This window comes from Enterococcus sp. AZ079 (assembly GCF_050547255.1).
Classification (GTDB): Bacteria; Bacillota; Bacilli; order Lactobacillales; family Enterococcaceae; genus Enterococcus_D; species Enterococcus_D casseliflavus.
Map to the genome: position 1 here is coordinate 297,844 of NZ_CP172955.1, position 115,343 is coordinate 413,186.

Genomic DNA, 115,343 nt, shown 5'->3' on the forward strand with positions numbered 1-115,343 from the left:
AATTTCAGTAAGTAGATTTTTTTCAGCAGACCTCTTTACAAAACAACCGTTTTTGCATATAATTTTCTTTGTGCCATACAACGCCAGCTTAGCTCAGTTGGTAGAGCAACGCACTCGTAACGCGTAGGTCACAGGTTCGAATCCTGCAGCTGGCATAAGAAATGAAAAACCATGAATCTTCTTTTAGAGGATTCATGGTTTTTCTTTTGCATGCGATAAGTAATCTCAATTTTTCCTGGTTTACCCGGTAACTGTTTTTATTCGCCCATTAGCATTACATGGCATGTCCTATTTCGCACACGATTTTGATCGAAATCAACAAAATAGATATAGCCTACGGAACCGATCTCTAGCTTGCCGTTACTTAAAATAAAACTTTCGCTTGCACCGAAAAAACTCGAGCGAATATGTGCATCGCCGTTTAAAATCGTTGCTGGATCTGTTGGGTAGTTTGGATCGTCCAGACTCATCAAAAATTCTAAATGCTTTGGTCCAGGATAACGGTAATCGGTATTTTCTGATAACTCACGAGGAATAATCTTATCGAGAATTCGGTTTAAATCAACTTGAAGAAATTCATCTCCGTTAAAGTCTGTATCATGCATGTATTCTTCAAAGATAACCGAACAGGTCGTATGAGGAGACTGTACGAGACAGATTCCATTTGAAATTCCACTTTTTTCAACCATCGTTTTCACTTCTTCTGTGATGTTGTGGTAAGACACTCGATTCCCGTTAGAAGTTAACGTCAGTTGCTCTTTTAAAAATTTCACAGTGTTAATCCTCCTTTTTATACTTCACCGCTTGTTTGATCATTTCTGTAAGGGTTTGAACTGGATCTTCTGCTTGCACAATGCCGCTTGTCCCACCAGTGCCATCAGCCCCTGACGACAAAGCTTTTTCAACATCGGCAGCACTAGATATACCAGCTGCCTGCAGAATTAGGATTTCTGGATCAATTTCACGAACAACACGATTTGTTTCCGTCATGTATTGAAGATCACTGGTTTGTCCTGTCCCAATTAGTTCTGTTGGCTCGCAAACCATCACATCGGGTTTTAGGGAAGCTGCGGCTCTTGCTTCAGTCAATGAATTCGCACAAACAATTGTTAAAATACCCAATTCATTTGAGCGTTGCATCGCTTTAGTCAGTTCTTGCAATGTCATGGGGTGTTCAGCATGGTTTAAAAAGGTAGCTTCAGCTCCGGCTTCTGCCACTGCTTCGGGTAAAACATAGCCCATTCCACGACCAATTTCGATTCCGTCTAAATGTTGGACAGTGACGAATAAATGTGTTGTTGCCTGTTTAATTAAAGAAACGTCTGCATGCTGAACAGTAAATAGAATGTCGATGTCATACAAAGATGACAACTCATCAGCAGCTTTTGCCAATGCCAATGCTTGTTTTCCATAAAGATAGGCTTTGGGATTGATGACAAAGAATGGCGTTCTTAAAGTTCTTTTTTTCATTAGCTTTCTCCTTCACGATAAGGTTTGGTATGAAAGACTGTAAAATAGTGCTCGAGTGTCTTGGACATTCCATTGCTTGCTGAGTGAAGTAGATCGAAATAGTCATTTGGTTGATTTTTGTGAATTTCATTCATAGCAGCAGTGACGAAGTCCGTAAAAATATTTATTTTACGGATACCTTCTAAGGCACATTTTTCAAGGTTTTCATCGCCAGAAGAGGATCCGCCATGCAGAACAAGAGGAACATTGACGGCATGGTGAATTTCATTTAAAACGTCAAAATTTATTTTGGGTATCCCTTGATAATGTCCGTGAGAGGTGCCAATAGAAACTGCCAACGAATCAACACCGGTTAATTTGGCAAATGCAACAGCCTCAGAAGGTTCTGTGTAAATAGATTGACTATTTACGGCTGATTCCAGACTGTTTTCCGACCCAACGTGCCCGATTTCCGCTTCAACAACGACACCATTTTTATGAGCGTAATCGGCGATCTCCTTTGACCGACGGACATTTTCTTCGAATGACTCCTCAGAAGCGTCGATCATTACGGAAGTAAAACCTAAATGAATGGCTCTTTTGATGTCCTCTTCATCGGTACCGTGATCTAAGTGCAAAGCGATAGGTGTAGTGCTTTTTTTTGCTAAAAATTTTCCAATCATGGCAGCCTCTTCTAAAGTCAACATGTTCACATGAGATTGAGCGAAGGCCAATATCAAAGGTTTGTTCAAACTTTCAGCAGTTTCCGCGTATGTTCTTGCACTAGTTAAGTCGAAAAAATTTGCTGCGGGTAATGCATAATTGTGTTTTTCTGCATGTGCGAATAGTTCTTTTGTTGTGACCAACATAGGGCATTCTCCTTATTCTTTGATTTTCTTTTCGATTTCCGCGTACATTTCTTCTGTACCAATCCCTGTTAAGAGTGGCAGCCCCATAATTACGCGATCTTTGATTGAGTCTGGAACAACCGTTGTACTCACCACGATGTCATAGTTATCAATTTTATTCATCTCATCTGCCACTTTGGATTGATACAGTTTCACTTGATCAGTCATCCCTTTTTCTTTCAGCCATTCTTTTACCTTATTTGTTACAATTGTTGAAGTTGCAACACCTGTACCACACATAATCAGTAATTTTTTCATTATCATTTCCTCCTATTATTTCGATGTTTGTTTCTTGGGACGAATTTTATTTACATAAATCAATCCAAACAAAACAGAGACGCCAATTATGGCTAAACCGCCCCAGCTTAATATTTTGGTTAAGCCGACATAAAGGAATGTGGTCCATAAACCACCTTCAGCCATAGCAGTGATCATAGAGTTTCCTTGTAGATCAAAGTTTGCGGATCGAGCAGCAGTAGTGACAAGCGGTGCTGCCCACGAAGTAATATATAGAATGCTTACCATATAAATCGTTCCAGCAATTACTGTTCGAATAATGTTTCCTCCAAAAACAGCAGCCATCAAGCAAATCAGAAAGGGAATAGTTGCTAAATCACCAAAAGGCAAGGTCGTATTGCCTGGTAGAACTACGGCTAACAAAATAGTGATCGGAACTAAAAGCAATGAGGAAGATAGGACAGCTGGATGACCAACCGATAATGCTGCATCCATACCGATGTAAAGCTCTCTTCCAGGAAACCGTTTTTTGACGAATTCATTTGCAGATTCAGAAATAGGCGTTAGACCTTCCATCAGTAAAGCCACCATTTTGGGCATCAAAACCATCACAGCGCCTGTTTGGACGGCTAATTGACCGACACCTGCTGTGTCATATCCGGCAAGTATTCCCATGATGAGACCAATCAAAAAGCCCATAACAGTAGAGTCACCAAAGACACCAAATTTTTTCTGAATGGTTTCTGGATCTGCTTTCCAATCTTTTAGTCCTGGAATACGATCAAAGAGCCAATTCATCGGTAGTGCAAAGATGAATCCTGGTGCGGCGGTACCATGAGGAAAAGTAATATTAGGAAACCCGTAGAACTTATTAATGATCGGACCTAAAATATCTCCCATTAAAAGAATCATCATCAAATAGATGACGGTCGCCGCGATTCCCATTGCAAAATCTCCAGTGAGGGCATAAATCAGAGAAGAGATGAAGGCTGCGTGCCAAATATTCCAAATATCTACATTCAATACTTTGGTTAGCCCTAAAATGATGAGTAGAACATTTAGGACCACACCAATCGGAATCGCAAGACTTCCTAAAATCGTCCCGTAAGAAATTGCCGCTGCGGCAGGCCATCCGACATCAATCGTTGTCAGATTTAATCCTAAACGTTCAACCATATGCTGTGCTGCGGGACCCAAACTGCTGCTTAGAAGGTCAATCACCAAATTCAATCCAACAAACCCAACGCCAACAGTTAAAGCTGAAGTAAAGGCTTTGCTAGGTTTTGTCCCCAAAATTATTCCAAAAATAAAAATTAAAATCGGCAAAACAACGATTGAACCTAGATCAACGAACCACTGTAATGCATTTAACATAATTGTTCCTCCTTTTTATTGCAGTCCATTTCTTTCAATAATCGAAAGATACTCTTCTTTAGTCGTTACTGAGGATAAGGCATCCAAAACCCCGGGTGTTTGAAACATAGAGATAAGATTTTGCAGCATACCCAATTGCTCATGTGGTTCCTTCAGTGCAAGCATGAACAACAGGGATACATCGATTTTCTTTTCTTGTGAACCCATTTCAATAAATGAAAGGGGAGAGGCAAGTGACATAAAAGCGACTTGGGATCGTAAAACAAATTTGCTGTCCGTGTGTGGGATCGCTACCCCAATGCCGTTAATTTTTAAACCTGTAGGAAAGGTTTCTTCTCGCTGTACGATATTTTGATAGAACTGATCATTTACACAATGAGTTTTGATGAGTTCGTCTGCTAATAGTCGAAAAGCTTCCTCTTTTGTTTTAGAATCTTTTTCAAGTAACACGATTTGGTGATCAAAAAACATGATCAATTTCCTCCTCTTAACAATCTTTGATACAGTTCTTCTTGCGTTTGACTATTAACGATCCATTGAATTTCTTCGGCTGAGTTAAACAATCCGTAAATCGAAGCGATCAACTCTTTTGCCTCGATCATGTTTTCTTCAGCAATCGCAAGCAAAACAATTAGTTGGATTTTTGTGTCTCCCCAAGTAATTGGCGCATCGAGGGTGAGAAAAGCAAGTTTTGTTTCTTTCACTGTATGTGGATCAGCATGTGGAATGGCTACTCCCGTCTTTAAGCCAGTGCTTCCTAGTTCCTCTCGTTCAAATAGAGAATGCTTAAATTTTGTTGTAACAAGCTTTTTTTTCAGATAATCATCTGCTAAAAAATCCAGTACATCTTTTTTTGTTCGAAACTTTTTTTTGACGAAAAGGAAAGTAGGATCTAAATATTTTTGTAATAAAGTCGTTTTCTGGTATTTTTTTGAGTAAAAATTTTTCTCATTCTCATTAAGATTAGATATCTTTGCTGAGATTCTTCCTATTTCTTCGGTAGTAGGAAGCGGCGAAATATAAATAACTGGCGGTGCTGTAATGTCCAATGGAATAGTTGATATGATCAGATCAACAGTCTCAAGAGATGTACTGGCCAGTTTACTTAAAGGAATGATCTCCAATACGGTATCAGCCGCGATCGTCTGTTTGATACGGTTAAAAATCAACTCCGATGTAGCAAAACCTGATTGGCAAACAATTAGTATATGGTTAGTAATTTTTATCTTTTCAAAGGCTAACTGAAAATGGATCGTCAGAAAAGAAACTTCGTCTTCTGTTAATAAGATTTGAAATCGCTCCTCTAAATCTCCAATTGCATATTTGGTCAATGTATACATTGTTGAGTATTGTTTTTTGATACTTTTTATCAGTGGGTTTTTCAATAAAATGCCTGTCTTTGATCGATGGATCATGGGAACGATATGAGCCAATAATGTTTGCAGTAATAATTTATCTTGTGTCAGATCTGCGTTTAACATATGTGACATTTTTTGAATAATTTGTTTCGTACAATTTGTGATAGTAGATTCGTGAGGCTCATCCATTTGTCCAAAAGGTTCGATACCGTGTGCTAATAACAGGGAACATACATATTGAATATCTGTATCACTAAATTGAACAGGTAGTTGCTGTTGGATCATTTCAGAAAAATCAACCGCGATCATATAGAATTTCATTCGTCTAAGTTCGTCAAATACTAGATGCTCTTGTTTTTCAATGTGTTTATCTATAAGAAGTCTTGAAAGAAAAATTCGCAATGAAAGCTTCAAGGATTCAATAGAATAATTATTGACTGGATGGCCGATTGTTTGAGTCATATCTGAGACAAATTTCTTCGTTAAATCGAGTACCTTAGAGTCAAAGAGATTGTTGACCAAAAGATTTTCACTGGCTTTGGCGTCGGTATACTTCTCTAAAAAAGATTTGAATACGTTTTGAGTAGCAGATTCAACTGAGGTTAGTTTGAGTCCGCTTGTAGTCATTTTTGTAGATACGTGATGGAATCGACAGAAAGCAACGATTTCATCAACATCTTTCTTTATTGACTGGTTGCTAATATAAAAATATTCAGAGAATTCCTGATAGTGCATTGGCTTTGCTGAAAACAGATAGTTAGCGAAAATAAAGATTTTACGATAATTAGGCGAAAATAGTTCGAGTTTAGTCTCTTTTTTTGCTAACAATCGATATCCATTCTGTTTCGCTGATTCAGAACCAGATAAAAAGATTCCTTTTCTTGGTACTTTTTTGATAGCTAGTCCCGAATCTTTTAGTTTCTTTTCTAAAGTCGTTAAATTGTTATAAACTGTTTTTTGGGATACATTTAACTGCTTTTGAAAAAAAGAGGCAGGGCGAAACTCCTTTTGTTCTAATAGCAATTGCAACAGTAGCTGTTCTCGATTACTTAAAATCATTGGTTCACCTCCGGAAGCGCTTCCTTAATTGTATTCTAGTGAAATTATATGGTGGCGTAAATAACATTTCATTACCACATTAATGTGGTAAATACGATTGTCGTATATCAATTTATATTTTGTAAAAAGTAGTCATTTGTTGCTATTTATTTGAAACGGAAACTAGGCGGGGATCTATCATGGAGTTAAAGTTGCTTTATTCTGTTAGATAGAGCAAAGATTTATCAAAAATAAAGAAGAATACATAGAATAAGGTATTTGATTAATAAGAAGAATGGACGAATTCAGCGATTATTTCGTTGTAATTCTAAACAATTTTGGATTGTTTTTAACCCTCTTTTCCCGAAAATCATTAAAGTTTCTAAATTTTTTGTGAATGCTCATGGACAATCCTTTCTTTTCTCCTCAATTATCACTATAATGGATAAAGATTCTACAGAAGAGAGTGTGGACATGGAAAATTCACGAATAAAAACGAACGATAATCGAATTGACTACGGTGTGATTCTACCCGTATTTTTATTATGTCTGATTGGTTTGGCGTCCCTGTATGTGGCGCTGACACACGATCCGAATAATCCGAATATGCTGCGAATGTTAGGGTTTCAAGCTTTATGGTATGTGTTAGGCGTTGTTGCCGTGATCATTATCATGCAGATCAAATCAAAATGGCTCTGGAAATTGACGCCCTATATTTATGGGGCTGGGCTAGCCGTTATGCTGGCGCTGCTGAAATTTTACAACCGGACGATGGCTGCCTCGACAGGGTCGAAAAACTGGTTTAGTTTTGGTCCCTTTACCTTGCAACCTTCAGAATTGATGAAGATCGCCTATATCATGATGTTGGCGTTAGTCGTCACGCAGCACAATGTCAAGCATCGGGAACGGGATCTGAAAACAGATGGGTTACTGATTGCAAAAATGTTAGCCGTCACGATCCCAGTCCTGATCCTGATCACCTTACAAAATGACTTTGGTACGATGTTGGTCTTTCTAGCGATTTTCGGTGGGGTCTTCTTGATGTCAGGAATCTCATGGCGAATCATCGTGCCAGTGATTGCGGCATTTGTGATTCTCGGCGGTGGAACGATTTTCTTAGTGACTACCGATGTTGGTCGCGAGTTTCTGTACAATACAGGAATCTTTAAAGAATACCAATTCGCCCGTATCGATTCGTGGCTAGATCCTTTTCATGATACCCAAGGGCAATCCTTCCAATTGGCGTATGCTCTGATGGCGATCGCCTCTGGCGGGATGTTCGGGAAAGGATTTAATGTCAGCGATGTGTATGTACCAGTCCGAGAATCCGATATGATTTTTTCGGTGATCGGTGAGAATTTTGGGTTTATTGGCAGCGCGTTTGTCATTTTATTGTATTTTATTTTGATTTACCGAATGATCCGCGTATGTTTCGATACCAACAATGAATTTTATGCCTACTTGGCAACTGGGATCATTATGATGATTCTCTTCCATGTGTTTGAAAACATTGGCGCAAACATCGGTCTCTTACCGTTGACGGGGATTCCACTGCCGTTTATCAGCCAAGGAGGATCTGCCCTATTAAGCAATATGATTGGGATCGGTTTGATTTTATCGATGCGCTATCAAGCTGAGACCGCACCAAAAACACTTTAAGGAGTTCACATGATTACATTTTATTGGTACCCAAAATGCAGTACATGCCGAAATGCGAAGCGTTGGTTAGAAGAGCACGAGATTCCTTTTGAAGCGATCGATATGGTAGCTACACCGCCTCAACCGGAACAATTGCTGGCTTGGATCCAATCAAGCGAAGCACCGTTAACCCGTTTCTTTAACACAAGCGGCATGAAATACCGTGAATTGCAATTAAAAGAAAAAGTGCCGACCATGACTGCCCAAGACGCAGCCGATGTGCTGGCAACCGATGGTATGTTGATCAAGCGCCCACTGCTGGTTAGCGGCGACCGCTTTTTGATTAATGGATTTAAAGAAAATGAATATGAAGGAGTCTTACTAGAATCATGGAAAAGAAATGCTTAAGAAAAAAAGATAATTTGTGGGTTTTGTTTAACGGGAAAGAATATTGTGTCGGTTTAACAAAAGAAGCGCAAGAAGAACTTGGTGCGGTCACGTTTGCTTCGATTCAAAAAGCAGGAACTGCTTTAAAACAAGGAGAGACCCTTGTTGAGCTGGAAGCGGAAAAAGCAGTCAGTGAATTTCCAAGTCCATTGACGGGCGTGATTTCTTCCGTAAATGAAAAAATCGATCAATCGATTGATACCTTAAATGATGAAGACGAAATGAACGCTTGGCTGGTTAGCTTCAAAGAGGTTGACCCAAGTCAATTTGAAGCCTTGTAAGTCAAAGCTGTAAAAACGACTATTTTTTCAAAAAGAATTGACAGTCGGATAAGACGTTGCTATAATTTGCTCAATAAATGAATGCTTTGAAAAGAAGAGTACATGTTCTTAACGTACACAGAGAGCCCTGTTTGGTGCAAATGGGCAACGGAGAGAGGATGGAAGATGGTCTTTGAGCATGATAGGTGAGTGGAAACAAGCCTATCACGGGAGGCACCCGTTACAGTGCAGCAGTATGCGAAGCAATTCAAGTACTGAGCGAGGCTGTTGATGCGAATCGACAGTAAATCAAGGTGGTAACGCGGAAGTTGTGCTTTCGTCCTTTGTAACAGTATAATGTACAGAGGATGAAAGCTTTTTTTGTGTTTAACCAACCAAAGAGGAAAGATGGGAATAACATGGCATTAATCGAATTGTCGCATGTAAAAAAGTCATTCGGCAAAAAGCAAACGGCTGTCCACGCCGTCAATGATGTTTCACTGCAAGTGGAAAAAGGCGATATCTACGGAATCGTCGGTTACTCTGGTGCTGGGAAAAGTACATTAGTACGTTTGTTGAACGGCCTAGAATTGCCGACAGCAGGAGATGTAGTCATTAACGGTCAAAACATTTTGGCATTGAAAAACAAAGAATTGAGAAACTTCCGCAAAAAAATCGGCATGATTTTTCAGCACTTTAATCTTTTATGGTCTCGAACGGTGGCGGAAAACATTGAATTGCCATTGGAGTTGGCTGGCGTTGAAAAAGCAAAACGCCGTCAACGAGCGCAAGAGCTGATTAAATTAGTTGGGTTGGAAGGACGGGAGAATGCCTATCCGGCACAATTGTCTGGCGGACAAAAGCAAAGAGTCGGGATTGCTCGTGCACTAGCGAATGAACCAGAAATTTTGCTGTGTGATGAAGCAACGAGTGCGTTAGATCCACAAACAACAGAAGAAGTGTTGGATCTCTTGCTTTCCATCAATAAAAAATTGCATTTGACGATCGTCCTGATTACCCATGAAATGAACGTCATTCGCAAAATCTGCAATAAGGTCGCGGTGATGGAGCATGGGCAGATCGTGGAAGAAGGGTCAGTGCAATCGGTTTTCCGTAACCCACAGCAGGAAGTGACCAAACGTTTTGTTCAGCAAGATTTGGAGCCAGAAGAAGATGCTGAAGAATTACGGCAAGCCTTCTTACGAGAAAATCCGCAAGGGCATTTAGTGACCTTGACTTTTACACAAGACAACGCCAATGAACCAGTGATTTCACAAGCAATCCGTCGCTTCCAGATCGATGTCAATGTCGTTTACGGAAAGATCCAACAAACCAATGAGGGATCCTTTGGCGGCTTGACGGTTTTATTGACAGGTGAAGCAAGTGAGATCGAAAAAGCGATCGCCTTTTTCAAAGAGCAGCAAGTAGGCGTGGAGGTGATTGAACGTGGATAAGTCATTTGTAGAAACCTATTTTAATTTTGAAAAGGTCGACTGGGCCAATATGCAGCAAGCAACCCTAGACACCTTGTTTATGACTTTCTTCTCCATGGTTTTAGTGGTTGTGATCGGTTTACTTCTAGGATTGGCGCTTTATTCACTAGGGCGTAAACAAACAGCGGGAGCCAACATTTTCTATAACGTGGTTTCCATCATCAGTAACGCCTTTCGCTCAACGCCATTCATGATTTTGATGGTCTTGATCATTCCGTTTACAACGTTATTAGTCGGTTCGTTCCTAGGGGCAAAAGCAGCGATCCCAGCATTAGTTTTATCGGCGGCACCGTTTTATGCTCGGATGGTGGAAATTGCTTTTCGTGAAGTCAATCCTGGTGTGATTGAAGCAGCGGAAGCGATGGGCGCTAGCTACTGGGAGATCATTTATAAGATCGTGATTCCAGAAAGTGTTCCGGCATTGATTTCAGGGCTGACGGTCACAACAATCTCAATGATTGGTTATACTGCCATGGCAGGCGCGATCGGTGCCGGCGGGCTAGGCGCTTTGGCTTGGCAAGAAGGATTTCAACGTGGAAATTACACTGTTACGCTTGTTGCAACAGTGATTATTTTAATTATCGTTTTCATTATCCAAGGAATCGGCGATTTCCTTGCGAAAGCCACCGATAAACGGTAAATGAAACGAAGAACAAAAAGTGGAAAATATGGGAGGAAATGGATATGAAAAAGATTTTTGGTATTGCAACAACCTTATTGTTAACTGCCGCTTTAGCAGCTTGTGGGACAGGCTCAAATTCAGGAAGCTCTGACTCATCTGCGGCTGAGGGAGAATCAACAAAATTAGTGATCGGTGCATCAGTTACGCCTCATGCGGAAATTTTAGAACAAGCCAAACCTTTACTAGCAGAAGAAGGCATTGATCTTGAAATCAAAACCTTCGATGATTATGTGTTGCCAAACAAAGCATTGGAAAATGGCGATATCGATGCCAATTACTTCCAACACATTCCTTACTTGAACAAACAAATCGCAGACAATGGCTATGATTTTGTCAATGCTGGTGCGATCCATATCGAGCCAATGGGTCTTTACTCAAAACGAATCTCTGATATTTCAGAACTAGAAGATGGTGCAACGGTTCTTACTTCCACTTCTGAATCTGACTGGGGTCGTATCCTAACGATTTTACAAGATGCTGACTTGATCACTTTAAAAGACGGCGTTGATACAGAAACGGCAACCTTTGATGATATTGCTGAAAATCCGAAAAACTTAGAATTTAAACATGACGTCGATCCATCTCTTTTGGCGACTGCTTATCAAAACGACGAAGCAGACCTAATTGCCATCAATGCGAACTTCGCATTCGGGATCGATTTGAACCCAGCGGATGATTCTGTTTTATTAGAAGCGGATAATTCGCCTTATGTCAACGTGATCGCTGTCCGCAGTGGTGACGAAGATAGCGACAAAATCAAGAAATTGATCGAAGTGCTGCATTCAGACGAAATCAAAGACTTTGTGGAAGAGCAATGGCAAGGTTCAGTGAAAATCGTTGATGCTGACGCAAAATAATTCACTGCCAACTAAATGAACCTCAAAAGAGCGTGTCGCTACTTAAGCGGACGCTCTTTTTTTTGCGGAAAGGCAATGATCGGTTGGAAAAAAGAGAGCTCTTGCCAAATGCATTCATAGAGTAAGGGCAACTCGGGATGCTTTTTTAAGAGTTTTTCGTAATGGGGAAGCTGAGTCAAAAAAGCCTGGACCAAGCGTTGGGAACGTTCAGATAGGCAAGGATTTAGTGGCGGATAGACAAATAAATTGCCTTCCAGTAAGGCGCCCAAAAGATGGGCTTGGAAAATTTTCGACAAAAGCACTTCTAATGGCTGCTGGAGCGGATGCTCCGACAAAATCGGCGTGATGATTCGTCGCAAAAGGAAGGCTTCTTCTGTTGGCACATAAAAAGGCTCCAGTGTTAGCAGCTGTTGCCACAAAAATAAATAGCTGCGTTCACCAACTAAATAAAAACGCGGTACAAAACATGTTGGATAAACTTGCTGAGTAAACGTGGCGGGGGTGTTGGGATAAAAAGCGTTTGCGCGCAACTGATGAATCTGCTTCAGTTCTTGAAACGCTTGATTGGGGGAAAGCGTCGGGCTTGCTAAGAGGGTGAGTCGAAAAATCACATAACGCAGTTGCCGTTCATTGCCAGTAATCAAAGGAAAACTGCGACGGTCGATCCTTAGATGATAAGGTGCCAAAAAAAAGGAAAAGGACAAAAAGCGCCGATGCAAACTGGAGGGGCTCAGGTAATACCGCTTGTGGAGGTCCGCAAAGGAAATGGTCGGCATTTTTAACAGTAACAAGAGCAACTGATAGTTTGTACTTTTATTAAACAATGCAGCAAGCATTTCTGTATGGGGGAAGTTTTTGCTGGCTAGGGGCTGCTGCAAATCATGAAAGGCACGAATGTGTCCTTGCTGCACATCATAATGGAAGGAAGGGTCCTCGTTTAAACAACTGGACAGTAGCCGACGGATCGTTTTGACGGAAAGATTTTGGTCGGCAGCAGCTTTATTCAAAGGAAGGGGATTTTCGCTCAAGAGCATCGTGGACAGACGCAGCATTTGCATAATATCTTTTTCAAGGATATTTTTCAAAACCAGGCACCTCTTTCAGCTGAATTTTGCAACTGTCCTTATTATAAGGGAACTTCACACGTTATTTTAACACATAAAAAATAGTCAATAAAACGTAATAAAAAACGGGGGATTCATTGGTTGCTTCCTCGAACCCTGTATATTATAGAATTAAATGAGAGGAAGGAATCAAAAAAAACCACCTTTTAAAATAAAAAGGGTGGTTTTTTATGTAAGTAACGTTATAAAAAGAGAAACACGAAGCGCTGTTAACGAGTCTCGCTAGGCAATAAAATCGTTTGCCGCTGCCCATCGTCATACACATAGACTTTTTGAGGATAGAGGTCGGAATAACGGTAAGGCAGATCAACGCCGAGTTCGATTTGACTTTGTGCTTGAGAAAAAAGCAGTGTGACACGACCGTGATTGTTTTGGACTTCAAAGGTGAGCAGATTTGTCAACGGAATAAACCCTTTTAAATCGAGATCGATGATTAACCAAATACTATCGATTAGTTCGCCAGGCAGTGTTTGAACAATCCCGCCAGAAGCGTAGCGGCTGCGGTGATCATCAAATGTTTCAAACATAAAAACCCCTCCTTCAAGTAGGCTTGCCAATAACATCAAATTTGTCTATTTATCATAATGAAGAACCGTCAAAAATGCAACTACTTCTGCTTTTCTTTTTGGTCAGCGACGCATTTTAACTATTTTCTTAAAAATTTGTTGGGTTGGCTGGACCAAGCTTTCCCATGGCGTCTTTCAGTGGAAAATAGTCAGTTGCAGCTCACCAGCTCTTCGTAAGAATGAAAAAGACTCTTAAAGGAAAAGCCCTTCAAGAGTCTTGCATTTCTTAGAAGTGTCTGTTGATTGAAGACGTGATCTTAAGAACGATGTTCTATGATTATTCTTCGTCTTCACCGATAACTGCTGGTTCAGCAGCTTCGCCAGCTTCTTCATCTTCAGAGATTTCTTGTGGTTCAGTAACCGCAACGATTTGTTCTTCTGGATCGGTCACGATCGTGTACTCGTCGTTCTTAGGCAGATCAGCCACTGTTAATGAATCGCCGATCTCTAATGACGTTACATCGATCTCAACACGTTCAGGCAATTTGTCTGGTGTTGCTGATACAACGACTGTATACAAGTTTTGTGCTAGAACACCACCAGCTTTGACACCAGCAGATTCGCCAATTAAGGTTACTTCTGCTTCTACTTCTGTTTCTTCATTCATATCGACAGATAGGAATTCAACGTGGGTTAAATTGCGTGTGAAGGTATCTGATTGATACTCTTTGATCAGTGTATTGACTTTTTTGCCTTCTAAACTGATCGTGATTACGGTATTCAATCCATTTTCACGCAAGATTTTTTCTAATTCTGCTGCATTGACAGCAATCGGTGTGCTTTCTACTTTGTACCCATTGACAATTGCAGGTACTTTTCCTTCGTGGCGCAACTTGTTCCGTAAAGAACGTGGGCGAACTTCTCTTTTCGTAACTTCTAATGATACTGACATAACTCAATTCCTCCTAAAATTTTCTCGTTAATAACGAGATTTTTTAAGCAAATTTTGTTAACTCTGCACATTAAGTGGTACGTGAGTGAAAACACGCAAAAGGGCAGTTGTGTACACAACTGCCCCAGAAAGTTTTGGTTCAACTTTTCTCCACCAGGTCATAACGCTGTGTATGAGAAACTATATTTACTTTACTCTTTAACCTTACGCAAAAAGACAAAGAAAGTCAAATCATTTGAAATCCTGGCAGTTTCCTTTCGCTAGATCCTGAGCTATAATAGCCACTATGGAGAAAAATTTATGCGTTTAGATAAAGTGATCGAGCAACAATTGAATACTTCTCGGAAAGAGATGAAACGGTTGTTTCAGCAAGGAAAAGTCCTCGTGGACCAAAGGATTGAAGGGCGACCTGAGCGCAATGTCGATAGCGCCATCCATCAAATCATCGTTGCGGGTCGTCAGTTGGAGACGCAGGAACGCTATTATATCGTCAACAAGCCCAATGGTGTTGTTACAGCGAATGTTGATCAACAGCACCAGACAGTGATCGATTTGATTGCACCAAAGGACCAGCACCCAGATCTTTATGCCGTCGGTCGATTGGATCGGGACACGGAAGGGTTGGTATTAGTTACGACGAATGGTCAGTTAGGCTATGACTTGCTGCATCCCACCAAAAAGGTGACCAAGCGATATGAAGTGGTGGTCAATGACTTGGTGACTCCTGAAGATGTGGCGGCATTTGCCACAGGGATCACCTTTCATGGTGGTGTCACTTGCAAACCAGCTGCCCTAACGATCATCGATGCCCGAGCGGATCGTTCCTTTGTTTCGTTAGAAATTGCTGAAGGCAAGTTCCATCAAGTGAAAAAGATGTTTTTAGCCCGAGGGAAAAAAGTCATTCAGCTGAAACGAACAGCGATGGGTTCGCTAGTTCTACCAGATGATTTAGCAGTGGGGAGTTATCGCTCGCTGACGCAAGAAGAATTAAAAGGACTGGCGGCGCATTTCCGCTGAGAAAGAGGGAGAAAATGAAGTACAAAACATTATTATTTGATGTCGATGACACGATCCTCGACTTTCAAGATACCGAAGATCAAGCCTTAAAAGCACTATTTGAAGCTCATGGCTTGGAAATGACCCCAGAGCGCAAACAAAGCTATCAAACGATCAATCATGATTTGTGGCAGCAGTTTGAGCAAGGGAAAATCACGAGAGACCAAGTCATCAATGAGCGTTTCGGCTTGTTTTTTGAAACGCAAGGCATTCAGGTCGATAGTCCAGCAGTTGAATTGGCGTACCGAGAATTTCTAAATGAAGGACATAAACTGTTAGACAACAGTGATGAGGTCTTAGCGGAGTTGGCGCAGCATTTTGACCTATACGTGGTGACGAACGGGGTTTCTGAAACCCAATACCGCCGCTTGGAAGATGCCAAATTAAAGCCGTATTTTCGCGATATCTTTGTTTCAGAAGATACAGGGTATCAAAAACCAATGAAAGAATATTTTGACTATGTGTTTGCTCGCATACCAAACGTTAAAAAACAAGAAACAGTCATCATTGGCGATTCACTGACTTCAGATATCTTAGGCGGACAACTGGCAGGGATCGATACGATTTGGTTCAATCCAAAGAAAAAAAACAGTGGTGAGATTCAGCCTACTTATGAGATCGAACGTTTGCAGCAATTACTTCCTTTATTGCAGCACTGATTCCACAGAAACAGTAGTAATTTGCCAAATTTTCGCTATAATAGAACCAGTGTGAATTTTTTAAGATGAAAGAGGTTAATTGAATGACGAATGGCAAGCCCATTATTATTGGTGTGACAGGTGGATCAGGTAGTGGAAAAACAAGCGTGAGTCGGGCGATCTTTAATCATTTCCCCAATCATTCTATTATGATGCTTGAACAAGACTCCTACTATAAAGACCAAAGTGATCTGAGCTTTGAAGAACGGTTGAACACCAACTATGACCATCCTTTTGCATTTGATACTGATTTGTTGATCGATCACTTGCAACAACTGCTTGCATATCAAACGATCGAAAAACCCGTCTATGATTATGTCGCGCATACCCGCAGCGAAGCAACGATCATTCAAGAACCCAAAGAAGTCATTATCTTGGAAGGGATCTTGATTCTAGAAGATGAGCGATTGCGTAATTTAATGGATATTAAACTTTATGTTGATACAGACGATGATATTCGAATCATTCGCCGAATCAAACGTGACATGGAAGAACGTGGCCGGACATTGGATTCTGTGATCGAACAATACTTGACGGTGGTAAAACCGATGTATCATCAATTCATCGAACCGACCAAACGGTATGCCGATGTCATCGTACCAGAAGGCGGCGAAAACCACGTAGCCATCGATTTGATTACGACCAAAGTAGCGACCTTCTTATCCTAAGTTTTTTTATCCATCAATTGGAATGTTTCTATTTGAAAAGTAACAATTGATTCATGAAAAACTGCTGATAGGCACTCTTTCTTGAGAAATGCTTATCAGCAGTTTTAATTTTATAAAAAACAGTAGTATTCCGACTAGTTTTATGGTAAAGTAATCCTCATGCGACGAGTCGAGAAGGTCTAGCATTAGCTGACCAGATTGATAGCAGAGGCACACCGCGTAAGCAACCTACCGGATTTGTAGGGTGTCGGAATATTCCTTTTGTGGAGATAGGGTATTCTACTAGCAATAGTACTGTGAGTAAAGAAAGCTGTGAACATTTTTGTTCACAGCTTTTTTTTGTTCATTTAGGTGAGAGAACAGCGATAAATGGTGGAAGACTCTCCCCAAGGATGGTAGCCCGTTCCGATCGGTTCAAAAGCAAATTTCTCATAAAAAGTAGAAAGATCCGTACATAGATACAGAGAATCAAAACCAGCTCCAGCAGCACGTTGCTTGGCTGTTTCGATCAAAAGGCGGGCACCGCCTTGGCCACGCCACAAAGGGTCCACATACAAGGCGCAAAGCCAAGGGGTCAAATCCATCCGACTGATGAAGTCGTTGGGGATCAAGCCACCGCAGCCGATGATTTGATAACGTCCGTCTGCTGCGATTTCTTCGTTGACCAGCAGCAGCCATTGCGGCAAAGGATTTGCTGAAAAACTATGGGTCAGGCTATCCTCATAAACCATGAGGGAGTCGGGACCAGCCCACTGTTTTTTGAAGTAACGAATGGCTTCTGCTAAGTAGTCAGGGTGTTCTTTAAGGGTGATGACCTGCATTTGTTTTTCTCCTTTATCCTTCTTTAGGTAAACGAATCTGAAAAATAACCCCTCGTGGCTGCAAATCTTTGACCTGGATTTGTCCCTTGTGCTCTTCAACGATTTGCTTGGCGATCGCTAAGCCTAAACCATAGCCGCCGGTCTCTTTGGAGCGGGAACGATCCTCGCGGTAGAAGCGGTCAAAGATACGGGCTTTTTCTTCATCGGAAATGGCTGGTCCTGTGTTTTTGACCTCGATCAGCCATTGCTTGTTAGAAATCTCCGATAAGAGGGTGATTTTATCACCGCTACTCGTATATTTTAAGGCATTATCTAGGAGGATCACGAGGACTTGATGGATTTTCTTTTGGTCAAAGCAAGCGGTCGTTTTGGCAAAGTTTTCGACAACAAAGTGTTTTTGATCCAATTCGGCAATTTCTTTGAAAGGTTTGACTAAGTCATCGATAAAAGGAGCTAGCTCGATGGTTTCTTTTGTCAAAAGCAATTGATTGGAATCACTGCGGGCGATCGTCAGCAAATCCGCCGTTAATCCAGTCAGCCGCCGAGTTTCCGCTAACGCTTGTGCGATGCTTTCAGATTCTTCAATGATCGTATGATTGGGCTTGGTAAACAGGCGTTCCAGACTGTTTTGAATGATCGTCAATGGTGTGCGCAGCTCATGGGATGCATTTTCGACAAATTCCTGCTGTTTTTTCCAGGAGGCTAAAATGGGGCGCATGTTCAAGCTGGAAAGCAAATAGCTGATCCCGATCGAAAGAATCCAGAAAAAGATCATCGATAAAATCAAAATCGTTTGGAAATTGTTCATCGCATTTTTGATTTGGTTAGTGTTCGCCAAGACTTGGATATAGCCGACACCAGCATCATTTGTTGGTGCTTTGGTGGTGATCGAACGAAACAAAAGGGTCTCTTCTTCCTCTGACAAGGACTGATCCACCACTGAAAAAGATGTGATACTGTCTAAGTGGCTTGTATCTAAAGATAAACTTGCCAGTTGTGAAAAGCGGCCGCCCAAGGTCTGCTTGTTTAATATCTCACCGTCTTCAGACCAGAGAATCAACTGGGTATTGAAGCGATTGGTCCCAGGGATCTTTGGCATGGCACTATCTGGTGGCAATACCTCTAGATTGGATTGCGAAGCGCTGATCTCTGCTTGGATCAAGCGGGTATCTTTGACTGCTTGTTCCAAAGAAATGTCGGTTTGCCGATAAGCCGATTGGTTGAACAATTGGAGGACGATGGTTCCTAAAAGTAAGAAAACCAACGCAAAGGCACTGACATTTAGGAGAAAGGAGTGCAGCCGTTGTCTCTTAGAGCGTTCTTTATTCATAGACTAGGCTCCTTGCATAATATAGCCGACATTTCGCAACGTACGGATCTCTTTGTCGATCCCTGTCTGGCGCAAGTGTTTCCGCAGATTGCTCATATAGACTTCGACGACAGTCAAGGTCGTTTCTGAATCAAATCCCCAGATGCGATCAAAAATCTGTTCCTTAGTCAAAATAATGTTTCTATTTTGTAGAAAATAAAGCAGCAGCTCAAATTCTTTCCCTTGGATCGGCAAAAGCTGCCCTTGGTAACTGACCTCATTGGTGCCAAGGTTGCACAGCAATCCGTTATATTCCAGGGTATTTTCATTGAACAAACCTAAGGAGCGTTTTAGCAACGCTTTGATCCGCATCAATAATTCTTCCCGATAAAAAGGCTTGGTCAAATAATCATCTGCCCCTTTTTGAAAACCAGTCACTTTGTCTTCTAAGCCGTCTTTGGCTGTTAAAATCAGGACGGGTGTTTGGAGTCCTTTTTTTCTTAGGGCAGAAAGCACCTCATAACCGTTCATCTCTGGCATCATCAAGTCGAGAATAATCAAATCATAGATCCCCGTTTCTGCCTCGTATAAGCCTTCACTGCCATCATAGGCTTGTGTGACGTCACCGATCTCGCTGACGATTTCTTTCATATTATCAGATAATGTTTTGTCATCTTCGATCACTAATAGTTTAATCATGTTCCCACCTCTTTAAGGATAAGAATAGCACGAATAGCATAAAAAATGCTTAAAAAAACTGTTTTGCCTTAAGCTGCATTTAAGATAGCTGCCGTAAATTCAGTGCATGGATTTCAAGGGAGGAACATTTTTATGAAATTGAAAAAAGTCTTTCAAAGAAAAGAGACAAAATATTTAATAGCCAAGGAGCAATTTCCTGCATTTCTTGCTGAGCTTCAGCAAAGAATGGCGATCGATGAATATGGGCAGCACACGATTATGTCCTTGTATTACGATACCCACGATTACCGCTTTATTCGTCATTCGATGGACAAACCGAAATACAAAGAAAAATTTCGGGTCCGCAGCTATGGCATACCGACAGAGCAGCAGTTGATTTTTTTAGAGATCAAAAAGAAAGTCAATGGCGTGGTCTACAAACGCCGAGTCCCGATGCCCTATGCTGACTATTGCGGCTGGTTGCAAACAGGGGTCTTGCCGTCAATGGCAGAAGCACCACAAATCGCTGCAGAGATTCACTGGCTATTTAAGCAAAACCCAGACTTGCTGCCGAAAGTGTTGATTGCCTATGATCGCTTGTCGCTGTTTATTGATGATGATAGTGAATTTCGCGTGACATTCGACCAAAACATTCGCTTTCGCACCTATGATCTTATGTTAGGTTCTGGCAGTGAGGGGGCGCTGGTAGCACCTGAAATCGGGGTGTTGATGGAAGTGAAAGCCCTCGGCGCTTATCCGTTATGGTTTGTGGAGCTGTTGAACAAATACAGCGTGCGCAAAGGGAGCTTTTCGAAATATGCCCAAACGTATCAACGGCATTTGTTCAAGAAGGAGGAATGGTTACATGTTATCTAGTCTGTTTTCGGGCGATACGAGCACCCTGGAATGGCGTAGCTTATTGATCTGTATCGCCGCCTCATTGCTTTTAGGAATATTGGTAGCTGCGATCCATATGATCCGCAATGTCTACACAAAAAACTTCGTCATTACCTTGGCGGTCTTACCGATCCTCGTTCAATCCGTGATCATGCTAGTCAACGGCAATCTTGGCACAGGTGTGGCGATCTTAGGCGCCTTCAGTTTGATTCGTTTCCGCTCGGTTCCAGGAGGGTCTAGAGAGATCACCAGCGTCTTTTGGTCGATGGGGATCGGTCTGGCAACTGGGATGGGCTATGTCGGCTATGTCGTGATTTTTTCCATCATCGTGGCGCTTTTCTTGACCCTTTTATACACGGTGCCCTTTGGCGATCGACAAGCCACGAGTGAACGAGAACTGAAAGTCACGATTCCAGAAGATTTGGATTATCCGCAACTATTCGATGATCTCTTTGAAAAATATACGCATTCTGCCAAACTGACATCGGTTCGAACGACCACGATGGGGAGCTTATATGAGTTGCGTTATCAGTTGCTGTTAAAAGACCAAGCGCAAGAAAAACAAATCATTGATGAAGTTCGGGTTCGTAATGGCAATTTACCCGTTGTTTTAGGCAAGCTCACCGCTAACCGCGATGAGCTGTAGAAGGAGGAACCTCTTATGAAAAAACTCATTTATCCGCTCTTACTCTCATCGCTGCTCCTAGGCGCTTGTGGGCAAACCGATAAAACCGATAGTAGTAGCACGAGCAGCAGCTCCAGTTCTGCAGCGGCTGTTTCAGGTTCTGCCGCAGTGACCAACGTTGCAACGACTCTTGATGATGCTACGGACTATTATGGCAGTTACGAAGAAGAAGACGTGGATGCCTCCTACGATGAGGCGACCGCCACGCAACTTGAATTGAATGACGGCGATACGACGGCTGTTGATGGCGTTGCAGTGGAAGACCAAACGGTGACGATCACGCAAGCTGGTACTTATGTCGTCAGCGGTTCCTTAAGTAATGGTCAACTGGTTGTCAACGTCAATAAAGAAGAAAAAGTCCATCTGATCTTTGCGGGTGTCACGATCACCAATGAAGACGGGGCGGCAGTCGTCATCGAACAAGCAGAAAAAGTCATCACGACCTTAGCCAGTGATACGACAAATACTCTGATAGATGGCAGCAGCTACACCTTGGCGGAAGGTGAGACGGAACCAGATGCCGCTTTTTATAGTAAAGAAGATTTGTCCATCAACGGTGATGGAACGTTGGTTATCACAGGAAATTACAGCAACGGGCTGCGCAGCAAAGATGATTTGGTTTTAGCTGGTGGCACGATTGAGATCACAGCGAAAAACAATGCCATCAAAGGAAAAGATTCCGTGTCGATCTTGGCAGGGAACTACACACTGAACACCACTGAAGGAGATGGCATCCAAGCGAATAATTCGGAAGATGCGGAAAAAGGCTACGTTGCGATCGATGGCGGTACCTTTACGATCCAAAGTGGTCGTGACGGCATCCAAGCAGAAACGAATTTGAGCATCCAATCAGCCGATCTCACGATCAAAACGGCTGACGGGGCACAAAGCCAGTCGCTAGTGACGGATGAAAGCTACAAAGGATTGAAAGCTGGCGGTGTGATGACCATCAGCAGCGGTACCTTTGCGATCGATAGTGCAGATGATAGCCTGCATGCCAACGATACGATCAACATCACAGGTGGTACGATCACTGCCAGCAGTGGTGACGACGGCATACATGCGGACAATGAATTGACGATCTCCGATGGGACGATTGCTATCGAAGAATCCTATGAAGGACTAGAAGCAAGTGTGATCACGATTGCTGGTGGCACGACACACGTCGTGGCTAGCGATGACGGGATTAATGCCGGTGGTGGCAGTGATACGGAGGAAACCACTGGCCAATTTGGGCAAGACAGCTTTGGTGGCGGTCCTGGCGGTGGCGATACCGCAGATGACAGCAAACAAATCATAATCACTGGCGGGACGTTGGTGGTCGATGCCGAAGGGGATGGATTAGACAGTAACGGCAATGTCACCATGAGTGATGGGGTCGTCATCGTAAATGGTCCAACGACCGGTGGCAATGGCGCTTTGGATTATAACGGGACGTTTGAAATCACTGGCGGTGTCTTGTTGGCTGCTGGTACGACCGATATGGCCATGAATGTCAGTGGAGGAAGTCAACAGTCGATCGGGATCAGTTTCGATCAAACCCAAGCAGCAGAGACCCTTGTGACCTTAAAGGATAGTCAAGGACAGACGATCTTGTCCTATGCACCAAGTAAAAGCTACCAACATGTGGTTCTTTCTAGCCCAGATTTGACGGATAGCAGCTATACATTGGTCAGTGGGGGAACGAATGATGCGCAAGCTGTTTCTGGTTATTATGCTGGTGGGACCCTTAGTGATGGGACGGAATTAGGAACGTTGCCCGTCACGGAAACGATCGCTAACTTGACCCAATCAGGAGCGACAGCGACAACCAATCAAATGGGCGGCGGCTTTGGCCGTTAGTTGAAGGTTCATCGATCATTCCCTGGGGGTCATCAATAAAACGTGCAGATCGCAGAAGACAGCTGCGGTCTGTTCCAACGTTTTGAAAAATCAGGGGAAGATTTAAGTTCAATTTAAGCTAAGGTTCTTATAGTCGAAATACAATAATTTGCCATTCAGGAGGAACAAAGATGAATTTTTTGAAACGAGGTCTCCAAAGTTTATGGGCGAAAAAAGGCCGGAGCCTGTTGCTGATCGCCGTATTTTCTGCAATCTTGATTTTTGTATTGGCGGGTCTGACGATTCGCAGTGCGGCACTAGTAGCGACTGAAAATGCCCAGAAAAGTGTTGGCGCAACTGTGACGTTGCAAGCAAACCGCGAGCAGGCTTTTCAGCAAAGGAGCTCTTCTTCTGACAGCGATGACCAAAGCACCCGACCAGATCCAGGGAGTTTTCAATCGACACCAGTAGCGATTACTGATGCCCAAGCGATCGCCGATTTAGACGGGGTTGCTTCATATAGTTTTGAAGTCAGTACCTCGGCTGATGCCGTCAGCGGGATCGAACCGATCTCTAGCAGTGACTCCTCGACAGAGTCAGAAGCAACCGATAGCAGCGAGTCGGGGCAAATGGGCGGTATGCCAGGAGGTATGCCTGGTGGGAGTATGAGTACAGGTGATTTCCAAATCACTGGCGTATCAACCAGTGCGGCGTATACGACTTTTTCGGAAGGAACAGCGACGATCACGGATGGAGAAGGAATTACTTCTGAGGACGAAGGCACAAACCAAGTCTTGATTGAATCCTCACTAGCTGAAGCGAATGATTTAGCGGTCGGAGATACGTTTTCAATCACTGATGCAGAGGACAATGAAGTAGAAGTGATGGTCAAAGGAATCTATGAAACGAGTGAAGTTGGCAACAGCATGAGCCAAATGTTTAACTTTCTCAACCCAGCCAACACGATCACTGCCTCTTATACCCTTGCCAATACGTTGAGCGGCAATGAGGACACCATTGATTCAGCAACCTATACCTTGAGTGATCCGTCTGCGATGACAGCATTCGTGGAAGAAGCGGAAGGGTTGATCGATACAGAAACCTACAGCATTCAAACCAACGATCAAATGTATCAGTCGATGCTGACACCATTGAATAATGTCGCTAGCTTTGCAAAAAATATTATTGTGTTAGTTGCTGCTGCCGGTATCATTATTTTGACGTTGATCGTGATGATGTCGATTCGGGAACGTCGCTATGAGATTGGTGTATTGCTCTCTTTAGGCGAGTCACGGGCTAAAGTGATCCTACAGTTTTTCACAGAGATTTTTGTCTGTATGGTGTTTGCTTTAGGGATCGCGGCCGCTAGCGGCAATCTTGTCGGTAATGCCGTCGGAGAGCAATTATTGGCACAACAAACAGAGACAACGACTGATCAAGCAGCCACTGAAAACGCTGGTCCTGGAGGCGGGGAGATGCCGCAAATGGGCGGAAATCGTGGTGGTTCTTTCCCATCCTTCACCCAATCAGCAGAAGTGGAGTCCTTGGAGATCACCGTTTCCCCTCAACAAATTGGTTTATTGGCATTACTCGGTCTAGGGATCAGTTTTGGCTCGATCTTACTCTCTTCCGCGGGCATTTTGCGGTTGAATCCGAAAAAAATCTTGGTTTCTTAGGAGGAACGACATGACATTACGAACAGAACAATTAGGATATTGGTATCAAAGCGAAGCAGAAGCGCTGTTTCGTGACGTTGATTTGACCTTTGAACCTGGCAAGATGTATGCGATCTTAGGTTCCAGCGGATCGGGGAAAACAACTTTCCTGTCACTGATCACGGGCCTAGATACACCGAAAGAAGGAAAGATTTTCTACAATGAAGAAACGTTAGCAAAAATCGGATTGCGAGAATACCGCCGCAAAGATGTTTCCATCGTGTTCCAAGCGTATAATCTATTGCCTTATATGTCGGCACTGGACAATGTGATCACAGCCATGGCGATCGCGAAGTCGCAGCAAGCCGATAAAAAGGCCTATGCTTTAGCCAACTTAGCCAAAGTTGGCATCACGGAAGAGCTGGCACTGAAAAAAGTGACCCAATTATCGGGTGGGCAACAGCAGCGGGTCGCTATCGTTCGCGCGTTGTGCTGTGAACATGAGCTGATCGTAGCCGATGAACCGACTGGAAATTTGGATGAAACGACATCTAAAGAAATCGTCAAACTGTTTCAAGAAATTGCCCATGAGCAAAAAAAATGTATCATCTTAGTGACCCATGAACAAGAGGTAGCAAAGGCTTGCGATGTCGTTTATGAGCTAAAAGAACGAGCATTTTCTAGAATTGAAGGATAAGCTTTACTTATGGCAACTGCTAGTTAGTGAGACAAAGATCGTCATTCTTATCCCCTCATTGAGCAATACTGAAATGAAAATACTGCAAAGTCTGCTTGCATCTTCTAGGTGCTCCTCTTACAATAGAAGTAATTGTAAACGAAGAAATTTGTGAGAGGAGCAAGCAGATGCGGCTTTTTATTGACGGCGACGGTTCGCCGGTGAAAAATGAAGTGATCGAGCTGGCTCAGCAGTATCAGCTGCCGGTAGTAATCGTGACCAGTGTCGATCATTATACGACCAAAGACTATCCCGCCCACGTTCACTTTGTCTATGTCGACAAAGGCTCGGATCGCGCGGATTATGAAATCGTGAAGGAAATAGAACCCGGCGATTTTCTCGTCACCCAAGATTATGGCTTAGCTTCGTTAGTCTTGCCCAAAAAAGCACGAGTTTTTCACCATAACGGTATAGAGTATTTGCCAGAAACGATCGATTTTTTATTAGGTCAACGCTACTTAGGTGCGCAGATGCGTAAAGCAGGCAAGCGCACAAAAGGACCGAAGCCCTTTACGAAAGAGGATCGGGAAGCCTTCAAACGAATCTTTGAAAACGAATTGCGACAGATCCTTGCAAAATAAGCACCCTCAAGACCCAGCTTCTGCATGAACCACGGGAATTGAAGGTGCTTATTTATTTCTTGCGAAAACGATCATAGAAGTATTTGCTGACTAAAGCCACGATCGCGAAAAATGCTAAGGTATATCCGAAGATCCCCATCTGATGGACGAAGGCTCCTTGTTGCGGGCTGGCGACCACCAATAAGGAAGAGCCAAGGATGACCGCAGCTAGAATAATACCGATCACCAGTCGATTGACCATCTGATCAAAGCGATCCAATAGCTGTTTTTGTTCGCGGATCTCTAAATTTAACCGGTGTTTACCAGTGGCAAAAGTGTCTAAGACAGCCAAGGTCCGATCAGGAAGATGGCTAAGTGCCCGCAAGCTTTTTGCGGTTGCCAAGGCGCTTTTTTTCACCTCGTCTTCAATACTCAGCTGCTGTAAGAAATATTTTTGTGCAAAAGGCTGAGTGACTTCCATCATTGATAATTCGGGGTCTAAGGCTTTGATCACACCTTCCAAGGTGCCAAAAGCCTTAATCAGCAAGGTGATGTCTCGATGCATCTGCAGTTGGTTATCATGGCAGATTGTGATGACTTCCCCCATCACTTTTTGCAAGTCGATATCCTTTAGCGGCATATTATAGTAGTTTTCAACAAATTTTTGAAGATCCTGATAGAAGGCGACTTCATCAAAGGAACTGCCGCTGCTGTTGCACAAACGCAAGACAGCTTTGCCGACTTCTTGGGTGTCTTGGGTATACAAAGCAATCAATGCATCAGCTAAGCGACTGCGTAATGACTGATCCAAGTGTCCCATCATCCCAAAATCTAAGAAAATCACTTGGTAAGGCGGCATAACCGCTTCTTCTTGCCATTTCAATGAATAATCAACACCGCCGAGGACACCGACGCGCTGTTTGACTTGGAATGGTTTTGGTCGATTGGCTTGATCTGTGAAGACATGTAAAAAAAGATTGCCAGGATGCGGATCAGCGTGAAAGAAGCCATCTTCAAAGACTTGCTTCATAAAGTTTTCGACTAATAGCGTTCCCACTTGTTTTTTCACTGCTTTCACGGACTGATTGTCATAAACGATATCTTGATTGCTGCGGGTCAGCAAGCAGTTCAAACTTTCACCGGCCATGTAATCCATGACTAATACTTTTTGGGTGCACCATTCGGGATAAACTTTTGGCAATGCCAATTGCGGGTTTTGGTGATTGTTTCGGTAGAATTCCTGCGCATTTTTCATCTCTTGCAAAAAATTCGTTTCATTGGCAAGGGATCGTCTGACTTCGCTTAACACGCTTTTTAAATCCACCACATTGGCTTCTGGAATTGCACGAACTAACGGTAGAGCCTTTTCAAAAAGATCGAGATCTACTTGAATCGCCGCAATGATTCCCGGATGCTGCACTTTGACGATCACTTCTTTGCCGCTGATCAAGTTTGCTCGGTGGGCTTGTCCGATGGAAGCTGAGGCGACTGGGATTTCATCAAAAGCGGAAAAAACTTCCGTTAGTGGCTGCTGTAGTTCTGCTTCCAGCAGTGCTTTGACCTTGGGAAATGGATCGCTTTTGACATTGTCTTGTAACTGCTTGAAGGCATCAACGAAAGTGCTGGAAAGCAGGTCATTGCGGACCGAAAGCATCTGCCCGATTTTGATAAATGTTGGTCCTAATTCTTCAAACGCTTGACGCACCATTTCGGGATGCTGCTGTTTGCTGATATTTTGAACGACTTTGTATTTCAAAAAGACTTGAAGGATTTGTTTTAATCGTCCTTTTCTAGAAGGAGCAGTTTGTTCTGTCATAGGTCCCACCTCTTTAAACGTGCCGTGATATATTCATAGTACTGACAAAATGAAAAACATTCAACTAACGACTGTGTAAGCTTAAAGAAATTTCTGCAAGATTTAATGCCGGTTGGTCGATTTTGTGCTAAAATGTGGAAGACTTAGTTTGGTAGAATCAATGAATACAGGAGGAAATTCTTTTGAAAATCATTTTATTATACGGGGGACGCAGTGCAGAGCATGAGGTATCACTGTTATCCGCTTTTTCAGTTGTTAATGCTGTATATTATAATTACTACCAAGTTCAATTAGTAATGATCACTAAAGAAGGACGCTGGTTAAAAGGCCCATTATTGTCTGAGGCGCCAACGTCACCAGATACTTTGGCATTGACCAACGAAGAGACCAAAGGGGAAGAAATTTCACCTGGGGCAATCTATGAAAAAGACGCGATCGTCTTTCCATTGCTCCATGGACCAAACGGCGAAGACGGCACGATCCAAGGGTTTTTAGAAACCATCGGAATGCCTTATGTCGGTGCTGGTGTCTTGACTAGTGCCTGTGGGATGGACAAAATCATGACCAAGTACATCTTGCAAGCTGCGGGAATTCCGCAAGTTCCGTATGTACCAGTCTTGAAAAATGCGTGGAAAGAAAATCCGAAAAAGATTTTCGATCAATGCGAAGGCAGTCTACTTTATCCGATGTTTGTCAAACCAGCCAACATGGGATCAAGTGTCGGTATCTCGAAAGCCGAGAACCGCGAAGAACTGCAAAATGCGTTGCAAGAAGCGTATCGCTACGATACCCGAGCGATCGTTGAACAAGGAATCGAAGCCCGTGAGATCGAAGTCGCTGTTCTTGGAAACGAAGACGTGCGGACCACCATGCCGGGAGAAATCGTAAAAGATGTTGCGTTTTATGATTACAATTCCAAATACATTGACAACCGAATCGAGATGCAGATTCCTGCGCAAATTCCCGAAGAAACACAAGCCAAAGCCCAAGAGTTTGCGAAAAAAGCCTATACGATGTTAGGCGGCAGTGGATTGAGCCGTTGTGATTTCTTTTTGACCAATAAAAACGAGCTCTTTTTAAATGAGCTAAACACGATGCCGGGATTCACTGAATTCAGCATGTACCCATTGCTATGGGAAAAGACCGGATTGCCGTATGGTGATTTGATTGAAGAATTGATCCAATTAGGGATGAATCGTTTCAACCAAAGACGTTCTTTCTTGACGAATGTGGAAGAAGCAGAAGTTGAAGCAGAGAATGAAAAAGAAGCAGAATAAATAGCAGGAAGAAAGCCAGCTCAACTCAAGGAAAATACTTGAAGCGATCTTGTGCTTTCTTTTTTTGTAAAAAAGGAGCGAAACTGATGAATTTTACTGTAAAAGAAGCCGCTGCCGTATTTGGTCAGCCAATTGAAAATGAGACACCACTTGCCTCTGTGGAGTTTGACAGCCGTCTAATCAAAGAAAACAGTCTTTTTGTTCCCTTGGCGGGGACTCGGGATGGACATGAATTTGCCCAACAAGCCAAAGACAATGGTGCGATCGCGACATTGTGGAGTCATCCCACCATCCAACCACCGCAAGGCATCCTTGTGATACCCGTCAAGGATACTGTCAAAGCGTTCCAACAGTTAGCACGAGCCTACAAAGAAAAACTTGCGCCAAAAATCATCGCTATTACCGGAAGTAATGGGAAAACAACCACAAAAGATATGGTAGACGCGGTTATGGCACAAAAATACCAGACCTACAAAACTCAAGGTAACCATAACAATGAACTAGGCGTGCCTTTGACTATCTTGCATGCACCAGAAGATACGCAAGTGTTGATTTTAGAAATGGGAATGGACCATGCAGGAGAGATCGAAGTCCTTTCGCGCTTAGCAGAACCTGATGCAGCGGCGATCACTTTGATTGGCGAAGCCCACATTGAAAACTTAGGGTCCAGAGAAGGGATCGCCAAAGCCAAAATGGAGATCACCGCAGGATTGAAAAAAGACGGCTTCTTTATGATGCCGGCGGATGAACCATTGTTAGACCCCTTTGTTCCTAACTTGACGCAGCCCATTGAAACTTTTGGCTTAACAGAGGGAGATCTGCAAGGAGACATCGTAGAGGAATCGCAAGATCAAACGATTTTTACGGTAGCAGGTAAGACTTTTACCTTACCGGTATTAGGCGGTTATAATGTCAAAAATGCCTTGATCGCGATTGGTTTAGGACGTCATTTTGGTGTATCAAATGAAGCCATCAAGGAGGGCTTGGCGCATTTTCAATTAACGAAAAATCGGACCCAATGGGTGACTGCCGGTAATGGAGCAGCGATTTTGAGCGATATTTACAATGCCAATCCGACTGCCATGGGTCTCGTATTGGATAGTTTCCGCAAATTGCCGTTAGAAGGAAGACGGATCGCCGTATTGGCAGATATGCTTGAATTAGGACCAGATTCTGCACAAATGCACGAGCAGATGGCCGCACATTTAGATGACTCGTTCCAACTAGTTTTTCTTTATGGCAAAGAAATGCAAGCATTGCAAAAACGACTAGCTCAGTCACCACTTGCTGACAAGGTGCGCTATTTTGCGACAGATGAAAAACCACAACTGATCGCCTCCTTAAAGGAAACTTTAGAACCTTCCGACAGCTTGGTAATCAAAGGGAGCAATGGCATGGGCTTGAGCGAAGTCGTTGATGCACTAAAAGGAATGTAAAGCGGAGTTGAAATCTTGCTGAAACTTTCAAAACGTGTTATACTTATCTAACGCCGAAAGATGAAGCACAGAATGATTACTGTAAAAAACATTGACGTTTTGAGATAAAATGATGGCTGAGACAAACAACACTTGTTTTAGCCTTTTATAATGCCTTCGTGAAGCGGTTTTTCGGTACCGAGAGAAAGATAAGAGTAAATGGGACTACTCTTGTGTTTCTGAAGAACTAACCTACGCTTCGATGATAGAAAAACAGGCATCGAAAAGATGACCAGCCTAGGAGGATCCATTTGAAATTTAAAGATCTAGAATTATCCAACGAATTATTGACTTCTGTTGAGCGTGCCGGCTTTGAAGAAGCAACACCCATCCAAGAAGCAACGATTCCATTAGCCTTAGCAGGCAAAGACGTGATCGGTCAAGCACAGACCGGTACTGGTAAAACCGCCGCATTTGGTTTGCCAATGTTAGAAAAAATCGACCCAGCGAACCATCAACTACAAGGATTAGTGATTGCCCCAACCCGTGAATTAGCGATCCAAACCCAAGAAGAATTGTATCGTCTTGGTAAAGACAAAAAAATTCGCGTTCAAGCAGTTTACGGTGGAGCCGATATCGGCCGTCAAATCCGTCAATTAAAAGATCGTCCCCATATCGTAGTTGGTACGCCAGGACGTATGTTAGACCATATCAACCGCCACACCTTAAAATTAGGTACGGTTGAAACGCTTGTATTAGATGAAGCAGACGAAATGTTGAACATGGGCTTCTTGGAAGATATTGAAAAAATCATCAGCCAAGTGCCAGATGTTCGTCAAACGTTGCTATTTTCAGCAACAATGCCGCCAGCAATCAAAAATATCGGCGTGAAATTCATGAAAGAGCCTGAACATGTTCAAATCAAAGCCAAAGAAATGACCGCTGATTTGATTGATCAATATTATGTTCGCTCAAAAGATTATGAAAAATTCGATGTCATGACTCGTTTGTTGGATGTGCAATCACCAGAATTGACGATCGTTTTCGGTCGTACGAAACGTCGTGTTGATGAATTGGCACGTGGTTTAGAAGCTCGTGGCTACAAAGCTGAAGGCATTCATGGGGACCTTTCTCAACAAAAACGGATGAGCGTTTTACGTTCATTTAAGAGTGGTCAATTAGATATCTTAGTTGCCACAGACGTAGCAGCTCGCGGATTAGATATTTCTGGTGTTACACACGTTTACAACTACGATATCCCTCAAGATCCTGAAAGCTATGTTCACCGGATCGGACGTACAGGTCGTGCCGGAAAAGGCGGAATGTCAGTGACTTTCGTTACACCAAACGAAATGAGCTACTTGCATGTCATTGAAAACTTAACGAAAAAACGGATGACACCAATGCGCCCACCAACCGAAAAAGAAGCTTTTAAAGGTCAATTAGGTGCCGCAATCGAATCTGTTGAAACAAAATTGGATGAAAATGGTTTGGATAAATACTTGCAAGCAGCCGACGATCTTTTGGAACGTTATTCTGCACAAGATTTAGCAGCACTGCTTCTAAAAACAATGGCGAAAGATCCAGCTGATTTAGAACCAGTCAAAATTACACCAGAACGCCCATTACCTCAAGGAAAAAAATCATTCAATAAAAACGGACGTCGCAGCAATAACAGCAATGGCGGCAATCGTAACCGCAAAGAAAACGGTGGGAACCGTGGCGGCGGCAACGGCAATAAAGCCCGTGGTAACTATTCAAAAGATGGTGCCCGTAAAAACAATCGCCGTAGCAACGACAAAAAACGCGGTTTCGTTATCAGAAATAACCAAGACTAATTGAGTTTGTGGACCTTGTAAGGAAACTTGCAAGGTCTTTTTTATATAAAAAACAAATACGAGTGATTGAAAATCTTAATCTCCGTATAAACTCGTCAGATTTGAATGGTAATTCGCCATTTTTTTGGTAGAATGGTAACTAGCTAAACAAGGGCCAATTCCAATTTGGAAACCCCTATCTTAAGTAAAGGTAGCGAGAAGAATGATTAAAGGAATCGGGATCGATGCAGTCGAGCTGCCTCGAATGAAAGAATTAATTGAAAAAAAACCTCAGTTTATAACGCGTATTTTAACGGAGAAGGAAGCAAAATTATTTGCCCGTTTGCCCCTGAAACGTCAGGTAGAGTTCCTCGGGGGGCGCTATGCCTGCAAAGAAGCGTTCTCGAAAGCTTGGGGGACGGGGATCGGCAAAGTTTCTTTTCATGATATTGAAGTCTTGACCAATGAATTCGGTGCACCGATCGTTACCAAAGCACCGCACCCTTTAGAAAAAACGTTTGTCAGTATCACCCATACAAATGATACTGCCTTTGCACAAATTATCTTAGAATTATCGGATAGTGAGTAACCTGAGTGGAAGTCGTCACTTGGTGAAAAAACTACGATACTTTATGGACGAACAGCCGACTACATAAAACCAACTTAATTTGTTTGTCTGATCAAGCATTAGTAGAAAGAAGGAACTGGAAATGGTGGTTGCTTACCATAGACCAACGAAAGCGATTATTGATACGACCGCGATTACTGAAAACATCAAAAATGAGATTGCTCACTTACCAAGCGAGACGTTTCTTTTTGCGGTGGTAAAAGCCAATGGGTACGGACACGGAGCGGTACAAACTGCTCAAGCAGCCAAAGAAGGCGGTGCAGCCGGTTTTTGCGTTGCGACGATCGATGAGGCGATCGAATTGCGAGAAGCAGGAATCACTGACCCGCTGCTGATTTTAGGGGTTGTGAACGTGCAAGATATTCCCTTACTTGCAGAATACGATTTTTCTTTTCCAGTCGCTTCGATGGACTGGTTGGTAGAAGCCGGTACTTATTTGGAGGAGAATCCTGTAAAGACACCGCTTAAAGTACATGTCAAAGTGGATACCGGCATGGGGAGAATCGGTTTTTTGACCCCAGAAGAAGTGCTTCAAGCCGTTCTTTGGTTGGAAACTCATCCCACATTTGATTGGGAAGGAATCTTTACCCATTTCTCCACAGCCGATCAAGCTGATACAACTTATTGGGAAACACAGCACCAGCGGTTTAAAGAAGTCTTAACTGTTTTGCCTTATTTGCCGACATATATACATACAGGCAATAGCGCGACCTCCTTGTGGCACAAAGAGGCCGTTGGGAATATGGTCCGTTTTGGGATCGCGATGTATGGATTGAATCCGTCAGGTCATGCATTGAAGGAACCATTTTCCTTAAAACCAGCCCTTTCACTTGTTTCTGAACTGATCCAAGTGAAATTACTTGAAAAAGGAGCGGGGATTGGCTATGGTGAGACATATATCACGCCCCGTCAGGAATGGATCGGCACTGTGCCTATCGGTTATGCGGATGGCTGGTTACGAAAAATGCAAGGCTTCTCACTCTTAGTAGAAGGCGAACCTTGTGAAATCGTCGGTCGGGTGTGTATGGATCAACTGATGATTCGTTTGCCGCGAGCCTTTGCTGTCGGTACAACGGTCACGTTGATTGGTGAGAATCATGGGAAACGAATTACGATGCAGGATGTTGCAGACCAGTTAGAAACGATTCACTATGAAGTAGCGTGCACCCTCTCAGCAAGGGTTCCGCGAGAATATAAAAGTTAGGGTGGTCCTATGGTAAAAAGGGGAGATATTTATTTTGCCGATCTTTCACCAGTCGTTGGATCGGAGCAAGGCGGAATACGACCGGTCTTGATCATTCAAAATGACTTGGGCAATCACTTCAGTCCCACCGTGATCATTGCGGCGATCACGGCAAAAATGGCGAAGCCGAAATTACCAACCCACATTGGAATTTCCGCTTCTTGCACAGGGATTGGCAAAGACTCCGTCATTTTGATGGAACAGATCCGCACGATCGACAAAAGTCGGTTGAAAGAAAAAGTTTGTCATTTAGACGATAAAGTGATGTGTGAAGTCGATGCTGCTTTGATGATCAGTATTGGTGTGGAGCCGACCTTTGCTACATCAACGATCGAGGTGTAAAACAAGCAATGGGGTATGTAGTATTAATAGTAGTTGTCATTTTATTGATTCTCTTTACTTATAAACATATTCGCCGTTTTCTTTCAGAAACCAAAAAGCGCAACGAAACCATGGAACAAGGGTATTACCTTGTCAGTCATACATATGAAGAGAAACGGGAACAGACCCATTATTACGGCGTTTTTCAACAAGGAGACAAAGAACTGATATTAGAAATGTCACTCCATCTTTATTTACAGCTACAGCCACCGCAACGAGGGATGTTGACCGCCAAAGAAGGCCAAGTCCTTTCTTTTGAAGGGTGATCATGTGAAGAAAGCAATGCCCATGAGAGAGTATCTCTTCAAGGAAAAGCAAACAAGCAGGAAAGAGCTGCTCCATTTATTTCACAGGAGTTGGTTCATTCGCTGCTTGTTTTTTATGACTAAAATGTTTGTGAGAGCTATTTCAAGTAAGATGGCGTGATGGATGGGAACATTGAGCGTCGAAAAAAATGATCAACCAGCGCAGTAGAGCAACGGTTTCGCTTTGACAAACAACCAAGGTACGGTTGCTTTTCACAAAGAATTCAGTTATAGTATGTAGCGACTAGTTTGAAAAGAGGGAAAAAAGTGAACCCATCGATTTATGGACTTACCAAATCAGATCTATCTTTGTGGATAACTGAACAAAACGAAAAGGAATTTCGAGCCAACCAAGTGTGGGAGTGGCTCTATGAAAAACGAGTAACCAGCTTTGAAGAAATGACCAATTTACCGAAACCTTTGATTGAGAAACTGACGGCAGCCTTTGTGATCAATCCCCTGAAGCAGATGGTGGTACAAGAAGCCAGTGATGGGACCGTCAAGTATTTATTTCAATTGCCCGACAATCACATGATTGAAACGGTCTTGATGCGTCAAGAGTATGGCATGTCGGTTTGTGTGACAACCCAAGTCGGTTGCAACATCGGCTGTACCTTTTGTGCCAGTGGGTTATTAAAGAAACAGCGGGATTTAACGGCAGGCGAGATCGTGGCTCAAATCATGTTAGTACAACACTATTTTGATGAACGCAACGAGGGAGAACGGGTCTCTCACGTAGTCGTCATGGGGATCGGCGAACCCTTTGATAACTATGACAATGTGATGCATTTCTTGCAGATCATTAACGACCCAAAGGGTTTAGCGATCGGTGCGCGGCATATTACCGTGTCAACCAGCGGCTTAGCGCATAAAATCAAAGAGTTTGCGGAGAACGGCTTGCAAGTGAACCTAGCGATTTCGCTGCATGCCCCAAATAACGAAGTCAGAACCTCCATGATGCGGATCAATCGGAGCTTCCCGATTGAAAAACTGATGGCAGCGGTCGATTATTATTTAGAAAAAACCAATCGTCGCATCACGTTTGAGTATATCATGCTGGATCATGTCAACGACCGACCGGAACATGCCCGTCAGTTGGCAGCATTATTGAAGGATAAAAAGAAATTGTCTTACGTCAACTTGATTCCTTATAACCCAGTGAGTGAGCATGACCAATATGCTCGAAGTAAAAAAGCCGATGTGTTAGCTTTTTATGACATTTTAAAGAAAAACGGCATCAACTGTGTGATTCGTAAAGAACATGGGACAGATATCGACGCAGCATGCGGACAGCTGCGAAGCAAACAAATGAAAAAAGAAGCTTCTGCTTCTTAAACACAAAAAACCAAAAGAAGGACTGCACAAGCGCAGTTCTTCTTTTGGTTTTTTATTATCTAAGCAATTAAAAAACGCCTTAAAGAAAGCGTATTCCTGTAAAGAAAATTCAAAAAACATTGTTTTACAAGAAAAAAATAGATTATACTAAAAGCTGGTATTCATTAAAAATAACTTACTGTGAAAGGATGATTTGATGGAATGGATTAAATTAATTGGTATTCTAGTTATTTTAGTCGGCTTTTTGCTGAAGCTAGATACTATTGCTGTCGTAATCGTTGCTGGTTTTGTCACCGCGCTTGTGTCGGGGATTTCTGTTGTTGATTTTTTAACAATGTTAGGAGAAGCGTTTGTCAATAATCGACTCGTTACACTGTTCTTACTGACACTACCGATGGTCGGCTTGTCAGAACGTTTTGGCTTGAAGCAGCAAGCAGTCATATTGATTGAAAAGATCAAAGGCTTAACACCAGGGAAGTTCTTAAGCTTGTACTTGTTTATTCGAGAACTTGCTGGCTTTTTCTCTATTCGGATCCAAGGACATACACAATTTATCCGCCCGATCGTTAACCCGATGGCGCAAGCTGCTGGGGAAAACAAATTTGGGGAACTGGATGAAAAAGATCAGGAAAAAATCAAAGCTCGGGCTGCCGCTAACGAAAACTTCGGGAATTTCTTTGCGCAAAATACCTTTGTGGCTGCTTCTGGTGTGCTATTGATCGTAGGAACATTGCAATCTCTTGGCTACGATGTGGCAGCTAGTTCGATCGCGCAAGCCTCATTGCCGATCGCATTGATCGTCTTAGTCATTGCTACATTGTCGAACTTGCTCTTTGATCGTAAATTAGCAAAAAAATATGGCAAGAAGGAGGACAAATAGATGGAAGGAATCGTTAACGGATTACTGGAATTCTTTTATATCTTGATCGGATTGCTGTCGATCATGACGGCTGTACGGGTTTTTCGTGAAGCGGATCATCCCACCCGATTAGGCACCTCTGCTTTTTGGTTACTGCTAGGGATCGTCTTTGCTTTCGGGAATTTCTTGCCGTATCTTGTGGACGGTATTTTGATCGTTTTGATGGGCTGTTTGACCTTCTTCAAACAAGTGCAGATTGGTAAAATCGTGGACGTGGATGATGAAAAAGCAGAAGCATCGGCTAAACGGATCGGTAGTACGATCTTCGTGCCATGTATCAGCTTAGCATTGATCGCTGTGGTGATTTCTTATACACCATTAGGAGGCCAAGTTGGAATCGGGATCGCATCGATCTTAGCGCTCTTGTTGGCAGTCGTGTTGACTTCCGCTAAACCGAAAACAGTGCTGGACGATTCCGACCGGATGCTTCGTCAAGTCGGAACTGCCGGTATCTTGCCGCAGTTATTAGCAGCACTAGGTGTCATTTTTAACGCTGCTGGTGTCGGTGATGTGATTTCTCAAGGAATCTCTGGTGTCGTGCCAGAAGGCAATCGTTTTATCGGTGTCGTGGCTTACTGTTTAGGAATGATGATCTTTACTATGATCATGGGAAATGGCTTTGCGGCATTTACCGTTATTACCGCAGGCATCGGTGTACCTTTTGTGATGGCTCAAGGCGGCGACCCAGTCGTTGCTGGTGCGTTGGCTATGACCGCTGGTTTTTGTGGCACATTGCTGACTCCGATGGCAGCCAATTTCAACGCACTGCCAGTGGCCTTGTTAGAGATGAAAGACCCCAATGGTGTCATTAAAGCACAAGCCCCAATTGCTTTATTATTGTTAGTGATCCACATCGCTTTAATGTACTTTTGGGCATTTTAGTGGTAAAACAAAGAGGGAAGGATGATGGAAATGAAACTACTAATTACCGGATTTGATCCATTTGGCGGAGAAGCAATCAATCCTGCCTTAGAAGCAGTGAAATTACTGCCAGATACAATTCATGGTGCACAGATCGTGAAAGCAGAGATCCCTACTGTATTTGGGAAATCAGCAGCGATCGTCGCAGAGAAAATTGAAGAGATCCACCCAGATGTCGTTTTAAACATTGGCCAAGCGGGTGGACGGTTTGCCATCTCACCAGAACGAGTGGCGATCAATGTAGATGATGCCCGGATTCCTGATAACGAAGGCAATCAACCCGTCGATGAAGCGATCCAAACAGAAGGGAAGCCTGCTTACTTCACACAACTGCCGATCAAAGCAATGGTAGAAAACATGAAAAAAGCAGGAATACCGGCAGCCGTTTCTAATACTGCTGGAACCTTCGTCTGCAACCACATCATGTATCAAGTACAATACATGATCGATACAAAATACCCTGAAATGAAGGGTGGTTTTATCCACGTGCCGTTTATTCCTCAGCAAGTCGTCGATAAAGCAGGACAGCCTGCAATGAGCATCGAAGACATCGCCAAAGGATTGACTGCAGCGGTGGAAGCCATCGTTGATTATGCCGACAAAGAAGATCTAAAAGCAATTGGCGGCGCGATCCATTAATCATTGAAGGACATCCTTTCGGGGATGAAACAAATGTCTTTAAGGCGAGAAGACCTGATCAGCAAGCATGCGATCAGGTCTTTTTTTGGTCTGTTCTGATAAAAATCATTGGCGATTTCTGTATATTTACCCTTCTATCAGACATTTCTCATTTTGACGGATCAAATGAAAAAGAAAGACAGAAAATGAATGTAAGTTACATTTAACCATGTTTTTTTATTATTTTTTTTGCTTTATTTCTTATAAATAAAAAAAGGAAAAATAGCATTTAACGAATGTTTGATGAGAGTAAGGTAAGTAAATACCAAGAAAACTTTCTGTCAGAGGTGTTTTTTATCGAAAAAAGGATTGCTTTTTTAATAATTATTAATTAAAATCTTATCTAACTTCAGAAATCGCATGATTATTCTGAAAATTAATTCAATTAAGGGGTAGGACAGGATGAAGAATAAATGGGCCTATGGTTTAGTGGCTGTGTGTGGCGTGGCGTTAGCCGGTTGTACAACGGGCGGAACAAATAGTTCAAGCAATGACACAGCAGCAAGCGGTGACAGCAGTGCAGAACAAGTGTTTAACATAGTGGTTTCACAAGAAATGCCAAGTGCGGATCTCTCATTAGCAACCGATACGATCAGCTTCAGTGCATTGAACAATGTATATGAAGGACTGTATCGTTTGGATGCTGACAGTACACCACAACCTGCTGGTGCAGCTGAAGCAGCTGAAGTTAGCGAGGATGGACTGACTTACAAGATCAAATTACGTGAAGATGCGAAATGGTCAAATGGTGACCCTGTTACAGCAGCGGATTACGTCTATGGCTGGCAACGGACAGTCAAACCTGAAACAGCATCAGAATACGCGTATCTATTTTCACCAGTTAAGAACGCAGATGCCATCACAGCAGGCGATACGGATCCATCAGAGCTAGGCATCAAAGCAGTGGGGGATTATGAATTAGAAATCACCCTAGAAAAAGCAACACCTTACTTTGACTACTTATTAGCATTCCCATCCTTCTTCCCACAAAATCAAAAAGTGGTAGAAGAAAATGGCGATCAATATGCGTCAACCAGCGACAATGCCGTTTACAATGGACCATTTGTCTTGACTGGGTTTGATGGACCAGGAACGGATACGGAATGGGCTTATGAAAAGAACGACCAATATTGGGACAAAGATACTGTTAAATTACAAACGATCAACGTAAGCGTCGTGAAGGAATCCTCAACTGCCTTGAACCTTTTCCAAGATGGTCAAGCAGATGATGTCATCCTAACAGGTGAATTAGCGCAACAAATGGCTAACGATGAAGCCTTTGTTTCTCAACCAGAAGCAACGACTTCTTACCTAGAATTGAACCAACGTGATGAAGATTCACCTTTCCGTAACGAAAACTTACGTAAAGCGATCTCTTATGCGATCGACCGTGATGCCTTAGTGACATCGATCTTAGGGGATGGTTCGATTGCTTCAACTGGGTTGGTACCAGAAGGCATGACCTTCAGCCCTGGTGATCATACAGACTTCACGGAAGCAGCTGGCAGCGTCATTGAATACAATGAAGAACAAGCCAAAGAACATTGGGAAAAAGCCAAAGAAGAATTAGGGATCGATTCATTAGAATTTGATATCTTAGCTTCTGATACAGACTCAACGAAGAAAATCATTGAGTACTTGCAAGATACGATCGAAAAAACATTGGACGGTGTGAAAGTCACGTTAAGTCCAGTACCATTCTCTGTTCGTTTGGATCGTTCAAACGCTGGTGATTTTGATACAGTAATGGGCGGTTGGGGTGCTGACTATGCCGATGCAAGTAGCTTTACAGACTTGTTTACGACAGGCAATTCATACAACCGTGGGCAATGGAGTAACGAAGAATACGATGCAGCCGTTGAAGCAGCGGGTACAACCAATGCCAATGACCCTGACAAACGTTGGGAAGATCTAGTCAATGCAGAAAAAATCATTATGAATGAACAAGGTGTCATTCCAGTTTATCAAAAAGCGGAAGCACACTTACGTGCAACAAAAGTCAAAGGTGTTGTTGCTCACGCAGCGGGCGCACAATACGACTACAAGTGGACATCAATCGAATAATCACGAGTAGTTGACTTGAAATGCCGAAGAAAAGGCTGGGACAATTTCTTGTCTCAGCCTTTTGCTTCTCATTTCAATGAGTAAAACTATAAGAATGAAATTAACTAGTAGCAATCATTAAAAAGAGCAATGAAAGGAATAACAAGAAGACACCAGGCCATAACCAAAAGGCGTAGCTCTGTTTGCCGACTTGGGATAATTTCAGATAATCTGTTTTATTTTTGGAAAAAGCTTTCTTCATGGAGTATTGAAAATGGTCAAAGAAACCAGAAGCAAATACCCATAAAAAACCGCCAATGATCAAAAAGAACAGCGCCCACAAGAAAAGGGCATCTGAAAGAGCTGCTATGGAAAATTCATTTTTTATGGCTAACCATCCGCCAGAAATTGCGAGGCATAGGAGGGGTATGAGCCCACTACTTTTTTTTATTTTCATGATCTGACTCCTTTTTAATGATTCGTACTATGTTAATTTACATAATTATTGAATAGAAGTCAAAATACTTAAGGGGGAAACTGCGTGAACAGCTTTTTGAAATATTTATTGAAACGAGTGTTCTACATGGTCTTAACATTATGGCTGATTGCCACGATCACCTTTTTCTTGATGCAATTTTTGCCAGGAACACCATATACGAATGCTGAAAAATTAAGTCCAGAACAAATTGCCTTGCTAAATGAGCAAGCAGGATTGGACAAACCGATCATTACCCAATATTGGCTTTATTTGACCAATTTACTAAAAGGTGACTTTGGAATCTCTTTCCAATTTAAAAACCAGCCAGTAGCGAATTTATTATCAGGAAGAATCGGACCTTCACTGCAACTAGGGCTACAAGCGATCATCTTTGGTACGTTCTTTGGGATCATTTTAGGAACGATCTCTGCGATGAAACAAAATACTTGGATCGATACAACGTCTACCTTAGTGGCGATCTTAGGACGTTCGATCCCTAACTTTGTCTTTGCCGTGTTGCTGCAATACATTTTTGCCATCAAACTAGGGATCTTACCGATTGCTAAGTGGGAGACTTTTGCCAGCACGATCCTACCGACCGTCGCCTTGGCGATGTCGCCATTAGCGGATTCCGCCAGGTTTATTCGAACCGAGATGGTGGAAGTGCTGCATAGTGATTATGTCGAGTTGGCACGAGCAAAAGGGTTGAGCCGCTGGGAAATTGCCTTCAAGCATGGTTTGCGGAATAGTTTGATTCCGTTATTGACGCTGTTAGGACCGCTAGCTGTCGGTTTGATGACGGGTTCTCTTGTCGTAGAAAATATTTTTGCGATCCCAGGTATCGGTGAACAGTTCGTAAAATCAATCATGACCAATGACTATCCAACGATCATGGCGGTAACAATTCTTTATTCCGCGATGTTGGTCTTTGTTATTCTTGTTGTTGATATTTTATATGGAATCGTTGATCCGCGGATCCGAGTTTCAGAAGGGAGTCGTGGCTAATGGCAGAGAAACCTTACACAGCAAATGATGTTGCTGCCATCGATGCAGCCAAATTTCAACCGTTACAAAAAAATACCAATGAAGAGCGTGAAGCGATCGCAACCCCTTCATTAACGTTTTTCCAAGATTCATGGCGTCGTCTGAAAAAGAACAAAGCCGCTGTTTTCTCAATCATTTTGCTGCTGATCATTATCGCGATCTCAATCATTACGATTTTTGTCTCGCCACATGATCCAACTGCGCAAAATGTGACCTTTACAAATCTGCCGCCGAAAATTCCTGGTATCAACATCAATGGCTTAAACGGCTATGCGATGGTGGGAGGCGAGCTAGTAGATAAGTATGCAGCTGCCAATGTTCCTGACGGGACGTATTTCCTTTTAGGAACGGATGGCTTGGGTCGTGACCTACTGAGTCGTCTATTTGTAGGAACACGTATTTCCTTGTTGATCGCGTTTATCGCGGCAATGCTTGACATCATCTTTGGTGTAACCTATGGCCTGATCTCTGGTCTTTTAGGTGGACGGATCGATAATGTGATGCAACGTTTTCTAGAAATCTTATCTGGTATTCCCAACTTAGTGGTAATGATCTTGATGTTGGTGGTTTTTGAACCTGGGATCTTCTCGATCGTGGCAGCAATGGCGATCACTAACTGGATTCCAATGGCGCGGATCGTACGGGCCCAAACGATGAAACTAAAAGATCAAGAATTCGTTTTAGCCGCAACGACGCTGGGGGAAAGTCGCCTCAAGATTGCGATGAAACACGTATTACCGAATATTTCCAGCGTGATCATCGTACAAATGATGTTCAGTATCCCCTCGGCGATTTTCTTCGAGGCCTTCCTAAGCTTTATTGGGCTAGGATTAAAACCACCTTCAGCATCTTTAGGGATGTTACTAAGCGATGGCTACAAAACCTTCTTGTTCCTGCCTTACCAAATGTGGGTACCAGCTGTGACCTTGTCTGTGATTATGATTGGGTTCAACTTGCTGGCAGACGGTTTGCGTGATGCCTTTGATCCGAAAATGAAAGAGTGATTGCTATGAAAAAAGTCTTAGAAGTGAAAAACTTAGAAATTTCTTTTGACACCTTTGCTGGGAAAGTCCAAGCGATCCGCGATGTCAGTTTCGATCTATACAAAGGAGAAACCTTGGCGATCGTGGGCGAATCTGGGAGCGGCAAGTCCGTGACGACCCGCAGTATCATGGGGTTGTTAGCCAGCAATGCCAATGTCGATAATGGCCAGATCCTCTTCAATGGGACGGACATTTTGAAAAAATCCGAAAAAGAACTGCAAAAAATCCGTGGCAAGGAAATCGCCATGATTTTCCAAGATCCAATGACTTCATTGGACCCAACGATGCCGATTGGCAAGCAAGTGGCAGAATCATTGATGAAGCACAACAAAATCAGTAAAAAAGAAGGCTTGCGACAAGCGTTGGAACTATTGAACCTTGTCGGCATCCCGAATGCTGAGAAACGCTTGAAAAATTATCCGCATCAATTTTCTGGTGGTCAGCGGCAGCGGATCGTCATTGCGATCGCGTTGATCTGTTACCCGCAGATCTTGATTGCAGATGAACCAACGACTGCATTGGATGTAACGATCCAAGCACAAATCTTAGAGTTATTAAAAGATATCCAGAAGAAAATCAATTCGTCCATCGTCTTCATTACCCATGACTTAGGGGTCGTTGCCAATGTGGCGGATCGGGTGGCCGTGATGTACGGTGGGAAAATCGTCGAAGTGGGGACCGCAGAAGAGATCTTCTATAACCCACAACATCCATACACTTGGGGCTTGTTAGGTTCGATGCCGACGTTAGAAGGAACAGGCGATCGCTTGTACGCGATTCCTGGTTCACCTCCAGATTTGTTAGATCCGCCAACAGGTGATGCTTTTTATCCACGGAACGAGTTTGCCTTGCAGATCGATGCTGAACAGCAACCGCCATTCTTTGACGTCTCACCGACGCACAAAGCGGCCACTTGGCTGTTAGCGCCACAAGCACCGAAAGTGACTCCGCCGGATGAGATCTTGATTCGCTGGAAAAAATTCCAAGAAAAAAATACTCAGGCATCTGTCTAAAGGAGGAGAAACGGTTGGAAAAAGTTTTACTTGAAGTAAAGAATCTCAAACAATATTTTAACGTTGGCCGCAAAGACGAAGTCAAAGCCGTCGATGATATCTCCTTCCAAATCTATGAAGGAGAAACCTTTGGTCTAGTCGGTGAATCTGGAAGCGGAAAATCGACGACTGGACGGACGGTGATTCGCTTGAATAACCCTACCGGAGGCGAAGTTCTTTTTGATGGACAAGATGTTATGAAAATCAAAGGCAAGAAACCGCTGGCTGATTTTCGCCGGGAAGTTCAAATGGTCTTCCAAGATCCTTATGCTTCCTTGAATCCACGGATGAAAGTTCGGGACATTATTGCCGAAGGGATCGATATCAACGGATTAGCCAAAAATGAAAAAGAACGCAATGATCGGGTGGATGAACTTTTGCGAACGGTCGGACTAAACCCAAGTCACGGGACCCGTTATCCCCATGAATTTTCAGGTGGACAACGTCAGCGGATCGGGATCGCCCGCGCGTTAGCTGTCGATCCAAAATTCATCATCTGTGATGAACCGATCTCGGCATTGGATGTTTCGATCCAAGCCCAAGTCGTCAACTTGCTGCAAGATTTGCAAGAAGAACATAAATTGACGTACTTGTTTATCGCCCATGATTTATCGATGGTCAAACACATCAGCGATCGGATCGGCGTGATGCACAACGGCAAACTGCTAGAAGTAGGCACCAGCGATGAAATCTATCATTACGGGGTCCATCCGTATACTGAAAGTCTTTTATCAGCGATTCCGCTGCCAGATCCTGACCATGAGCGTCAACGCAAGCGGATCAAATACGTCAGCGAACCAAACGATAACCAAGAACGAGCAATGGAAGAGATCGCACCAGGACATTTCGTTTATGCCACGAAAAAAGAAGCCAAGATCTATCAAGAAAAGTTAGCACAAAAAAAGGGGAACTAGCGTCAAAGGTATAGGGAGTGTTAGGAGGAGATGAAACTGGGTGTTTTAAAAGCATACAAATTTCGGATCTATCCTAATGGACAGCAAAAACAGTTTTTCATCGAAACCTTCGGCTGTGTACGTTTTACGTACAATCAACTGCTGGAGGCAAAGATGGAGGAGCTGGCCAACAATGAAGCAAAGCAAGGGTTGACGCCAGCCAAACTAAAAAAGGAGTATCCTTTTTTGAAGGAGACCGATAGTTTGGCATTGGCGAATGCACAACGGAATCTGGACCGAGCGTTTCGAAATTACTTTCAAAAGCGGGCTGGCTTTCCAAAAATGAAAACCAAAAAAAGTATCTGGCAATCGTATACCACCAATAATCAGCAGCACACCATTTATTTTGAAGACGATCAAATCAAGCTGCCAAAGCTTAAAACATTGGTTCCCGTAAAAAAGCATCGGGCGATCAAAGGCAAGATCAAATCGGCAACGATCTCAGCAAAAAACAACGAAGAGTTTTACATCTCGATCCTTTGTTTGGAAGAGATCCCGCCATTGCCGAAGCAGCAAGCCTCTGTCGCTGTTGTTTATGATCCGCAGCAGTTGGTCAAAGCCAACCAGCCGATACCCATAACCTGTGAGCATGCCATCCAAACGAAGCAAAAGCTGACGCGAGCAGAACGCAAACTTCAGGTGAAAGCGACGGCGGTCAAACGGAAGAAAATCCTTTTGACCCAGGCGCGAAATTATCAGAAGCTAAAAGGAAAGGTCGCTCGCCTTTATCGTTTTCACTGCTGTCAAAAGCGGGAATTCATCGATCAAGTCAGCTACCATCTCGTAAAACAGTACGATACGATCTATTTGGAACAAATCGCAGAAGATACGGTTTTAAAAGCTGGTCATTACAGCATCAGTGATTGGCATCAATTCGTTCGCAAAATCCAGTACAAAGCGCAGTGGTACGGCAAAGAACTGCGGTTTGTCACGTTGGATACGCAGGACCAACAGAAGCTAGAACGGCTCTCAGGCGAAATGAGCAGCTGAGCCGCTTGAACTGGAAGGAACGCCAGGGATCGCCTAGGGTATAGAAAAAATCTTTCTGATTTTTGTTTCTAGGAACCACGTTCACTAATTATGATTAACCAGCAACCCCCTGCCAAACTACGGTCTGACAGGGGGTTGTATTTTTTTACATTTTGTCACCTAAAAATGCGTCATTTAAGCGATAGATCTTTGAGGGACGCCCGATGCCGACGGGCTTTTCGCCAACTTCCGTAAAATATTGGAGCATGGATTTTTTGAAGTTGGAATGATCGATCATTTTAAAATCGATCCCTAAAAACTTGGCGAATACTTTACGGGCTTCCGTGATCGTAAAGTCTTTGCCTAACACGAGCAGCACTTGTGGCTCGTGTTCCATCTTGTTGGCAACCCGTTTGAAAGCTTTGAGGATGATCGCGCTGTGGTCAAAAGCCAACGTATCTTTTCCAACAGAGGCGCCAGTCACTAGGTCAAGAATGATCTCGATCTCGCCGCTGGTCAAATAAATTTGATTGGCTTTTCTTTCTAAAGAGAACCAGCGTACTTGGTTCGCATCGTCACCGGCACTTAAGGGTTCTTCACCGATAAAAGCCAAATAGCTGACGGTTATCACCCAACCGCGAGGATCGCGATCTGGGGTGCTGAAGGTATGCAGCTGTTCGATGTTTTGCTTGGAGATGGTGACCCCGATCTCTTCTTGCGTCTCACGGATCACACTTTGCCCCGTCGATTCATTGGGATTGACGAAGCCTCCCGGCAATGCCCAAGAATTACGGAAAGGGTGGCCTTTTCTTTGGATCAGCGCAATTTTTAATTGTTCTTCTTCTTTGTTGTAACACATCAAAACCATATCGACGGTTACGGAAGGTTTCTCGTATTTCGGCTGATCTTGCGCCTGATACCATGTAAGAAACTCTGCTTCTGACGCTTCTTTTTCATAGTAGTGTTTTTCAGCTGATTTTGAGGTAAATTCTTTCATTGGTTTCTCCTGCCTTAGATAAAGTAAGTAGCTGAACGCGACGGTTTTCCTTAACGGAAAAAATAAGGAACGATCAAATTAAGGAAAAATAATGCGAGATAAAGCCAAGAAGATGGCGGGTGTTCTTTGAGTGCTGAATAGCCCCAAAGAGCGATCCAGAGCAAAAAAAGCACACGGAGGACTGCCACCGCTGTTGCAAAGAGCGCAGCATAATCATGGCTATTGAAGTACGCAAACAAAAAGGGGTAACTTGTGGTTGAAAAAAGCAAGTGTCCCACAGAAAGCACAGTTAAAAGCAAAAAATGCTGTTTGTTTTTTCGAGTCATAGCGTTCCTTTCTATAAGTGAAGTCTTCCTCATTATAGCAAAAGAAGCACCTGTTAATCAAAGACCGTCTGCAAGAAGCTTTTTCAGATCCTTTTTCTCAAAAAAAGCAATAAATGACTAGAAATGCTGCTGAAAAGGCACGAAATAGGTATACTAGAGGAAAGAAGGCGAGCCGCAGAGAATTCTTTCGAGAGGGGGAAAAGAGGTGAAGACGATCAAGTTTCTCGTTTTTCTATTACTGTTGTTGATCATTAGTGGCTGTACCGGTTTCCGTCAGCTGCAAGAGCAGCCGACGGATTTGATGGTTGGGCAAAGTGTCAATCGAAGCCCTGCCGATACGTTTATGGGGCCCCCATCCCCTCAACAAGCAACCCTTCGTCTGGAAGTGGAAACCAGCACAGCAACATCCGGACGCTTCAAACTGTACAATCATTCCGATCAGAGGGTGATCTACGACAACTATTTTGCAGTGGATGTTTTCGAGGGGGATGAATGGCGGGAGCTCCTTTTTAAAGAAGACGTGGTTTTTCAAGACATCGGTCATTATGCCTCTGCCCACAGTCAAACAACTTTACTAATCAATTGGTCGAAGTATTTTGGCACCTTGCCGAAAGGAACCTATCGCTTGATCAAAGAAGTGACGATTGAAGAAGAGGGACCACAAACGCTGATGGTAGAATCTATGATCGAATAAGCGCTAGTTGCCGCTTGTAAGACACAAAACGATCAGAAAAAAGAAGCAACTCCCTCACTAGCACCCTTTCTATCTAAGCAAGATTCTTCCCCTAGAACATTGAAGTGAACGGCTATCTGCGCTATGATAACTAGTAGAAAAGAAATGCTCAAATCTGCTGGTTTATTTGCTGCGTGTTAAGGACCAAAACGATTCCTTTGTTCCTTGTAGACCATGGAAAAAGGTCTTAGGTTATCCGCTTTTTTGATTAAAATTATAGCATTTTTGGGTTGCGAACTGTATACTACCTAAGTATACACTTTACTAGTGAAAAGGAGGACTTGCGTCCATGGCTGAAAAAGAAACATTCTATATTACGACGCCAATTTATTATCCAAGCGGCAAGCTGCATATCGGGAATTCTTACACGACGATCGCTTGTGATGCGGTAGCACGATACAAACGATTGATGGGCTTTGATGTCTTTTATTTGACGGGTGTCGATGAGCACGGTCAAAAAATCGAGAAAAAAGCAGAAGAACTTGGCGTAGATCCGCAAGAATACGTCGACAAAATGGCAGCTGACGTCAAGAAACTATGGAACACACTAGACATCAGTTACGATAAATTTATCCGCACAACGGATGATTACCATAAAAAAGCCGTTCAAAAAATCTTCCAGCAATTGCTTGATCAAGGAGATATCTATCTTGGTGAATATGAAGGGTGGTATTCCGTTTCTGATGAAGAATACTTTACTGAAACGCAATTAGCAGAAGTTTACCGAGATGAAGAAGGCAAAGTCATCGGCGGTAAAGCACCAAGCGGTCATGAGGTAGAATTGGTGAAGGAATCTTCTTATTTCTTCCGCATGAGCAAATATGCCGATCGTTTGGTTGAATACTATGATGAGCACCCAGAGTTCATTCAACCAGAATCACGTAAAAATGAAATGCTGAATAATTTCATCAAACCTGGCTTAGAAGACCTGGCTGTTTCCAGAACGACCTTTAAATGGGGTATCCCAGTCACTGCTAGTCCTGAACACGTGGTGTATGTGTGGATCGATGCGTTATCCAACTATATTACGGCATTAGGCTATGGCTCAGACGACGATTCCTTGTTCCAAAAATACTGGCCAGCTGACGTGCATATGGTTGGGAAAGAAATCGTGCGTTTCCATACGATCTATTGGCCAATCATGCTGATGGCATTAGACTTGCCATTACCGAAAAAAATCTTTGGCCATGGCTGGTTGATGATGAAAGACGGCAAGATGTCGAAATCTAAAGGCAATGTCGTTTATCCAGAAATGTTAGTGGAGCGCTACAGCTTAGATGCGTTGCGTTATTACCTCTTACGAGCGGTTCCTTTTGGCAGCGATGGTGTGTTTACACCAGAAGATTTCGTTTCTCGTTTGAACTACGATCTAGCCAATGATTTAGGAAACCTGTTGAATCGGACGATCGCTATGATCAATAAATATTGTGATGGCTTAGTGCCAGATTATGCCTCAAAAGTGACGCCTTTTGATAGCGAGCTGTCAACGACTGCTGCCAATGTTGTTGGTCGTTACCATGAAGCCATGGATAAAATGGAATTCAGTACGGCATTGTCAGAAGTATGGACGTTGATCTCCCGTGCCAACAAATACATTGACGAAACTCAACCATGGGTGTTAGCCAAAGAAGAAGAAAAGCGCGCGGAATTAAACAGTGTAATGGTTCATTTAGCGGAAAGCTTACGCATCGTTGCGATCTTATTGCAACCGGTGATGACAGAAACACCAGCCAATATTTTCCAACAATTAGGATTGGCTTCTGTTGCCATGGATCTGAAAGATTTACGCTTTGGTGAATTTCCAAGCGGCACGAAAGTCGTTGCCAAAGGCACACCGATTTTCCCTCGTTTGGAACTTGAAACAGAAGTAGCCTACATCCAAAAGAAAATGGCTGAAGGGACGCAAAGTCCAGAAGAAACAGTCAAATGGAATCCAGAAGAAACCACATTGCAATCCGAAAAAGCCGAGATCAAATACGAAGACTTCGACAAGATCGAATTAAAAGTGGCAGAAGTCGTTGACTGTCAAAAAGTCAAAGGCGCCGACAAGTTGCTGCAATTCCGCTTAGCTGCGGGAGATGATCAAGATCGTCAAATTTTATCGGGGATCGCTGAATTTTATCCAGAACCGCAAGATTTGATCGGTAAAAAAGTCGTGATCGTTGCTAACTTGAAACCGCGGAAAATGCGGGGACAAGTCAGCCAAGGAATGATCCTTTCAGCAGAAGACAATGACGGTCGTCTGCAAATCGTGGAAGCACCAAAAGGCATGCCAAACGGCTCGATCATCGCCTGATTCTTAGGAGAAATCCTTCTGCTAGTTTCAGCAAAATTAAAATTGCCAGACCTGAAAAGTTTTTGTATAATGTAGGTTATTGACATGAACATGAGGGAGTAATTGGCGGATTTTATCTGCGGCAGTATCACCATCCTGAAAGAAATTTCTGGTGCTGTCTTAAACAGTGAGACTTATGTATGCTTAGACAGTGCATACATAAGTCTATTTTTTTTCATATCATGTACAATAAAGGAAGAGTAAATATAAAAGGAGGAGAAACATGTCAGAAGAAAACAAAAAGGAACAGCTATCGCAGGCGTTTTATGCGCAAGAAGCGCAGCATGTTCTGGAAGAAATGCAAACAGATGCCAATGGATTAACGAACGATGAAGCACAAAAACGCTTATCTGAGTACGGTCCCAACGAATTAGAAGAAGGCAAAAAGAAATCGATGGTACAAAAATTCTTTGAACAATTCAAAGATTTGATGATCATTGTTTTGCTAGCGGCGGCGATTATCTCAGCAGTCGTTTCCCATGAAGTCGTGGACTCAATTATTATTTTAGCAGTTGTCATTATCAACGCGATCATGGGTGTCGTTCAAGAGGCGAAGGCGGAGCAAGCAATCGAAGCACTAAGAGAAATGTCTACACCAAATGCCAATGTGTTGCGTAATGGTCATACCGTCACCATCAAGAGCGATGAATTGGTGCCGGGGGATATTGTCCTATTAGAAGCTGGCGATGTCGTACCGGCAGATTTACGCCTTTTAGAAGCAAGTTCTTTAAAAATTGAAGAAGCTGCTTTGACCGGTGAGTCCGTACCAGTCGAAAAAGAATTGACCGTCATCGAAGGGACGGATGTCGGGATCGGCGATCGCGTCAATATGGCATATTCAAACAGTAATGTGACCTATGGCCGCGGCAAAGGGGTCGTGGTCAATACAGGGATGGGAACTGAAGTTGGGAAAATCGCTGGCATGCTGGCTAGCGCCCAAGAAACCGAAACACCGTTGAAGCGTAACTTAAATGAACTAGGAAAATTCCTGACGATCGCCATCATTATCATTGCAGTGATCATGTTCTTTGTTGGAACGATCTTTAACAATACGTCATGGGTCGACATGCTATTGACGTCGATCTCATTAGCAGTAGCGGCGATCCCAGAAGGGCTGCCAGCGATCGTAACGATCATCTTAGCCTTAGGTACGCAAGTAATGGCGAAACGAAATGCAGTGATCCGTAAATTGCCAGCGGTTGAAACCCTTGGGGCAACCGATATTATCGCTTCTGATAAAACTGGTACGTTGACGTTGAATCAAATGACCGTGGAAAAATTGTATGTCAATGACAAGCAACATGCTGCTTCAGAAGATATTCCGTTAGATAACATGGCATTAAAAGTCATGAACTTTGCCAATGATACAAAATTTGGTGAAGAAGGCAACTTGATCGGTGATCCGACCGAGACCGCATTGGTGCAATTCGGGATGGATCAAGGATTCCATGTGCGTGATCTTGTCAATCAAGAACCACGGGTAGCAGATCTGCCATTTGATTCTGACCGAAAACTTATGAGTACGATCCACCAACAAGAAGACGGTCGCTATTTAGTTGCTGTCAAAGGCGCACCAGATGTCTTGCTAGGCAGAACCTCAAAAGTATTATTGGACGGCCAAGAGCTGCCGATGACCAATGAAGAAAAAGAAAAAATCTTATTCAACAATACCGATATGGCAAAACAAGCACTGCGGGTATTGGGGATGGCCTACAAATATGTAGACCAAGTACCAGAAAACTTAGAATCAGAAATCGTCGAAAATGATTTGGTCTTTGCTGGCTTAGTCGGAATGATCGACCCAGAACGGGCAGAAGCAGCCGATGCGGTACGTTTAGCCAAAGAAGCTGGGATTCGTCCAATCATGATCACCGGAGACCACCGCGATACAGCTGAAGCCATTGCGGGACGTTTAGGGATCATCAAACCGGGCGATGATGATGCCGTCTTGACTGGCGCTGAACTCAATAAAATGAGCGAAGAAGAGTTTGCCCAAAAGGTAGCGAACTACTCAGTCTATGCACGGGTATCACCTGAACATAAAGTTCGGATCGTCAAAGCTTGGCAACAAGAAGGCAAAGTCGTTGCCATGACTGGTGACGGGGTCAACGATGCACCGTCACTGAAGCAAGCCGATATTGGTGTCGGCATGGGGATCACAGGTACCGAAGTTTCTAAAGGTGCTTCCGATATGGTCCTAGCAGATGACAACTTCGCTACGATCGTCGTAGCAGTGGAAGAAGGACGAAAAGTCTTCTCCAATATTCAAAAAGCGATTCAATACTTGCTAGCCGCTAACCTAGGGGAAGTTTTGACCTTGTTCTTAGCAACCTTGTGGGGTTGGGACTCGCTATTGCCGATCCACTTGCTTTGGATCAACCTAGTAACGGATACATTCCCAGCAATTGCTTTAGGAATGGAGCCTGCTGAAAAAGATCTAATGAAACATGCACCGCGGGGACGCAGTTCCAACTTCTTCTCTGGTGGTGTGATGAGCAGTATCATCTACCAAGGGATCTTAGAAGCGGCAACCGTGCTGTTCGTTTATTGGTCAGCGATCCAATGGCCCGTTCACAATACGTACGATGCGATCCATGCCGATGCCTTAACGATGGCCTTTGCCACGTTAGGATTGATGCAGTTGTTCCATGCCTTCAACGTCAAATCGATCCATCAGTCGCTCTTTAAAGTAGGGGCATTTAGAAACAAAGCCTTCAACTGGGCGATCCTGTTGTCCTTTGCGTTGATGCTGGTGATCTTCATCGTGCCAGGATTAAATGATATCTTCCGTGTTGCACACCTTGACTTGTATCAATGGGGCATCGTTTTAGGGGCCTCCTTTGCGATCATTCCAGTCGTTGAGATCGTCAAAGCGATCCAACGAGCAATGGGACGCAAATAAGCCAAAAATAAACGGAAAAACAATCAATGGTCTGCTGTCCTTCTCTCTGGGCAGCAGGCCTTTTTTTGCTGGCTTATTTTCGATAAACCCTGCGGCTGTTACTTGACCTTTTCATTTGCAGTAAGAAACGGTAAAATAGGAGATAATAACAAAGAAAGTAGGGGACCCACTGTGCGACCAAACTTAGGTTTTTATGTACAAACAATCAACGATCTTGTCAAAGAAACAGAAGCGATCGGGGAGAAAATGAATCCCAATTATGAAGAGATCCGCAAAGCGATCGACGAGAAGAAAGAAGCCGAGGTAACACCTGAGCGGCTAGCTGAGATTACCAGAATTTTTAAAGAAGGCACGGACAAATACCGCTTGATGCTGGAAAAAATCAGCAAATTACGTCCCCCAGCGAATGTGATGGGGATCCATAAAAAATTCGAGCGGGCGTATATGAAATATGTTGCTGGCTGTGATGAGATGATTTTGAGTCTCGATAACAAAATCGACCAAGAAGCCTTTGATGCGGCAGAAGCCAAGCAAGATGAAGCAACCGACGAAATTTCTTTTGCCATTCAACGGATGACGGCTTTATTGTTAAAAAAATGATAAACATTCAAGTTAAACAAGAGTTATTTAATTTAACTGTTATGTTTTTCACATGTAAAGTTTTTTTATCGGAGGTATAATGAATTCACAACCAACAACCTTTTTATTTTTCATTTTACTCCTTTTGCCATCAGGACTAACCAACCTGATGGTTTTTTTGTGTTTCAAGTGTTTTTTAATGAAACGTTTCCAGCAATAACGGGTTTAGTTTGTGAATAAAATATAAAGGAAAAGCAGCAGGGGGTACTGAACTTGCGCTTTTTTGCCGATCAATGCTATACTTAGGGCACTATTAAACGAAATGAGGGATCCTCCATTGAAAAATTAACCAATTTGTTGAAAGCTGCATGAAACTGTTCCTCCAAGGGGATAGTCTGCAGATTTTCAGGATTGGTTGACTTTTTCGATGGGGGATCTTTTTGTGTACCTCTAAAAACTGATTCTGAAAATAGCTTTAGGTCTACTCTATTCCGTGAATAGAGACGAGGTATATTTATGTCGAATATCAGTATTAATCATTTAACTTTTGGCTTTGACAGCCAGGAACGGTTGCTTTTTGAGGATGCCAACTTGAACCTTGATACACAATGGAAATTAGGGTTGATTGGTAGAAATGGTCGCGGCAAAACGACCTTGCTGCGTCTGCTGCTCAATGAATTGCCTTATAGCGGCTCGATCACCCATGAGCAGCAATTCGTTTATTTTCCCTTACCTGTCGCTGACGATAAGCAACTGACGCTTTTTGTTTTACAGGAATCTGGCGAATTTGAGCAGTGGCGTTTGGAACGGGAATTGAACCTGCTGCAGCTTGATCCAGAAGTTCTTTGGCGGCCCTTTGCCACTTTATCTGGCGGCGAGCAAACGAAAGTCCTGTTGGCGCGGTTGTTCGTTGATGAAGAGAATTTTCCTTTGATCGATGAACCAACCAACCATTTGGATGTGACCGCTCGCGAACATGTTGCCCGCTATTTGCAGCAAAAAACCGGGTTTATCGTTGTGAGCCATGATCGACAGTTTGTCGATGAAGTCGTCGATCATGTATTGGCGATCGAAAAAAGCCGCTTGGTGCTGTACAAAGGGAATTATTCAGTCTATGAGCTGCAAAAGCAGCAAAAAGATGCGTATGAGCAAGAACAAAACAGCAAGTTGAAAAAAGAAATCGGTCGTTTGAAGCAGACGGCAGCCGAGAAAGCGGAGTGGTCCCGAGGACGCGAACGGGACAAATTAGGGTCGCCGACCAAAAAAGGCAGCGGGGCAATCTATGATACGGGGGCGATCGGTGCCCGAGCGGCACGGACCATGAAGCGCTCGAAAGCGATCGTTAAACGGATGGAAGATCAAATTCAAGACAAGTCTGCGTTGTTAAAAGACATTGAGTGGATTGATCCTCTGAAAATGACTCCGCTTGTTAGCCATCATGATGTGTTGCTGGAAGCAGAGCATTTTCAGCTTGGCTATGAGCAGCCTTTGTTTAAACCGCTGACGTTTGCGATCCGTCAAAAAGAGCGCTTGGGGATTCAAGGGGCCAACGGATCTGGCAAGTCCAGTTTGATTGCGAGTATTTTAGGTACTTTCGATGGACAGCAGACTGGGACGATCAAAACAGCCCATGGGATCACCATCAGTTATGTCCGACAAAACTACGAGGACAACTGTGGGATGCTGACAGAATTTGCCCAAGAGCATGGCTTGAATTATCAAGATCTGCTAAATAACTTAAAAAAGCTTGGCTTGGAAAGAGCTGTCTTTCAAACGCCGATCCAGCAAATGAGCATGGGGCAGCGTAAACGCGTGGAACTAGCCAAATCATTAGCGACACCAGCAGAATTGTTTATCTGGGATGAACCGCTAAATTATTTGGACGTCTTCAATCAGAAGCAATTAGAGGAAGTGATCCATTTGGTGGAGCCTTCTATGCTAATCATTGAACACGACCGTTATTTTCTTGAGCAAGTTTCAACGAAATTGCTGACGCTGACGGGTGACTGAGGCGAAGGATAGAATGAAAAAGGATGATTGTTTTTTAAATAATCATCCTTTTTTTTGTTATTTTAAAAGAAGAAATACTGATGGTCTTAGTAAACAATTACTAAACGTGCTTTTGGACAAAAAGTCGCGTAAAAATAGTGTTAACATCAATGGATACTAAAGGATTGATAATTTTTACCCGTTTTTCATGAAAATTTTCTAAAAACGTTAAAATGTTCGTGTTTACTGGCTAGAAACTGCGTTGTTTGGCTCATTGTTTTCTCATTAAAAGGTAAATTAATTAAAAATTCTTTCATAATTCCCAATGATTTTTACAAAACATTTACAATAATGGTATCGAATAAAAACATTCGTTTGTTATGATTAAAATCGAATTTCTTTGAGCGTTTGACCGAAACATCAAGAGTTCGTTTTTTTTGTGACTTGAAATGCCAGTCAACTATTCGGAGGAAAAAGAGAAAATGGAGGGGCAGTTTTGATAGAAGTAGTCGGGTTGAAGAAGGTTTTCGATAATAAGTTTGAAGCCTTGAAAGCAGTAGATTTTACAATAGAAAAAGGCGATTTGGTTTGTTTGTTGGGACCAAGTGGTTGTGGGAAATCGACGATATTGAATTTGATCGCGGGGTTGTTGAGTCCCACCGATGGTGATATCCGCTTTAATGGTTCTTCCGTTGTTAAGACCGAGCCAAAAGACCGCAATATCGGGTTTGTTTTTCAGAATTATGCCCTTTATCCCCATATGACTGTTTTAGAAAATGTCATGTTTCCACTGACAGTCGGAGAGAAAAAGATCAAGAAAAACGAAGCACAGAAAATTGCTGAAAAGTTCATGAAACTGACCAATATTGAAGAGTTAAGTCAGAAAAAACCAGGAACCCTTTCTGGGGGACAGCAGCAACGGGTAGCGATCACGCGTGCCTTGGTGCAAAGTCCAGAAGTCTTACTACTGGATGAACCATTAAGTAACTTAGATGCCCGTTTGCGCTTGAAGATCCGTGAAGAGATCCGTCGGTTAGTCAAAGAAGTGGGCATCACCACGATCTTCGTGACCCATGACCAAGAAGAAGCTCTTTCTATCAGTGATAAGATCATCTTGATGAACGAGGGGATCATTCAACAAAATGATGATCCGCAAAATCTTTACTTAGAACCAAACAATCTTTTTGTAGCGAAATTCATCGGTAATCCAATCATCAACATCTTGCCAGTAGAAGTCAAAGATGGCCAAATGATCCATCCTGCCTTCACTGTACCAGTTGACCGTTTTACTGACCTTCGCTTCAAGAAACCATTAACAGACGGCCAATACACGTTAGGCATTCGTCCAGAAGATGTGCTGACCACCTTGCAAGCAGGTTTGTTCCAAACGGAAGTCAAGAGTGTGGAGCTGATCGGACGAGAACGAATCTTGAACTTTGATCTGGCTGACAAACATATGAAATCGATCGTTAGTATTGAAGAAATCATTGAAGAAGGCGCGCAAGTGTCATTTGATTTTCATTACAAAAAAGCCTTTATCTTTGATGAAAAAGGAGAGCGGGTCTACTAATGTTCAAAAAAAATTATAACCCTGAGAACCAACCGAAAGCATGGCTGTTTTTACTGCCTTCATTGGTCATTATTTTCTTATTCAGTGTATATCCGCTGTTTCGTTCCTTCATCATGAGTTTCCAAAAAGGAACCTTGATTAACCAACAGTATGCTGGGCTTGAGAACTATCAAAGGGTTTTAACGGACCCAGTCTTCTTTCGAGCACTGCAAAATACGGCGCTCTTTGCTTTTGCGGTCGTACCGATCGCGTTGATCCTTTCTTTAGCGATTGCGTGGATCATTTTTGAAAAAGTCAAATACAAAAGTTTTTTTGAAACGATCTTTTTTATGCCTTATGTCACGAGTACGATTGCCATCGGGATCGTGTTTCGCTACTTTTTCAATGGCTCTTACGGGATCATCAACTATTTGTTGAGTCTTGTCGGCATTCCACCAGTCAACTGGCTGGATAATGTCAATATGAGTATGACGACCTTGATCATCTTTGGCGTTTGGACGAGCCTCGCCTTCAACATTATTATCTTGTTGGCAGGAATGCGCAACATCGACAAAGAACACTACAAAATCGCAAAAATGTTTGGCGCCACCGATGGCGAGATTTTTCGGAAAATCACCTTTCCGCAGTTGATCCCGACTTTTGCCTTCTTGTTAACGGTCAATCTGATCAGTGCCTTTAAAGTCTATACTCAAGTATATGCCTTGTTTGGCGGACAGCCAGGGATCGCCCGCAGTGCAACCACGGCAGTCTTTTATATTTATGACAAATTCCATATCGCCGGACGTCCGGGGATTGCAATGGCGGCAACCGTGATCTTGTTCATCATTATTTTGCTCGTCACCTTTATCCAAAATAAACTTTTGAAGAAAGTGGGCGAATAAACGAATGAAAAAAATTGTCACGATTGTTTCGATGCTGTTTTTAGCAATTTTAGCAGTGATCACGCTGTTTCCCTTTGTCTATATGATTTTAGCTGGTCTAATGACCTACAGTGAAGCAACCAGTATTCCACCGACGATCATGCCAGAGTCTTTCCAGTGGAGCAACTACGGGGAAGTTTTTACCCGAGCACCGTTTTTACGCTACTTCTTTAATACGGTCTTCGTTTCCGCGGTGACGACTATCGCGACGCTGATCACTGCGATTCTAGCTGCCTTTGCATTGACTAGTCTTGAATTCAAATACAAACGGTTAGTTATCGGATTGATGATCTCGTTATTGATGGTTCCTTATGAATCGATCATTTTCACCAATTACAATACGATTGCGCGAATGGGCTTATTGAATACGTATAGTGCGTTGATCATTCCCTTTCTGACCAGTATTTTTTACATCTATTATTTAAACGGTTATTTACAAAGTATTTCTAATACCTTTTATAAGGCAGCCAAAATTGACGGTGCCAGCGACCTAGCTTATATCCGCCGAATTTTGATCCCCATGTCTAAACCAGCCTTGGTGACAGTCGGGATTCTGACGTTCATCTCTAGCTGGAATTCTTTCTTATGGCCGTTGTTAGTGACGAATGAGAAAAAATACCGTCTCTTAAATAATGGATTGGCTGCCTTTACCACAGAAAGCGGCAGCGATGTTCATTTACAGATGGCGGCAGCGACCTTGACCGTCATTCCAATTCTGATCATTTACTTGATCTTTAGAAAAGAAATTATCAAAGGAGTGGCTAAAGATGGCATCAAAGGATAAAACGACGATTACCTTTCATAGCGGGATCTTAACGATTGGAGGGACCGTCATCGAAGTTGCGTACAAAGATGCCCATATCTTTTTTGACTTCGGTTCGGAGTATCATCCAGAAACACCCTTACCAGATGAAGAATTACAAACGTTAGTTGCGCATCGCTGGATACCAGAACTGAAAAATGTCTACGATCCACGCTTAGATTACACGTACCAAGGAAGCGAAACGAAAGAATACCAAGAAACAGCAGTTTTTCTTTCCCACGCCCATCTGGATCATTCCAAGATGATCAACTTTTTAGACCCAAATATTCCTATGTACACCTTGAAGGAAACCAAAGCGATCCTCGAAGTGTTGAATCAAAAAGGGGACTTCTTGCTGCCCGTTCCTCATGAAGAAAAAAGCTTTGTCCGTGAATTGATCGGCTTAGAACCTCATGATGTGATTCGGGTCGGGGAAATCGAAGTCGAGATCATTCCAGTTGATCATGATGCGTACGGTGCGGCAGCTTTGTTGATTCGCACGCCAGATCATTTTATCGCTTATACCGGTGATTTGCGTTTGCATGGCTATCATCCAGAGCGTACCAAAGAATTCTGTCAGTTAGCCAAACACACGGATTTATTGATGATGGAAGGGGTCAGCATCAGCTTTCCAGAAAGAGAACCGGACCCCAAAGTGATCACAGTGGAAAGTGAAACAGAATTGATCGAGACCTTCGTGCGTTTGGTCAAAGAAAATCCCCAACGACAAATTACCTTCAATGGCTATCCAGCCAATGTCGAGCGCTTTATGGCGCTTGTTGAAGCCGCGCCGCGGACGGTTGTTTTAGAGGCGACGCAAGCTGCTTTGTTGAAAGAAATTTTCAATAAAGATGTACCGTTCTATACGATCGATGATCAAGTACCAGCGACTCTCGATCCAGCCTTCGCCATTTCTTATCAGGCATTATGTGCCGACACGAGCCAGTACCTTTGGCAAGCAGTCGCGCATTTTGAAAACTTGCAGACGGGTGGTTTGTATATTCACAGTGATGCGCAGCCGTTAGGCGATTTTGATCCAGCTTATCAAGTCTTTTTGGATCAATTGGCAGCACTGGAGATCGAATTTGTCCGTTTGCCAAACTCGGGACATGCGAAACCAGCTGATTTAGATCAGATCATTGCATGGATCGAGCCCCAACGATTGGTTCCAATCCATACGCTGAAACCAGAAAATCTGGTGAATCCGTATGGTGAAAGAATATTGCCGCAACGCGGTGAAAAAATTATTTTAGAGTGATAGAGGAGAGGAAAAAATGAAAACAAAGAAACTTGCATTTGCAGCAGCTGCAGCCGCGACATTGGTATTAGGGGCTTGTGGAAACAACAACGATTCATCTGGTTCTACGGAAAGTGATGAAATCGTTACAGAACTAAGCGAAGATACGACTGTCACCTTTTGGCATGCAATGAATGGTGCGCAAGAAGAATCATTGACGAAATTGACCGAGCAATTCATGGACGAAAATCCAAACATCAAGATCGAATTGCAGAACCAATCAAGCTATCCTGATTTGCAAGCAAAGGTGAATTCAACCTTGCCTTCACCAAAAGATCTGCCAACTATCACCCAAGCATATCCTGGTTGGTTATGGAATGCTGCCCAAGATGACATGCTAGTTGACCTTGGCGAATACATCAACGATGATACTATCGGTTGGGGTGACCAAGAAGAGATCCGCAGTGCCCTTTTAGATGGTGCACAAATCGACGGCGTGCAATACGGGATTCCTTTCAACAAATCTACAGAAATGCTGTTTTACAATGCAGACATGTTAGACGAGTATGGTATTGACGTACCAACAAACCTGGAAGAATTAAAAGAAGCTTCTCAAGAAATCTACGAAAAATCAAACGGTGAAGTCGTAGGTGCTGGTTTTGACTCATTAAACAACTACTATGCCATCGCAATGAAAAATCAAGGCGTTGATTTTGACAAAGACTTGCAACTAGACAGCGATGAATCAAAAGATGTCATCAACTACTACCTAGATGGTGTCAAAGACGGCTACTTCCGAATCGCTGGTTCTGACAAATACTTGTCTGGTCCATTTGCCAACGAGCAAATCGCAATGTATGTCGGCTCAATCGCAGGGGAAGGCTTTGTTAAAAAAGATACCGAAGGCAAATTTGAATATGACGTAGCAGCTCGTCCAGAACCAATCAACTTGCAACAAGGAACTGACTTGTATATGTTCAACAGCGCAACACCAGAGCAACGCACTGCTGCTTTTGAATACATGAAATACTTAACTTTGCCAGAAGCGCAAAAAACATGGGCGATCGATACCGGCTACATGCCAGTTGTTGAATCTGTTTTGGAAAGCGATGAATACAAAAACAATCCTGAAACAAAAGTCGCTGCCAAATTAGAAGATGCAACCAAAGAATTGTTCTCGATCCCAGTGATTGAAAATGCTGATCCTGCTTACAATGAAATGCGTTCAATCATGGAAAACATTTTGTCTAATACAGATCAAGATGTCGATCAATTGATTGAAAACGCAAAACCACAATTAGAAGATGCTTGGAACCAATAATTCTGAATTTCTTCGTCAAACTAGGGTATAATCAGGGAAACACCTGAGAATGAAAGACAAAAGGGTTTGTGCCATAAGATTTGAAGACACAAGAAAGCAGAAAATGCTGGCTTTCGAGGGTTTTCGACTTATGCGCATGCCCTTTTGGTCTATTGAGGGGAAAAGGAGTCTTTTGAATGAAAATCACGTTTTTAGAAACGAGCGATATGCATGGCTATGTTTATCCAACCAATTTTGCCGATGACACGGAACAAGGATTCGGCGTGGCAAAAGTTGCTACCAAAATGAAAGAGCTACGTCAAGCAGCCACCGGACCGGTCGTAACGATCGAAAATGGCGACTTTATCCAAGGCTCGCCCTTAAGCTATTACATCGCCAAAAGTCAGCACTCCGTTGCCGCATTGACCGCTGTCGTCAACCACCTAGACGTTGATGTCCATGTCTTAGGCAATCATGAGTTCAACTACGGTCTGCCTTATTTGCAAGAAGCGATCGCCAGCTACCAAACACCAGTACTCGCAGCGAATATTTTAAATGAAGCGGGAGAACCATTCTTTGGCCAAGCTTACACCATCATTGAAAAAGAAGGGGTAAAGATCGCGATCTTAGGAATGGTGACGCCATATATTCCTCATTGGGAACAGCCTGCGACGATTCGCGGGATGCAGTTTGTCAGCATCGTTGAGACAGCGAAAAACTATGTGCCTTACTTAAGAGAAAAAGCCGATATCGTTGTCGTCAGTTACCATGGCGGTTTCGAGCGTGATTTAGTCACTGGAGAACCGACCGAATTATTGACTGGTGAAAATGAGGGCTATCAATTATTGCAGGAAGTCTCAGGAATCGATGCGTTCTTCACAGGACACCAGCACCGTGAGATCGCCACAAAAATCAATGGTGTCCCCGTTGTACAGCCCGGTTATCGTGGAAGCTTTATCGGCGCCATCGAATTGACGGTTGAAAAAAATCAGACAGGGGTTCATGTCACAAACAGTACGGCTGCGTTGATCCCTGTTGCAGATGCTGTCCCAGATCAAGAGACGTTGGCTTTGTTAGCACCCATCGAAGAAGAATTACAAACCTGGCTAGATCAGCCGTTAGGCAAAGTCAGTGGGGATATGCGAATCACCGATCCGATGGGGGCACGCTTGAAAGAGCACCCTTATATTGAATTTATCAATCGTGTTCAGATGGCTGCCAGCGGCGCCAAAATTTCTGGTACTGCTCTTTTCAACAATGAGGGCAAAGGCTTTGGCGCAACCATCACGATGCGAGATGTGATCACTAATTATATTTACCCAAATACGTTAGCTGTAGTCAAAATAACAGGTGCCGAATTAAAAGCCGCTTTAGAACAAACGGCGGATTATTTAGCCGTTGTTGACGGTCAGATCATCTTCAATCCTGCTTTTATTGAGCCAAAGCCGCAATATTATAACTACGATATGTATGAAGGCATCGAGTATACGATCGATCTTAGTCAACCCGTCGGTCAGCGAATCACCCGCTTGGACTTTGAAGAAAAAGCCATTGCGATGGATCAAGAATTAGAGATCGTCATTAACCAATACCGTGCAGTAGGTGGCGGCAACTACGCCATGTTTTCTGCCGAAAAAATCGTTCGTGAGATTCAAGTCGATATGACGGAACTGATTGCTGACTATTTAAAACAGCATCCTCAAATCGAAGCTACGACGAATCAAAACTTTCTAGTGACGTTATAACAGTAAAACGGGGGCGTGACATAAGTTAACTAGTTACGCTCTCCAAAATATAAGGAGCACTCGAAAATCATGTGATTTTTCGAGTGCTCCTTGTTTTTTTATTCATTTTGGGTAGTTCAAGTACCTATTTTTGTCAATTTCATCATATTGATTGCCGTAATGAGTAAACCCGTCTGTTTTCTGACTTTTTCTAAGCCCCTAACCGTGTATCGAGTGAAACCCAAACAAGCCTTCATAAATCCGAAGACTGTTTCCACGTCGATCTTTCTCCGACCATATATTTTTTGAATTTCAGGCGTTGATAAGCGCTCTTTTTGTTTTTCTTTATGGTATTCCCAAGACGGATTTACAGTGATCTTTCTGCGATTCCCCTTTGGGGTTAAGGCTTCAGGAATGAGCGCTTGGTTCGCATCCGTTTTTTCTGCTTGATATTCTTTAAAATCTCGGACAAAGCCATCCGCATCTGTTCGTTGACGGTAAGCATGAAAATTGAATCGTACCCCTTTGGGGTCGATGTAAAAGTCTTCCTTAGGCTCATAATCCCAATTCATTACTTTCCGATCATCTGTCTGCCATTTCTTGCTTTGTTCTTTAAACATCGTTCCATAAGGAATCAGTGCAGTATGTTGGGGAAGTTCATCTTCTATATAGCGGTAATTGCTTTCTGAACCATAGCCTGCATCGGCGACCAAATAATGAGGGGACTTTTGTGCAATCTTCATCTTTTCCAGTAATGGTTTTAGTGTCTTAGTGTCTGTTGGGTTTTGAAAGACATCGTAGCCGAGTACAAATTGATTACAAGTAGCGATTTGCAGGTTATACGCAGGCTTAAGTTGTCCATTTTTCATAGGGTCTTCTTTTAGGCGCATGAATGTCGCATCATGATCAGTTTTTGAATAACTGTTTCTTGTCCCATAAGTAGAAAACTGCGTTTGATGTTCCAGAACTTTTTCTCGTTTTGTATTTAATTTGCGTACTTGGCTTTTCAACGTTCGTCGTTGTTGTTTCGCTGGATTTGGCGAAAGACGTTTCGTTGCCTCAACTTCTTTTTCTAGTTCTTCCAGACGTAGTTCCATCCGTGTTAACAGTTCATCTATCATGTCTACTGTCAAGGTCGTCCCTTCGGGAATCTGTTTCAGGGCATACGCTTCTCTTAGTTCCGTCATCATAGTAAGCAGTTTTTCGCGATTCATTTGATCGAATCGGATCGTGTTTTTCTTCCAGACAAAGCTGTACTTATTCGCATCTGCCAAGATTTTTGTACCGTCAATAAACAACGCATCATCAATCAGATTCCGTGCACGCAGATACTCTGTCAACTGATCTAAGCCTTTATTGGTCAACTCCTGCACATCGTTAGATACACAAAAACGGGCGATCGTTCGATAAGTCGGAACCCGTTCTTGCGTCAACCAGCGAGCATAGAGGTTTTCTTCAGCTAAGCGTTCAATCTTGCGACTTGTAAAGGTTTCTCGCGTATACGCAAAAAGAACCAACTTCAACATGGCACCTAAATCATATTCTCTTGGTCGACCAAAAAGATAGGGGTCATTAATCTGAAGCGCTTCAACCAGTTCATGGATAAAAACGGCGACATGATTTTCTTTTGGAGAAAATGAAGTAGATAGATCCAAAGTGAGTTGATTCATGTTATAATTAGTATACATTTTGTTTAGTCCTTTCAGGATTAAATGATGGGGCATTGGCGGCAACCGGTGCTCCTTTTTATTTTACCCAAAAAACCGCAAGAAATGAACGATTTCTCGTCATTTCTTGCGGTTTTCTTCTATGGACTTATGTCACAGTCCCGTTTCTTAATTTTCTACATTGCGTACATAGTCATCAAAGTATTTTACCAAATCCGCTTTGACTTGTTGATAGTCTTCTTCGGAATAGGCTTTGTCTTCTAGTTTTGCTTCGAAAAACGGCATGGCCAATTCTTCTCGTAAACGATCCAACACTTGTTCTTGGTTCATAACGTCACCTTTTTCACATTTGATTTGATTTCATCATAACAAATGAAATGAGGCTGTCAATGCTTCGTAAGTGTCTTTCATTTTTTCTAAACGATTTTTTAAAGAAACAAAATCATCGTCATCATGAAAAAGGACTTGTTTTAATTCAAAATAATAGATCTCAAAAGCATCAAAGAAAGCAATGACTTCCGCTGTTTGCAGCTCTTTGGCAGTATCGCAGCGAATATAGGCTTTTTCAGCGATCGCATACGTTTCTGCAGTCGTTAATAGGACCAATGATTCATTGTATTTGCGGCTCGTCACTAGTTCAAAGGTTGATTGACATTTATTGTAGATATTAGAAAAATCTTTGAGCACAAGTTCCTTTGGTGTTTTATCAAACATGGGGGAATCCTCCAAAACTTTATTTTTTGAATAAGACGCAGACACATTCCGGTGCGTAGATGTCTTTTTCTAAGACAGTCAATTTGCCAGTGGCTTCATCGCGTTTGTATAACGTTAGGTTATCAGAATTTTGGTTGGCACAAACGAGATAATCGTTTGTCGGGTCCAAATCGAAGTCGCGAGGGAAGTCGCCTTCAGTCGAGATTGATTGAACAAAAGTCAGGCCAGCGCCTTCATCGGTTACTTCAAAAACAGCGATTGAATTATGGCCGCGATTTGAGCTGTAAACAAAACGGCCATCGTTCGAGATACGTACCGCAGCGCCACTGTTGAAATCCGTAAAGTCTGCAGGGATCGTTGGCACCTTTTGGATATTCTCAAAACTGCCATCTGCTTCATTGTAGCGTAAAACAGTCAATGAGCTGTCTAATTCGCCCACTAAGTAAGCGTATTGGTTAGTTGGATGGAAGACCAAGTGACGTGGGCCAGTTCCGTCTTCTGCCACGTAAACGGCAACTTCTGTCAGTTTGCCATCTTCTGAAATATCATAAGTATAGACACGGTCCGTTCCAAGGTCACAAACTGCTAAACGTTGGTCTGGTGTTAAGTCAGTATAGTGGACATGAGGTTTGTCTTGGTTTTCATGAGAGCCGACGGGTTCATCATGGTAGATGCTGTCCGTTGCTTCGATGCTGCCATCCTCTAGAATTTTATAAACATTCACTTCACCTTTATGGTAGTTGGCACCATATAAAAGCTGACGGGTTTCATCAACTGCTACATAGCAAAGTGGTGTGCCTTCTTCCGTTGCGGTATTCAGCAAGGTAAAGTCTGGGGTATAAGCAGCTGCGCCGCCGTTGCCATCTACTTCTGTGACGCTGTAAACTGCTTCTTTTTTACTGCGGGCAAGATAAGTCGGACTTTTTTCTTCCGCGCATAAGGTCAAATCGGTCAGTGTTCCTTTTTCCGTATCTAAAGCGATCGAATAGATCCCTTTACTTTCGCGACGAGTGTACGTACCTAAATAAATCGTTTGCAACATAAAAAAACCTCCTAATAGTTTCATTCCTATTTAATTCTACCATAGAATGCGGTTTTGGGCGGGTAGAAAAACTCTTTATGTTATAATAAACAAGAAGATAGAAAGGGGAGTTTGTCATATGAAAAAAGGGACGATCAAAGAAATCGGTCCACAAGCGATCGATTCGCAAGAAAGAATGATCATCTTTTTTGGGGAAGAAGCGACCGACACACTGCGAGAATATTCAGTCATTCAAACGATTCCTGATTCGCAAGCGTTAGTCGTCACAAAAGGGGACCAGATCACTTTTGGTGATCAGACCTATCAAGTCCAATATGTAGGGACGGTCGTAAACCAAATCCTGCAAACGATCCAGCATGTGACCTTTGTCTTTGACGAAGTGCCGGCTGAAGATCAGCTTTCAAGTGCGATTTATTTAACGCCAACTGTTCTGCCGAAACTAGAAGTCGGCATGCAGGTGACGTACGACTAGGAGGCAAAGAATGTCATGAAAGAAACGCAGAAAAAGCCGCATTCCTGGTTTTGGAAATGGTTTTTAAACAATCAAGCAGTGACCAGCTTGCTGGTCATTTTATTGATTCTCTTGATTTTGCTGCTCTTTACGAAAGTGTCGTATTTGTTTGAACCCGTCTGGCAATTTTTAGCCATCGTCGGATTGCCAATCATTTTGGCGGGGATCTTGTATTACTTGATGAACCCCACCGTCGACTACTTAGAACGCAAGGGAATCAAACGAATCTACAGTATTTTTGGTCTCTTTATTTTAGTGGTTGGTCTGATCGTCTGGGGTGTGGTGGTGATCATCCCTAAGATCCAAGAGCAATCCATGAGCTTTGCGGATAATTTGCCAGGCTACTTGACGATCATCGAGAATAAGGTGAATGAGATTCTCTCTGATCCAATCTTCTCGCAAGTCCAAGAGCAGATCGAAGCCTCCAATGAGAAGCTGATTTCTTCTTTGACGGATATCGTCCAAAACCTTTCCCGCAGCACGATTCAAAATCTAGGCAGTTTCTTCGGCGCCGTTGCAACGATCGTTTTAGCGGTCATTACCATGCCATTTATTTTGTTCTACCTACTGAAAGATGGCCGTAAACTAGCCCCTTATTTTGTTAAATTTCTGCCAACCAAAATGCGCCAGCCATCACTGGTCGTCTTAAAAGAGATGAACGATCAAGTATCCTCCTATATTCGGGGACAACTGACGGTGGCGTTTGCGGTCGCAGTGATGTTTATGATCGGGTTTAGTATCATTGGCTTAGATTATGCCATCACACTGGGGATTGCAGCGGGATTTCTAAATTTAATCCCTTATTTAGGATCTTTTTTGGCCATGATCCCTGCGGTCTTTTTAGGAATCGTCGGTGGACCCGTGTTACTGATCCAAGTGCTGATCGTCTTTGTCATTGAGCAGACCATTGAAGGCCGCTTGATTTCGCCATTAGTTCTAGGAAACGAGTTGTCGATTCATCCTGTCACGATCCTGTTAGTCCTCTTGACTTCAGGAAAACTGTTTGGCCTTGTTGGGGTCATTTTAGGGATTCCTGTGTATGCGGCAGCTAAAGTGGTCATTACCCATGTGTTTGAATGGTATACGCGGGTTTCCTCCTTGTATAAAGAGGAAGAACCGATCCCCGAAGCGCCACCAGAGAACACCCCAGAAGTGTAGCAGCTTCGAGTGTAAAAGAGCCCATACGTATTATCTACGGTACAGCCTTTTTCTGTGGGCTGTACCTTTTTTATGCGGATAAAAGAGCCAGCAATCATTGGAAAGTAACGGAAGATTTACACCCTATGAACGATGATTTGTGAGAAAGCGACAGCTCTTTATTCAATAGAAAGAGCGAGGGATAGTGGCTTGGATCCAATTGACTTCGAAGGAACAAAAGAATATAATCGATTTATATAAAGAGTTTATATAACGAAACTTGTGCTTAAGGAGGGCAATGAATGCCGAAACAACGAATAACAAAGGAAATGGTGGTTGATGCCGCCTTTGAGATTGCTCGAAAAGGCGGTATGGAGCACGTGATCGTCAAGAACATTGCCGAGAAGTTAGGCTGTTCAGTCCAGCCCATTTATAGTTACTGCACCAATATGGAGGGCCTGCGAACAGAGGTAGAGCAGAAAGCACGGCAATTTTTACAAGCGTATCTAGAAGCCCATAGCGACCCCCAGGATCTGTTTCGCAGTACCGGACACGCGTATTTGCAATTGGCGAAAGAAGAACCCCATATTTTGAGTATTTTTGTCTTACAAAAAAGAGCGAATGTTTCGTCATTAGAAGATCTGTATCAGTTGGAGACGAATCCTCAAGTAGCCCAAAGGATTGCCGCCGATTTGACTATCAGTATAGAAACCGCCAAACAGCTACACATGCATATGCTCATTTACACGATCGGAATCGGTACGATTTTCTCAGTAACGACACCTGGTATTCCACTAGATGAAATCTATGCACAACAGGAAAAAGCGTACGAAACGTTTTTAGAACAAGCAATAGCTGGCACAAAACCATAAGGTGCAGTCCTAACTGCAGAGAGGAGTTCCCCCATGAAAAACGGCATTATTGTTTATCAATCGAAATACGGCGCTGTCAAAAAGTATGTCCACTGGCTTCAAGATGCAACAGGTTTTTCCAGCCTAGAAACCCCAAAAGCGAAAATAGCTGAAGTAATGGATTATGACACAATTATCTTCTGTGGGGGAATCTATGCATCGGGTATTGCTGGACTGTCCTTTTTAAAAAAGAATACCAACCAGCTAAAAGACAAAGAGATACTTATCTTTTGTGCGGGAGCCTCTGCTCCTGAAGAAGATGTTGTGAAAAAACTCAAAGAACAGAATCTCACGGGTCCGCTAAAAGACATCCCCCTTTTTTACGGCAGAGGACAATGGCAGGAAAGCAAAATGAATTTCTTTGATCGAAACTTAGTGAAAATGTTAAGAAAAGCTGCGGCTAAGAAAGCGCCTCACACCTATGATCCGCAGATGAAGGCGCTCATGGAAGCCAACGGACAAGATTGTGATTGGACAGATAAAAAGTACTTGGGTCCGTTGGTGGATTATTTGGAGCAGGGACTGTTTCAATAGTAAAGGCCAATTGCAGCTCAGCTGATTTTTCTTTTGTAGTAGTATAGGGGAGAGAATCATCATTGGGAAGCTGGCTCTTTTTCCCATTCACATCCTTCCAGAAAAGTTATAACGAATCGATCGACAACTACATGAGAATTGTTGGCTTTACTGGGATGATCGTTTGAATAGGCAATTAACCACCATACACAGGACCGGCTTTTCTGATTAGTACTTATTAAGAAATCTCTCAAAATGAAAACGTTCTTATAATCAGGTGTTATGATAGAAAGGAACCTTCATAAAAGGGAACAAATTATTAATTGTACTGAGAGAAACGAAGATGAATGAAGCACACAATGAATTCGTAGATTATAAAAAAGCAACCGCTCTTTTTGCAACAATGGGCTGGCAAATGCCAGACCACCAACCCCAAATCGTTCTCAGGCCATCACTTGATGCGGATTTTCGTTTTGAGAAGCAACAGATCATTGTCTCAACTCCTGAGAAGGTCTATCCTGCTACAACGAAATATTGGCGAGATTTCTTTACTGATCAATTGCGGGAAGGCTCATATGCGGCGGCTATCCCCGAACGTTGCTTAATGATCGATATTGGTCGCAAATTTTACTCCTTGATGGATTTAAAAGCTGTCGTTCGTAGTATGGCTTGTTTCCAGTTTACCCATCTACAGCTACACTTTTCCGAGAATGAAGGATTTCGCATTGAATCAGAGCAATTTCCAGAAATCGTTTCGGAGGAGTATTTGACCAAACAAGAGATCCGCGAATTGATCGCATATGCCCACGAACATCGCATTGCCATCATTCCGGACTTTGATTCTCCCGGTCATCTGCGGCAAGTGTTGGCTCAAAAGCCCGAGTGGCAATTACCGACAGCCGATGGCACGCGTGATGATCGAGCACTGAACATTTTGGATTCAGAAGCGGTAGCTTTTATTCAGGAAGTTTATCGGGAATATGCGCAACTGTTTGAAGACAGCACCTATTTTCATATTGGTGCCGATGAGTTTATTGATTTTGATCATTTAGAAAACTTTCCGCAAATGATCGAAGCAGCCCGTGAGCGCTATGGAGAAAAAGCCAGTGGAATCGAAGTCTTTATTGATTACGTCAATGAGCTGGCGGCCTTTGTTGAAAGTCTCGGCTTTGTTGTGCGGGTCTGGAATGATGGGTTTTACCGCTTGAATCGCCAAGAGCAGACAACGTTGACGGAGAATTGCCAAATCTCCTATTGGACCCGTTGGAACCAGAATATGGCGCCGGCAGATGTCTTTTTTGAAAAAGGCTATACCATGATCAATCACAATGATAATTTTTTCTATTATGTCTTAGGAGAAGCGGCAGGCTATACTTATCCAACCTACGAAAAAATCAGCAATGAATTCCAGTTGACGACGTTTGCCAATGGACAACAAGTTGCACAGGAACAGCTTGCCCAAACACAGGCGATCGCTTTATCCGTCTGGGCGGATGTACCTGAGGCTCAGACTAGTCGTGAAGTGATCCAAGCGATTTTTTGGCTCCAAGCGGCCATCGCACAAAAGGTGTATCAAGAAAAAGACCGCCCAAAAGCTGCGTATCAAAAACTATTTGATTCGTGGGTAGTCTCGTATTTGGAGGAGGAGCAATGAGGAAAGTAGTCGCGAGCAAGGAGAAAACAGGAGCGGATTCTATCTAGCGAGACGGAGTAAGAATGAATGCAACGTCCAGTTCATTCTACAATGGGGATCATTGCTTAGCATAAAAAAATAGAGGCTGATGACATTCAGCCTCTTGTCTTTGATTGGTAAAAAACGTTTCATCAATGGGTAGAGTCATCGCTTTAATAAAGAGTAGGAGGCTATAGCTCCCTAACATTTTACAAATACTTCTCACGAAAATCAGCGATGGCTTGGCGTGACGCATAGATATTTCGTGCCAGCTTTTCATTTTTACTTAAAAAGACATAGAAAAGGACATCGACCGCTAATAGGTGGGCGATGATTGAATTGGTAGCGGCACTCCGCTGGTTGGCTTCTTTGGAACGGGACACTTGCAGGGGAACATCCGCCAACTTCGTCAACGGATTGCTGCCAAAGCGGGTGAGTGACAGGATCGGAACGCCAAGATTTTTAGCGATTTCGGCTAAGTGAACCATCTCAGGCGTGTGTCCACTGTTGGAAATGACCCAGACCAGACTTTTTTTCTCGTTTTTGACAAGTTGCGGCAACAAGAGATTGTAGTCATTTTCAAACACGACGATCTTGCCTAAACGAGTCCATTTTTGTTGGATATCTTGTGCGATCAATGAGGAAGCACCGATTCCGCAGACAAAAATGCGTTCACGAGTCGCGATCAGTTCAGCGGCAGCCAACATCAGCTGTTCTTCTAATAATTGGGCCGTCTCATTCATGGTCACCTGGGCATTGTGGCTCAATTTTGAGGTGATGGCATGAAAGGGCTCGTTTAATTCAACATCGGCATAGCCTAAATGCTCATTGGCATTGTGGCGCAAGCCGGATTCGGCAGATAATTGTATTTTTAAATCTGTCAAACTAGCAAAGCCGGTTTTTTTCGCAAAACGTACAACGGTTGGTGCACTGATCCCAGTGGCTTCTGCTAATTGACTCGCAGTCATCGACGGCACTTTTTCAGGATTGGCCTCCATGAATGCGAAGAGTTTCTTCTCAGAAAGCGATAATTCATTTTTCATGCTCTCGATTCGGGAAAGAACGCTCATCCTTACACTTCCTTTAGATAGAGTAGTATCCTAAGTATAACATAAGTTTTGGAGGAGCTTTCAAAAGAAACGAAAAGAATAGGTAGATAAACTTGCTTTTTTACTTAGAATCAAGTAAAGTAATTACGTGTGAAAAGCACAGTACCTGTTACTTGGTTTAACGAATCACCAACGTTTTACTCAGTCGCAGGGGAAAAAGAAAAAGAGGTGAAAAACATGGCAATTTCAAAAGAACGCAAAAACGAAATCATCAACAAATTTGCACGTCATGAAGGAGATACTGGTTCTCCAGAAGTTCAAATCGCTGTTTTAACAGAAGAAATCAACCATTTGAACGAACATGCACGTATGCACAAAAAAGACCACCATTCATACCGTGGGTTGATGAAAAAAGTTGGACATCGTCGTAACTTATTAGCTTACCTACGTCAAAAAGACGTACAACGTTACCGCGAATTAATCCAAGCTTTAGGATTACGTCGTTAATCAAACAAAGAAAAGTGAGGTTCAACCCGAATCTCACTTTTTTGCTATGAATTACTGCGACTGAGCGGCGCAAGCCGCACAGAGCAGATGATGAATAGTACTAGGCGAGAGCAGCGAGCGTAGTGACCAAGCAGCGGAATCACTGCGACTGAGCGGCGCAAGCCGCACAGAGCAGATGATGAATAGTACTAGGCGAGAGCAACGAGCGTAGTGACCAAGCAGTGGAATCACTGCGACTGGGCGACGCAAGCCGCACAGAGCAGATGATGAAACCTACTAGGCGAGAGCAGCGAGGGTAGTGACCAAGCAGCGGAATCACTGCGACTGCATTGTCGGCTAAAACAGCTGATGCAGTCTGACAGGTAAGCTCGAGCCATCTAAAAAGTGAAACACCAAAATAGCGGCCTTTTGACTGGTGAATCAAAAAGCGCAGCCAAAAAGAATTTTGGGTCCTTGTAAGCAGCATCCTACTAACCAAATGAAAGCAGCGGAACGCCATTCCGATTTTTTCATTTGTTTAGTAGTGACTTGCTGGGATCCGATGAAAAGGAGCAGAACATGACAGAAAAACAAGTATTCAAAACAACTTGGGGCGGCCGCCCATTAGAAGTAGAAGTTGGCCAATTAGCCAAGCAAGCAAACGGAGCTGTATTGGTTCGTTATGGCGACACGGTTGTCCTAAGTGCAGCGGTTGCATCTAAGGAAGCAAAAGATACCGACTTTTTCCCATTAACGATCAATTACGAAGAAAAAATGTATGCCGTAGGGAAAGTACCTGGTGGCTTTATCAAACGTGAAGGACGTCCAAGTACGGAAGCAACCTTGACTGCCCGCTTGATCGACCGTCCGATCCGTCCAATGTTTGCGGAAGGCTTCCGTAATGAAGTACAAGTTACAAACATCGTAATGAGCGTTGAACAAGATTGTACGCCTGCAATGGCAGCAATGTTAGGTTCTTCTTTAGCGTTATCTATTTCAGATATCCCGTTTGACGGACCGATCGCTGGTGTCGATGTCGGTCGGGTCAATGGCGAATATGTCTTGAATCCAACAGTAGAACAAGCAGAACAAACCGATATCGAATTGACAGTAGCTGGAACGAAAAAAGCCATCAACATGGTTGAATCAGGAGCGAAAGAAGTTTCTGAAGAAGACATGTTAGGTGCGTTATTATTCGGCTTTGATGCTATCAAAGAATTGGTTGCCTTCCAAGAAGAAGTTGTCGCAGCTGTGGGCAAACCAAAAATGGAAGTCAAATTGTTACAAGTAGATGCTGACTTGAAAAAAGAAATTTTCGACGGCTACTACCAAACAATGAAAACTGCTGTTATGACGGAAGAAAAATTGGCTCGTGAAGACGAGATCGATAAAGTCAAAGACACAGTGAAAGAAGTGTATGCAGAAAAATTTGCTGGACATGAAGAGGAAGCACAATTCTTGAAAGAAGTGAAACAAATCGCAGAAGATCTTGAAAAAGATGTGGTTCGCGAATTGATCACCATCGACAAGATTCGTCCGGATGGCCGTCAATTAGACGAAATCCGTCCATTGGCATCAGAAGTTGGCTTATTGCCACGTGTTCATGGTTCTGGTCTATTTACTCGGGGACAAACCCAAGCGTTGTCTGCGTGTACGTTAGCACCTTTAGGTGAACACCAAATCATTGATGGATTAGGGGTTGAAGAATCAAAACGATTCATCCACCATTACAACTTCCCTCAATTTTCTGTTGGTTCGACTGGTCGTGCTGGCTCACCAGGACGTCGTGAAATCGGTCATGGTGCATTAGGCGAACGTGCCTTAGCACAAGTGATTCCTGATGAAACAGACTTCCCTTACACAATCCGTCTTGTTGCAGAAGTATTAGAATCAAATGGTTCTTCTTCTCAAGCAAGTATTTGTGCAGGAACCTTAGCATTGATGGATGCAGGGGTACCAATCAAAGCACCAGTTGCAGGTATCGCAATGGGACTTGTATCTGATGGTAAAAACTACACGATCTTAACGGATATCCAAGGCTTAGAAGATCACCTTGGCGATATGGACTTTAAAGTTGCTGGAACCAAAGATGGGATCACTGCGTTACAAATGGATATCAAGATCCAAGGAATCACTGAACAAATCTTGACAGAAGCATTAGATCAAGCGAAAAAAGCACGGATGGAAATCTTAAATGAATTGACATCAACATTGGCTGCTCCTCGTGAAGAGTTAAGCCAATACGCACCGAAGATCGAAATGATCCAAATCGATCCTGCGAAGATCAAAGATGTAATCGGTAAAGGCGGCGACACCATCAATGGCATCATTGATGAAACTGGCGTGAAAATCGATATCGATCAAGACGGAAAAGTTTCGATTGCTTCTGCTGATGCAGAAATGATCCAAAAAGCCATCAAGATCATTGAAGAATTGACGAAAGAAGTAAAAGTTGGCGAAGTGTACCTTGGGAAAGTTGTCCGTATTGAAAAATTTGGTGCGTTTGTCAACTTGATCAAAGGCAAAGACGGCTTAGTTCATATTTCACAACTTGCGAACGAACGGGTCAACAAAGTGGAAGACGTTGTCAAAGAAGGCGACGAAATCTTAGTGAAGGTTACAGAAATCGACAAACAAGGTCGTGTGAACCTTTCAAGAAAAGCACTATTGAACGAAGACAAAGCAGAGAAAAAATAAGCTGCTACTTCTAAATCATAAGCAAAGTCTAGGAAACTGGACTTTGCTTTTTTTGTGTCTAAGTAGCAGCTCTTCAAGAGGGTCTTACTTGACAGGAGTTATTTTTTGCGTTACCGCGAAAAATAAGAGATAATTCAGAATATTGTCTTTGCTATGCAAGCAATAATTCTAAGATGTCAAACGCATCTTATTTAGGATAAGGAGTACGATATGAAACAAACATTTCCAACCGATTTTTTGTGGGGAGCATCGATTTCCGCGCACCAAACCGAAGGGGCGTATCAAACCGACGGTAAGGGACTGAGTGTCCAAGATACTCGTCCAAGAGACAACCATGAGATCGCAGATTTTACAGTGGCTGTCGACCATTACCACAAGTACAAAGAGGATATCGCCTTGTTAGCAGAAATGGGGATCAAAATTTTCCGCTTTTCGATCGCTTGGTCGCGAATTTTTCCAGAAGGGCGCGGTACTATTAATCAAAAAGGCTTGGATCATTACAGCGATGTCATTGATGAATTGCTGAAACACGGGATTCAGCCCTTTGTGACGCTGAACCATTTTGACTTGCCGCAAGCATTGGAAGAAGAAGGCGGCTGGACAAAACGCAGCACCGTTGAGGCATTTGCCGCATATGCCAAAACGCTGTTTACAGCCTATGGGGATCGAGTGACGCATTGGCTGACGATCAATGAACCAAATATCATGCTGCTGGTGGATCAAAAAATATTAGGGAAAAAGATTCCATTATCAGAAAAATACCAGCAATTTCATCACCTGATGATCGCTGAAAAATATGCCTTCGAAGCGTGTCATGAAATCGTTCCAAATGGCAAAATCGGACCGGTGCCGAATATTTCGTTGGTCTATGCGGCGACTAGTCGACCAGAAGACAACCAAGCAGCGTTGTACTTCAACAGTGTCCGGAACTGGGCTTACCTTGATTTTGCCTGCTTCGGTCGTTACAACACGGTCTTTCAAGATTATTTGAACCAAAACGGGCTCACGATTGACTTTGGTCCGGAGGATGAGGCGTTGATGAAACGGGCGCTGCCTGACTTTGTCGCGATGAACTTCTACACCACAGTGACAGTGGAGCAGCCGACGGAAGCCGGGGATATGAAAAACGGTATCAGCGATCAGCAAAGTGAAGACATTATGGAGCGTGGTTTTTACAAAGGGTTCACCAATACGTTCTTGAAGAAAAATGCCTTCAATTGGACCATCGATCCCTTGGGGCTGAAAACGACGTTGCAGACTCTTTATGATCGTTACTACTTGCCGATCATCATTACCGAAAACGGCTTAGGGGCAGAAGATCATCTAGAAGCAGATGGCACGGTTCATGATCCGTACCGTATCGATTATTTGTCGCAGCATATCAGCCAATGCTTAGCCGCGATCAATGCTGGGGTGGATCTGATCGGATACAGTCCGTGGTCTGCCATTGATTTGATCAGTGTACATGAGGGGATTCGAAAACGGTATGGCTTCATTTACGTGGATCGCAATGATGCACAGGAAAAAGAACAAAAACGAGTGAGAAAAGACAGCTTTTATTGGTATCAAAAGCTGATTGAAGAAGGGGCGATCCCTTCGTTGGAGGAGTAACGATGACAAGTGTTTTTACCTTTTTAGAAACGCGTTTGATGCCGCCTTTGAATAAGTTGGCGAATTTACGCTTTATTCGCGCAATCATGCAAGCAGGGATCATTACGGTCCCTTTTACGATCGTCGGATCGATCTTTTTGATCATCAATAATTTACCGCAGATCATTCCACCACTGGCTGGCTTTTTCGAACAAACGATTTTACGATTTTCACCGCTTTATAGTGTCGTGACCACGATGTCTGTCGGCTCGATTGCTGTTTTTTATTGTTTAGCAACAGGGTATTATTTAACTGAGATTTATCATAAAGAAGATCATTTGACTATGAGCAGTTTTGTAGGGGCGTTATTAAGCTTGTTTGCCTTTTTAATGACGATCGTCCAAGTCGATATCACAGATGGTGCAGCTCAATTGCTGCAGTCAGAAAGCGAAACTGCCATTGTTTACAATGGAATCGCCATAGGCGGTTGGATCACACGCTTTAGCGGGGTAGGCATCTTTATTGGGATCATCACCGCAGTGCTTGCTACGGCGGTCTATCGTTTTTGTGTAAGAAGAAAGATCACCATCCAGATGCCTGAAGGAGTTCCCGATGGAGTCAGCAAGGCATTTGCGTCATTGATCCCAGCGATTTTGATCGCCTTTTTGATGGTGGCGATCAACGGGGTACTGGCGGTTTTCCACACGGATCTTCACGGATTGCTGTCCAAACCATTTGAATTCGTGAAAGAGTTGACGGGTTCTTGGTTAGGAATCATCGTGATTATGCTCCTTATCCATCTCTTATGGGCAGTGGGGGTTCATGGGACGGCTGTTATTAAAAATAGTTTCATCAATCCCATCCTGTTGGTGGCTCTAACAGAAAATATCGATGGTGCCAATAATATTTTTGCTGGGGATTTCGTGAACATGTATATTTTTATGGGCGGCGCAGGAAGTACGCTTGGATTGGTTTTATTGATGCTGTTTGTGGCAAAATCACAACAGCTCAAAGTCTTAGGAAAAGCAGCGATCTTACCAGGGCTTTTTAATATCAATGAACCAGTGATCTTCGGGGCACCGATCGTCTACAATCCGTATTTGATCATCCCCTTTATCATAACCCCTTTGATCAACGTCACGATTGCTTACTTTGCTAGCTCATTTGGCTTTGTCGATAAAGTCATTACTGGGATTCCTTGGATCTCGCCAGTCGGAATTGGGGCGTTTTTAGGAACCGGTGGTGATTTCCGAGCCATCCTGATCGCTTTGATCAACTTAGGGGTTTCCATTCTCTGCTATTATCCATTCTTTAAGATGTACGATGGCAAACTCTACACGGAACAACTTGCCAATCACGCATAAATAGGAAAAACAGCAAAACGCCCGTTGATGGACTTCTAGTGAAGTGCCAACAACGGGCGTTTTTCTAATGCAAGTAGTGATCACGTATGCAAAGACTGTTGATACAAGACGCAATCATCACAATCTTTGCGAGTTGGTTTGGCTTGCTGGGGTGTTTCTTTGTGTAATGGCAAAAGCATACGCAACCCGTTTAAGATAACTAAGATCGTGCTTCCTTCATGACCCACGACCCCTAGAGGCAGCGTGAGAAATTCAAGGAAGTTTGAAGCGATCAGCAACAAGATGACGCTGATAGAAAAGACGATGTTTTGTTTGATGATCCGCTGTAATTTTTTAGCCAAACGGTGACTGTCGACCAAGCGCAGCAAATCATTTTTCATCAAGACGATGTCCGCCACATCCATTGCGACGTCGGTTCCTTCGCCCATCGCGATCCCCACACTTGCGGTCGCTAAGGCGGGGGCATCATTGATCCCATCACCGACCATCGCATTGATTTTGTAGGTTTCTTTCATTTCTTTGATCCGAGTGGTTTTCTCATCAGGCAGGCAATCACTTTCGTAGTCAGACAAGCCGATTTCTGCTGCGATCACTTTAGCAGTACCTAAATGATCACCCGTCAGCATCGTCGTGTGAATCCCCTGCTCATTGAAGTAGGCAAGACTCTCACGAGCTTCAGGACGGGGCTGATCCAATAGCGCTAAATACCCTGCTAACACACGGTCACGATTGATATAAATCAAGGTTTTTCCAGCTGCTTTCAATTCGTGGATGCGGGTTTGCTCACTGGCAGCAACAGAGGTTAGATCGACTTCTTTTCCAATCGTCCAATGGGCAGCTTGGTAAGTGGCGGCTAGACCGACCCCCGCTTGTTCTTCCACGGCTAATTCCAACGGCTTTTCATCATGAAAATACGCCAAGATCGCTTCAGCCAATGGGTGATTTGATTGTTTTTCCATCCCGACGATCAGTTGGGGAATAAAGGGTTCATCCAGCAACAGATGGACATCAGTGACAGCAGGTTTGCCGCGAGTCAGCGTTCCGGTTTTGTCAAAAGCGATCGCTTTTACATTGGCAAAGGCATCTAAGGCTTGTCCGCCTTTGCATAAAACGCCCAAACGAGCAGCGTGAGAAATAGCTGCTAAGGTCGCAGGAGTAGCAGAGGCGACTAAGGCACAAGGAGATGCCACCACCAGTAAAACCATACCGCGATAAAAGCTTTCTTGGAACCCCCAATTCGTGAAAAACGTACACAAAACGATCATTAGCGGGACGGCGATCAGGACGATCGGCACATAGATCCGTTCGATTTTCTCTATCAAGGTCGCCGTTTGACTTGGCATTTGCTGTGCTTCTTCCACCAATTGAATGATTTTTGCAAAGCGGGTGTTTTCACTCGTTTGAGTAACTTCAATGTACAATGGCTGCCCGAGGTTGATGGTTCCGCCAAAGACTTCACTGCCTAAACGTTTCTCGACAGGAATGGATTCGCCACTGATGGCCGCCTCATCAACGCTGCTGTTTCCTTGGATCACGATACCGTCGATCGGGATCGCACTGCCTTTTGCCACCATAATCGTATCTTTTAACTGAAGGGCTTCTACTGGTACTTCGACGAGCTCGCCACTTTCAATCATTTTTAAGGCAGTCGTTGGTTGCAGTGCCATTAATGAACTGATTTCTCGCGTACTTTTGTTGGTCGTATATTCCTCAAGGGCACCGCTCAAACAAAAGATAAAGGTCAGCATCGCCCCTTCAAACCAATGACCAATGATACAGGCACCGATGGCGGCTAATGCCATCAATAGATCGACGTTCAACCGTTTGTCGTGCACCAATTCTTGCGTGCCTTCCCAGGTTTGTTTCCAACCACCAGCAAGAATCGCTAACAGATAAGGGACAAAGCTATAAGGAATGGAAAAAGATGCCATAAGAAAGCCAGTTGCCATCAAAAGCAAACAAGCGATCGTTGAAAAAACAGCCGACGATTCTGATTTACTCATAAGAAACGCCTCCTTTTGAATGTAGTCTAGGAATGAAAAACCGATCCTTTTCTCAAGAAATAATCGATTGTTCCTCCCTCAACTTGAGCATAGCACATTCGAAAACAAGATGGTAAAAAAACAACGTACCTGATAATGAAAGTGATTATCAAGTAGCGATTAAATAACGTTACTATCCAAATGATAAATGGAAACTTACTATTATAGAAAAAAGAACACAAAAAAAAGCAGTACAATAAAAAACGAATTGTACTGCTTTTACTTATTTGATGTGGTAGTCAGCGATTGGATCGCTTAACGCAAACTATACTTTGCTAAGGGAATCTGACGTGCTTCACACCACTCTTTGACAGCACCAGAAAAAATCAGCTGAACCTTGGTAAGGTCTTTGGTGCTTGTCTGTCCTGCCATTGTGTAGAGCAGCTGCAGCTGTTCCTTCCATGATTGTAAGGTGGCGATGGTTTCTTCTTTGCCTTTTGACAAAAGCAGCACGAGGATCGTGGCGGATAGTCCTACGCTATCGGCACCAAGGCAAAGTGCTTTGAAGATATCGTAAGCATCCCGAACCCCGCCTGAAGCGATGCGGGTAAAGGGCTGTTGGATCTCATTTGCTTCCAGCAAGGAAATCACGGTGGATTGACCAAAGGTGTCTAAATACGCCAATTCACGTTTTTTTCGACGAGCATTTTCGATTTGAGTAAAACTTGTGCCGCCGCTGCCAGCAACATCAATCGTTTGTACGCCGATCGCCAGTAACTGCTGGATCGTTTCACGGGACATCCCAAAGCCGACCTCTTTTACGACAACCGGAACGGCAACAGAAGCCATCGTTTTTTCCAATAAGGACAGCCATTGGCTGAATTGACGATCGCCTTCTGGCATCACTAATTCTTGCGGTGCATTCAGATGGATCTGCAAGGCATCGGCATCAAAGAGCTCCACTGCCCGCTGTGCATTTTCAACGGGACTGCCCGCGCCAATATTGGCTAATAAGAAGCCGTCAGGATTGGCTTTACGGACGATACGGAAAGAATCGGCGACACTTGGGTCTTTTAAGGCAGCCGAAACTGAGCCGGTTGCCATCATCAACTCACAGGCTTGTGCGATCTCTGCTAACTCTTGATTGATTTTTAAGGTTTTTTCACTGCCGCCGGTCATGGCATTAATGAAAAAAGGGCTGGAAAATGAGCGGTCAAAGACAGTCGTCGCAATTGACACATCAGCCACGTCAATTTGTGGAAACGACTGGTGAACCAAGCGAACTGCATCAAAATCGTTGCTGTGTTCTTTATGGAACGCTTTTGCTAAGGAAACATGTTCATCTTTTCGATTCATGATAGGTCCTCCCGGTAATGGTAAACATGCAGCGGCAAGGGGGTGATCTCGGCTTTTTCCCACGCACTCATCAATGGTAAAATACCGGTTTTTTGGTCAACGATCACGATGCCGCAATCGCCGCCGCCGGCACCGGAAGATTTGGCTGCACCACAATAATTTTCTGCTAGATCACAGAGCTTTTTAAGTGCTGGAGTTTCAATCGGCACACCAGTCAGTGCGGACAACTCCCGCAGGAGCTTTCGATTTTCCGTGATCATTTTTTTGATCGTGCGACTGTCTTCATTTAAGAAGCCGTCGATCAATCGATTGACGCAGTCTTTGCTGGCTGCTAAAAAGGCCGCATAGGCGTTTTCTTTTTCTTCTTTGGATTGATAGACTTGATCCACTAAATCAGAGGTGGAGGCAGGAGAGCCTGTCCAGCCAATCAGCAGTCGAAGAGATTTCGGAACCGTCAAGGGACGGATCGATAATCCTGGCCAATCGAAAGCGATCAATTCTGTTAAGGTATGGTCTTTTTGTTTGGTTAAGACCCAGTCGTGATCGAAGGTTGAAAAAGCGATCCAGCCGCCATAGCAAGAGGCCGCAATATCACCGCACGACCCATTGCCTTGAACAGCGAGATGGGCAAGAGCCGCAATTTTGAATTGGGTCAACCGATCCATTTCCATTTGATAGTACAGATTCAATGCTTTGACCGTGGCAACAGTCACGGCACCGCTGGAACCGAGGCCATATTTGCGACCATTCGAGTTATCCAGTTCACTGGTCACTTTTAAATCGTAAAAGGAAAGGGGAATGCCTTTTTCTTGGGCATATTTTTCCGTCAGACGAATGGCTGCCAAAATATAGTGGAACGGGTTATCCCGGTGGTCTAAGACTAATTCGCCTTTGCGACGGGTCCAGCGAATCGGCAGGTCGCTGTATTGGGCAGACTGGATGCTGCCATTTTTACGGGCCTCTTCAACAGTGACCGTGATAAATTGGTCAACGGCAACGATGATTGCAGGATGACCTGGTTCGACAACGGCGTATTCACCAGCAATAAATAGTTTTCCAGGAACGGATAGTTCAATCATTTCGACACTCCTAATCGATGGCTTCTTAATGGCTTCTTAGTTGATGGGGGAAGATTCTTCCACCGGTAAAAAGGCTAATCCTTTGCCCGCATGAGCAGTTACTAATTGTTCTGAGGCAAAGTGAGCACTTAATTCACGTAAAATCGTTTGTTCTTCTTGTTTTTGGCATAAAACTTTGACATTGGGACCAGCATCCATCGTGAAATAGCAAGCCAATCCTTTTTTTCGCAGCATTCGGACACATTCCATAGCTCGTAAAGATTCAGAAGACCAATAAGTAAAAGGTGGTTCGGCGGCTAAGGTCGTTCCATGCATTTTCAAGGCGTTGGCCTCGGTCGTTTCACCTAAAGCAGTAAAGTCTTTTTCGGCAATCGCTTGTTTCATTTTCACGAGATCGCTCGCAGTGGCAGAAAGCCAGCCTGGATAAAAGCTCGATGTTTCAACGGTTCGGCGCATGCCCTCACGACTGGAGACTTCTTTGGCTTGTGCGTTGATCAAAATAAAGATCATACTCAATTCTTCTTCCCAGCCATTCGACGGCACTTGGGTGGCAAAAGAAGTCTCATCGGTGCCTTGATGCCATTCAGCAAAGCCGCCGTAGATACTCCGACAAGCCGAACCAGAACCGCGACGGGCCAAACGGGATAACGCTTGCTCCGACAAGTTTAAGTCCAGTGCTTCACTACAGGCACCCGCCAATGCCGCTAATCCGCTGGCAGAAGAGGCAAGTCCAGCAGCGGTTGGGACGAAGTTTTGACTTTCCACCGTGGCATACCACGGGCAGTCCGCTTTTTTTCGTACCAGATCCAAAAAGTCCGCAACTTTTTTGGTGGCAGCGTCTGTTTGCACCACACCATCCAATGTAAAGCGATCCTGTGTAAAATCGGGTGAAAAAGCCACCGTTGTTTCTGTGTAAAAAGCATCGAGGGTCAGGGACAAACTATTGTTCATCGGTAAAATGAAGGTTTCGTCTTGTTTTCCCCAATACTTGATCAATGCGATATTCGTGTAGGCACGAGCCTTTCCCTTATACATGTTCATAAACTCCTAATCCTTGTATCCATGCCGCACGAGCGCCATCGGACAATAAAATACGGCTGATGTTCTCAGCCTGTTCCTTCGTTTTGGTTAGTGCGATCATACAGCCGCCTCGGCCCCCGCCGGTCAGCTTCGCCCCATAAGCCCCGTGTGCCAATGCTGAGGAAACCAACTGATCCAGTTGCTGATTGCTGACCCCTAACTGCTGCAGTGCCTGATGGGCATTGTTCATGCTTTCGCCTAATATTTCTAATTGATTGGCTATAATTGCCTCTTTGGCTCTTTTGGTTTCGATCCCTAAACGCTGGATCGCTTGACTGGCCAGCTGCTTGCTGGTTTCAAAAAGATGGGCGACACTTTTGACAGCTTCTCTCGTTTGCCCTTTGATGCCAGTATCAGCGACGAGCAAATAACCGTCGATCGTGAGGGGAAACGAAGTGATGGGATGCCCTTTGATAAAGTAAATGGCATCCGTCCCACTAGCTGCTGCAGCATCGATCCCGCTAGGATTGCCGTGAGCGATTTTTTCAGAAAAGTTGACATAGGTCATCAATTCTTCTTTTGTAAAATCTTTTTTGATCCAATCAAAAAAAGCGCGAGTCAGTGCAACAGCGACCGCCGCGCTAGAACCCATTCCCCGTTCAGAAGGGATGGTGCTGACGATGGAGGTTGCAAAAGGACCCGTGTGGAAATCTTGTTGCAGACGATGCAGCAAGTCTTTGACATTTTTTAAGTGGCTGGGGACTTCTTCAAGCAGACCGTGATAGTAACTTGAAATCAAGGTGTTTTTTTCATTTGCTGTGATCTCGACTTGTACTTTTGCTCCCGCAAAAGGGAAAGCAATTGCTGGTTCACCGTAAACAACTGAATGTTCACCCATTAAGATGATTTTTCCTGTAGCTATGCCAGTACCAATTGACATTATTTTCCTCATTTCTTTAGGGAGCTTACCCCACATGATTCATTTATCGTTTGTCAGTCAATTGTAACTATCTCCTGACAAAAACACAATTTAATTAAAGATCCTTTCCTATTTTACTAGAAGAAGGCTCTTTCGTTAAGCATTCCGTATGAGATTTCAAAAAAAAGCAAAAATCTTTAAACTTTTATTGAAAAACTTCTTGATTTGTGCTTCAAAAGTTTCAGTTGACGGCACAAGATATAGTATTGTATAGTTGATATCGCAAATGCAACATACAATATTTAGTGATGAGTGAGTTGGGGGATATGAGCGTGATCGTATTAGCAGGAACGATTGGTGCCGGTAAATCAAGTTTGACCGCATTGATCGCCAATCATTTTGGCAGTCAAGCCTTTTATGAATCGATCGATGACAATGAAGTGTTACCATTATTTTATGCAGATCCAAATAAATATGCGTTTTTACTGCAAATCTATTTCTTAAATAAACGATTTGAAAGTATCAAGCAAGCTATGAAAGACGACAATAACGTCTTGGACCGTTCCATTTATGAGGATTCACTGTTGTTCCATTTAAATGCGGACCTTGGGCGAGCAACCGATACCGAAGTCAAAGTCTATGATGAATTGTTAGCCAATATGTTGGAAGAGCTGCCGTATGCAGCCCACAAAAAGCATCCAGATCTTTTGGTGCATATTCGCGTTTCTTTTGAAACGATGTTGGAGCGTATTGAAAAACGCGGACGGGAATACGAACAATTGACCTTTGATCCTTCGTTATACGACTACTACAAAGAGTTGAACAAACGCTACGATCAATGGTACGAAGAGTACAATGAGAGTCCAAAGATCCAGATCGATGGCGATCAATTCAATTTTGTCGAAGACCCGCAAGCGGCACAGGCCGTTTTAACAATGGTGGAAGATGCTTTGAAAGACGCCCGCAAATAGCAATGGCCGATACAGCCAGAAAAGTCCTTTGATTGGGCTTCTGGCTGTTTTCTTTTATAATAGAAGAAAGCAAGAGTGGAGGATGGACTGTGGAAAACAAACATGTCTTTTATGATGGAAACTATGAATGGATTCAAGTCGACCAGCAAGACGCAAAAAGCGTGATGGCACTACAAAAACAATATCATCTGTCGGATGAGATGCTTACGTATTCTCTAGATAAAAACGAACGCGCACGAGTCGAATACGATGCCGAAGAAGAAGCATTGCTGCTGGTTTTCAACGTACCTCAGCAAGAAAAGCGAGACAATCATTTTGAGACCAGCCCAATGACGTTTATTTTAAAAAAGAAGCAGATCTTTACTTTTGCCTCCCATGATACCCGTTATGTGATTCCGATGATGGAGCGCTTGATCCTGCAAAAGCCGCAGCAAACACCGCTTCACTTTTTGTTTCAAAGCTTATTCTTGATTTCAGGCACGTTTTTTCCGCTAGTCGAAGAAGTCAATAGTGACCGGATTCGCTTGAATCAGCGACTACGGGAAAAAACCACCAATAAAAACCTGCTGCAAATGTCCGATTTGGAAGTTGGTTTAGTCTTTTTAGTGTCTGCCACGAAACAAAATGCGGTCCTCTTGGAGCAGATCAAAGCGTTATCCATTTATCGCTTGATGGATGATGACGAGCGGGAACAGCTGGATGATGCCTTGATCGAAGCCAAACAGGCAGTGGAAATGACGTTGCTGGCTTTTCAAATTTTAGAGCAACTATCTGGAACCTATAATAATCTGTTAAACAATAACTTGAATGATACCATGAAGTTTTTGACCGTTTGGTCCCTCTTATTGACTGTGCCTTCCATCGTCACCAGTTTCTTTGGCATGAACGTTCCGCTGCCTTTTACCAATAGTATTTTCGGTTGGGGGATTGCCTTATTGATCAGTTTAGTGTTATCCGTTTGGATGTTGATTGCTTTATGGCGCAGAATTCGTTAATCGATCACCAAACCTAGACCGGCGGCGATAACCAAGGCTTGTTCTTGATCGACCGTTAGCCCCCGCAATTGTTCAAAGGACAACGCGATCTTTTGAAATTGATTGGTCCGAAAATCTAAAGTTGCTAATTTTGTGTGAAACCAGTTGCTATTGTTCAACTGGTTTTCTTGTAACGTCAAGTGTTTCCAATCCATTTCATAAAACTCACTGTCGTTTAGTTGGCACTGACGAAACAGCATTGTCCGTAAATTGGTGTTGCTAAAAGAAGCAAAGTTCGCCACGCAATCTTCAAAGGTGCAGTCACGGAAATAGCTTTCCGCAAAATTGGTGCCAGTCAATTTACATTGTTTAAAGTGAACCCGATGAAAGCTGGCGCCAAAACATTCCAGATTAGAAAAATCGCAATTTTCAAAGAGAACGTTTTGGCATTCCCACTGACTCAAGCGTGTTTTTTGCATCGTCACTTTCTTGAAATGACATTGCTTCAAGATGAGATTTTTGCAAGCATCATAGCTATAGTCACCGCCTTCGAAGAAAGCACCTTCGAAAAGCAGTTCTTCTTCTAAATAAAAATCCTGTGGCTCTAATGCCGACAATAAGGGCGGTAGTGGCAATACGATTTTTTTCTTCATCAAGATCCCATCCTATCTGTTTTTTCTCTTCAGTATAACACGGCGAATCGCTGCCGCAACAGGTGCGAAAAAGCGGTAGAACATTGTGAATTTTATTCAATCGGTTTGCAGAATGCTTTTATAACAAGGAAAATCCTTAGGTTTAAATACATGATTTTTCACAATCTTTTTACTTGCAAGACGAAAATAATTTTGATATAGAAACTCAACCCGCTGAAAGTGACGTATATCAACGAAAAACTGTCATAAATTTTTAAAATCGCGAAAAAGTTGATAGTTTTCAAATTCACAAGCAAGCTATAATGACAATGTAAACAAAAGGAGGAAATTTTCCATGACAAAAACAGTTATTATCGGTGCAAACCACGCGGGGATTGCTGCTGCCAATACACTATTAGATAACTACAAAGACCAAGAGGTCGTAATGATCGACCGTAATACAAACTTAAGCTACCTAGGTTGTGGGACTGCTTTATGGGTTGGACGTCAAATCGATTCATACGAAGGCTTGTTCTATACAAAACGTGAAGATTTTGAAGCAAAAGGTGCAAAAATCCATATGGAAACAGTGGTTGACCATATCGATTTTGAGAAAAAAGAAGTGCACGCTGTAACCAATGACGGTGAAACGATCGTTGAATCTTATGATAAAGTTGTCATCGCAACTGGTTCTGTACCGATTTCACCAAAAGTACCTGGACGTGACTTGAAAAACATCCATTTCTTGAAAAAATTCCAAGACGGACAAACGGTTGATAAAGAGTTAGCATCAGAAGACGTGAAAAACGTTGCCGTTATCGGTGCTGGTTACATCGGTGTTGAAATTGCTGAAGCAGCAAAACGTCGTGGCAAAAATGTGTTGCTTTTTGATGCAGCAACACGGGCATTGCCAAACTACTACGACAAATGGTTTACAGAAGATATGGACAAAAACTTAGCTGACAATGGCATTGAATTGCATTTCGGTGAATTAGCACGTGAATACAAAGGAACAGAGAAAGTAGAAGCAGTTGTAACAGACAACGGCGAATACCCAGTTGATCTAGTGATCAACGCGATCGGTTTTTTACCAAACAACGAGCTAGGCAAAGATCATTTGGAATTGTTTGCTAACGGCGCGTACTTAGTGGACCGCCATCAACGGACAAGCGATGCAGATGTTTACGCAGTCGGTGACTGTGCAACGGTGTACTCAAATGCTTTGCAACAAACAACGTATATCGCATTAGCAACGAATGCCGTACGTTCAGGGATCGTCGCTGCCCATAATATCGGCGGAACGTCTCTAGAATCAACAGGTGTTCAAGGATCAAACGGGATTTCGATCTTCGGCTACAACATGGTTTCAACTGGCTTGTCAGTCGAAGCTGCCGAACGTAATGGCATGAAAGTGAAATACTCTGATTACGAAGATACCCAAAAACCAGGCTTCATGAAAGAAAATGCGACAGTTAAGATCCGCATCGTCTATGAAGAAGAAACACGCCGCATCGTTGGTGCACAAATGGCGTCACGTACATCTGAAATCGCAATGGGCATCCACATGTTCTCACTAGCGATCGAAGAAGGCGTAACGATCGACAAGATGAAGCTATTAGATATCTTCTTCTTGCCTCACTTCAACCAACCATACAACTACATCACGATGGCTGCATTGAAAGCAGAATAAGAAACACGAAAGTCGGAGCGTATGCTCCGGCTTTTTTTTGAAACAATCATGAAAACTGTTGACAATAAGAGAAAAAAGCAGTATACTATAAAAGTTGAGAAATAAAAGCAGAAGCACCCGCTTCTCGCCTGAGTGAAGATATCGCTGGGCAGAATAGGATTCCTACCATTTATTTGTGTGGAGTACGTGCGGGTTCGTGAAGAACTCGTTTTTTTATTGTCTGATTTCGAATCGACAAGCTTTTCTTTCTCTCAAAAAACTCGGAGGTGAATGACCATAGCAAAGGATATGATGGTAAACGACGGCATTCGTGCACGTGAATTGCGTTTGATTGATCAAAACGGCGAACAACTTGGTGTAAAGAGTAAAGCTGAAGCATTGCAAATTGCAGAACGAGCAAACCTTGATGTGGTATTGGTGGCACCAAATGCTAAGCCGCCAGTAGCAAGAATTATGGATTACGGGAAATTCCGCTTTGAGCAACAGAAAAAAGACCGTGAAGCTCGTAAGAAACAAAAAGTAATCAACATTAAAGAGGTTCGTTTAAGTCCAACGATCGACGTCAATGATTTCAACACAAAATTGCGTAATGCACGTAAATTCCTTGAAAAAGGGGACAAAGTGAAAGCTTCGATCCGTTTCAAAGGCCGTGCCATTACCCATAAAGAAATTGGTCAGAAAGTGTTAGATCGTTTGGCGGAAGAAACTGCTGATTTGGCAACTGTTGAGCAAAAGCCAAAAATGGATGGCCGCAGTATGTTCTTAGTATTAGCACCAAAAAACGATAAATAATGACTCACTGAGTTTCAGTTTAAAGTCAGATAACGAAAGATTTTGAGGAGGAAATTAGTTATGCCAAAACAAAAAACACACCGCGGATTAGCAAAACGCGTAAAACGCACTGGCGGCGGCGGATTGAAACGCTTCCGTGCCTTTACCAGTCACCGTTTCCACGGCAAAACAAAAAAACAACGTCGTCAATTGCGTAAAGCTTCAATGGTTTCAGCTGGCGATTACAAACGTATCCGTCAACAACTAGCACGCATGAAATAATTGCGTAACCCAAGCTTCACGTATACAAACAATTATCGATTTTCATATTAGGAGGAATTATACATGGCACGTGTTAAAGGTGGAACAGTAACTCGTAAACGTCGTAAAAAAGTGCTTAAATTAGCAAAAGGTTACTACGGTTCTAAACACACTCTATTTAAAACAGCAAAAGAACAAGTAATGAATTCATACAACTACGCATACCGCGATCGTCGTCAAAAGAAACGCGACTTCCGCAAATTGTGGATCGCTCGTATCAACGCAGCGGCTCGTATGAATGGCTTAAGCTACTCAAAATTGATGCACGGCTTGAAATTAGCTGAAATCGACATCAACCGCAAAATGTTAGCTGACTTGGCTGTAAACGATGCAGCAGCATTTACTGCATTAGCTGACCAAGCAAAAGACGCTTTAAACCAATAATCAATCGTTGGCAACAACGTTAGCCCCGCTCTTTGAGCGGGGTTTTTTGTTATTGACTTTAGTCAGTTTCGTTCGCGTAGCGTACGAAACAAAAAAACCGCGCGTTTCTACGCGTGGACGAAATAGCTTTAGCGATAAAAAACTCCTTTCGATATACTAATAGTGGCTACCAACCGCATATCAGATCGAAAGGAGTTTTTTTATGTCTAACGACGATAAAAGTTTAGCACATACCAGATGGAATTGTAAGTATCACATAGTCTTCACCCCGAAGTATCGACGAAAAGTGATTTATGGAAAGTTAAGAGTAAGTATTAATCAGATATTAAGAAAATTGTATGAGATGAAAGATGTTGAAATCATTGAAGCTCATGCCATGCCTGACCATATTCATATGTTAGTAAGAATACCACCAAAGATTAGTATTTCTAGTTTTATGGGCTACTTAAAAGGACGAAGTGCAACCTTAATCCATGAAAAACATGCGAATTTGAAATATAAGTATGGGAATAAAAGCTTTTGGTCCAAAGGATACTACGTGAGTACGGTTGGGTTAAATCAAAAAACAATTGAAAAATATATTCGAGAACAAGAAGCAGATGATCGAATAAGAGATAGTATAAGTAAACAAGAGTATGTAGATCCATTTAAATAGTTAAAGAGAGATAGGGCTGTGAGCGGTTGGTGGTCATTTAAAAAGCCCCTTTTAAGGGGCTAGCGAGTGGTGAGCCCTTCTAGGGCTGTTAAAAAGCCACCCGTTTCACGGGTGGATATTTACTTTTTCTCGATGACCGAAGAATGGTTTCTCACTATCTTTCATATGTTTCTTTCCATTAAGCGAAAAATAGATTATACTTTTGAAAGCGTTTGTTTTATTTATCTTACGATTTTTCCACGAACACTGCAGCAAAAGGAGCATACGATGGCAATTGATTTATGGCGGCATTTTAAAAAAGGATTGACGGTATATGTTGGGATTGGAATTGCGGTCTCATTTTTGAGTGCCGCGAATGTTTTTTATTTTCAAAAACTACTCGATTCATTTGGCAAGACACTTGATTGGCCAGTCGTTTTTATCTATGGGTTAACGCTAGTACTGGTACCGATTTTGTCCTATCTTGAGCAGAAACCAAAAACAACATTGCACAACAGCATGTATTTCTATCTCAAAGAACAAGCTTTAGTAAAAATCAGCAAGATTGCCTATTCCGAGTACTTGCAGATCGGCTCTGGAGCACTCTTACAGAAAACTGAAGCGGGAGCAGCGGCTGGCAGAAATATCCATTTGAATTTTTATGGACGCTTGTTTAAAGAATTGCTTCCCGAAACACTGTTTAACTTAGCTTTTATTGCTATGATCGATAAAAGATTGATTCCAGCGATCCTTGTGGGCTATCTAGTGGTGTTTATTGTGACCAATCTGCTTTTGAAAGTTTTACGCTCTCTCAAAGAACGTGCGCTAGTTTCAGAAGAAGCCATGAACAGCACCTTTATTCGCGGATTAACGGAAATGGTCACGTTTCGGATCAATAAGCGGTTTGAAAAAGAGATCGCACAATATAAAAACATGTCTGCTGACACAACAGAACGTTTGACAAAAATGACGATGATCCATGAGTTTTTCTTTGGTTTTTTTGCAGTTTTAGTCGCATTGATCAAAGTCGCAATTGTGGTACTGGCATTTACAAATCAGATTACGGTCAGTTTGGGCGGTTTAGCAGCACTGATTATTTATGTGGATCGAATCTACACGCCTGTTGCAATATTTAACGTGATTTTTGTTCAATACAACTTAGATAAAGTTGCCTTTGCACGGTTAAACGAATTTTTCTATCTGCCAGAGGACAAAGCATTAACACAAGGCGATGCATTGTCTGAGACCATCAACTGCATCACAGTTAAGGATCTATCCGTCACACTTCAAGAAAAGCAAATCTTAACCAATAGCACACTGGAGCTGAAGCGGGGAGCGATTTATGGGTTAGTAGGAGAAAGCGGCGCAGGAAAATCAACGCTGGTCAAAACGATTTTAGGCTTGTATCAGCCGACGACCGGTGCGATCCTGATCAATCACAAAAATTTAGCTGCTTACAACTTAAATGATTTCTATGAGCATATCTTTTATCTATCGCAAGATGCCCCAATCTTCCAAGGAACGCTGAAAGAGAATATTATTTTTGATAAGGAAATCGCAGACGAGGAAATCATAGCGGTATTAGAAAAATGTCAATTAGGCGCATTCTATCAGGCACTCAAGGGAGGACTGTCTGCTGAAATTGGAGAAAAAGGAGCCAACCTTTCTGGTGGGGAAAAACAGCGGATCGCTTTTGCCCGATTGTTTTTCACAAACGCAGAAGTCATTGTCCTTGATGAAGCCACATCTGCTTTAGACGAAACAACAGAAGAAAAGCTTTTTGCAGCGATCAAAGACCAATTGAAAAATAAACTAGTCATTATGATCACCCATCGCCCGAAAAATTTGATTTATGCGGATGAGATCATTGAGTTGAAAAAAACACAGGTTGTAGCGGCTTCATCATAAAAGCAGTTGCACCCTGTATTTTTTGTCAGCGCATCAGTAAATGCGGCAGTGTACTAAGCCATGCGATGATACCGACGATCAAGGTAAAAACCACGACGATGACTGCTGTTGAAAGGAAATCTTTTTTGACGTCGCGCTTTTTTCTAATGGCATCGAGGTCTTGATTTTCCATGAAGGCAACGATCTCTTTATACGTTTTGATATTTTGGGTTTTCTTGATTTTTTCGATCTTTAATGCGGCATACATGGAGACGAGCCAAAAACATAGAGGCGGGACAATCCACCAGTATCCGGGTAAATAAAGAGCAGGCCCAACAGAGAGTGCGGTCAATAGTATAAAAAGCAGCATCATTTTTGTGTAACGATCCATTTCTGTTTTCTCAATCGTTTCTTTCATTTGTTCAACATCCCCTTTGACTAATTCATCTAAAGAAACATCAAATAGAACACTGAGCAATAATAAATTGTGAACATCAGGATAGCTTTTTTCATTCTCCCAATTGGAGATCGTTTGTCGGGAGACATAGAGTTTTTCTGCCAGCCCTTCCTGAGAGAGACTTAATCGTTCCCGATGTTTTTTTATTTGTTTGCTTAAGTTCATTTTATCCGCTCCTTCTACCATTAGTTTAGGCCAATGTCTGCATTCTAACGATCAAATGTCTTTGACAATGCCTTGAAATCAAGTGTCAAAATGTTTTTACAGTTGGGTTTGGGGTGTTTACATAGCAGTACAGCGTTGATTTTCTTCCGTTAACAAGCGACGGTCAACTTGGTTATTGTTTTTTTATAGACATACCTGCTGGTTTCTAAAAAAAGAAAAAAGATGGCGAGTCTTTGCTGATTTTAAGTGTTTGTCCTTGTCTATTATTCATTAATTTCGCAAAGATGGGAAGAGGAGAAGACAACTAAGCGTGTGAAAGATTCATTTTTCCATTAGTGGATCTTTAAAGGTACCTGTGTGTTGAAATGGAGCCATTCAGAAGACACCTCTATTTGTTGGTTCTGTTTTAGAAGAAAATCGACTGTTGGTAAGCATATCACCCCATAAAAACGTCTGCTTTGTGCTATACTGAGGCTTTGTAAAAATAAGTTTGTACAAGCAAGCAGCAACGGTTTTTTCATTGATTGCTTGCAAGAAGGAGCGTATACGCAGTGAAAAAACTAAAGGTTCAAGATTTAATTGCAGTAGGGATCTATACAGCGATCTATTTTCTTTTAATGAGCGTCTGTCTATTGATTTTGCGTTTTGTGATCCCAGGTTTTCATAATTTATTTATTCCAGCAGTCACCGCTTTGTTTTCTGGCATTATCTATCTGATTTTATTGAATAAAGTACCGAAATTTGGCGCAATCACCATTATGGGTACCGTGGTAGGGCTCTTTTTTTTGATTTCAGGACATTTTCCATTGGCCTTTTTGCCCAATATGATTTGTGCCTTAGCAGCTGATTTGATCCAATACAAAACAAAGCTCAAAGGAAACGTTCGCGTACTGGCGAGTTATATCGTCTTTAGTTTTGGCTTGATGGGTCCGATCTTACCCCTGTGGTTTATGAAAAATGCCTACATCGATTCATTAGTGGCTCGTGGAAAAGATGAAACCTACATTGCCGGCGTGTTTGCTCATACCTCCAATTTGATGTTAGGGCTTTGTGCATTGGCGGTTTTGATTGGTGCGGTGGCTGGTTTAGGTATCGGCAGTCGCTTGATGGAAAAACATTTTCAACCAACGATCCAATCGCATAAAGGGTGAGGAATGTGTCGAAAACAAGGTTTGATCCCCGCAGCAAATTAGCGGTGATTCTCTTTGCTAGTTTTACTATGATGGTGACCATCAGCTGGATCGATGAGTTTGCCTTTGTCACTTTCTTGCTGCTGCTATTTATAGTCAGCGGCTTTTGGAAAAAAGGCTTGCTGCTCTATGGCGTGTTTGTCTTGCTGACAATGGCAGATAGTTTTTTGTTTCGCCAAGGCAACCACGTACTAATCGTGTTGCTGGATTTCTTTTCCGTCGGTTATCGCCGCTTATTGCCAACGATCATGGCGGCGGCTTTTGCCATTAGCGGGACGAAAAACAGTGAGTGGATGGCTGCGCTGCAAAAAATGCACGTGCCCAACGTATTATTAGTCCCGTTGGCAGTCTTATTTCGTTTTTTCCCCACACTGGTACAAGATTTCAAAAGTATTCGCCAAGCGATGCGCTTTCGCGGCATCTCGCTGTCGGCAGGATCGATCTTGCTTCATCCGCTGCAAAGTGCGGAGTATTTTTTGATCCCATTACTGATGTCGGCTGAAAAGACCGCAACCGAACTGTCCGCTACGGCCCTGGTTCGCGGGTTAGCATCAGAAATTCCCCATACCACCGTCCACGAACTGAAGCTGCGCTGGTGGGATGGCTTAGTCTTTTTAGCATTAGGCGGCTTTATCGTGAAAAGGATGTGGCTTGGATGATCACATTAGAACAAGTGTCAGTGAAACGAGAAAATCGGACCGTATTATCTGAGCTCTCTTTGACGGTCGCAGCTGGGGAAGTCATCGTTTTGTGCGGCGCTAGCGGCAGCGGAAAATCGACCTTGCTCAATGTTTTGAATGGCTTGATCCCTGAGCTGTATCCCGCCGAAGTGCAAGGAAAGATCCGTGTCGGAGAAACAGACTTGCCAGTTGCCGATTTCTCCCATTATGCCCAGACGATTGGCGTCGTCTTTCAAAACCCCAAGACGCAATTTTTCACCACGGATGTCTATTCGGAGTTGGCTTTTTCGATGGAAAATGCGGGCGTCGCACCAGAAAACATTCGGCAGCGAATCACCGAAGTAGCACAGCAGTTTTCCCTGACCCCATTGCTTGATGCTAGTGTCTTTGACCTATCTGGTGGGGAGAAGCAGCTGGTTGCTCTCGCTGCAGCCACGATGTTGCCCCATGATGTGTTCTTATTGGATGAGCCTTCCAGTAATTTGGATCAAGAAGCGATCCAAAAGTTGACTCAAGGATTGGCTTCTTTAAAACAACAAGGGAAAACCATTGTGATCGCCGAACACCGCTTGGTGTATTTGGCGCCACTGGCAGATCGCTTCTGTCTATTAGAAGCAGGACGATTGCGGGCGTCTTATCCAGCAGCTCAGCTTTTGTCACTATCAGAGGAGGCAATTCACGAGTTGGGATTGCGAAAAGTAGGCGAGGCGGCATTGGAAACTCAGCACTGCCGAGAATCTTTGCCAGAAAAGTCTGGATTAAGGGCAACGCATCTGCAGATCAAGCAATCGAAACGCTCAGCAAACAGCAGGAATTGGGCGCTCAACTTGCCTGAACTACAATTGCCGACGAAGCAAGCTGTGGGGATCGTTGGACCAAATGGTGCTGGCAAAAGTACGTTGGTGCAAGTCCTGTCAGGATTGAAAAAATGCCCAGAAGCAGTATTTGCCATCAATGGACAAAAGCGGACCCAAAAGCAGCTGCTGCAGGAAAGCTTTCTTGTGATGCAGGATGTGAACTTGCAGCTGTTTTTTGAAACGGTGGAAAAAGAGCTGCTGATCAAAGCCCAAAAACCAGCGCGTTTTGAAGAAATTGTCTCATTGTTGCACTTAACACCACTCCTTGCCCGACATCCGCAAAGCTTATCGGGTGGGGAAAAACAACGAGTTGCCATCGGCAGTGCCCTGCTTTCTGGTAAACGCTTGTTGTTTTTCGATGAACCAACGAGTGGGTTAGATTTGCAGCAAATGGAAGAAGTCGCAAAACTGTTGCGAACAGTTGCCAAAGAAGTTGATTTATTAGCGGTGATCAGTCATGATCGTGAGTTTTTAGCTGAAGCATGTCCTTACGTGCTTCAACTCCAACAAGGGGAACTCGTTGGCGCGTATCAGCTAGCAAAAAATATGGAATAAATGAAAGACGGAGTGGACCTTGGTTCATGCCGTCTTTTTTGTTCGAACATGAAAAAATCTTCATGATTTTTTTCTTTCAATCAGTTAGGAAGTTTCGAAAAAATCCGTTATGATAGAAGCAAAACAGGAGGAGGAGCGCATATGGCCTTGAAGATCTTGCTAGTAGAAGACGAAGAAAGTTTAGCCAGTTTTATTCAGACCGAATTGACTTTTGAGGGATATGACACGGTCTGGGCCAAAGATGGGCAAGAGGCATTGACCTTATTCAATCAGCAAGCAAATGTCTTTGATCTGATTTTATTGGATTGGATGCTGCCAATCTATGACGGCATCACAGTGGCGCGGCGGATACGTAAAGAAAGCGACATCCCGATTTTGATGATGACCGCCAGAAATCAAACCGCCGATGTGGTGACGGGGCTTGATGTCGGATTAGATGATTATTTAACGAAACCTTTTGAAATCGAAGAACTGTTTGCCAGAATTCGGGTAATCGAGCGACGGTTGCAACGAGAAGCCAAACAACAAAAGAACCAGCAAAACCAATTAGTGGCGGGGGAACTGATGATGGACATCGCCAAGCACTTGGTTCAGGTTGCCGGTGAAACCATTGAGTTGACGCCCAAAGAGTTTGGGATTTTATATGAATTGATGAAAGAACCCGAGGTAGTCAAAACGAGAGATGACCTGTTGAATGAGATTTGGGGCTATGAATACGACGGCCAAACGAATGTTGTAGATGTCTATATCCGCACACTGCGGAACAAGCTGGATGTTTGCGGCAAAGGCAAAATGATCGCAACCGTTCGTGGATTAGGCTATGTCTTGAGGACCGATCATGAAGAATAAATCAGCCAACCAACGTAGAAAAACAGCCCAATTTCAATTGACGAACCGCTTTTCCTTGATTCTCTTTGGTCTGCTGATTCTCTTCAATCTGTTGTTTATTTTATTATCCGTAGGTTATTTGTTTGAACATATCGAAAATCGTGCCAGCAACATCCTTGAAGCCATCGAAAAAGGTGAGGCATCAGGGGATGCCTGGGACTTTCTCGTCAATGCCTATGTCTCGGCAGATGAAGAAGACGCCCTGCAAGTGATCTTAGCCGATGGCAGTGTCGTTTCATCAGAAGATGCGGAAGAGATTTTTGCCGATATCAATCAAGGGCGAGTGATTCCTTTTCTCGAAGACATCGTTTTTACAGAGGAGGGCATCTATTACACGAAAACCCAAGAAGTCGATGGGGATCAGGTGACGATCGCTATCAATGGGGAGGATAGTGTGGAATTAGCCTATGGCCTCTTTATGATCAGCAGTTTCTTGAATCTGATCGCTGTTGTCGTGGGCAGTCTGCTGATTTATTGGAGTGTCGGGAAATGGAGTCAGAAGCTTACGGGTATGGCGCAAGAAATTGCTGCCATTGAACAAAGTCGAACAGGAGAACTGACGGTTTCTGAAGAGCCCATCGAGATTCGTTCGGTGGCATTGGCCTTTAATAAATTATTGAAAGAACAGCGAGAGACGATCGAGCGGGAAAAACGGTTCGTTGCCGATGCTTCCCATGAGCTGCGAACACCTTTAGCTGCGATTCGCGGACATGTCCAATTGATCCAGCGGCGTGGAACCAAACATCCCGAAGTCATTCCTTCCTCAATGGCGTTTATCGACAAAGAGTCGAAGCGTTTGGAAACATTGAGCAATCAATTGTTGGACCTAGAAAAAAATCAATCCCAAGATGAAATGACCTTTGTTGATGTTTCCCAGATCGTCCGAGAAGAGTGTGAAAAACAAGCGACGATCGTTCCGCAATCGATTGAATATTTTGTGGAGAACCAATGTATGAAACGTGGGCATAAACGTGACTTCCAGCAAATCATCCAAAACCTGTTAGAAAATGCCGCGAAGTATTCACCTGCCGATCAGCCGATTCATGTGACCTTGACGCAAGAGCAGAGACAGATGTCTTTGACCGTCGCCGATTTTGGCATTGGGATTCCCGATGATAAGAAAGCCTTGATTTTCGAACGGTTCTATCGAGTAGAAGATTCTCGTTCCAGCCAGATTGCTGGTTCAGGCATCGGGCTTTCACTGGTAAAACAGCTGGCAGACAAGTATCATGCCAAAATTACCGTGACAGACAATCAACCGCAAGGCAGTATCTTTAAACTTGCCTTTCCAAATGAAAGAGAAAGATGAAGATTTTTTTAGATTTTCTTCAAGCATTTTTGATTCTTTTTCATGAGGAACTTGTTATTCTAAATATATAGAAAAAAGGAATACACAAACAATTGGAGGAATGAAACATGAAAAAAACAACTATTTTATTCGGAATTGCCGCATTAGGATTATTGGCAGGATGTACACAAAACAACACTGGAAATTCAGAACCTGCGCAAAACAGCAGCTCAAGCACAGCAGTTGCCTCATCAAGTGAAACAACGTCGTCACAAGCAACAGACAGCTCTTCAAGCAGTGCAGCGATCGCCAATGGCGGCTTACCTACGGTGACCGTAGAAGAAGCGATCCAAATATTCCAAGACAAATACCCAGATGCAGCGATCACTTCGATTGATTTGGATACTTCTTTTGGCAATTACTTCTACCAAGTAGAAGGCGTGGATGACACGAATGAGTTTGAATTAAAGATCGATGCAGAAACCAAAGAAACTTCTGAAGAAAGAACGGAAAAATTGGATGCCGATGAACAAAACGGTGTCAAAAAAGATGCCGATCAATTGGACCTAACCAACTTGCTTTCATTGGAAGAAATTTCTGATATCGCCGTGAAAGAAGCTGGCGGTGGTCAAGCAACAGATTGGTCATTAGACAAAGAAATGAATGTAACTTATTGGGAAGTCAAAGTAGAAGATGGCAACAAACAAACAGATGTGAAAATCAATGCCCAAACAGGTGAAGTACTAGAAACCGAATTGGATGACTAATCCTGTTTCGCAGTAAAAAAGATAAGCCGCTATCGTCTATGCGCAAAAGACGATAACGGCTTATTTTTTTACGTATGCTGTTTGACTTCAGTTAACGGTTTGACGCGACCACCAATTTTATCTGCAAATGCTTCGGACTGCTTCCGATCTTCAAAGACCCATAACTTGTCTGGAATTTTTTCACGAGTGCGACGACCATCTTTGCCAATGTAACCATGCAAAACTTTAATCACGTACATCGCCATCATCCTTCCCTGAAATTACTTTTGATTATACGAAAGCCGTTTCAAAAAGCAAGGATTTTGACTTAAATGAGTGATCAGAATTGATTATTCCCCTGACAGGGCAGCATAATCAGCAAATCGTTGATGGATTTCAGGAAAACTACGCTTCAGCTGCACGATGCGATTGGTCTCTTTTGCTAAAAAACAATGCTTTGAAGTCCCCGTCGTTGCCAACTGACCATCACTAGTTTTGTAGATCTCATAGCGAAAATCCAAACGCGTGCCAGTATATTTGTCGACCAAAACATCGATTCGCACCTCATCTTCGTAACGAATCATCGTTTTGTATTGCGCACTGACTTCCAGCACGGGAACGATCAAGCCCGCTTCTTCGATGGTATGATACGGTAAATCCAAAAACGCGAGTAATTCCACGCGGGCTTCTTCAAACCAGCGGATATAATTGGCGTGATGGATGATCGCCATTTGATCGGTCTCATAGTAGTGTGGTTGACGGATATAGCCTGAATATAAAGACATAAAAACAGCTCCTTTCATAGAAACAAAACCTTCGTTATTCAGCATAACGCAAAAAGGAAGAAAAGCAAACAGAAGGAGAGCTTCTTTGCGTTGGCCACTAGAGAAAATGCTACTAGAGAGCAGCGGAGTGAAAAAGACAGTGAAACACCTTGACTTTTTCATAGCTTTCTTGTAGTTTATAGATAATATCAAAAATCAGTGAAGGATCGAGTACTTTATTCTATTCCTTAAAAGAGAAAACTGCCCCGGCTGAAAGCAGTTTAGGACGTGTAAAGGAAAGACAATCTGGAGATGAACAGAAGAAAAGCTGTTCCGTGACCGAGCGTTAATCGAGCGAAGGAGAAGAACATTTCTCGAATTTAGGTGGTACCGCGTGTAATCAAAACTCGCCCTTGTATAAAAAACAAGGGCGAGTTTTTTGCTGTGAATCACTGCGACTGGTCCGCAAAGCGGAACAGAGCAGATGATGAACAGTACTAGGCGACCACAGGGAGCGTAGTAACCGAACTAGAAATCACAATGATTGGCTTGCGGAGCAAGACAGAATAGATGATGAACAGTACTAGGCGACGGTAGGGAGCGTAGTAACCAAACTAGGAATCACAATGATTGGCTTGCGGAGCAAGACAGAATAGATGATGAACAGTACTAGGCGACGTAGGGAGCGTAGTAACCAAACTAGGAATCACGTTGATTGACGCAGGAAGTGAGAAATGAAAGCTGTACCTGGCATTTTTGCTTTGTTCAATTGCAGTCGAAGCCAACGAAACCATGACCAGCAACCAACGGCAAAGAGCGCAATAACCCAAAAGTCAAACACGAGAACAACCCACCCACATCAATGAGCAACAAGCAATAGGTGAATAAGCAAACAAGCAATGAAAGCAAAGAACATGGGCAACCATGAAACAAATAGGAGGATGCATACGATGAGTTACCAACGTCCAAAAGGAACCAACGATATTTTGCCAGGAGAATCCGAAAAATGGCAATTTGTGGAAGAAACAGCACGCTTAGTGTTTCGCGATTATCAATTCAACGAAATTCGGACACCGATTTTTGAGCACTTTGAAGTGATCGCCCGCAGTGTCGGGGACACAACGGATATCGTTTCAAAAGAAATGTATGATTTCTACGATAAAGGAGAGCGTCATGTGACGTTGCGTCCAGAAGGCACCGCACCGATCGCTCGTTCTTATGTCGAAAACAAACTATTCGGACCAGAACATACGAAGCCTTATAAAGTGTTTTACATGGGACCAATGTTCCGTTATGAACGTCCGCAAAAAGGCCGTTTGCGTCAATTCCACCAAATCGGTGTCGAAGTTTTCGGTTCAGCAAATCCAGCGACCGATGTTGAGACAATGGCGATGGCAATGGATTTTTATCGTCAATTAGGACTGAGTCAATTGCGCTTGGTCATCAATTCATTAGGCGATAAAGAAACACGCCAAAACTATCGGCAAGCGTTGATCGATTATCTAGCGCCCCATGAAGCGGAGCTTAGTGAGGATTCAAAACGCCGCTTGCATGAAAATCCTTTGCGGGTCCTTGACAGCAAGGACAAGCGAGACCAAAAATTCGTGGCGGATGCACCATCGATCCTAGACTACTTAACACCAGATGCCAAGGCACATTTTGAAACCGTAACGAGTATGCTGGATGCGTTGGAGATCCCTTATGAGATCGATTCAAATATGGTGCGCGGTCTGGATTATTATACCCACACGATTTTTGAGATCATGAGTGATGCACCAAAAATGGGGGCGCAAGCCACCATCTGTGCCGGCGGTCGTTACAATCATTTAGTGGAAGAGCTAGGCGGACCAGAAACACCTGGTTTTGGTTTTGCTTTAGGGATCGAACGTTTATTGATCACTATGGAAGCCGAAGAAGTTGTGATTCCTGCTTTGAATGAGTTAGATGCGTATGTGGTTGGTTTGGGACAAGAAACCAATTTAGAAGCGTTGAAAGTCGTGCAAGCGATTCGTAATTTCGGTTTTTCTGCCGATCGTGATTTCATGGATCGTAAAGCCAAAGCCCAGTTTAAATCTGCTGATAAACAAGGAGCACGGTTGGTTCTGACTCTAGGCGAAACAGAATTAGCAGAACAAGTGATCAATATCAAATCCATGGCAAGCCGTGAAGAAAAACAATTTTCGTTAGCGGATCTTTATGCCCGCTTCGATGAGATCTACGATGAAATGACAACCAAAATGTTTGAGTGAGGAGAAAAAGAATGACAAAACGTACAGTATATTGCGGGTTAGTAAATGAGACCCATTTAAACCAGACAGTAACTCTAAAAGGCTGGGTGCAAAAGCGCCGTGACTTAGGGGGCGTGATCTTTATTGACTTGCGCGACCGAGAAGGGATCGTGCAAATCGTCTTCAATCCTGAGGTTTCGAAAGAAGCCTGGGAAATCGCGGACAAATGCCGCAGTGAATATGTGTTAGAAGTAACAGGTCAAGTCATCAATCGTGCACCAGAAGCCATCAATCCGAAAATGGTGACAGGTGCCTATGAAGTGATGATCAGCGAAATCACGATTTTAAACACTGCAAAAACACCAGCCTTCTTGATTGAAGATGATCAAACCGTTGGCGATGAGATTCGCATGAAATACCGTTATTTAGACTTGCGTCGTCCAAAAATGACGAACAACATCGTGATGCGGGCGAAAACGACGCAAGCGATCCGCAATTTCTTAGATACGAACGACTTCTTGGATATCGAAACACCTTATCTAGGAAAATCAACACCAGAGGGTGCGCGGGATTATTTGGTTCCTTCACGGATCTATCCAGGTCATTTCTATGCGTTGCCGCAATCACCACAAATTTTTAAACAGTTATTGATGGGTGCTGGCTTCGATCGCTACTATCAAATCGTACGTTGCTTCCGTGACGAAGATTTGCGGGGCGACCGTCAACCAGAATTTACCCAAGTCGATATCGAAACCTCTTTCTTGACGGCAGAAGAAATCCAAACCTATACGGAAGAGCTGTTGGCAAAAGTGATGCGAGAAGTCAAAGGCATCGAAGTTACCTTGCCATTCCCACGGATGACCTATGATGAGGCAATGGGACGCTACGGCAGTGACAAACCAGATACACGGTTTGACATGGAGCTTATCGACTTATCAGAAGTTGTGAAAGACGTTGATTTTAAAGTCTTCCAAATGGCTCTTGAAAAAGGCGGCGTTGTGAAAGTCTTGAACGCCAAAGGGGCTGCAGACAAATACTCCAGAAAAGACATGGACAATCTAGGCCATTACGCTGGTCAATTTGGTGCCAAAGGATTGGCATGGGTCAAAGTTGAAGAAGATGGATTGAAAGGACCGATCGCTAAATTCTTGACAGAAGCGACCGACGCGATCATTGCAGCAGCCAATGCGGAAGTTGGCGATATTCTGATGTTTGGTGCCGATTCCTTTGAGATCGTTTCAGCAACATTGGGGGCGATCCGTAATAAATTAGGAAAAGAATTAGGCTTGATCGACGAGAGCAAATTCAACTTCCTATGGGTCACTGACTGGCCGCAATTTGAATACGATGAAGAAGCAGGCCGCTACGTTTCTGCTCACCATCCATTCACATTGCCAAAAGAAAGCGATCTGCCGTTGTTAACGACAGACCCTTCAAAAGTCTATGCGCAAGCCTACGATATCGTGCTAAACGGTTACGAGCTAGGTGGCGGATCATTGCGTATCCATACACGGGAAGTGCAAGAGCAAATGTTTGAAGCGCTAGGCTTCTCACGTCGCGAGATGCAAAATCAATTTGGCTTCTTATTGGATGCTTTGGATTATGGGTTCCCACCACATGGCGGCATCGCCCTTGGGTTAGACCGATTAGTGATGCTCTTGGCTGGCGAAGAAAACATTCGCGAAGTCATTGCTTTCCCTAAAAATGGGAAAGCAGCTGATCCAATGTCTCAAGCGCCAAGTACCGTTTCGCCAATGCAATTGTTTGACTTGAACATCGATGTAACAACGGTTGAAGAAAACGAATAAGCGTTAAACCATGATGAAATGAGTGATGAAATAGAAATTGGTGAATGAATGAAAAAAGTTCATGAGAATTCATCCATTTCTTTCATTGCTCGTTTCTTTTTTTATGAGCTGAAGTATAATAAAGGCAAATCAAAAAAGTGAGGCTATGAAATGCAATGACTCCTCTGTTTAAATGGCTCCCTCATCCAGAATACGCCAACAAACTTTCGTTTTCGATCGTCTATGCGCTGCTGGCATCGATTGCGGTTAATTTCTTCTATCAACCAGGTAATATTTATTCCAGCGGCATTACGGGTGTCGCTCAGATCATCACCACGATCTCAAGAGAAGGGCTCGGATTTTATATCCCCTTGTCCCTTGCGCTATTATTGTTGAATGTGCCATTATTTTTTCTAGGTTGGTTTAAGATCGGCCACAAGTTTACGATTTTTACTGGAATTACTGTTTTACTCACCTCCTTATTCGTGCAAATTTTGCCCGAAGAAACCGTTACGACGGACCCGATGATCTGTGCGATTTTCGGTGGTGCCATCAACGGGGTGGGGATCGGCTACGCCTTGAAGAATGGTCTTTCTTCAGGAGGGCTGGATTTTGTCAGCATTGCCATCCGCAAACGGACAGGGAAGACGATCGGCTCGATATCGATTTTCTTTAACATTGTTATTTTGTTCGCCGCAGGGATCTTGTTTGGCTGGCAATATGCGTTGTATAGTGCGATCGCGATTTTTGTCAGTGGAAAAGTGACGGATGCGGTCTTTACGAAGCAAAAGAAAATGCAGGTGACGATCATCACCCGCAACCCAGAAGAAGTCATTCAAACGATCCAAAAACATATGCGGCGAGGGATTACCATCATCAATGAAGCCGAAGGGGCGTACAAGCATGACAAACAAACGGTTTTGCTGACGGTAGTGACACGCTTTGAACTGCCGATGCTGCGCAGTGCCATGAAAGAAGCCGATCCAAAAGCCTTTGTCAGTATTGCAGAAAATGTCCAGATTTTGGGTCGCTTTTATGAAGAAGAACTGTGAAAAAGGAGTTGAAAAAAGTATTTCTTTATAGAAGTACTTTTTTTTCGCCAAAAATTAATTTTTTTGAAATATAGCAGATGTTGCTAGCTTTATATGGGGGATTTCTGGTAAATTATGAGAGTATGGAATCAATAGCGTTCATGCTGAAATTGTTTTTTTATGAAACAATTGGATCAATTAGAGAAAAGTGGTTGAAAAATGAATAAACGTTTAAGCACAAGCCGCTATATTACCGGGTTTGACGGCATTCGAACCTTGGCAGTCATCGGCGTTATTTTATATCATTTACTACCTACTCATATGCGAGGCGGGTATTTAGGAGTTCCAGTATTCTTTGTCGTATCAGGTTATTTAATCACTGACTTGCTGAGGCAAGAGTGGGATCAAAACGGCAAAATCAAAGTCAAAGATTTTTATGTTCGGCGGATGAAACGGCTCTATCCAGGAATGGTGGTGATGCTGCTTATCTCAGCAGCGTATATCACGTTGTTCCAGCGAAACCTGTTGAATAATTTGCGCGGGGTTTTTGTTAGCTCGTTGCTTTATTACAACAACTGGTGGCAGATCAATCATGGGTTATCCTATTTTGATCGGTTCGGTAATGAATCCCCCTTTACCCATCTGTGGTCGCTGGCTGTGGAGGGACAGAACTATCTGATTTGGCCTTTAGTATTTATTTTGCTGATGAAAATCGGCAAGCAGAGGCATCGCGCCTTTAAATTTACTGCCGCAGTCACGATTTTGTCGGCAATTCTGTTAGCAGTCCTTTACACACCAGGCGCTGATCCGACACGGGTCTATTATGGAACGGATACGCGGCTCTTTTCGATCTGGATGGGGAGTGCCTTAGCATTCATTTGGCCAAGTACCCATTTGAAGAAAGAGATACCGCAAAAAGCCAAACGGGTCTTGAATATCTCTGGCTTTGCTTCCTTGGCTGGTCTGATCGCAGCGTTCTTTTTCTTAGATGATCATTTGACTTTTGTCTATTATGGCGGCATGTTCTTGATCAGTATCCTATGTACGATTCTTGTGGCAGTCACCGCTCATCCCGGAGCCAGCTTGAATCGGGTATTGAGTAATCCGATTTTCAGTTATATCGGCAAGCGCAGTTATGGGATCTATTTGTATCAATTTCCAGTGATGATTTTTTACGAAGCAAAAGTGGGGAATATCGGGGAGAACGTGCTGATGCACACGTTAGTGGAACTATTCTTGATCTTGTTTATCAGTGAATTGTCCTATCGGTTTATCGAAAACCCAATGCGTAAATTCCAGTACAAAGACACATTCAGAACGGTCCGCGGTTGGTTCAGTAAACCGATTTTTAGTTGGAAAAAACCGTGGTTAGTGCCCAGCTTACTGATTACCCTCGTTGCTTTGTTTGGCGTCGTGACCGCACCGACGAATTATGTCGATGCCCAGCAGCAGCAGTTGAAAGACAACATTGCGGCCAATAAAAAAGCGGCAGAGCAATCGCAAAAAAATGCGAATGCTGAAGGCAATGAAGCAGACGATGAGGCGAACACAAGTGAAGATGAAAAAAATATCATGGAAAAATATGATTTAACAGCAGCCCAAGTGAAAAAAGCAGAATCTCTTGAAATCACGGCTTTTGGTGATTCCGTGATGCTGGATGCAACGGCTGACTTGAAAGAAGTCTTTACCCAAGCGGTAGTTGATGGGGATGTTGGGCGCCAGCTGTATGCGAGCCCTGAATTGATCAAAGACTTGAAAGAAAAAAATCTTTTGCGGGATACCGTCCTTGTGGGGCTAGGGACGAATGGTTCCTTTACAGAAGCCCAATTTGACAGCTTTATGAATGAGATCGGTGATCGCAAAGTCTACTGGATCAATGTGCGGGTACCGACACAGCGTTGGCAAAATGAAGTCAATCGGATGTTGGAGCGCATGGCGGAAAAATACGACAATATGACCTTGATCGATTGGTATGATTTGAGTAATGACCAAGAGTCATGGTTCTATGAAGATCGGGTCCATCCAAATCCAGATGGCATGGATCAATACGTGAAGCTAGTTGCCCAAACGATTTTACAAGAGGAATAAACAAGAAAAAGACAAACCTTACGCAATCATAAGGTTTGTCTTTTGTCTTAAACGGTGCTTTGTAAGAGCATCGTTTTTTAATTCTTTTCTATCACCGTTAATAGTGAGTCAAACAAAATCGCACTAGAAGCCGATCCGGGATCGATATGACCGATGGCACGTTCACCAACATAAGAGGCACGGCCTTTTTTAGCAACGAGTTCTTTGGTATGTTCTTTCGCTGCTTCGATCGTGTCTTTGGTCAATTCCCCTTTTTTCAAGGCTTCTGCGACAGGTTGCCAGACATCGACCATCGTTTTGTCTTCAAACTCAGCTTTTCCCCGCATTTTGATGCCCGTCAAACCTTCTTCAACGATCGTACCTAATTGTTCAAAGGAGTCGATCGTTTCTAGTTCCTTCGTTGCTTTGGTCATATTCATAAACGCCGAACCATAAAGGGGACCCGAAGCGCCGCCGACTTTTGAGATTATTGCCATCGAGAAGACTTTAAAGGTATCACTGATCGTCGTTGGCTGTTGTTTGGCATAAGCTTCTTGATAAGCAGCTACGCCGCGTGCCATATTGTTGCCATGGTCCCCGTCGCCGATCGGTGTATCTAAATCGCTCAAATAGGCTTTGTTTGCTTCGATTTCTTTTGTGAAGGTATCTAACCATGCTTGCACCATTTCTGTTGTCAATTGCATCTCTATTCGCTCCTTTACCAGGCTATTGTTGTGACGGCTTCATTTAACGCATCGGTGTGATCCGTTTCGCTGAAGTCGATCAAGGTCAGTGAAAGTCCCTGCATATCGATGGAAGTCATGAAATTGCCGACTTTATGGAAGGAGACAGGTATGTCTTTTTCTGCGAGTAATTTCGCGACATCATTGGCAAAAACGAACAGCTCCATTTGCGGCGTACCACCCATACCGTTGATCAAGACACCGACTTTTTCTGGGGTCTTTTCATAATCCGCTAAGATTTTTTCCACCAACTCTTGTGCTAGTTCACGTGAGGGTTTCAGTTTTTCACGACGGTAACCAGGTTCGCCGTGGATACCCACGCCATACTCGATCTCATCATCGGCTAAGTCAAAACCTGGTTTCCCAACTTCAGGAACTGTTGCCGCTTTTAATGCGACCCCAATGGTTTTGATCGATGCAACCAAGGCATCGCCCAGTGTTTTTAATTCGCTTAAGCTGGCACCATTACGAGCAGCTGCGCCTAAAATCTTGTGGACTAAGACCGTACCGGCAACTCCTCGTTTGCCAGCAGTATAGGTGCTATTTTCAACAGCGATATCATCATCCACGACCACGATCTCCGTCGTGATCTCTTCCATTTCTGCCATATCTTTGGCCATCTCAAAGTTCAAGATATCGCCAGTATAGTTTTTGACGATCAACAAGACGCCTTGTCCTTGATCAGAATCTTGGATAGCCGTCAAAATCTGGTCGGGGGTCGGGGAGGTGAAGACATCGCCTAAAACGGCGGCGCTAAGCATCCCATCACCGACAAAGCCAGCATGCGCCGGCTCATGTCCGCTCCCACCGCCAGAAACAAGACCGACTTGTTCTTTTTGATTATTCTTAGCGATCACCCGTGAGTCGGCGACTTGATGGACCAGTTCAGGATAACTGCCTACGATACCAGCCAACATTTCTTCTACGATCATTGAGGGATCATTAATGATTTTTTTCATGCTTCATGCCATCCTTTCTCGGCTGCTTTTTTTGCTTCTGCAACGATTTGTGCCAAATCATCACTGAAACCAGCGGTGATCGCTGCAGCAAAGGCACCTTCCACCAGCGGCGCGTCGATCAGGTGATAGCGTTCTTGTTGCTGAGGTTCCAGCATGTCGTATGCAAGTTCGGCATTCAAAACGGCACTGCCTAGATCGGCAAAGACTAAGATCAGTTCAGCGTCTGCGGATTCGTTGACGGCATCCACGATTTTCGTGGCGTCAGAACCCAGCTCTCCTTCTGCTGTCCCGCCTAAAGAATAGATCGTGACTGACTCGCCGTCAGCCATTTCTTCGATCATCTGTTTTAATCCTTCGGTGAGTTGCTGACTGTGAGAAACGAGTAAAATACTTTTTTTCATCCAATTTCACCAACACTTTCTGATTAAATTTGGCTGTTTGACAAGGGGGTTGCCTTTTCCAAAGAAACACCGTCCTTGTTGAAACCGCCTACAGGTTCAGTATACCAAATTTCTTTCTTCTTGTATGGTTGCACCTATGGAGAGGACAAAAAAACAGCATCGTCTTTCTGGACAAAGCAAGAAAGAGCGATGCGGTAAAATCAATTAGGATTGTTTAACGAGCACTTTGGCTGAAAAGCGCTTCGTTAGGAAAGAAAGCCCCACGTACAGGCAGATGTTCAATGCCATCATGCCAAGGAAGTAAGGCAATGTTACGGCGGTCAAGAAACCGACTTCCAGCAATCCGTGGAAAAGCATTGCTGCGACATAGATCCCCACGGTAGTGGTAATCGCTAAGAACAATCGCAATGGATTTAACGGCAAGCAAGCGCGAATCACAGCGATACAGCTGATCCCGATCAACAAATAGTACAACAAGGTCGTCGTATCAAATTGCGACCAACCGTAGTCGGTTTGTAAAAAGCGGATCGCAAAGTAATTGACTAACACCAACAAGGCATTTGGTAATGCATTGAGTAAGACCGTCGGCAAGTAGCGCCCCTTGATCGGTGCTTTGTTTTCTTCAAAGGAAAGGAAGAATGATGGATAGCCTTCAATTGCTAAGTCGATCAATGTGATTTGGATCGGCAAGAACGGAAAGGCGCTGGATGTCAGGATACAAACCAAAGAGAGCAAGAAGCTGTAAATCGTCTTGATAAAGAAGATCCCCGACGCTTTGGTGACGTTATTGACGACGCGGCGTCCTTCAAATAAAACATCTGGCAACGTAGTAAAGTCAGAATCCAATAAGACAAAGTTAGCGATTTGACGAGCCGCACTGTCGCCAGCAGCCATCGCAATACTAACGTCGGCTTCCCGCAGCGCCAACACGTCATTGACGCCATCGCCCGTCATAGCAACGGTCCGGTGATTGGCTTTTAATTCTTGGACAAGCAGTTTCTTTTGTTCAGGGGTCACACGACCAAAGACCGTATAGCGTGTCGCAGCTTCTCGGACTTCTGCTTCGGTCGTTAAGGTAGAAAGATCGATAGCTTGATCGGCATTCGCAAGACCTGCACGATGGGCGATCGCAGCGACAGCTATTGGATTATCGCCAGAGATTACCTTTAGATCGATGCCTTGATCGGCTAAGTAAGCCAAGGTTTCTTCAGCGTTTTGGCGGATGATATCAGATAAAATCAAGACTGCCACCGCTTGTGCATTGCTTGGGTCAAAGGATGCTGGCGCTTTTGGATCGGTCTCTACGGCTAAAATCAACACTCGCAGACCTGCTTCTTGCGCTTCTTTGACTTGCGGCAAGGCAGCAGAGCCAGCGACTTTTTCAGGTGCGCCAAGATAGACATTTCCTAGATGTTCAAAAGCTACAGCACCCCATTTGCGCTGTGAAGAAAAGGCAGCGACTTCGATCGGCTGATGATCCGTTAGCTCAGGGCAGCCTTGACGCAATGCTTGCATCGTCAAATTGTTATCTGTGCTGGCTGCCAAATAATTCCCTAAGAGCATGTTAGGGTCGCTGTCGGCTTGGAGAGGAACGATCGATTCGAGAACCATATGGCCTTCCGTCAACGTCCCCGTCTTATCCAGACAAAGGGTATCGACATGCGCTAAGGTTTCAACGGCATACATGTCTTGGACCAAAATCCGTTTTTTGGCCAATTTAATGACACCTGTCGTCAAGGCGATACTGATCAGCAGGACAAGTCCTTTTGGTAACATTCCTAATAAGGCAGCGGCAGAAACGACGACGGATTCCTTGATTCCAGCATCTCGCATCATAAAGGCTTGGAAGAACAAGATCACCCCTAAAGGAACGATCACATAGCTAGTGAATTTGGACACACTACGGATCGAAGCAAGCAGCTCAGAGCGGATCGGTTTGTGGACCTTCGCCTCATTGCTTAGTTTCGCTGCGTAGTTTTCAGCACCGACATGAATGACTTTTCCTGTCACTTCACCGCTGACGATGAAACTTCCTGAGAGTAAGGAAGCACCTGCTTCTTTGACAACCAGATCGGCTTCACCAGTCAGCATCGCTTCATTGACTTCGACTAGTCCAGAAAGCACCGTCATGTCAGCGGGGATTTGGTCCCCAGCACCAAGAATGACTGAGTCTTCTAAGACCAATTCTTTGGCTGAAATCTCATGGGTTTGACTATCTCGAATCACTCGTACCGTTTGCGGTGAAACAAGTGAGAGTTTTTTTACTAAATTACGTGCGTGCAATTCTTGGCTGATCCCAATGGTGATATTCACAAAAATAATCGCTAAGTAGAACATGTTGGAATAGGCGCCTACGGCAAATAAAAAAACGCCAATCAATAGGTTGAGAAAATTGAATAACGTCAGTAAATTGTCCTTGATGATCGCAGCAGTTGATTTACTGGTTTTGGTTTCATAATCATTGTGCAGCCCCTCTTGGGTTTTCTTGGCGACTTCTGCTGCAGTCAAGCCGGTGGGTAATTGAGTCATAAGCATCTCCATTTCATTTGTTCATTTCTTTCTGATTCCTTTATCTAGTCTAGCATTCGAAAAAGGCAATGCAATCGTTGCGAGGAAAATAGCGATAAAATTAATTAAAATCTTAAACAATCAACACGTGTTCTTTTAAAGAAAGAAAAAAAATGGGGGAACAAACCGCACCATCGACTTTTTTCTGGTGCTTACGTATAATAGGGGAAGAGAAAAAGCCGAGAAGCAGATGCTTAGCGGACAAAAGAGGGTAGCGAGCATGTCTTTAAAAGAAAAAATTATTGCAGAAAGCAAGCGGCTTGGCATCGACAAGATCGGGTTTGCTTCAGCGGAGCCGTTTTTGGCATTGGAGCCTTCCTTGCGGGAACAAAAAGCCAAGGGCCATACCTCTGGTTTTGAGCATCCCGTGATCGAAGAGCGTATCTATCCTGAACGGACATTTGAAAATCCGCAAACGATCATTGCGATCGCTTTAGCTTATCCGACAAAAATCAAAGAGAAAGTCCCGCGGGATGAAAAACGTGGCATGTTTGCCCGTGCCTCGTGGGGCATCGATTACCATGATATTTTGCGAGAACGGTTGGATCGCTTGATCGCCTTTATCAAAGAACAAGCGCAAACGATGGAAGAACAAGTCGAATGGCGTTTCGCACCGCAAGTCGATACAGGGGAATTGGTGGATGTGGCGGCAGCGCAGCGGGCGGGTCTTGGCTTTATCGGTCGTAATGGCTTGCTGATCACAGAAGAGTTTGGTTCGTTTGTTTATCTCGGGGAGATCGTCACTAATATCTCTCTTGAACCAGATGAAGAAGTCCCGTTTGGTTGTGGGGATTGCATGCGTTGTGTGACGGCTTGCCCCACCAAAGCGTTATTGGGCGATGGTCGGATGAATGCCCAGCGCTGTTTGTCCTATCAAACCCAGACGAAGGGCATGATGCCAGAAGAGTACCGCAAAAAGATGCATAACGTGATTTACGGTTGCGATATTTGTCAGCTGGTCTGTCCTTATAATCGGGGGAAGGACTTCCATTTTCATCAAGAGATGGAGCCTGAAGTCGATACCGTTTATCCAAAACTGCAACCGATGCTGTCTTTATCAAACAAAGCCTTCAAAGAACAATTTGGCCATCTATCTGGCTCTTGGCGGGGGAAAAAACCGCTGCAGCGTAATGCCATCATCGCCTTAGCCAATGTGGGAGACCGCAGTGCCTTGCCAGCGATTTGGCGCTGTGCGACAGAAGACGTTCGCCCAGTGATTCGAGGAACGGCTTATTGGGCCATTGGTCAGTTGGGCGTCAAAGAACCAGAGATGTGGTTAGAGCGACTGCAACGATGCGCAGAGTTAGAACCCGAAGAAGAAGCACAGCAAGAATTGCAACCTGCCATCGAACGATTGCAAGCAGTCATTACCAAAAAGCAGGAAAAAGAGCTATAAAAAAAGCAAAACGTGCCCGTGGCCGTTTTGCTTTTTTGTTTAATCTAGTACGTCATCACTTTCAACGATTTCTTCTGAATCGAGTTCAAAATCTGGTGCTGGATGCACACGCTCAGGCAGCTCCATTTCTAACTCGCCTTCTTCGGTGTATTGGTTGTCGGTATCGGCAACGTCAACTAAAATTTCTTCAGGAAGCTCTTGTTCTAACCGATAGCCTTCTGCATGACGTGCATCGAGTAATTCCAAAAGATGTTGCCACTCGTCTTTCGAGATCACTACGACGTCAATGCCATCTTTGTTTTGTACCTCTACAACAGAGGAAAGATCGGTGCCGACCGTTTTAATGATCGATTCCAACGACCATTTACTCGTTTCTAAGTCAATTTTTTGTGCCATAAGAATTACTCCTTTTTTGAGAAAAATTTTGTCCTACCTTAATTGTAACGGGAAAGTTGCAGAAAACAAAATAGCTTGATTGGGAATCGTCCCTAATATGCGCAAGAACATTTGCACAGCGGCTTTAACCAAGGTAAGATAAGAGCAAGAAGGGAAGGAATAAAAATGACAGAAAAACAGACATTTCATGTGAATGGGTATTTAGCACTGGTTGTGCTGATCGGGTTATTAGTTGGCGGCGGTTATTTGTTTTATCATGGGTTCGTAAATGAGAGCGTTCTCGAAATCGTTCTCAGTATTCTTTTATGGATCGTTTCGTTTCTTTTCCTTAGTTCGTTAACGATCGTACAGCCCAACCAAGCCAAAGCGATCCTCTTTTTTGGGCAATATTTAGGGACCATTAAAGACAACGGCTTGTTCGTGACAACCCCCTTAACCCAAAAAATCAATGTTTCATTGAAAGTCCGTAACTTTAACAGTTCGCTGTTGAAGGTCAATGATTCAGACGGAAACCCGATCGAGATCTCGGCGGTGGTGGTTTTTAAAGTCGTAGATACGGCGAAAGC

108 protein-coding genes, 1 tRNA gene and 3 other annotated features (1 of these 112 running past the window's edge) are annotated in these 115,343 nt (G+C 43.3%); of the genes, 73 read left to right on the forward strand and 36 right to left on the reverse strand.

Annotated elements, in window-relative coordinates; genetic code table 11:
- The first annotated feature begins 82 nt into the window (after positions 1 to 82).
- Positions 83 to 155 (forward strand) — tRNA-Thr (locus IGJ15_RS01510).
- Between the two features lie 102 nt (positions 156 to 257).
- Here IGJ15_RS01510 and IGJ15_RS01515 read toward each other — a convergent pair.
- From IGJ15_RS01515 to IGJ15_RS01545, 7 genes are read right to left on the reverse strand one after another with little or no spacing between them, the layout of a single operon-like run.
- Positions 258 to 773: a YjbQ family protein gene (locus tag IGJ15_RS01515; protein WP_005227898.1), complete on the reverse strand. Its 516-nt coding sequence runs from the start codon at positions 771 to 773 to the stop codon at positions 258 to 260.
- Positions 774 to 777: 4 nt separating this feature from the next.
- Positions 778 to 1,470 (reverse strand): triose-phosphate isomerase, encoded by a 693-nt coding sequence (locus IGJ15_RS01520; protein WP_142962455.1) that lies wholly within the window; start codon positions 1,468 to 1,470, stop codon positions 778 to 780.
- Positions 1,470 to 2,318 carry a class II fructose-bisphosphate aldolase gene (locus IGJ15_RS01525; protein ID WP_010749079.1) on the reverse strand — a complete coding sequence of 283 codons (849 nt, stop codon included), beginning with the start codon at positions 2,316 to 2,318 and terminating at the stop codon, positions 1,470 to 1,472. Before IGJ15_RS01525 ends, IGJ15_RS01520 begins: the two co-directional genes overlap by 1 nt.
- A 12-nt stretch (positions 2,319 to 2,330) precedes the next feature.
- Positions 2,331 to 2,615 carry a PTS sugar transporter subunit IIB gene (locus tag IGJ15_RS01530; protein WP_010749080.1) on the reverse strand — a complete coding sequence of 95 codons (285 nt, stop codon included), beginning with the start codon at positions 2,613 to 2,615 and terminating at the stop codon, positions 2,331 to 2,333.
- 15 nt (positions 2,616 to 2,630) lie between these two features.
- Positions 2,631 to 3,968 (reverse strand): PTS galactitol transporter subunit IIC, encoded by a 1,338-nt coding sequence (locus IGJ15_RS01535; protein WP_010749081.1) that lies wholly within the window; start codon positions 3,966 to 3,968, stop codon positions 2,631 to 2,633.
- A 15-nt stretch (positions 3,969 to 3,983) separates the two neighbouring features.
- Positions 3,984 to 4,439, reverse strand: coding sequence for a PTS sugar transporter subunit IIA (locus IGJ15_RS01540; RefSeq protein WP_010749082.1), 456 nt, complete (start codon positions 4,437 to 4,439; stop codon positions 3,984 to 3,986).
- 2 nt (positions 4,440 to 4,441) lie between these two features.
- The gene (locus IGJ15_RS01545; RefSeq protein ID WP_010749083.1) at positions 4,442 to 6,385 is read right to left on the reverse strand and encodes a BglG family transcription antiterminator; all 1,944 of its coding nucleotides are present in this window, start codon (positions 6,383 to 6,385) and stop codon (positions 4,442 to 4,444) included.
- 453 nt (positions 6,386 to 6,838) lie between these two features.
- Between IGJ15_RS01545 and IGJ15_RS01550 the strand changes: the two genes are divergently transcribed.
- The 6 genes from IGJ15_RS01550 to IGJ15_RS01575 all read left to right on the forward strand — a co-directional run bounded on the left by IGJ15_RS01550 (position 6,839) and on the right by IGJ15_RS01575 (position 11,741).
- Positions 6,839 to 8,023, forward strand: a complete 1,185-nt coding sequence (locus IGJ15_RS01550) for an FtsW/RodA/SpoVE family cell cycle protein (RefSeq protein ID WP_010749084.1) — start codon at positions 6,839 to 6,841, stop codon at positions 8,021 to 8,023.
- Between the two features lie 9 nt (positions 8,024 to 8,032).
- Positions 8,033 to 8,410 (forward strand): arsenate reductase family protein, encoded by a 378-nt coding sequence (locus IGJ15_RS01555; protein ID WP_010749085.1) that lies wholly within the window; start codon positions 8,033 to 8,035, stop codon positions 8,408 to 8,410.
- Complete coding sequence (locus IGJ15_RS01560) at positions 8,392 to 8,730, forward strand: glycine cleavage system protein H (protein WP_010749086.1); 339 nt, start codon at positions 8,392 to 8,394, stop codon at positions 8,728 to 8,730. Before IGJ15_RS01555 ends, IGJ15_RS01560 begins: the two co-directional genes overlap by 19 nt.
- A gap of 77 nt (positions 8,731 to 8,807) precedes the next feature.
- Positions 8,808 to 9,057, forward strand: a binding site (T-box leader).
- A gap of 71 nt (positions 9,058 to 9,128) precedes the next feature.
- Positions 9,129 to 10,163: a methionine ABC transporter ATP-binding protein gene (locus IGJ15_RS01565; RefSeq protein WP_005227918.1), complete on the forward strand. Its 1,035-nt coding sequence runs from the start codon at positions 9,129 to 9,131 to the stop codon at positions 10,161 to 10,163.
- Positions 10,156 to 10,842, forward strand: coding sequence for a methionine ABC transporter permease (locus IGJ15_RS01570; protein ID WP_005227919.1), 687 nt, complete (start codon positions 10,156 to 10,158; stop codon positions 10,840 to 10,842). The genes IGJ15_RS01565 and IGJ15_RS01570 overlap by 8 nt, the downstream gene beginning before the upstream one ends.
- Positions 10,843 to 10,886: 44 nt before the next feature.
- A complete protein-coding gene (locus IGJ15_RS01575; protein ID WP_010749087.1) occupies positions 10,887 to 11,741 on the forward strand; it encodes a MetQ/NlpA family ABC transporter substrate-binding protein in 855 nt (284 codons plus the stop codon).
- A 38-nt stretch (positions 11,742 to 11,779) separates the two neighbouring features.
- Here IGJ15_RS01575 and IGJ15_RS01580 read toward each other — a convergent pair whose 3' ends face one another.
- From IGJ15_RS01580 to IGJ15_RS01590, 3 genes are all read right to left on the reverse strand, one after another.
- The gene (locus IGJ15_RS01580; RefSeq protein ID WP_010749088.1) at positions 11,780 to 12,826 is read right to left on the reverse strand and encodes a helix-turn-helix domain-containing protein; all 1,047 of its coding nucleotides are present in this window, start codon (positions 12,824 to 12,826) and stop codon (positions 11,780 to 11,782) included.
- 248 nt (positions 12,827 to 13,074) lie between these two features.
- Complete coding sequence (locus tag IGJ15_RS01585; RefSeq protein WP_005227922.1) at positions 13,075 to 13,392, reverse strand: DUF960 domain-containing protein; 318 nt, start codon at positions 13,390 to 13,392, stop codon at positions 13,075 to 13,077.
- A gap of 316 nt (positions 13,393 to 13,708) precedes the next feature.
- Positions 13,709 to 14,323: a 50S ribosomal protein L25/general stress protein Ctc gene (locus IGJ15_RS01590; RefSeq protein ID WP_005227923.1), complete on the reverse strand. Its 615-nt coding sequence runs from the start codon at positions 14,321 to 14,323 to the stop codon at positions 13,709 to 13,711.
- A gap of 300 nt (positions 14,324 to 14,623) precedes the next feature.
- Between IGJ15_RS01590 and IGJ15_RS01595 the strand changes: the two genes are divergently transcribed.
- The 3 genes from IGJ15_RS01595 to udk all read left to right on the forward strand — a co-directional run bounded on the left by IGJ15_RS01595 (position 14,624) and on the right by udk (position 16,745).
- Complete coding sequence (locus IGJ15_RS01595; RefSeq protein WP_010749089.1) at positions 14,624 to 15,340, forward strand: 16S rRNA pseudouridine(516) synthase; 717 nt, start codon at positions 14,624 to 14,626, stop codon at positions 15,338 to 15,340.
- Between the two features lie 14 nt (positions 15,341 to 15,354).
- A complete protein-coding gene (locus IGJ15_RS01600; protein ID WP_010749090.1) occupies positions 15,355 to 16,038 on the forward strand; it encodes a YjjG family noncanonical pyrimidine nucleotidase in 684 nt (227 codons plus the stop codon).
- An 83-nt stretch (positions 16,039 to 16,121) separates the two neighbouring features.
- Positions 16,122 to 16,745, forward strand: coding sequence for a uridine kinase (udk, locus tag IGJ15_RS01605; RefSeq protein WP_005227927.1), 624 nt, complete (start codon positions 16,122 to 16,124; stop codon positions 16,743 to 16,745).
- Between the two features lie 347 nt (positions 16,746 to 17,092).
- Here udk and IGJ15_RS01610 read toward each other — a convergent pair whose 3' ends face one another.
- The 3 genes from IGJ15_RS01610 to IGJ15_RS01620 are packed head-to-tail and all read right to left on the reverse strand — an operon-like array spanning position 17,093 to position 19,574.
- On the reverse strand, positions 17,093 to 17,566 hold the full coding sequence (locus IGJ15_RS01610; RefSeq protein WP_010749091.1) for a GNAT family N-acetyltransferase: 474 nt from the start codon (positions 17,564 to 17,566) through the stop codon (positions 17,093 to 17,095).
- Positions 17,567 to 17,579: 13 nt separating this feature from the next.
- Positions 17,580 to 18,896 carry a sensor histidine kinase gene (locus IGJ15_RS01615; protein WP_005227932.1) on the reverse strand — a complete coding sequence of 439 codons (1,317 nt, stop codon included), beginning with the start codon at positions 18,894 to 18,896 and terminating at the stop codon, positions 17,580 to 17,582.
- Positions 18,897 to 18,899: 3 nt separating this feature from the next.
- Positions 18,900 to 19,574 (reverse strand): response regulator transcription factor, encoded by a 675-nt coding sequence (locus IGJ15_RS01620; protein ID WP_005227933.1) that lies wholly within the window; start codon positions 19,572 to 19,574, stop codon positions 18,900 to 18,902.
- 132 nt (positions 19,575 to 19,706) lie between these two features.
- Here IGJ15_RS01620 and IGJ15_RS01625 point away from each other — a divergent pair, with 132 nt between their 5' ends.
- The 6 genes from IGJ15_RS01625 to IGJ15_RS01650 all read left to right on the forward strand — a co-directional run bounded on the left by IGJ15_RS01625 (position 19,707) and on the right by IGJ15_RS01650 (position 25,928).
- Positions 19,707 to 20,429, forward strand: coding sequence for a polyphosphate polymerase domain-containing protein (locus IGJ15_RS01625; RefSeq protein WP_010749092.1), 723 nt, complete (start codon positions 19,707 to 19,709; stop codon positions 20,427 to 20,429).
- On the forward strand, positions 20,419 to 21,096 hold the full coding sequence (locus IGJ15_RS01630) for a DUF4956 domain-containing protein (protein ID WP_005227945.1): 678 nt from the start codon (positions 20,419 to 20,421) through the stop codon (positions 21,094 to 21,096). The genes IGJ15_RS01625 and IGJ15_RS01630 overlap by 11 nt, the downstream gene beginning before the upstream one ends.
- 15 nt (positions 21,097 to 21,111) lie before the next feature.
- Positions 21,112 to 22,977: a carbohydrate-binding domain-containing protein gene (locus tag IGJ15_RS01635; RefSeq protein ID WP_142962456.1), complete on the forward strand. Its 1,866-nt coding sequence runs from the start codon at positions 21,112 to 21,114 to the stop codon at positions 22,975 to 22,977.
- A 170-nt stretch (positions 22,978 to 23,147) separates the two neighbouring features.
- Positions 23,148 to 24,632: an ABC transporter permease gene (locus IGJ15_RS01640; protein ID WP_010749094.1), complete on the forward strand. Its 1,485-nt coding sequence runs from the start codon at positions 23,148 to 23,150 to the stop codon at positions 24,630 to 24,632.
- Positions 24,633 to 24,642: 10 nt separating this feature from the next.
- Positions 24,643 to 25,308 (forward strand): ABC transporter ATP-binding protein, encoded by a 666-nt coding sequence (locus IGJ15_RS01645; protein WP_010749095.1) that lies wholly within the window; start codon positions 24,643 to 24,645, stop codon positions 25,306 to 25,308.
- 167 nt (positions 25,309 to 25,475) lie between these two features.
- On the forward strand, positions 25,476 to 25,928 hold the full coding sequence (locus IGJ15_RS01650) for a YaiI/YqxD family protein (protein WP_010749096.1): 453 nt from the start codon (positions 25,476 to 25,478) through the stop codon (positions 25,926 to 25,928).
- 52 nt (positions 25,929 to 25,980) lie between these two features.
- Here the strand turns inward: IGJ15_RS01650 and IGJ15_RS01655 are convergent, their stop codons facing one another.
- A complete protein-coding gene (locus IGJ15_RS01655; protein WP_010749097.1) occupies positions 25,981 to 27,723 on the reverse strand; it encodes an ABC1 kinase family protein in 1,743 nt (580 codons plus the stop codon).
- Positions 27,724 to 27,905: 182 nt separating this feature from the next.
- Between IGJ15_RS01655 and IGJ15_RS01660 the strand changes: the two genes are divergently transcribed.
- The 12 genes from IGJ15_RS01660 to IGJ15_RS01715 all read left to right on the forward strand — a co-directional run bounded on the left by IGJ15_RS01660 (position 27,906) and on the right by IGJ15_RS01715 (position 40,706).
- Positions 27,906 to 29,000 (forward strand): D-alanine--D-alanine ligase, encoded by a 1,095-nt coding sequence (locus IGJ15_RS01660; protein ID WP_142962457.1) that lies wholly within the window; start codon positions 27,906 to 27,908, stop codon positions 28,998 to 29,000.
- 86 nt (positions 29,001 to 29,086) lie between these two features.
- A complete protein-coding gene (locus tag IGJ15_RS01665) occupies positions 29,087 to 30,436 on the forward strand; it encodes a UDP-N-acetylmuramoyl-tripeptide--D-alanyl-D-alanine ligase (protein ID WP_010749099.1) in 1,350 nt (449 codons plus the stop codon).
- Positions 30,437 to 30,726: 290 nt separating this feature from the next.
- Positions 30,727 to 32,253: a degradosome RNA helicase CshA gene (gene cshA, locus IGJ15_RS01670; protein ID WP_010749100.1), complete on the forward strand. Its 1,527-nt coding sequence runs from the start codon at positions 30,727 to 30,729 to the stop codon at positions 32,251 to 32,253.
- 202 nt (positions 32,254 to 32,455) lie between these two features.
- Positions 32,456 to 32,821, forward strand: coding sequence for a holo-ACP synthase (acpS, locus tag IGJ15_RS01675; protein ID WP_010749101.1), 366 nt, complete (start codon positions 32,456 to 32,458; stop codon positions 32,819 to 32,821).
- 121 nt (positions 32,822 to 32,942) lie between these two features.
- The gene (gene alr / locus IGJ15_RS01680; protein ID WP_010749102.1) at positions 32,943 to 34,064 is read left to right on the forward strand and encodes an alanine racemase; all 1,122 of its coding nucleotides are present in this window, start codon (positions 32,943 to 32,945) and stop codon (positions 34,062 to 34,064) included.
- Between the two features lie 9 nt (positions 34,065 to 34,073).
- Positions 34,074 to 34,445, forward strand: a complete 372-nt coding sequence (locus IGJ15_RS01685) for a type II toxin-antitoxin system PemK/MazF family toxin (RefSeq protein WP_005227961.1) — start codon at positions 34,074 to 34,076, stop codon at positions 34,443 to 34,445.
- 8 nt (positions 34,446 to 34,453) lie between these two features.
- Positions 34,454 to 34,750, forward strand: a complete 297-nt coding sequence (locus IGJ15_RS01690) for a hypothetical protein (RefSeq protein WP_010749103.1) — start codon at positions 34,454 to 34,456, stop codon at positions 34,748 to 34,750.
- A gap of 306 nt (positions 34,751 to 35,056) precedes the next feature.
- Positions 35,057 to 36,124 carry a 23S rRNA (adenine(2503)-C(2))-methyltransferase RlmN gene (gene rlmN / locus IGJ15_RS01695; RefSeq protein WP_231435198.1) on the forward strand — a complete coding sequence of 356 codons (1,068 nt, stop codon included), beginning with the start codon at positions 35,057 to 35,059 and terminating at the stop codon, positions 36,122 to 36,124.
- 196 nt (positions 36,125 to 36,320) lie between these two features.
- On the forward strand, positions 36,321 to 37,004 hold the full coding sequence (locus IGJ15_RS01700) for a DUF969 domain-containing protein (protein ID WP_010749105.1): 684 nt from the start codon (positions 36,321 to 36,323) through the stop codon (positions 37,002 to 37,004).
- Positions 37,005 to 37,925 carry a DUF979 domain-containing protein gene (locus IGJ15_RS01705; RefSeq protein WP_005227977.1) on the forward strand — a complete coding sequence of 307 codons (921 nt, stop codon included), beginning with the start codon at positions 37,005 to 37,007 and terminating at the stop codon, positions 37,923 to 37,925.
- Between the two features lie 30 nt (positions 37,926 to 37,955).
- A complete protein-coding gene (gene pcp / locus IGJ15_RS01710; protein WP_005227979.1) occupies positions 37,956 to 38,603 on the forward strand; it encodes a pyroglutamyl-peptidase I in 648 nt (215 codons plus the stop codon).
- Positions 38,604 to 39,044: 441 nt separating this feature from the next.
- Complete coding sequence (locus IGJ15_RS01715; RefSeq protein WP_010749107.1) at positions 39,045 to 40,706, forward strand: peptide ABC transporter substrate-binding protein; 1,662 nt, start codon at positions 39,045 to 39,047, stop codon at positions 40,704 to 40,706.
- Positions 40,707 to 40,806: 100 nt separating this feature from the next.
- Here IGJ15_RS01715 and IGJ15_RS01720 read toward each other — a convergent pair whose 3' ends face one another.
- Positions 40,807 to 41,142, reverse strand: coding sequence for a DUF3899 domain-containing protein (locus IGJ15_RS01720; RefSeq protein WP_005227990.1), 336 nt, complete (start codon positions 41,140 to 41,142; stop codon positions 40,807 to 40,809).
- 84 nt (positions 41,143 to 41,226) lie between these two features.
- Here IGJ15_RS01720 and opp3b point away from each other — a divergent pair, with 84 nt between their 5' ends.
- The 5 genes from opp3b to IGJ15_RS01745 are packed head-to-tail and all read left to right on the forward strand — an operon-like array spanning position 41,227 to position 46,245.
- Positions 41,227 to 42,168, forward strand: coding sequence for an oligopeptide ABC transporter permease (gene opp3b / locus IGJ15_RS01725; RefSeq protein WP_005227991.1), 942 nt, complete (start codon positions 41,227 to 41,229; stop codon positions 42,166 to 42,168).
- Positions 42,168 to 43,211: an ABC transporter permease gene (locus tag IGJ15_RS01730; RefSeq protein WP_005227994.1), complete on the forward strand. Its 1,044-nt coding sequence runs from the start codon at positions 42,168 to 42,170 to the stop codon at positions 43,209 to 43,211. Before opp3b ends, IGJ15_RS01730 begins: the two co-directional genes overlap by 1 nt.
- Complete coding sequence (locus IGJ15_RS01735; RefSeq protein WP_216593164.1) at positions 43,211 to 44,263, forward strand: ABC transporter ATP-binding protein; 1,053 nt, start codon at positions 43,211 to 43,213, stop codon at positions 44,261 to 44,263. The genes IGJ15_RS01730 and IGJ15_RS01735 overlap by 1 nt, the downstream gene beginning before the upstream one ends.
- Before the next feature lie 14 nt (positions 44,264 to 44,277).
- Positions 44,278 to 45,216 (forward strand): ABC transporter ATP-binding protein, encoded by a 939-nt coding sequence (locus IGJ15_RS01740; RefSeq protein ID WP_005227998.1) that lies wholly within the window; start codon positions 44,278 to 44,280, stop codon positions 45,214 to 45,216.
- A 30-nt stretch (positions 45,217 to 45,246) separates the two neighbouring features.
- Complete coding sequence (locus tag IGJ15_RS01745) at positions 45,247 to 46,245, forward strand: RNA-guided endonuclease TnpB family protein (protein ID WP_010749109.1); 999 nt, start codon at positions 45,247 to 45,249, stop codon at positions 46,243 to 46,245.
- A gap of 145 nt (positions 46,246 to 46,390) precedes the next feature.
- Here IGJ15_RS01745 and IGJ15_RS01750 read toward each other — a convergent pair whose 3' ends face one another.
- Together IGJ15_RS01750 and IGJ15_RS01755 are read right to left on the reverse strand one after the other, a co-directional pair.
- Positions 46,391 to 47,221 (reverse strand): NUDIX domain-containing protein, encoded by an 831-nt coding sequence (locus IGJ15_RS01750; RefSeq protein WP_005228002.1) that lies wholly within the window; start codon positions 47,219 to 47,221, stop codon positions 46,391 to 46,393.
- 50 nt (positions 47,222 to 47,271) lie between these two features.
- The gene (locus IGJ15_RS01755; RefSeq protein WP_010749110.1) at positions 47,272 to 47,547 is read right to left on the reverse strand and encodes a hypothetical protein; all 276 of its coding nucleotides are present in this window, start codon (positions 47,545 to 47,547) and stop codon (positions 47,272 to 47,274) included.
- 205 nt (positions 47,548 to 47,752) lie between these two features.
- Between IGJ15_RS01755 and IGJ15_RS01760 the strand changes: the two genes are divergently transcribed.
- The 11 genes from IGJ15_RS01760 to IGJ15_RS01810 all read left to right on the forward strand — a co-directional run bounded on the left by IGJ15_RS01760 (position 47,753) and on the right by IGJ15_RS01810 (position 63,659).
- Entirely contained in the window at positions 47,753 to 48,241 is a 489-nt protein-coding gene (locus tag IGJ15_RS01760; RefSeq protein WP_010749111.1) for an immunoglobulin-like domain-containing protein, read from the forward strand.
- A 328-nt stretch (positions 48,242 to 48,569) separates the two neighbouring features.
- Entirely contained in the window at positions 48,570 to 50,576 is a 2,007-nt protein-coding gene (gene metG / locus IGJ15_RS01765) for a methionine--tRNA ligase (protein WP_005228005.1), read from the forward strand.
- Between the two features lie 262 nt (positions 50,577 to 50,838).
- Entirely contained in the window at positions 50,839 to 53,517 is a 2,679-nt protein-coding gene (locus IGJ15_RS01770; protein ID WP_005228006.1) for a cation-translocating P-type ATPase, read from the forward strand.
- Between the two features lie 171 nt (positions 53,518 to 53,688).
- On the forward strand, positions 53,689 to 54,117 hold the full coding sequence (locus IGJ15_RS01775; RefSeq protein ID WP_005228008.1) for a hypothetical protein: 429 nt from the start codon (positions 53,689 to 53,691) through the stop codon (positions 54,115 to 54,117).
- Positions 54,118 to 54,612: 495 nt separating this feature from the next.
- Positions 54,613 to 56,106 carry a ribosomal protection-like ABC-F family protein gene (gene abc-f, locus IGJ15_RS01780; RefSeq protein WP_081116890.1) on the forward strand — a complete coding sequence of 498 codons (1,494 nt, stop codon included), beginning with the start codon at positions 54,613 to 54,615 and terminating at the stop codon, positions 56,104 to 56,106.
- 475 nt (positions 56,107 to 56,581) lie between these two features.
- Entirely contained in the window at positions 56,582 to 57,655 is a 1,074-nt protein-coding gene (locus tag IGJ15_RS01785; RefSeq protein ID WP_005228012.1) for an ABC transporter ATP-binding protein, read from the forward strand.
- Positions 57,655 to 58,536: a carbohydrate ABC transporter permease gene (locus tag IGJ15_RS01790; protein ID WP_005228014.1), complete on the forward strand. Its 882-nt coding sequence runs from the start codon at positions 57,655 to 57,657 to the stop codon at positions 58,534 to 58,536. The genes IGJ15_RS01785 and IGJ15_RS01790 overlap by 1 nt, the downstream gene beginning before the upstream one ends.
- 4 nt (positions 58,537 to 58,540) lie before the next feature.
- A complete protein-coding gene (locus IGJ15_RS01795; RefSeq protein WP_005228015.1) occupies positions 58,541 to 59,359 on the forward strand; it encodes a carbohydrate ABC transporter permease in 819 nt (272 codons plus the stop codon).
- On the forward strand, positions 59,343 to 60,635 hold the full coding sequence (locus IGJ15_RS01800) for an MBL fold metallo-hydrolase (RefSeq protein WP_010749113.1): 1,293 nt from the start codon (positions 59,343 to 59,345) through the stop codon (positions 60,633 to 60,635). Before IGJ15_RS01795 ends, IGJ15_RS01800 begins: the two co-directional genes overlap by 17 nt.
- 16 nt (positions 60,636 to 60,651) lie before the next feature.
- Complete coding sequence (locus IGJ15_RS01805; protein ID WP_010749114.1) at positions 60,652 to 61,935, forward strand: ABC transporter substrate-binding protein; 1,284 nt, start codon at positions 60,652 to 60,654, stop codon at positions 61,933 to 61,935.
- A 176-nt stretch (positions 61,936 to 62,111) separates the two neighbouring features.
- Complete coding sequence (locus IGJ15_RS01810; protein ID WP_010749115.1) at positions 62,112 to 63,659, forward strand: bifunctional metallophosphatase/5'-nucleotidase; 1,548 nt, start codon at positions 62,112 to 62,114, stop codon at positions 63,657 to 63,659.
- A 116-nt stretch (positions 63,660 to 63,775) separates the two neighbouring features.
- On the opposite strand, the gene IGJ15_RS01815 is transcribed toward IGJ15_RS01810, so the two are convergent.
- The 4 genes from IGJ15_RS01815 to IGJ15_RS01830 form a co-directional block, all read right to left on the reverse strand.
- Positions 63,776 to 65,326 (reverse strand): IS1182 family transposase, encoded by a 1,551-nt coding sequence (locus IGJ15_RS01815; RefSeq protein ID WP_034696319.1) that lies wholly within the window; start codon positions 65,324 to 65,326, stop codon positions 63,776 to 63,778.
- 147 nt (positions 65,327 to 65,473) lie between these two features.
- Complete coding sequence (locus IGJ15_RS01820) at positions 65,474 to 65,635, reverse strand: hypothetical protein (protein WP_010749117.1); 162 nt, start codon at positions 65,633 to 65,635, stop codon at positions 65,474 to 65,476.
- 33 nt (positions 65,636 to 65,668) lie between these two features.
- Positions 65,669 to 66,019 carry a hypothetical protein gene (locus tag IGJ15_RS01825; RefSeq protein WP_005233740.1) on the reverse strand — a complete coding sequence of 117 codons (351 nt, stop codon included), beginning with the start codon at positions 66,017 to 66,019 and terminating at the stop codon, positions 65,669 to 65,671.
- Between the two features lie 19 nt (positions 66,020 to 66,038).
- Entirely contained in the window at positions 66,039 to 67,061 is a 1,023-nt protein-coding gene (locus IGJ15_RS01830) for a lactonase family protein (protein ID WP_430599244.1), read from the reverse strand.
- Between the two features lie 118 nt (positions 67,062 to 67,179).
- Here IGJ15_RS01830 and IGJ15_RS01835 point away from each other — a divergent pair, with 118 nt between their 5' ends.
- The 5 genes from IGJ15_RS01835 to IGJ15_RS01855 all read left to right on the forward strand — a co-directional run bounded on the left by IGJ15_RS01835 (position 67,180) and on the right by IGJ15_RS01855 (position 71,787).
- Positions 67,180 to 67,533: a PTS glucitol/sorbitol transporter subunit IIA gene (locus tag IGJ15_RS01835; RefSeq protein ID WP_005228025.1), complete on the forward strand. Its 354-nt coding sequence runs from the start codon at positions 67,180 to 67,182 to the stop codon at positions 67,531 to 67,533.
- Between the two features lie 15 nt (positions 67,534 to 67,548).
- Positions 67,549 to 68,730, forward strand: a complete 1,182-nt coding sequence (locus IGJ15_RS01840; RefSeq protein WP_010749119.1) for an AI-2E family transporter — start codon at positions 67,549 to 67,551, stop codon at positions 68,728 to 68,730.
- Between the two features lie 281 nt (positions 68,731 to 69,011).
- Positions 69,012 to 69,581 carry a TetR/AcrR family transcriptional regulator gene (locus IGJ15_RS01845; RefSeq protein ID WP_010749120.1) on the forward strand — a complete coding sequence of 190 codons (570 nt, stop codon included), beginning with the start codon at positions 69,012 to 69,014 and terminating at the stop codon, positions 69,579 to 69,581.
- Between the two features lie 33 nt (positions 69,582 to 69,614).
- A complete protein-coding gene (locus IGJ15_RS01850) occupies positions 69,615 to 70,154 on the forward strand; it encodes a flavodoxin domain-containing protein (RefSeq protein WP_010749121.1) in 540 nt (179 codons plus the stop codon).
- 322 nt (positions 70,155 to 70,476) lie between these two features.
- Complete coding sequence (locus IGJ15_RS01855; protein ID WP_010749122.1) at positions 70,477 to 71,787, forward strand: family 20 glycosylhydrolase; 1,311 nt, start codon at positions 70,477 to 70,479, stop codon at positions 71,785 to 71,787.
- Positions 71,788 to 72,014: 227 nt separating this feature from the next.
- On the opposite strand, the gene IGJ15_RS01860 is transcribed toward IGJ15_RS01855, so the two are convergent.
- Positions 72,015 to 72,875, reverse strand: a complete 861-nt coding sequence (locus IGJ15_RS01860) for a MurR/RpiR family transcriptional regulator (protein WP_005228070.1) — start codon at positions 72,873 to 72,875, stop codon at positions 72,015 to 72,017.
- Positions 72,876 to 73,091: 216 nt separating this feature from the next.
- Here IGJ15_RS01860 and rpsO point away from each other — a divergent pair, with 216 nt between their 5' ends.
- The 4 genes from rpsO (at position 73,092) to celB (ending at position 78,991) form a co-directional block, all read left to right on the forward strand.
- Positions 73,092 to 73,361 carry a 30S ribosomal protein S15 gene (rpsO, locus tag IGJ15_RS01865; protein ID WP_005228072.1) on the forward strand — a complete coding sequence of 90 codons (270 nt, stop codon included), beginning with the start codon at positions 73,092 to 73,094 and terminating at the stop codon, positions 73,359 to 73,361.
- A gap of 558 nt (positions 73,362 to 73,919) precedes the next feature.
- A complete protein-coding gene (gene pnp, locus IGJ15_RS01870; protein ID WP_010749123.1) occupies positions 73,920 to 76,037 on the forward strand; it encodes a polyribonucleotide nucleotidyltransferase in 2,118 nt (705 codons plus the stop codon).
- 210 nt (positions 76,038 to 76,247) lie between these two features.
- The gene (locus IGJ15_RS01875; protein WP_010749124.1) at positions 76,248 to 77,648 is read left to right on the forward strand and encodes a glycoside hydrolase family 1 protein; all 1,401 of its coding nucleotides are present in this window, start codon (positions 76,248 to 76,250) and stop codon (positions 77,646 to 77,648) included.
- 2 nt (positions 77,649 to 77,650) lie between these two features.
- On the forward strand, positions 77,651 to 78,991 hold the full coding sequence (gene celB, locus IGJ15_RS01880) for a PTS cellobiose transporter subunit IIC (protein WP_010749125.1): 1,341 nt from the start codon (positions 77,651 to 77,653) through the stop codon (positions 78,989 to 78,991).
- 80 nt (positions 78,992 to 79,071) lie between these two features.
- Here the strand turns inward: celB and IGJ15_RS01885 are convergent, their stop codons facing one another.
- The 5 genes from IGJ15_RS01885 to mvk form a co-directional block, all read right to left on the reverse strand.
- Positions 79,072 to 80,994: a heavy metal translocating P-type ATPase gene (locus tag IGJ15_RS01885; protein WP_010749126.1), complete on the reverse strand. Its 1,923-nt coding sequence runs from the start codon at positions 80,992 to 80,994 to the stop codon at positions 79,072 to 79,074.
- Positions 80,995 to 81,288: 294 nt separating this feature from the next.
- Positions 81,289 to 82,329 carry a type 2 isopentenyl-diphosphate Delta-isomerase gene (gene fni / locus IGJ15_RS01890; protein WP_010749127.1) on the reverse strand — a complete coding sequence of 347 codons (1,041 nt, stop codon included), beginning with the start codon at positions 82,327 to 82,329 and terminating at the stop codon, positions 81,289 to 81,291.
- The gene (locus IGJ15_RS01895) at positions 82,326 to 83,408 is read right to left on the reverse strand and encodes a phosphomevalonate kinase (RefSeq protein WP_010749128.1); all 1,083 of its coding nucleotides are present in this window, start codon (positions 83,406 to 83,408) and stop codon (positions 82,326 to 82,328) included. The genes fni and IGJ15_RS01895 overlap by 4 nt, the downstream gene beginning before the upstream one ends.
- Positions 83,409 to 83,444: 36 nt before the next feature.
- Entirely contained in the window at positions 83,445 to 84,443 is a 999-nt protein-coding gene (gene mvaD / locus IGJ15_RS01900; RefSeq protein ID WP_005228088.1) for a diphosphomevalonate decarboxylase, read from the reverse strand.
- Complete coding sequence (gene mvk, locus IGJ15_RS01905) at positions 84,436 to 85,368, reverse strand: mevalonate kinase (protein ID WP_010749129.1); 933 nt, start codon at positions 85,366 to 85,368, stop codon at positions 84,436 to 84,438. Before mvk ends, mvaD begins: the two co-directional genes overlap by 8 nt.
- Before the next feature lie 305 nt (positions 85,369 to 85,673).
- Here mvk and IGJ15_RS01910 point away from each other — a divergent pair, with 305 nt between their 5' ends.
- Both IGJ15_RS01910 and IGJ15_RS01915 read left to right on the forward strand, forming a co-directional pair.
- Positions 85,674 to 86,318: a deoxynucleoside kinase gene (locus IGJ15_RS01910; protein WP_010749130.1), complete on the forward strand. Its 645-nt coding sequence runs from the start codon at positions 85,674 to 85,676 to the stop codon at positions 86,316 to 86,318.
- Between the two features lie 89 nt (positions 86,319 to 86,407).
- Positions 86,408 to 87,313 carry a magnesium transporter CorA family protein gene (locus IGJ15_RS01915; RefSeq protein ID WP_010749131.1) on the forward strand — a complete coding sequence of 302 codons (906 nt, stop codon included), beginning with the start codon at positions 86,408 to 86,410 and terminating at the stop codon, positions 87,311 to 87,313.
- Here the strand turns inward: IGJ15_RS01915 and IGJ15_RS01920 are convergent.
- Positions 87,310 to 87,945, reverse strand: a complete 636-nt coding sequence (locus IGJ15_RS01920) for a pentapeptide repeat-containing protein (protein ID WP_010749132.1) — start codon at positions 87,943 to 87,945, stop codon at positions 87,310 to 87,312. The genes IGJ15_RS01915 and IGJ15_RS01920 overlap by 4 nt on opposite strands.
- Before the next feature lie 334 nt (positions 87,946 to 88,279).
- On the opposite strand from IGJ15_RS01920, the gene nox reads away from it, so the two are divergent.
- From nox to IGJ15_RS01950, 6 genes are all read left to right on the forward strand, one after another.
- Positions 88,280 to 89,614 carry a H2O-forming NADH oxidase gene (nox, locus tag IGJ15_RS01925; RefSeq protein ID WP_005228102.1) on the forward strand — a complete coding sequence of 445 codons (1,335 nt, stop codon included), beginning with the start codon at positions 88,280 to 88,282 and terminating at the stop codon, positions 89,612 to 89,614.
- 99 nt (positions 89,615 to 89,713) lie between these two features.
- Positions 89,714 to 89,837 (forward strand) — a sequence feature (ribosomal protein L20 leader region).
- Positions 89,838 to 89,884: 47 nt separating this feature from the next.
- Positions 89,885 to 90,406 carry a translation initiation factor IF-3 gene (infC, locus tag IGJ15_RS01930; RefSeq protein WP_005228103.1) on the forward strand — a complete coding sequence of 174 codons (522 nt, stop codon included), beginning with the start codon at positions 89,885 to 89,887 and terminating at the stop codon, positions 90,404 to 90,406.
- A gap of 60 nt (positions 90,407 to 90,466) precedes the next feature.
- Positions 90,467 to 90,667 carry a 50S ribosomal protein L35 gene (gene rpmI / locus IGJ15_RS01935; protein ID WP_003128650.1) on the forward strand — a complete coding sequence of 67 codons (201 nt, stop codon included), beginning with the start codon at positions 90,467 to 90,469 and terminating at the stop codon, positions 90,665 to 90,667.
- A 63-nt stretch (positions 90,668 to 90,730) separates the two neighbouring features.
- Positions 90,731 to 91,090, forward strand: a complete 360-nt coding sequence (gene rplT / locus IGJ15_RS01940) for a 50S ribosomal protein L20 (RefSeq protein ID WP_143112441.1) — start codon at positions 90,731 to 90,733, stop codon at positions 91,088 to 91,090.
- A 202-nt stretch (positions 91,091 to 91,292) separates the two neighbouring features.
- Positions 91,293 to 91,745: an IS200/IS605 family transposase gene (tnpA, locus tag IGJ15_RS01945; protein ID WP_010750015.1), complete on the forward strand. Its 453-nt coding sequence runs from the start codon at positions 91,293 to 91,295 to the stop codon at positions 91,743 to 91,745.
- Positions 91,746 to 92,012: 267 nt separating this feature from the next.
- Positions 92,013 to 93,632, forward strand: a complete 1,620-nt coding sequence (locus tag IGJ15_RS01950; protein ID WP_010750014.1) for an ABC transporter ATP-binding protein — start codon at positions 92,013 to 92,015, stop codon at positions 93,630 to 93,632.
- Between the two features lie 25 nt (positions 93,633 to 93,657).
- On the opposite strand, the gene IGJ15_RS01955 is transcribed toward IGJ15_RS01950, so the two are convergent.
- Entirely contained in the window at positions 93,658 to 94,233 is a 576-nt protein-coding gene (locus tag IGJ15_RS01955; protein WP_010750013.1) for a helix-turn-helix transcriptional regulator, read from the reverse strand.
- A 551-nt stretch (positions 94,234 to 94,784) separates the two neighbouring features.
- On the opposite strand from IGJ15_RS01955, the gene IGJ15_RS01960 reads away from it, so the two are divergent.
- The 6 genes from IGJ15_RS01960 to IGJ15_RS01985 all read left to right on the forward strand — a co-directional run bounded on the left by IGJ15_RS01960 (position 94,785) and on the right by IGJ15_RS01985 (position 100,458).
- Positions 94,785 to 95,384: an MptD family putative ECF transporter S component gene (locus IGJ15_RS01960; RefSeq protein WP_010750012.1), complete on the forward strand. Its 600-nt coding sequence runs from the start codon at positions 94,785 to 94,787 to the stop codon at positions 95,382 to 95,384.
- Positions 95,381 to 96,082, forward strand: a complete 702-nt coding sequence (locus IGJ15_RS01965) for an energy-coupling factor transporter transmembrane component T (RefSeq protein ID WP_010750011.1) — start codon at positions 95,381 to 95,383, stop codon at positions 96,080 to 96,082. Before IGJ15_RS01960 ends, IGJ15_RS01965 begins: the two co-directional genes overlap by 4 nt.
- Positions 96,079 to 97,515, forward strand: coding sequence for an ABC transporter ATP-binding protein (locus IGJ15_RS01970; protein WP_010750010.1), 1,437 nt, complete (start codon positions 96,079 to 96,081; stop codon positions 97,513 to 97,515). The genes IGJ15_RS01965 and IGJ15_RS01970 overlap by 4 nt, the downstream gene beginning before the upstream one ends.
- A 141-nt stretch (positions 97,516 to 97,656) precedes the next feature.
- Positions 97,657 to 98,364, forward strand: a complete 708-nt coding sequence (locus IGJ15_RS01975; protein WP_010750009.1) for a response regulator transcription factor — start codon at positions 97,657 to 97,659, stop codon at positions 98,362 to 98,364.
- Entirely contained in the window at positions 98,354 to 99,712 is a 1,359-nt protein-coding gene (locus IGJ15_RS01980; RefSeq protein WP_010750008.1) for a sensor histidine kinase, read from the forward strand. Before IGJ15_RS01975 ends, IGJ15_RS01980 begins: the two co-directional genes overlap by 11 nt.
- 107 nt (positions 99,713 to 99,819) lie before the next feature.
- Entirely contained in the window at positions 99,820 to 100,458 is a 639-nt protein-coding gene (locus IGJ15_RS01985) for a PepSY domain-containing protein (protein WP_010750007.1), read from the forward strand.
- A gap of 68 nt (positions 100,459 to 100,526) precedes the next feature.
- On the opposite strand, the gene IGJ15_RS01990 is transcribed toward IGJ15_RS01985, so the two are convergent.
- Both IGJ15_RS01990 and IGJ15_RS01995 read right to left on the reverse strand, forming a co-directional pair.
- A complete protein-coding gene (locus IGJ15_RS01990; protein WP_008379536.1) occupies positions 100,527 to 100,697 on the reverse strand; it encodes a hypothetical protein in 171 nt (56 codons plus the stop codon).
- A 90-nt stretch (positions 100,698 to 100,787) separates the two neighbouring features.
- Positions 100,788 to 101,222 (reverse strand): acyl-CoA thioesterase, encoded by a 435-nt coding sequence (locus tag IGJ15_RS01995; RefSeq protein ID WP_008379539.1) that lies wholly within the window; start codon positions 101,220 to 101,222, stop codon positions 100,788 to 100,790.
- A 189-nt stretch (positions 101,223 to 101,411) separates the two neighbouring features.
- Positions 101,412 to 101,619, forward strand: a binding site (T-box leader).
- A 532-nt stretch (positions 101,620 to 102,151) separates the two neighbouring features.
- Between IGJ15_RS01995 and hisS the strand changes: the two genes are divergently transcribed.
- The 4 genes from hisS to IGJ15_RS02015 all read left to right on the forward strand — a co-directional run bounded on the left by hisS (position 102,152) and on the right by IGJ15_RS02015 (position 108,335).
- Positions 102,152 to 103,450, forward strand: a complete 1,299-nt coding sequence (hisS, locus tag IGJ15_RS02000) for a histidine--tRNA ligase (RefSeq protein ID WP_010750006.1) — start codon at positions 102,152 to 102,154, stop codon at positions 103,448 to 103,450.
- 11 nt (positions 103,451 to 103,461) lie between these two features.
- Entirely contained in the window at positions 103,462 to 105,237 is a 1,776-nt protein-coding gene (gene aspS, locus IGJ15_RS02005; RefSeq protein ID WP_010750005.1) for an aspartate--tRNA ligase, read from the forward strand.
- Between the two features lie 155 nt (positions 105,238 to 105,392).
- Entirely contained in the window at positions 105,393 to 106,268 is an 876-nt protein-coding gene (locus tag IGJ15_RS02010) for a YitT family protein (protein WP_010750004.1), read from the forward strand.
- Positions 106,269 to 106,466: 198 nt separating this feature from the next.
- Positions 106,467 to 108,335: an acyltransferase family protein gene (locus IGJ15_RS02015; RefSeq protein WP_008379546.1), complete on the forward strand. Its 1,869-nt coding sequence runs from the start codon at positions 106,467 to 106,469 to the stop codon at positions 108,333 to 108,335.
- A 77-nt stretch (positions 108,336 to 108,412) separates the two neighbouring features.
- Here IGJ15_RS02015 and dhaL read toward each other — a convergent pair whose 3' ends face one another.
- The 4 genes from dhaL to IGJ15_RS02035 form a co-directional block, all read right to left on the reverse strand.
- Positions 108,413 to 109,018: a dihydroxyacetone kinase subunit DhaL gene (dhaL, locus tag IGJ15_RS02020; protein WP_010750003.1), complete on the reverse strand. Its 606-nt coding sequence runs from the start codon at positions 109,016 to 109,018 to the stop codon at positions 108,413 to 108,415.
- Between the two features lie 14 nt (positions 109,019 to 109,032).
- Positions 109,033 to 110,016, reverse strand: coding sequence for a dihydroxyacetone kinase subunit DhaK (dhaK, locus tag IGJ15_RS02025; protein WP_010750002.1), 984 nt, complete (start codon positions 110,014 to 110,016; stop codon positions 109,033 to 109,035).
- Positions 110,013 to 110,417: a dihydroxyacetone kinase phosphoryl donor subunit DhaM gene (gene dhaM, locus IGJ15_RS02030; protein WP_005228160.1), complete on the reverse strand. Its 405-nt coding sequence runs from the start codon at positions 110,415 to 110,417 to the stop codon at positions 110,013 to 110,015. The genes dhaK and dhaM overlap by 4 nt, the downstream gene beginning before the upstream one ends.
- A gap of 204 nt (positions 110,418 to 110,621) precedes the next feature.
- The gene (locus IGJ15_RS02035) at positions 110,622 to 112,946 is read right to left on the reverse strand and encodes an HAD-IC family P-type ATPase (RefSeq protein WP_010750001.1); all 2,325 of its coding nucleotides are present in this window, start codon (positions 112,944 to 112,946) and stop codon (positions 110,622 to 110,624) included.
- 259 nt (positions 112,947 to 113,205) lie between these two features.
- On the opposite strand from IGJ15_RS02035, the gene queG reads away from it, so the two are divergent.
- Complete coding sequence (gene queG, locus IGJ15_RS02040; RefSeq protein WP_005228165.1) at positions 113,206 to 114,381, forward strand: tRNA epoxyqueuosine(34) reductase QueG; 1,176 nt, start codon at positions 113,206 to 113,208, stop codon at positions 114,379 to 114,381.
- 39 nt (positions 114,382 to 114,420) lie between these two features.
- Here queG and IGJ15_RS02045 read toward each other — a convergent pair whose 3' ends face one another.
- Entirely contained in the window at positions 114,421 to 114,777 is a 357-nt protein-coding gene (locus IGJ15_RS02045; RefSeq protein WP_005228172.1) for a hypothetical protein, read from the reverse strand.
- A gap of 165 nt (positions 114,778 to 114,942) precedes the next feature.
- Between IGJ15_RS02045 and IGJ15_RS02050 the strand changes: the two genes are divergently transcribed.
- Positions 114,943 to 115,343, forward strand: partial view of an SPFH domain-containing protein gene (locus IGJ15_RS02050; protein WP_010750000.1) — the start only. Its footprint extends 475 nt past the window's final position; the window shows 401 of its 876 coding nt (coding positions 1-401); it begins with the start codon at positions 114,943 to 114,945; its stop codon lies beyond the right edge, outside the window.

What these genes read in the sequence shown, in the direction of transcription:
- dhaM (WP_005228160.1), bottom strand. Translation starts at nt 110,417, where the DNA reads ATGAAAAAAAGTATTTTACTCGTTTCTCACAGTCAGCAACTCACCGAA.
- IGJ15_RS01550 (WP_010749084.1), top strand. Translation starts at nt 6,839, where the DNA reads ATGGAAAATTCACGAATAAAAACGAACGATAATCGAATTGACTACGGT.
- IGJ15_RS01910 (WP_010749130.1), top strand. Translation starts at nt 85,674, where the DNA reads ATGAGCGTGATCGTATTAGCAGGAACGATTGGTGCCGGTAAATCAAGT.
- IGJ15_RS01985 (WP_010750007.1), top strand. Translation starts at nt 99,820, where the DNA reads ATGAAAAAAACAACTATTTTATTCGGAATTGCCGCATTAGGATTATTG.
- IGJ15_RS01920 (WP_010749132.1), bottom strand. Translation starts at nt 87,945, where the DNA reads ATGAAGAAAAAAATCGTATTGCCACTACCGCCCTTATTGTCGGCATTA.
- IGJ15_RS01885 (WP_010749126.1), bottom strand. Translation starts at nt 80,994, where the DNA reads ATGAGTAAATCAGAATCGTCGGCTGTTTTTTCAACGATCGCTTGTTTG.
- IGJ15_RS01955 (WP_010750013.1), bottom strand. Translation starts at nt 94,233, where the DNA reads ATGAACTTAAGCAAACAAATAAAAAAACATCGGGAACGATTAAGTCTC.
- IGJ15_RS01575 (WP_010749087.1), top strand. Translation starts at nt 10,887, where the DNA reads ATGAAAAAGATTTTTGGTATTGCAACAACCTTATTGTTAACTGCCGCT.
- IGJ15_RS01770 (WP_005228006.1), top strand. Translation starts at nt 50,839, where the DNA reads ATGTCAGAAGAAAACAAAAAGGAACAGCTATCGCAGGCGTTTTATGCG.
- infC (WP_005228103.1), top strand. Translation starts at nt 89,885, where the DNA reads ATGACCATAGCAAAGGATATGATGGTAAACGACGGCATTCGTGCACGT.
- IGJ15_RS01845 (WP_010749120.1), top strand. Translation starts at nt 69,012, where the DNA reads ATGCCGAAACAACGAATAACAAAGGAAATGGTGGTTGATGCCGCCTTT.
- metG (WP_005228005.1), top strand. Translation starts at nt 48,570, where the DNA reads ATGGCTGAAAAAGAAACATTCTATATTACGACGCCAATTTATTATCCA.
- queG (WP_005228165.1), top strand. Translation starts at nt 113,206, where the DNA reads ATGTCTTTAAAAGAAAAAATTATTGCAGAAAGCAAGCGGCTTGGCATC.
- IGJ15_RS02035 (WP_010750001.1), bottom strand. Translation starts at nt 112,946, where the DNA reads ATGACTCAATTACCCACCGGCTTGACTGCAGCAGAAGTCGCCAAGAAA.
- IGJ15_RS01860 (WP_005228070.1), bottom strand. Translation starts at nt 72,875, where the DNA reads ATGAGCGTTCTTTCCCGAATCGAGAGCATGAAAAATGAATTATCGCTT.
- IGJ15_RS01600 (WP_010749090.1), top strand. Translation starts at nt 15,355, where the DNA reads ATGAAGTACAAAACATTATTATTTGATGTCGATGACACGATCCTCGAC.
- IGJ15_RS01625 (WP_010749092.1), top strand. Translation starts at nt 19,707, where the DNA reads ATGAAATTGAAAAAAGTCTTTCAAAGAAAAGAGACAAAATATTTAATA.
- IGJ15_RS01730 (WP_005227994.1), top strand. Translation starts at nt 42,168, where the DNA reads ATGGCAGAGAAACCTTACACAGCAAATGATGTTGCTGCCATCGATGCA.
- IGJ15_RS01795 (WP_005228015.1), top strand. Translation starts at nt 58,541, where the DNA reads ATGAAAAAAATTGTCACGATTGTTTCGATGCTGTTTTTAGCAATTTTA.
- abc-f (WP_081116890.1), top strand. Translation starts at nt 54,613, where the DNA reads ATGTCGAATATCAGTATTAATCATTTAACTTTTGGCTTTGACAGCCAG.
- IGJ15_RS01590 (WP_005227923.1), bottom strand. Translation starts at nt 14,323, where the DNA reads ATGTCAGTATCATTAGAAGTTACGAAAAGAGAAGTTCGCCCACGTTCT.
- IGJ15_RS01685 (WP_005227961.1), top strand. Translation starts at nt 34,074, where the DNA reads ATGGTAAAAAGGGGAGATATTTATTTTGCCGATCTTTCACCAGTCGTT.
- IGJ15_RS01585 (WP_005227922.1), bottom strand. Translation starts at nt 13,392, where the DNA reads ATGTTTGAAACATTTGATGATCACCGCAGCCGCTACGCTTCTGGCGGG.
- IGJ15_RS01705 (WP_005227977.1), top strand. Translation starts at nt 37,005, where the DNA reads ATGGAAGGAATCGTTAACGGATTACTGGAATTCTTTTATATCTTGATC.
- IGJ15_RS01820 (WP_010749117.1), bottom strand. Translation starts at nt 65,635, where the DNA reads ATGAACCAAGAACAAGTGTTGGATCGTTTACGAGAAGAATTGGCCATG.
- hisS (WP_010750006.1), top strand. Translation starts at nt 102,152, where the DNA reads ATGAGTTACCAACGTCCAAAAGGAACCAACGATATTTTGCCAGGAGAA.
- IGJ15_RS01815 (WP_034696319.1), bottom strand. Translation starts at nt 65,326, where the DNA reads ATGTATACTAATTATAACATGAATCAACTCACTTTGGATCTATCTACT.
- IGJ15_RS01615 (WP_005227932.1), bottom strand. Translation starts at nt 18,896, where the DNA reads ATGAATAAAGAACGCTCTAAGAGACAACGGCTGCACTCCTTTCTCCTA.
- mvk (WP_010749129.1), bottom strand. Translation starts at nt 85,368, where the DNA reads ATGTCAATTGGTACTGGCATAGCTACAGGAAAAATCATCTTAATGGGT.
- IGJ15_RS01640 (WP_010749094.1), top strand. Translation starts at nt 23,148, where the DNA reads ATGAATTTTTTGAAACGAGGTCTCCAAAGTTTATGGGCGAAAAAAGGC.
- IGJ15_RS01805 (WP_010749114.1), top strand. Translation starts at nt 60,652, where the DNA reads ATGAAAACAAAGAAACTTGCATTTGCAGCAGCTGCAGCCGCGACATTG.
- IGJ15_RS01995 (WP_008379539.1), bottom strand. Translation starts at nt 101,222, where the DNA reads ATGTCTTTATATTCAGGCTATATCCGTCAACCACACTACTATGAGACC.
- IGJ15_RS01840 (WP_010749119.1), top strand. Translation starts at nt 67,549, where the DNA reads ATGAAAGAAACGCAGAAAAAGCCGCATTCCTGGTTTTGGAAATGGTTT.
- IGJ15_RS02045 (WP_005228172.1), bottom strand. Translation starts at nt 114,777, where the DNA reads ATGGCACAAAAAATTGACTTAGAAACGAGTAAATGGTCGTTGGAATCG.
- fni (WP_010749127.1), bottom strand. Translation starts at nt 82,329, where the DNA reads ATGAATCGAAAAGATGAACATGTTTCCTTAGCAAAAGCGTTCCATAAA.
- dhaL (WP_010750003.1), bottom strand. Translation starts at nt 109,018, where the DNA reads ATGCAATTGACAACAGAAATGGTGCAAGCATGGTTAGATACCTTCACA.
- IGJ15_RS01975 (WP_010750009.1), top strand. Translation starts at nt 97,657, where the DNA reads ATGGCCTTGAAGATCTTGCTAGTAGAAGACGAAGAAAGTTTAGCCAGT.
- IGJ15_RS01790 (WP_005228014.1), top strand. Translation starts at nt 57,655, where the DNA reads ATGTTCAAAAAAAATTATAACCCTGAGAACCAACCGAAAGCATGGCTG.
- IGJ15_RS01745 (WP_010749109.1), top strand. Translation starts at nt 45,247, where the DNA reads ATGAAACTGGGTGTTTTAAAAGCATACAAATTTCGGATCTATCCTAAT.
- IGJ15_RS01825 (WP_005233740.1), bottom strand. Translation starts at nt 66,019, where the DNA reads ATGTTTGATAAAACACCAAAGGAACTTGTGCTCAAAGATTTTTCTAAT.
- IGJ15_RS01830 (WP_430599244.1), bottom strand. Translation starts at nt 67,061, where the DNA reads ATGTTGCAAACGATTTATTTAGGTACGTACACTCGTCGCGAAAGTAAA.
- IGJ15_RS01875 (WP_010749124.1), top strand. Translation starts at nt 76,248, where the DNA reads ATGAAACAAACATTTCCAACCGATTTTTTGTGGGGAGCATCGATTTCC.
- IGJ15_RS01835 (WP_005228025.1), top strand. Translation starts at nt 67,180, where the DNA reads ATGAAAAAAGGGACGATCAAAGAAATCGGTCCACAAGCGATCGATTCG.
- IGJ15_RS01715 (WP_010749107.1), top strand. Translation starts at nt 39,045, where the DNA reads ATGAAGAATAAATGGGCCTATGGTTTAGTGGCTGTGTGTGGCGTGGCG.
- IGJ15_RS01755 (WP_010749110.1), bottom strand. Translation starts at nt 47,547, where the DNA reads ATGACTCGAAAAAACAAACAGCATTTTTTGCTTTTAACTGTGCTTTCT.
- IGJ15_RS01720 (WP_005227990.1), bottom strand. Translation starts at nt 41,142, where the DNA reads ATGAAAATAAAAAAAAGTAGTGGGCTCATACCCCTCCTATGCCTCGCA.
- rplT (WP_143112441.1), top strand. Translation starts at nt 90,731, where the DNA reads ATGGCACGTGTTAAAGGTGGAACAGTAACTCGTAAACGTCGTAAAAAA.
- IGJ15_RS01895 (WP_010749128.1), bottom strand. Translation starts at nt 83,408, where the DNA reads ATGATTGAACTATCCGTTCCTGGAAAACTATTTATTGCTGGTGAATAC.
- IGJ15_RS01525 (WP_010749079.1), bottom strand. Translation starts at nt 2,318, where the DNA reads ATGTTGGTCACAACAAAAGAACTATTCGCACATGCAGAAAAACACAAT.
- IGJ15_RS01530 (WP_010749080.1), bottom strand. Translation starts at nt 2,615, where the DNA reads ATGAAAAAATTACTGATTATGTGTGGTACAGGTGTTGCAACTTCAACA.
- IGJ15_RS01645 (WP_010749095.1), top strand. Translation starts at nt 24,643, where the DNA reads ATGACATTACGAACAGAACAATTAGGATATTGGTATCAAAGCGAAGCA.
- IGJ15_RS01665 (WP_010749099.1), top strand. Translation starts at nt 29,087, where the DNA reads ATGAATTTTACTGTAAAAGAAGCCGCTGCCGTATTTGGTCAGCCAATT.
- IGJ15_RS02010 (WP_010750004.1), top strand. Translation starts at nt 105,393, where the DNA reads ATGACTCCTCTGTTTAAATGGCTCCCTCATCCAGAATACGCCAACAAA.
- IGJ15_RS01700 (WP_010749105.1), top strand. Translation starts at nt 36,321, where the DNA reads ATGGAATGGATTAAATTAATTGGTATTCTAGTTATTTTAGTCGGCTTT.
- IGJ15_RS01970 (WP_010750010.1), top strand. Translation starts at nt 96,079, where the DNA reads ATGATCACATTAGAACAAGTGTCAGTGAAACGAGAAAATCGGACCGTA.
- IGJ15_RS01540 (WP_010749082.1), bottom strand. Translation starts at nt 4,439, where the DNA reads ATGTTTTTTGATCACCAAATCGTGTTACTTGAAAAAGATTCTAAAACA.
- IGJ15_RS01990 (WP_008379536.1), bottom strand. Translation starts at nt 100,697, where the DNA reads ATGTACGTGATTAAAGTTTTGCATGGTTACATTGGCAAAGATGGTCGT.
- IGJ15_RS01750 (WP_005228002.1), bottom strand. Translation starts at nt 47,221, where the DNA reads ATGAAAGAATTTACCTCAAAATCAGCTGAAAAACACTACTATGAAAAA.
- alr (WP_010749102.1), top strand. Translation starts at nt 32,943, where the DNA reads ATGGTGGTTGCTTACCATAGACCAACGAAAGCGATTATTGATACGACC.
- IGJ15_RS01565 (WP_005227918.1), top strand. Translation starts at nt 9,129, where the DNA reads ATGGCATTAATCGAATTGTCGCATGTAAAAAAGTCATTCGGCAAAAAG.
- IGJ15_RS01655 (WP_010749097.1), bottom strand. Translation starts at nt 27,723, where the DNA reads ATGACAGAACAAACTGCTCCTTCTAGAAAAGGACGATTAAAACAAATC.
- pnp (WP_010749123.1), top strand. Translation starts at nt 73,920, where the DNA reads ATGACAGAAAAACAAGTATTCAAAACAACTTGGGGCGGCCGCCCATTA.
- IGJ15_RS01595 (WP_010749089.1), top strand. Translation starts at nt 14,624, where the DNA reads ATGCGTTTAGATAAAGTGATCGAGCAACAATTGAATACTTCTCGGAAA.
- rpmI (WP_003128650.1), top strand. Translation starts at nt 90,467, where the DNA reads ATGCCAAAACAAAAAACACACCGCGGATTAGCAAAACGCGTAAAACGC.
- IGJ15_RS02015 (WP_008379546.1), top strand. Translation starts at nt 106,467, where the DNA reads ATGAATAAACGTTTAAGCACAAGCCGCTATATTACCGGGTTTGACGGC.
- celB (WP_010749125.1), top strand. Translation starts at nt 77,651, where the DNA reads ATGACAAGTGTTTTTACCTTTTTAGAAACGCGTTTGATGCCGCCTTTG.
- IGJ15_RS01810 (WP_010749115.1), top strand. Translation starts at nt 62,112, where the DNA reads ATGAAAATCACGTTTTTAGAAACGAGCGATATGCATGGCTATGTTTAT.
- acpS (WP_010749101.1), top strand. Translation starts at nt 32,456, where the DNA reads ATGATTAAAGGAATCGGGATCGATGCAGTCGAGCTGCCTCGAATGAAA.
- IGJ15_RS01545 (WP_010749083.1), bottom strand. Translation starts at nt 6,385, where the DNA reads ATGATTTTAAGTAATCGAGAACAGCTACTGTTGCAATTGCTATTAGAA.
- IGJ15_RS01620 (WP_005227933.1), bottom strand. Translation starts at nt 19,574, where the DNA reads ATGATTAAACTATTAGTGATCGAAGATGACAAAACATTATCTGATAAT.
- IGJ15_RS01650 (WP_010749096.1), top strand. Translation starts at nt 25,476, where the DNA reads ATGCGGCTTTTTATTGACGGCGACGGTTCGCCGGTGAAAAATGAAGTG.
- IGJ15_RS01520 (WP_142962455.1), bottom strand. Translation starts at nt 1,470, where the DNA reads ATGAAAAAAAGAACTTTAAGAACGCCATTCTTTGTCATCAATCCCAAA.
- IGJ15_RS01850 (WP_010749121.1), top strand. Translation starts at nt 69,615, where the DNA reads ATGAAAAACGGCATTATTGTTTATCAATCGAAATACGGCGCTGTCAAA.
- IGJ15_RS01630 (WP_005227945.1), top strand. Translation starts at nt 20,419, where the DNA reads ATGTTATCTAGTCTGTTTTCGGGCGATACGAGCACCCTGGAATGGCGT.
- mvaD (WP_005228088.1), bottom strand. Translation starts at nt 84,443, where the DNA reads ATGTATAAGGGAAAGGCTCGTGCCTACACGAATATCGCATTGATCAAG.
- IGJ15_RS01635 (WP_142962456.1), top strand. Translation starts at nt 21,112, where the DNA reads ATGAAAAAACTCATTTATCCGCTCTTACTCTCATCGCTGCTCCTAGGC.
- IGJ15_RS01535 (WP_010749081.1), bottom strand. Translation starts at nt 3,968, where the DNA reads ATGTTAAATGCATTACAGTGGTTCGTTGATCTAGGTTCAATCGTTGTT.
- IGJ15_RS01690 (WP_010749103.1), top strand. Translation starts at nt 34,454, where the DNA reads ATGGGGTATGTAGTATTAATAGTAGTTGTCATTTTATTGATTCTCTTT.
- IGJ15_RS01950 (WP_010750014.1), top strand. Translation starts at nt 92,013, where the DNA reads ATGGCAATTGATTTATGGCGGCATTTTAAAAAAGGATTGACGGTATAT.
- dhaK (WP_010750002.1), bottom strand. Translation starts at nt 110,016, where the DNA reads ATGAAAAAAATCATTAATGATCCCTCAATGATCGTAGAAGAAATGTTG.
- udk (WP_005227927.1), top strand. Translation starts at nt 16,122, where the DNA reads ATGACGAATGGCAAGCCCATTATTATTGGTGTGACAGGTGGATCAGGT.
- IGJ15_RS01800 (WP_010749113.1), top strand. Translation starts at nt 59,343, where the DNA reads ATGGCATCAAAGGATAAAACGACGATTACCTTTCATAGCGGGATCTTA.
- pcp (WP_005227979.1), top strand. Translation starts at nt 37,956, where the DNA reads ATGAAACTACTAATTACCGGATTTGATCCATTTGGCGGAGAAGCAATC.
- IGJ15_RS01855 (WP_010749122.1), top strand. Translation starts at nt 70,477, where the DNA reads ATGAATGAAGCACACAATGAATTCGTAGATTATAAAAAAGCAACCGCT.
- IGJ15_RS01555 (WP_010749085.1), top strand. Translation starts at nt 8,033, where the DNA reads ATGATTACATTTTATTGGTACCCAAAATGCAGTACATGCCGAAATGCG.
- IGJ15_RS01980 (WP_010750008.1), top strand. Translation starts at nt 98,354, where the DNA reads ATGAAGAATAAATCAGCCAACCAACGTAGAAAAACAGCCCAATTTCAA.
- aspS (WP_010750005.1), top strand. Translation starts at nt 103,462, where the DNA reads ATGACAAAACGTACAGTATATTGCGGGTTAGTAAATGAGACCCATTTA.
- rpsO (WP_005228072.1), top strand. Translation starts at nt 73,092, where the DNA reads ATGGCAATTTCAAAAGAACGCAAAAACGAAATCATCAACAAATTTGCA.
- IGJ15_RS01610 (WP_010749091.1), bottom strand. Translation starts at nt 17,566, where the DNA reads ATGCAGGTCATCACCCTTAAAGAACACCCTGACTACTTAGCAGAAGCC.
- IGJ15_RS01560 (WP_010749086.1), top strand. Translation starts at nt 8,392, where the DNA reads ATGGAAAAGAAATGCTTAAGAAAAAAAGATAATTTGTGGGTTTTGTTT.
- nox (WP_005228102.1), top strand. Translation starts at nt 88,280, where the DNA reads ATGACAAAAACAGTTATTATCGGTGCAAACCACGCGGGGATTGCTGCT.
- tnpA (WP_010750015.1), top strand. Translation starts at nt 91,293, where the DNA reads ATGTCTAACGACGATAAAAGTTTAGCACATACCAGATGGAATTGTAAG.